Annotated in this window: 101 protein-coding genes, 3 tRNA genes and 2 pseudogenes (1 of these 106 cut by a window edge); 45 read left to right on the plus strand and 61 right to left on the minus strand. The window is 68.1% G+C overall.

Annotated features, from left to right (window positions below; translation table 11 throughout):
- Positions 1–3,133 (minus strand): patatin-like phospholipase family protein (locus B0E52_RS12250; protein ID WP_168174187.1); only part of this gene is annotated, 3,133 nt, incomplete at its 3' end.
- A 345-nt stretch (positions 3,134–3,478) separates the two neighbouring features.
- Between B0E52_RS12250 and B0E52_RS12255 the strand changes: the two genes are divergently transcribed.
- From B0E52_RS12255 to B0E52_RS12270, 4 genes are all read left to right on the plus strand, one after another.
- Positions 3,479–4,951, plus strand: coding sequence for a sulfatase-like hydrolase/transferase (locus tag B0E52_RS12255; RefSeq protein WP_077484141.1), 1,473 nt, complete (start codon positions 3,479–3,481; stop codon positions 4,949–4,951).
- A 204-nt stretch (positions 4,952–5,155) separates the two neighbouring features.
- Positions 5,156–6,724 carry a phospholipase D family protein gene (locus tag B0E52_RS12260; protein WP_077484143.1) on the plus strand — a complete coding sequence of 523 codons (1,569 nt, stop codon included), beginning with the start codon at positions 5,156–5,158 and terminating at the stop codon, positions 6,722–6,724.
- Positions 6,725–6,889: 165 nt separating this feature from the next.
- Positions 6,890–7,747 (plus strand): SDR family oxidoreductase, encoded by an 858-nt coding sequence (locus tag B0E52_RS12265; protein WP_077484145.1) that lies wholly within the window; start codon positions 6,890–6,892, stop codon positions 7,745–7,747.
- A gap of 617 nt (positions 7,748–8,364) precedes the next feature.
- Positions 8,365–9,168 carry a hypothetical protein gene (locus tag B0E52_RS12270; protein WP_077484147.1) on the plus strand — a complete coding sequence of 268 codons (804 nt, stop codon included), beginning with the start codon at positions 8,365–8,367 and terminating at the stop codon, positions 9,166–9,168.
- 289 nt (positions 9,169–9,457) lie between these two features.
- Here the strand turns inward: B0E52_RS12270 and B0E52_RS12275 are convergent, their stop codons facing one another.
- Positions 9,458–10,453, minus strand: a complete 996-nt coding sequence (locus tag B0E52_RS12275; RefSeq protein WP_254426785.1) for a hypothetical protein — start codon at positions 10,451–10,453, stop codon at positions 9,458–9,460.
- Positions 10,454–10,834: 381 nt separating this feature from the next.
- Between B0E52_RS12275 and B0E52_RS12280 the strand changes: the two genes are divergently transcribed.
- A complete protein-coding gene (locus tag B0E52_RS12280; RefSeq protein WP_217316684.1) occupies positions 10,835–11,557 on the plus strand; it encodes a hypothetical protein in 723 nt (240 codons plus the stop codon).
- A 42-nt stretch (positions 11,558–11,599) separates the two neighbouring features.
- Here the strand turns inward: B0E52_RS12280 and B0E52_RS12285 are convergent.
- The 3 genes and pseudogenes from B0E52_RS12285 to msrB form a co-directional block, all read right to left on the minus strand.
- Positions 11,600–12,355: pseudogene (locus B0E52_RS12285) on the minus strand (M90 family metallopeptidase).
- A 138-nt stretch (positions 12,356–12,493) separates the two neighbouring features.
- The gene (gene msrA, locus B0E52_RS12290; RefSeq protein WP_077484149.1) at positions 12,494–13,006 is read right to left on the minus strand and encodes a peptide-methionine (S)-S-oxide reductase MsrA; all 513 of its coding nucleotides are present in this window, start codon (positions 13,004–13,006) and stop codon (positions 12,494–12,496) included.
- Positions 13,003–13,452, minus strand: coding sequence for a peptide-methionine (R)-S-oxide reductase MsrB (gene msrB / locus B0E52_RS12295; RefSeq protein WP_077484151.1), 450 nt, complete (start codon positions 13,450–13,452; stop codon positions 13,003–13,005). The genes msrA and msrB overlap by 4 nt, the downstream gene beginning before the upstream one ends.
- Before the next feature lie 159 nt (positions 13,453–13,611).
- Here msrB and B0E52_RS12300 point away from each other — a divergent pair, with 159 nt between their 5' ends.
- The 3 genes from B0E52_RS12300 to B0E52_RS12310 all read left to right on the plus strand — a co-directional run bounded on the left by B0E52_RS12300 (position 13,612) and on the right by B0E52_RS12310 (position 15,760).
- Positions 13,612–14,571: an alpha/beta fold hydrolase gene (locus tag B0E52_RS12300; RefSeq protein WP_077484153.1), complete on the plus strand. Its 960-nt coding sequence runs from the start codon at positions 13,612–13,614 to the stop codon at positions 14,569–14,571.
- 47 nt (positions 14,572–14,618) lie between these two features.
- Positions 14,619–15,152 (plus strand): gluconokinase, encoded by a 534-nt coding sequence (locus B0E52_RS12305; protein WP_254426786.1) that lies wholly within the window; start codon positions 14,619–14,621, stop codon positions 15,150–15,152.
- Between the two features lie 74 nt (positions 15,153–15,226).
- The gene (locus tag B0E52_RS12310; RefSeq protein ID WP_077484155.1) at positions 15,227–15,760 is read left to right on the plus strand and encodes a dihydrofolate reductase family protein; all 534 of its coding nucleotides are present in this window, start codon (positions 15,227–15,229) and stop codon (positions 15,758–15,760) included.
- Between the two features lie 39 nt (positions 15,761–15,799).
- Here the strand turns inward: B0E52_RS12310 and B0E52_RS12315 are convergent, their stop codons facing one another.
- From B0E52_RS12315 to B0E52_RS12325, 3 genes are all read right to left on the minus strand, one after another.
- Positions 15,800–17,962, minus strand: a complete 2,163-nt coding sequence (locus B0E52_RS12315) for a glycoside hydrolase family 3 C-terminal domain-containing protein (protein WP_343124506.1) — start codon at positions 17,960–17,962, stop codon at positions 15,800–15,802.
- A 170-nt stretch (positions 17,963–18,132) separates the two neighbouring features.
- A complete protein-coding gene (locus B0E52_RS12320; protein ID WP_254426787.1) occupies positions 18,133–19,482 on the minus strand; it encodes a hypothetical protein in 1,350 nt (449 codons plus the stop codon).
- Positions 19,483–19,508: 26 nt separating this feature from the next.
- Positions 19,509–22,769 carry a TonB-dependent receptor gene (locus B0E52_RS12325; protein WP_254426788.1) on the minus strand — a complete coding sequence of 1,087 codons (3,261 nt, stop codon included), beginning with the start codon at positions 22,767–22,769 and terminating at the stop codon, positions 19,509–19,511.
- Between the two features lie 223 nt (positions 22,770–22,992).
- On the opposite strand from B0E52_RS12325, the gene B0E52_RS12330 reads away from it, so the two are divergent.
- The gene (locus tag B0E52_RS12330; RefSeq protein ID WP_077484161.1) at positions 22,993–24,006 is read left to right on the plus strand and encodes a LacI family DNA-binding transcriptional regulator; all 1,014 of its coding nucleotides are present in this window, start codon (positions 22,993–22,995) and stop codon (positions 24,004–24,006) included.
- A gap of 92 nt (positions 24,007–24,098) precedes the next feature.
- The gene (locus B0E52_RS12335; RefSeq protein ID WP_254426789.1) at positions 24,099–25,370 is read left to right on the plus strand and encodes an MFS transporter; all 1,272 of its coding nucleotides are present in this window, start codon (positions 24,099–24,101) and stop codon (positions 25,368–25,370) included.
- 146 nt (positions 25,371–25,516) lie between these two features.
- Here B0E52_RS12335 and B0E52_RS12340 read toward each other — a convergent pair whose 3' ends face one another.
- Positions 25,517–26,206: a DsbA family oxidoreductase gene (locus B0E52_RS12340; RefSeq protein WP_077484165.1), complete on the minus strand. Its 690-nt coding sequence runs from the start codon at positions 26,204–26,206 to the stop codon at positions 25,517–25,519.
- A 261-nt stretch (positions 26,207–26,467) separates the two neighbouring features.
- Here B0E52_RS12340 and B0E52_RS12345 point away from each other — a divergent pair, with 261 nt between their 5' ends.
- Together B0E52_RS12345 and B0E52_RS18375 are read left to right on the plus strand one after the other, a co-directional pair.
- A complete protein-coding gene (locus tag B0E52_RS12345) occupies positions 26,468–28,660 on the plus strand; it encodes a choice-of-anchor tandem repeat GloVer-containing protein (protein ID WP_168174188.1) in 2,193 nt (730 codons plus the stop codon).
- A gap of 100 nt (positions 28,661–28,760) precedes the next feature.
- Positions 28,761–28,955: a hypothetical protein gene (locus B0E52_RS18375; RefSeq protein WP_168174189.1), complete on the plus strand. Its 195-nt coding sequence runs from the start codon at positions 28,761–28,763 to the stop codon at positions 28,953–28,955.
- An 86-nt stretch (positions 28,956–29,041) separates the two neighbouring features.
- Here B0E52_RS18375 and B0E52_RS12355 read toward each other — a convergent pair whose 3' ends face one another.
- Positions 29,042–29,428 (minus strand): dihydrofolate reductase family protein, encoded by a 387-nt coding sequence (locus B0E52_RS12355; RefSeq protein ID WP_077484171.1) that lies wholly within the window; start codon positions 29,426–29,428, stop codon positions 29,042–29,044.
- Between the two features lie 140 nt (positions 29,429–29,568).
- Here B0E52_RS12355 and B0E52_RS12360 point away from each other — a divergent pair, with 140 nt between their 5' ends.
- The gene (locus tag B0E52_RS12360; RefSeq protein WP_254426790.1) at positions 29,569–30,387 is read left to right on the plus strand and encodes a hypothetical protein; all 819 of its coding nucleotides are present in this window, start codon (positions 29,569–29,571) and stop codon (positions 30,385–30,387) included.
- A gap of 327 nt (positions 30,388–30,714) precedes the next feature.
- On the opposite strand, the gene B0E52_RS12365 is transcribed toward B0E52_RS12360, so the two are convergent.
- Positions 30,715–32,220: an amidohydrolase family protein gene (locus B0E52_RS12365; protein WP_077484175.1), complete on the minus strand. Its 1,506-nt coding sequence runs from the start codon at positions 32,218–32,220 to the stop codon at positions 30,715–30,717.
- Positions 32,221–32,388: 168 nt separating this feature from the next.
- On the opposite strand from B0E52_RS12365, the gene B0E52_RS12370 reads away from it, so the two are divergent.
- The 4 genes from B0E52_RS12370 (at position 32,389) to B0E52_RS12385 (ending at position 37,961) form a co-directional block, all read left to right on the plus strand.
- Positions 32,389–33,324: a GlxA family transcriptional regulator gene (locus B0E52_RS12370; RefSeq protein ID WP_077484177.1), complete on the plus strand. Its 936-nt coding sequence runs from the start codon at positions 32,389–32,391 to the stop codon at positions 33,322–33,324.
- Between the two features lie 186 nt (positions 33,325–33,510).
- Complete coding sequence (locus B0E52_RS12375) at positions 33,511–34,500, plus strand: VOC family protein (RefSeq protein ID WP_077484179.1); 990 nt, start codon at positions 33,511–33,513, stop codon at positions 34,498–34,500.
- Between the two features lie 185 nt (positions 34,501–34,685).
- A complete protein-coding gene (locus B0E52_RS12380; protein ID WP_217316685.1) occupies positions 34,686–35,984 on the plus strand; it encodes a Xaa-Pro peptidase family protein in 1,299 nt (432 codons plus the stop codon).
- 132 nt (positions 35,985–36,116) lie between these two features.
- On the plus strand, positions 36,117–37,961 hold the full coding sequence (locus tag B0E52_RS12385; protein WP_077484181.1) for a peptide-N4-asparagine amidase: 1,845 nt from the start codon (positions 36,117–36,119) through the stop codon (positions 37,959–37,961).
- A gap of 37 nt (positions 37,962–37,998) precedes the next feature.
- Here the strand turns inward: B0E52_RS12385 and B0E52_RS12390 are convergent, their stop codons facing one another.
- A complete protein-coding gene (locus B0E52_RS12390) occupies positions 37,999–39,198 on the minus strand; it encodes an amino acid deaminase (RefSeq protein ID WP_077484183.1) in 1,200 nt (399 codons plus the stop codon).
- Between the two features lie 633 nt (positions 39,199–39,831).
- Between B0E52_RS12390 and B0E52_RS12395 the strand changes: the two genes are divergently transcribed.
- Positions 39,832–41,343 carry a carbohydrate-binding protein gene (locus B0E52_RS12395; protein WP_168174190.1) on the plus strand — a complete coding sequence of 504 codons (1,512 nt, stop codon included), beginning with the start codon at positions 39,832–39,834 and terminating at the stop codon, positions 41,341–41,343.
- A gap of 55 nt (positions 41,344–41,398) precedes the next feature.
- Positions 41,399–41,905, plus strand: a complete 507-nt coding sequence (locus B0E52_RS12400) for an autotransporter outer membrane beta-barrel domain-containing protein (RefSeq protein ID WP_077484187.1) — start codon at positions 41,399–41,401, stop codon at positions 41,903–41,905.
- A gap of 183 nt (positions 41,906–42,088) precedes the next feature.
- Here the strand turns inward: B0E52_RS12400 and trxC are convergent, their stop codons facing one another.
- Positions 42,089–42,526, minus strand: a complete 438-nt coding sequence (gene trxC / locus B0E52_RS18380) for a thioredoxin TrxC (RefSeq protein ID WP_139351669.1) — start codon at positions 42,524–42,526, stop codon at positions 42,089–42,091.
- 276 nt (positions 42,527–42,802) lie between these two features.
- On the opposite strand from trxC, the gene B0E52_RS12405 reads away from it, so the two are divergent.
- Positions 42,803–43,993: a M23 family metallopeptidase gene (locus B0E52_RS12405; protein ID WP_168174191.1), complete on the plus strand. Its 1,191-nt coding sequence runs from the start codon at positions 42,803–42,805 to the stop codon at positions 43,991–43,993.
- 19 nt (positions 43,994–44,012) lie between these two features.
- Here B0E52_RS12405 and pyrC read toward each other — a convergent pair whose 3' ends face one another.
- A complete protein-coding gene (gene pyrC / locus B0E52_RS12410; RefSeq protein ID WP_077484455.1) occupies positions 44,013–45,050 on the minus strand; it encodes a dihydroorotase in 1,038 nt (345 codons plus the stop codon).
- A 213-nt stretch (positions 45,051–45,263) separates the two neighbouring features.
- On the opposite strand from pyrC, the gene B0E52_RS12415 reads away from it, so the two are divergent.
- From B0E52_RS12415 to B0E52_RS12435, 5 genes are all read left to right on the plus strand, one after another.
- Positions 45,264–46,835 (plus strand): M20/M25/M40 family metallo-hydrolase, encoded by a 1,572-nt coding sequence (locus B0E52_RS12415; RefSeq protein ID WP_077484191.1) that lies wholly within the window; start codon positions 45,264–45,266, stop codon positions 46,833–46,835.
- Between the two features lie 223 nt (positions 46,836–47,058).
- A complete protein-coding gene (locus B0E52_RS12420) occupies positions 47,059–47,508 on the plus strand; it encodes a helix-turn-helix transcriptional regulator (protein ID WP_077484193.1) in 450 nt (149 codons plus the stop codon).
- A gap of 29 nt (positions 47,509–47,537) precedes the next feature.
- A complete protein-coding gene (locus tag B0E52_RS12425; RefSeq protein ID WP_077484195.1) occupies positions 47,538–47,948 on the plus strand; it encodes a VOC family protein in 411 nt (136 codons plus the stop codon).
- A 37-nt stretch (positions 47,949–47,985) separates the two neighbouring features.
- Entirely contained in the window at positions 47,986–48,471 is a 486-nt protein-coding gene (locus B0E52_RS12430; protein WP_077484197.1) for a DUF1801 domain-containing protein, read from the plus strand.
- Positions 48,472–48,633: 162 nt separating this feature from the next.
- A complete protein-coding gene (locus B0E52_RS12435) occupies positions 48,634–50,226 on the plus strand; it encodes a carboxylesterase family protein (protein ID WP_077484199.1) in 1,593 nt (530 codons plus the stop codon).
- A 30-nt stretch (positions 50,227–50,256) separates the two neighbouring features.
- Here B0E52_RS12435 and B0E52_RS12440 read toward each other — a convergent pair whose 3' ends face one another.
- From B0E52_RS12440 to B0E52_RS12455, 4 genes and pseudogenes are all read right to left on the minus strand, one after another.
- Positions 50,257–50,619: a hypothetical protein gene (locus tag B0E52_RS12440; RefSeq protein ID WP_077484201.1), complete on the minus strand. Its 363-nt coding sequence runs from the start codon at positions 50,617–50,619 to the stop codon at positions 50,257–50,259.
- Positions 50,616–50,972 (minus strand): annotated as a pseudogene (locus tag B0E52_RS12445) (polymer-forming cytoskeletal protein); the annotation flags it as partial. The pseudogene B0E52_RS12445 and the gene B0E52_RS12440, both read right to left, overlap by 4 nt.
- 336 nt (positions 50,973–51,308) lie before the next feature.
- The gene (locus tag B0E52_RS12450; protein ID WP_077484457.1) at positions 51,309–52,151 is read right to left on the minus strand and encodes an MnmC family methyltransferase; all 843 of its coding nucleotides are present in this window, start codon (positions 52,149–52,151) and stop codon (positions 51,309–51,311) included.
- A 48-nt stretch (positions 52,152–52,199) separates the two neighbouring features.
- Positions 52,200–53,126, minus strand: coding sequence for a LysR family transcriptional regulator (locus B0E52_RS12455; protein ID WP_077484205.1), 927 nt, complete (start codon positions 53,124–53,126; stop codon positions 52,200–52,202).
- A gap of 124 nt (positions 53,127–53,250) precedes the next feature.
- Between B0E52_RS12455 and B0E52_RS12460 the strand changes: the two genes are divergently transcribed.
- Entirely contained in the window at positions 53,251–53,955 is a 705-nt protein-coding gene (locus B0E52_RS12460) for an SDR family NAD(P)-dependent oxidoreductase (protein WP_077484207.1), read from the plus strand.
- Between the two features lie 15 nt (positions 53,956–53,970).
- On the opposite strand, the gene B0E52_RS12465 is transcribed toward B0E52_RS12460, so the two are convergent.
- A complete protein-coding gene (locus B0E52_RS12465) occupies positions 53,971–54,339 on the minus strand; it encodes a hypothetical protein (protein ID WP_077484209.1) in 369 nt (122 codons plus the stop codon).
- A 152-nt stretch (positions 54,340–54,491) separates the two neighbouring features.
- Here B0E52_RS12465 and B0E52_RS12470 point away from each other — a divergent pair, with 152 nt between their 5' ends.
- The 3 genes from B0E52_RS12470 to B0E52_RS12480 all read left to right on the plus strand — a co-directional run bounded on the left by B0E52_RS12470 (position 54,492) and on the right by B0E52_RS12480 (position 56,193).
- Positions 54,492–54,899, plus strand: coding sequence for a hypothetical protein (locus B0E52_RS12470; protein ID WP_077484211.1), 408 nt, complete (start codon positions 54,492–54,494; stop codon positions 54,897–54,899).
- Positions 54,900–54,975: 76 nt separating this feature from the next.
- Positions 54,976–55,542, plus strand: a complete 567-nt coding sequence (locus B0E52_RS12475) for an Ivy family c-type lysozyme inhibitor (protein ID WP_139351671.1) — start codon at positions 54,976–54,978, stop codon at positions 55,540–55,542.
- Between the two features lie 93 nt (positions 55,543–55,635).
- On the plus strand, positions 55,636–56,193 hold the full coding sequence (locus tag B0E52_RS12480; protein WP_077484215.1) for an NAD(P)H-dependent oxidoreductase: 558 nt from the start codon (positions 55,636–55,638) through the stop codon (positions 56,191–56,193).
- A 110-nt stretch (positions 56,194–56,303) separates the two neighbouring features.
- On the opposite strand, the gene ppk1 is transcribed toward B0E52_RS12480, so the two are convergent.
- Complete coding sequence (ppk1, locus tag B0E52_RS12485; RefSeq protein WP_077484217.1) at positions 56,304–58,454, minus strand: polyphosphate kinase 1; 2,151 nt, start codon at positions 58,452–58,454, stop codon at positions 56,304–56,306.
- Between the two features lie 135 nt (positions 58,455–58,589).
- The gene (locus B0E52_RS12490; protein WP_077484219.1) at positions 58,590–59,384 is read right to left on the minus strand and encodes a helix-turn-helix transcriptional regulator; all 795 of its coding nucleotides are present in this window, start codon (positions 59,382–59,384) and stop codon (positions 58,590–58,592) included.
- A gap of 133 nt (positions 59,385–59,517) precedes the next feature.
- On the opposite strand from B0E52_RS12490, the gene B0E52_RS12495 reads away from it, so the two are divergent.
- Entirely contained in the window at positions 59,518–60,753 is a 1,236-nt protein-coding gene (locus B0E52_RS12495) for an MFS transporter (RefSeq protein WP_077484221.1), read from the plus strand.
- Between the two features lie 290 nt (positions 60,754–61,043).
- Here the strand turns inward: B0E52_RS12495 and poxB are convergent, their stop codons facing one another.
- From poxB to B0E52_RS12530, 7 genes are all read right to left on the minus strand, one after another.
- Positions 61,044–62,774 (minus strand): ubiquinone-dependent pyruvate dehydrogenase, encoded by a 1,731-nt coding sequence (gene poxB / locus B0E52_RS12500; protein WP_077484223.1) that lies wholly within the window; start codon positions 62,772–62,774, stop codon positions 61,044–61,046.
- 77 nt (positions 62,775–62,851) lie between these two features.
- Positions 62,852–63,880, minus strand: a complete 1,029-nt coding sequence (murB, locus tag B0E52_RS12505) for a UDP-N-acetylmuramate dehydrogenase (protein ID WP_077484225.1) — start codon at positions 63,878–63,880, stop codon at positions 62,852–62,854.
- A gap of 31 nt (positions 63,881–63,911) precedes the next feature.
- Positions 63,912–64,949, minus strand: coding sequence for a quinone-dependent dihydroorotate dehydrogenase (locus B0E52_RS12510; RefSeq protein ID WP_077484227.1), 1,038 nt, complete (start codon positions 64,947–64,949; stop codon positions 63,912–63,914).
- 145 nt (positions 64,950–65,094) lie between these two features.
- Entirely contained in the window at positions 65,095–65,865 is a 771-nt protein-coding gene (locus B0E52_RS12515; protein ID WP_077484229.1) for a class I SAM-dependent methyltransferase, read from the minus strand.
- Between the two features lie 4 nt (positions 65,866–65,869).
- Entirely contained in the window at positions 65,870–66,640 is a 771-nt protein-coding gene (locus tag B0E52_RS12520; protein ID WP_077484231.1) for an SDR family oxidoreductase, read from the minus strand.
- Between the two features lie 2 nt (positions 66,641–66,642).
- On the minus strand, positions 66,643–66,936 hold the full coding sequence (locus tag B0E52_RS12525) for a DUF4190 domain-containing protein (protein ID WP_077484233.1): 294 nt from the start codon (positions 66,934–66,936) through the stop codon (positions 66,643–66,645).
- 150 nt (positions 66,937–67,086) lie between these two features.
- Positions 67,087–68,622, minus strand: a complete 1,536-nt coding sequence (locus B0E52_RS12530) for an aldehyde dehydrogenase family protein (RefSeq protein WP_077484235.1) — start codon at positions 68,620–68,622, stop codon at positions 67,087–67,089.
- Between the two features lie 114 nt (positions 68,623–68,736).
- Between B0E52_RS12530 and B0E52_RS12535 the strand changes: the two genes are divergently transcribed.
- Positions 68,737–68,813: transfer RNA gene (locus B0E52_RS12535), tRNA-Arg, on the plus strand.
- A 631-nt stretch (positions 68,814–69,444) separates the two neighbouring features.
- Here B0E52_RS12535 and B0E52_RS18385 read toward each other — a convergent pair.
- The 5 genes from B0E52_RS18385 to B0E52_RS12555 all read right to left on the minus strand — a co-directional run bounded on the left by B0E52_RS18385 (position 69,445) and on the right by B0E52_RS12555 (position 75,995).
- The gene (locus B0E52_RS18385; RefSeq protein WP_139351672.1) at positions 69,445–70,269 is read right to left on the minus strand and encodes a hypothetical protein; all 825 of its coding nucleotides are present in this window, start codon (positions 70,267–70,269) and stop codon (positions 69,445–69,447) included.
- On the minus strand, positions 70,266–70,715 hold the full coding sequence (locus B0E52_RS18390) for a hypothetical protein (RefSeq protein ID WP_139351673.1): 450 nt from the start codon (positions 70,713–70,715) through the stop codon (positions 70,266–70,268). The genes B0E52_RS18385 and B0E52_RS18390 overlap by 4 nt, the downstream gene beginning before the upstream one ends.
- Positions 70,716–70,972: 257 nt before the next feature.
- A complete protein-coding gene (locus tag B0E52_RS12545; RefSeq protein WP_077484239.1) occupies positions 70,973–73,282 on the minus strand; it encodes a transferrin receptor-like dimerization domain-containing protein in 2,310 nt (769 codons plus the stop codon).
- A gap of 43 nt (positions 73,283–73,325) precedes the next feature.
- Positions 73,326–74,780 carry a hypothetical protein gene (locus B0E52_RS12550; protein ID WP_139351674.1) on the minus strand — a complete coding sequence of 485 codons (1,455 nt, stop codon included), beginning with the start codon at positions 74,778–74,780 and terminating at the stop codon, positions 73,326–73,328.
- A 105-nt stretch (positions 74,781–74,885) separates the two neighbouring features.
- Entirely contained in the window at positions 74,886–75,995 is a 1,110-nt protein-coding gene (locus tag B0E52_RS12555; protein ID WP_254426791.1) for a glycoside hydrolase family 18 protein, read from the minus strand.
- Between the two features lie 109 nt (positions 75,996–76,104).
- On the opposite strand from B0E52_RS12555, the gene B0E52_RS12560 reads away from it, so the two are divergent.
- The 3 genes from B0E52_RS12560 to B0E52_RS12570 all read left to right on the plus strand — a co-directional run bounded on the left by B0E52_RS12560 (position 76,105) and on the right by B0E52_RS12570 (position 78,448).
- Positions 76,105–76,284 carry an oxidoreductase-like domain-containing protein gene (locus tag B0E52_RS12560; protein WP_139351684.1) on the plus strand — a complete coding sequence of 60 codons (180 nt, stop codon included), beginning with the start codon at positions 76,105–76,107 and terminating at the stop codon, positions 76,282–76,284.
- A 255-nt stretch (positions 76,285–76,539) separates the two neighbouring features.
- Positions 76,540–77,553: an LLM class flavin-dependent oxidoreductase gene (locus B0E52_RS12565; protein ID WP_077484243.1), complete on the plus strand. Its 1,014-nt coding sequence runs from the start codon at positions 76,540–76,542 to the stop codon at positions 77,551–77,553.
- A gap of 37 nt (positions 77,554–77,590) precedes the next feature.
- On the plus strand, positions 77,591–78,448 hold the full coding sequence (locus B0E52_RS12570; RefSeq protein ID WP_077484245.1) for a PA4780 family RIO1-like protein kinase: 858 nt from the start codon (positions 77,591–77,593) through the stop codon (positions 78,446–78,448).
- Between the two features lie 86 nt (positions 78,449–78,534).
- On the opposite strand, the gene B0E52_RS18395 is transcribed toward B0E52_RS12570, so the two are convergent.
- From B0E52_RS18395 to B0E52_RS12595, 6 genes are all read right to left on the minus strand, one after another.
- Positions 78,535–78,903, minus strand: coding sequence for a hypothetical protein (locus B0E52_RS18395; protein WP_139351675.1), 369 nt, complete (start codon positions 78,901–78,903; stop codon positions 78,535–78,537).
- A gap of 58 nt (positions 78,904–78,961) precedes the next feature.
- Positions 78,962–79,405, minus strand: coding sequence for an FKBP-type peptidyl-prolyl cis-trans isomerase (locus tag B0E52_RS12575; protein WP_077484247.1), 444 nt, complete (start codon positions 79,403–79,405; stop codon positions 78,962–78,964).
- Between the two features lie 114 nt (positions 79,406–79,519).
- Complete coding sequence (locus tag B0E52_RS12580) at positions 79,520–80,074, minus strand: YaeQ family protein (RefSeq protein ID WP_077484249.1); 555 nt, start codon at positions 80,072–80,074, stop codon at positions 79,520–79,522.
- A 43-nt stretch (positions 80,075–80,117) separates the two neighbouring features.
- A complete protein-coding gene (locus B0E52_RS12585; protein ID WP_077484251.1) occupies positions 80,118–80,861 on the minus strand; it encodes a glutathione S-transferase family protein in 744 nt (247 codons plus the stop codon).
- Positions 80,862–80,969: 108 nt separating this feature from the next.
- Complete coding sequence (locus tag B0E52_RS12590; protein WP_077484253.1) at positions 80,970–81,725, minus strand: slipin family protein; 756 nt, start codon at positions 81,723–81,725, stop codon at positions 80,970–80,972.
- On the minus strand, positions 81,722–83,131 hold the full coding sequence (locus B0E52_RS12595) for a nodulation protein NfeD (RefSeq protein ID WP_077484255.1): 1,410 nt from the start codon (positions 83,129–83,131) through the stop codon (positions 81,722–81,724). Before B0E52_RS12595 ends, B0E52_RS12590 begins: the two co-directional genes overlap by 4 nt.
- Before the next feature lie 275 nt (positions 83,132–83,406).
- Between B0E52_RS12595 and B0E52_RS12600 the strand changes: the two genes are divergently transcribed.
- From B0E52_RS12600 to B0E52_RS12635, 8 genes are all read left to right on the plus strand, one after another.
- Positions 83,407–85,407: an oligopeptide transporter, OPT family gene (locus B0E52_RS12600; RefSeq protein ID WP_077484257.1), complete on the plus strand. Its 2,001-nt coding sequence runs from the start codon at positions 83,407–83,409 to the stop codon at positions 85,405–85,407.
- Between the two features lie 74 nt (positions 85,408–85,481).
- Positions 85,482–88,088: a bifunctional lysylphosphatidylglycerol flippase/synthetase MprF gene (gene mprF / locus B0E52_RS12605; RefSeq protein ID WP_254426792.1), complete on the plus strand. Its 2,607-nt coding sequence runs from the start codon at positions 85,482–85,484 to the stop codon at positions 88,086–88,088.
- A 50-nt stretch (positions 88,089–88,138) separates the two neighbouring features.
- The gene (locus tag B0E52_RS12610; RefSeq protein WP_254426793.1) at positions 88,139–88,897 is read left to right on the plus strand and encodes a virulence factor; all 759 of its coding nucleotides are present in this window, start codon (positions 88,139–88,141) and stop codon (positions 88,895–88,897) included.
- 46 nt (positions 88,898–88,943) lie between these two features.
- The gene (locus B0E52_RS12615; protein WP_077484261.1) at positions 88,944–89,285 is read left to right on the plus strand and encodes a carboxymuconolactone decarboxylase family protein; all 342 of its coding nucleotides are present in this window, start codon (positions 88,944–88,946) and stop codon (positions 89,283–89,285) included.
- Positions 89,286–89,360: 75 nt separating this feature from the next.
- Entirely contained in the window at positions 89,361–89,747 is a 387-nt protein-coding gene (locus tag B0E52_RS12620; RefSeq protein WP_077484263.1) for a YajD family HNH nuclease, read from the plus strand.
- Between the two features lie 13 nt (positions 89,748–89,760).
- Entirely contained in the window at positions 89,761–90,252 is a 492-nt protein-coding gene (locus B0E52_RS12625; RefSeq protein WP_077484265.1) for an HXXEE domain-containing protein, read from the plus strand.
- 70 nt (positions 90,253–90,322) lie between these two features.
- On the plus strand, positions 90,323–91,393 hold the full coding sequence (locus tag B0E52_RS12630; protein ID WP_077484463.1) for a methyltransferase: 1,071 nt from the start codon (positions 90,323–90,325) through the stop codon (positions 91,391–91,393).
- Positions 91,390–92,097 (plus strand): 16S rRNA pseudouridine(516) synthase, encoded by a 708-nt coding sequence (locus B0E52_RS12635; RefSeq protein ID WP_077484267.1) that lies wholly within the window; start codon positions 91,390–91,392, stop codon positions 92,095–92,097. Before B0E52_RS12630 ends, B0E52_RS12635 begins: the two co-directional genes overlap by 4 nt.
- A gap of 7 nt (positions 92,098–92,104) precedes the next feature.
- On the opposite strand, the gene B0E52_RS12640 is transcribed toward B0E52_RS12635, so the two are convergent.
- The 4 genes from B0E52_RS12640 to B0E52_RS12655 all read right to left on the minus strand — a co-directional run bounded on the left by B0E52_RS12640 (position 92,105) and on the right by B0E52_RS12655 (position 94,436).
- Positions 92,105–92,440, minus strand: coding sequence for a YkgJ family cysteine cluster protein (locus tag B0E52_RS12640; protein ID WP_077484269.1), 336 nt, complete (start codon positions 92,438–92,440; stop codon positions 92,105–92,107).
- Positions 92,441–92,485: 45 nt separating this feature from the next.
- Complete coding sequence (locus B0E52_RS12645) at positions 92,486–93,070, minus strand: DUF1415 domain-containing protein (RefSeq protein WP_077484271.1); 585 nt, start codon at positions 93,068–93,070, stop codon at positions 92,486–92,488.
- Between the two features lie 105 nt (positions 93,071–93,175).
- Positions 93,176–93,251 (minus strand) — tRNA-Ala (locus tag B0E52_RS12650).
- A gap of 72 nt (positions 93,252–93,323) precedes the next feature.
- A complete protein-coding gene (locus B0E52_RS12655) occupies positions 93,324–94,436 on the minus strand; it encodes an HRDC domain-containing protein (RefSeq protein ID WP_077484273.1) in 1,113 nt (370 codons plus the stop codon).
- 103 nt (positions 94,437–94,539) lie between these two features.
- Between B0E52_RS12655 and B0E52_RS12660 the strand changes: the two genes are divergently transcribed.
- The 3 genes from B0E52_RS12660 (at position 94,540) to B0E52_RS12670 (ending at position 98,138) form a co-directional block, all read left to right on the plus strand.
- Positions 94,540–96,480: an SUMF1/EgtB/PvdO family nonheme iron enzyme gene (locus tag B0E52_RS12660; RefSeq protein ID WP_077484275.1), complete on the plus strand. Its 1,941-nt coding sequence runs from the start codon at positions 94,540–94,542 to the stop codon at positions 96,478–96,480.
- 109 nt (positions 96,481–96,589) lie between these two features.
- Positions 96,590–96,982, plus strand: coding sequence for an HU family DNA-binding protein (locus B0E52_RS12665; RefSeq protein WP_139351676.1), 393 nt, complete (start codon positions 96,590–96,592; stop codon positions 96,980–96,982).
- Between the two features lie 226 nt (positions 96,983–97,208).
- Complete coding sequence (locus tag B0E52_RS12670; protein WP_077484465.1) at positions 97,209–98,138, plus strand: Dyp-type peroxidase; 930 nt, start codon at positions 97,209–97,211, stop codon at positions 98,136–98,138.
- A gap of 144 nt (positions 98,139–98,282) precedes the next feature.
- Here the strand turns inward: B0E52_RS12670 and B0E52_RS12675 are convergent.
- From B0E52_RS12675 to B0E52_RS12760, 18 genes are all read right to left on the minus strand, one after another.
- Positions 98,283–98,368: transfer RNA gene (locus B0E52_RS12675), tRNA-Leu, on the minus strand.
- Positions 98,369–98,393: 25 nt separating this feature from the next.
- Complete coding sequence (locus B0E52_RS12680; protein ID WP_077484279.1) at positions 98,394–98,975, minus strand: cysteine dioxygenase family protein; 582 nt, start codon at positions 98,973–98,975, stop codon at positions 98,394–98,396.
- A 68-nt stretch (positions 98,976–99,043) separates the two neighbouring features.
- Positions 99,044–100,168: a homoserine O-acetyltransferase gene (locus tag B0E52_RS12685; RefSeq protein WP_077484281.1), complete on the minus strand. Its 1,125-nt coding sequence runs from the start codon at positions 100,166–100,168 to the stop codon at positions 99,044–99,046.
- Between the two features lie 3 nt (positions 100,169–100,171).
- Positions 100,172–101,212: a tetratricopeptide repeat protein gene (locus B0E52_RS12690; RefSeq protein WP_077484283.1), complete on the minus strand. Its 1,041-nt coding sequence runs from the start codon at positions 101,210–101,212 to the stop codon at positions 100,172–100,174.
- Positions 101,209–101,655, minus strand: a complete 447-nt coding sequence (locus tag B0E52_RS12695; RefSeq protein WP_139351677.1) for a cytochrome c-type biogenesis protein — start codon at positions 101,653–101,655, stop codon at positions 101,209–101,211. The genes B0E52_RS12690 and B0E52_RS12695 overlap by 4 nt, the downstream gene beginning before the upstream one ends.
- 128 nt (positions 101,656–101,783) lie before the next feature.
- Positions 101,784–102,326 carry a DsbE family thiol:disulfide interchange protein gene (locus tag B0E52_RS12700; RefSeq protein ID WP_077484287.1) on the minus strand — a complete coding sequence of 181 codons (543 nt, stop codon included), beginning with the start codon at positions 102,324–102,326 and terminating at the stop codon, positions 101,784–101,786.
- Entirely contained in the window at positions 102,323–104,302 is a 1,980-nt protein-coding gene (locus B0E52_RS12705; protein WP_077484288.1) for a heme lyase CcmF/NrfE family subunit, read from the minus strand. The genes B0E52_RS12700 and B0E52_RS12705 overlap by 4 nt, the downstream gene beginning before the upstream one ends.
- 105 nt (positions 104,303–104,407) lie before the next feature.
- Entirely contained in the window at positions 104,408–104,884 is a 477-nt protein-coding gene (gene ccmE / locus B0E52_RS12710; protein WP_174575567.1) for a cytochrome c maturation protein CcmE, read from the minus strand.
- A 21-nt stretch (positions 104,885–104,905) separates the two neighbouring features.
- A complete protein-coding gene (gene ccmD / locus B0E52_RS12715; RefSeq protein WP_077484291.1) occupies positions 104,906–105,139 on the minus strand; it encodes a heme exporter protein CcmD in 234 nt (77 codons plus the stop codon).
- Positions 105,136–105,894: a heme ABC transporter permease gene (locus B0E52_RS12720; protein ID WP_077484293.1), complete on the minus strand. Its 759-nt coding sequence runs from the start codon at positions 105,892–105,894 to the stop codon at positions 105,136–105,138. Before B0E52_RS12720 ends, ccmD begins: the two co-directional genes overlap by 4 nt.
- A 269-nt stretch (positions 105,895–106,163) precedes the next feature.
- Positions 106,164–106,850, minus strand: a complete 687-nt coding sequence (ccmB, locus tag B0E52_RS12725; protein ID WP_077484295.1) for a heme exporter protein CcmB — start codon at positions 106,848–106,850, stop codon at positions 106,164–106,166.
- 57 nt (positions 106,851–106,907) lie between these two features.
- On the minus strand, positions 106,908–107,540 hold the full coding sequence (gene ccmA, locus B0E52_RS12730; protein WP_077484296.1) for a cytochrome c biogenesis heme-transporting ATPase CcmA: 633 nt from the start codon (positions 107,538–107,540) through the stop codon (positions 106,908–106,910).
- A gap of 64 nt (positions 107,541–107,604) precedes the next feature.
- Positions 107,605–108,024 (minus strand): DUF3293 domain-containing protein, encoded by a 420-nt coding sequence (locus tag B0E52_RS12735; protein WP_077484298.1) that lies wholly within the window; start codon positions 108,022–108,024, stop codon positions 107,605–107,607.
- Complete coding sequence (locus tag B0E52_RS12740; RefSeq protein WP_077484300.1) at positions 108,017–109,423, minus strand: NAD(P)/FAD-dependent oxidoreductase; 1,407 nt, start codon at positions 109,421–109,423, stop codon at positions 108,017–108,019. Before B0E52_RS12740 ends, B0E52_RS12735 begins: the two co-directional genes overlap by 8 nt.
- A 76-nt stretch (positions 109,424–109,499) precedes the next feature.
- Complete coding sequence (gene phbB / locus B0E52_RS12745) at positions 109,500–110,270, minus strand: acetoacetyl-CoA reductase (protein WP_254426794.1); 771 nt, start codon at positions 110,268–110,270, stop codon at positions 109,500–109,502.
- 131 nt (positions 110,271–110,401) lie between these two features.
- Positions 110,402–110,896, minus strand: a complete 495-nt coding sequence (phaR, locus tag B0E52_RS12750) for a polyhydroxyalkanoate synthesis repressor PhaR (RefSeq protein ID WP_077484303.1) — start codon at positions 110,894–110,896, stop codon at positions 110,402–110,404.
- Positions 110,897–111,032: 136 nt separating this feature from the next.
- A complete protein-coding gene (locus tag B0E52_RS12755; protein WP_077484304.1) occupies positions 111,033–112,586 on the minus strand; it encodes a DHA2 family efflux MFS transporter permease subunit in 1,554 nt (517 codons plus the stop codon).
- 87 nt (positions 112,587–112,673) lie between these two features.
- On the minus strand, positions 112,674–113,320 hold the 3' portion of the coding sequence (locus B0E52_RS12760) for an HlyD family efflux transporter periplasmic adaptor subunit (RefSeq protein WP_077484306.1). It continues 541 nt past the right edge of the window; only the last 647 of its 1,188 coding nucleotides appear in the window; the start codon falls outside the window, past its right edge — the gene reads right to left on this strand; its stop codon occupies positions 112,674–112,676.

Genomic DNA, 113,320 nt, shown 5'->3' on the forward strand with positions numbered 1-113,320 from the left:
CCGCGGCGGTGACACCCAGGCCCGTTACCGAAGCCGCTCCGCCGCGCTGGCCGACATTGGCGGTCGCGTTGGGCGGCAGGGATGCCTCGGGCGGCGGCGGAGCGGCTTCGGTAACGGGCCTGGGTGTCACCGCCTCGGGCGGGGCGGCCGCCGCAACGCTGCTCGCCACCTGCGTCGACTCCCGGAATCGCAGGTGGCCGAACCATGCGCCCAGCGGCAGCAGCGGTGGCGGCGTGGCGTTGGCGTAGCCGAGCATGGATCGCTGCCAGTCCGACGGCTCGGTGGCGGCCGCGCGCAGCGCGGCATAGTCCAGCAGGCAGCGCTGGTCTAGCGGATTGTCCGCAGCGAGCAGGCCGCAGGAACGGTTCAACTGGTCGGCGAGCCGATTCATGACGTGCGGCATGCCGCCGGCCTTGCCGGATTGCTCGAACTTCTGCATCAGCGCGTACAGCCGGGCGTGCATCTTCGTGTCGTAGGCCACGTTCGCTTCCAGATCCGTCTGGATGGCGTCGGCCTCGCTCTGCTGGGTCTGCGCGCCCTGTTGTTCGCTGCGAGCTTCCTGCTGGTGCGTGTCCCAGGTCTGCCAGCCTGTCACCGCGACGGTGGCGATCGCGCCCAGGCTCAGCGAGGCGCCGATGGTTGCGCCGATGCGTTGGCGCCGGGTCTGCGCCGTTTTCTGGTCTGCGTCGGAGACGACGCTGACGCGGGCGACCGTACCGGTTTCGGCCAGCGTGGGCAGCAGGTCGAGCATGCCCGCGTCGAGCGGGGTGCCCAGGGTTTCGCCGAGCTGGCAGTAGCTTTCCCACTGCGACTCGTCGAAGAACTGTTCGGCCGTGCTCTGCTGCGGAAAGTCGCGATGGCTGTCGGCATAGCCGGCGACATCCAGCGGCAACTCGCACACAAGCCGGGGCTTGACCACCAGCAGGCAACCGCTGGCGCCGCTGGGATAGCCGATCCTGGCCAGCAGCAGGTGCTGGCTGCCCGGATCGGGCGTGATGCTGTCCGGGGTGCCGAAGCGCGCGCGCAGGGCGGCACTGGCGCTGGCGGACAGGCTGGCCGGATCGATGAAGTCGATCGCGATGTCCATGTCGATGCGTGCCTTCCGCGTCAGGTTCTCCAGGTCGGCAAACACGTAGCTGGGATCCGCGCCGCAGTCGGCCAGCACGATCAGGCTCAGCTCGCGCTTGAGCAGGCTGTAGACGCCGGTGTTGTCGAAGTGGCCGCCGTCGGAGAGGTACCACACCGGGTTCTGCAGGCCGGGGAAACGCGCCACCATTTCCTGCAGCGCCGCGCGCGTCTTGCCCAGGTGCAACCACGACCAGCTCTTGCGGCCCAGCTTGTTGGCCCACCAGTAGCCGAGCCGCAAACCGCTCAGGAAAAACAGCGCCGCGGTGCCGGTGCGGGTCAGCGAGCCCATGCCCGAGCCGGCGGCAGCGCCCGAGATCGCGATCCACTCGGCCAGGCTGGTGTGATGAATCGAGCTGGCGGTTTCCGAGTGCGGTTCGGCCGGCCGGGTACCGACCTCGAGGCCGAGTGCGCTGATGCTCAGGTAGACGCCCTTGCGGTCGGCGTTATAGGTGTCGGTGAGGTCGTCGATGGTCTGGTTGATGCAGCAATTGATCAGGTGGATCGGACCGCCATGGGCGTGCGGAACATAGGCCGGCAGGCCGACATCGTCGCCATCGAGCAGGGCGGTCAGCTTCTTCACCTTGGCCGAATTGCCCGGGGTCTTGTCGGACAGCGGCGATACCGGAAAACGGACGGCTTCGTGCGTGGCGCGATGGTCGTGGCTGTTGCCCACCGCGACATAGGTGCGGGCGATGCGCGAGCGGTAGAACGCTTGCAACGACGAGCGGTTGATCTGCTGCAGGTTGCGGCCGGTGAGGACGATGTAGGCCAGGCAGGGGAGGAAGACGGTCCACCAGCGCAGCCATGCCTCGCTGGCGGGCGTCGGCGGAGCGCCCGGCAACCAGCCGACCAGCCAGTGCATCCAGGTTTCGCTGGCCGAAACGCGCGCCATGAACACGAAATACTGCAAGGCGCTCAGCCAGAACAGCGCCAGCAGGGCGATCAGCAGCAGCCCGCACAGGTTGGCCAGCAGCGCCAGCGGCAGTTGCGCGATCCCCTTCTTGTTCGCCTGCGATTGCAGCATGGGCAGCGTGAAGCGGGCCACCGCCACCAGCATCGCCGCGAGTCCGGCGCTGGTCAGCACCGACCCGTGCGGCGAGCCGTTGCCGACCTTGTCGGCGAGATACCAGCTGAGCAGGTCGGCGACGCCGAGCCCGAGCAACAAGGTGAAGTATTTCAGCGCCGTGCTGAGGCCGACGGTGTAACGCACCCGATCCTGCGCAGGACGTGCGCGCCGGTGCAGCAGCCACAACCGGGCCAGCGGCACCGCCAGCAGGATCGCGCCGATCAGCAGCATCGCGGTGCGGCCATGGCGCACGTCGGCGGGCATCGTGAAGTGTCGCCACAGCAGGTACGCCGCGATGAGCCCGCTGCTGATGCAGGTGACGAGATCGTTGAAGACCGTGCCGTCCTGCGGATCGCGCGACCACCAGTAGGCGAAGGCCATGAACACGGCCAGCCAGGCCGGGAACAGGGCCGCGAACCACCAGAAGCTGCCGGTGCCGCCGCCATAGCCCAGCAGATGCGGCAGCACGATCAGGCACGAGAGCAGTGCGATGTGCGTGGTCACCTCGAACTGGGTGGCGACGAAACCGCGCAATTGGCTGGCCCAGGTCTGCAGCAGGTCGCGCGCGCCGGCAGGCACCAGGTAGCGGCCATTGCTGCGCAACCACCACAGCAGCAGCGACTGGTCGTCGGCCAGCCCGTGCTCGACCTGCTCCGGCTTCACCTTGTCGCTGAACAGGCGGCCGAACGTGGCGCCCGCGTAACCGCCGCCGGATACCGTCGACAGATAGTCGAAGCGGCGCAGCACGCCGTTTTTCGCCAGCGCCCGCAACAGCCCGATGCAGAACGTGGCGCTGCGCACGCCACCGCCGGACAGGGCCAAGCCGATCGTGGGCCGATCCCAGTCGATGTCGTTGAGGCGGCGCCGATCCGCCAGCGCCTCCTGTTCCTGCGGCGGAATCGGATGCTGAGGCCCCTGCGTCGGCGTTGCCTGAGCCATGAGCAGCCTCTCCATTGCGGGCGCCAGGTGGACCGGAATGCGGCGGGAACCTTATGCGCCGGTTGTCGTACCACGACAAGTGCCGCAGCGGCGGCAACAAGGGATGGAGGAGCCAGGAGGCCGGGTGAGGCGCGGCAGCGCTTCGCGGTCGGGGACTGTCAGAAGCCGGCGTACTTGTTGCCCATGAAAACATGGGCGTGCACGTCAATAGGCGATGCGGTCACCAGCTCGGCCGGTGGCGTATCGATCCGTTGGGACCCCCGGTGACCCGGCTTTCAGGATTTGTGCTACAAATAAGTTTTCGAAAGTCAAATGCGCAAGCATTTCCCGGTAAAGGCCGTAGCCATGTCTGAAAACGAAGGTAGACGCACGTTTCTGAAGAATTCCGTAGCGGCCGCGCTGGCCGCCGGGGCGTCGGGTATCGCCGGTGCGAAGGCGCTCGGTGCGCGCGAGAAAGACGCTGCAGCCGCCAAGCCCGTTGGCCCGCGCCCGAACATCGTGCTCTACATGGCCGACCAGTTCCGCATGGATTTCGTCGGCGCGAACGGCCACAACGGCAGCACGCGTACGCCCAACCTGGACGCGCTGGCCGCACGCGGCAAGAATTTCGTCCACACGGTGACCAACCAGCCGGTCTGCGGACCGTCGCGCGCGACCTTCTTCAGCAGTCGCTATGCCACCGAAGCCGGCGTGTGGGAAAACGGCTTGGCGCTGGACCGGTCGCTCCCCACCCTGGCCGGCGAACTGCGCAAGGCGGGCTACACGTCCAACCTGATCGGCAAGTGGCACCTGGCCGCCGTCGACGAACGCGACGAAAACACCATGGGGCCGGTGCGACCCGAGGATCGCGGCGGTTTCCTCGACCTGTGGGAAGGCGCCAACACGCCCGAGCTGGTCTCGCATCCCTACTACGGCAAGATCTGGGATCGCGACGGCCGGCCCATGAGCTATCACGACCAGTACCGCGTCGACTTCCTGACGGATCGGGCCGTGCGCTTCCTGCGCCAGCGCCAGGAGCAGCCCTTCTTCCTGTTCATCTCGCAGCTGGAGCCGCACCAGCAGAACGACATGCATCGCCCGGTGGCGCCGCACGGTTACCGCGATCGCTATCTCAACCCGTGGGTGCCTCGCGACCTGCGCCACCTGCCCGGCACCTGGCAGGACCAGCTTCCGGATTACTACGGCTGCATCCAGGCCATCGACGAATCGGTGGGGCGCGTACGGCAGACCCTGGAAGAGCAGGGGCTCGCCGAGAACACCATCTTCGCGTTCGTCAGCGACCATGGCTGCCACTTCATGACGCGCAACACCGAATACAAGCGCAGCGCGCACGCCAGCTCGCTGCGGGTTCCCTTCATCGTGGACGGCCCCGGCTTCAACGGCTCGCAGCAGATCCAGGAAGTGCTCGGCCTGATCGACGTGGCGCCGACGCTGCTGGACGCGGTGGGCGTGCCGATTCCCGCGTCATGGAAGGGGCGCAGCGCCTTTCCGCTGATCGGCGATGCGCAGGCCAGGTCCCGATGGTCCAACCAGCAGCTCATCCAGATCAGCGAATCGCTGACCGGGCGGGCGATCCACACCAAGGACTGGACTTACTGCGTGGCCGACCTGTCGGGAAAAACCGACACCCCGGCGGTGGACGTCTATCACGAGTACCAGCTCTACGACGAGCGCAACGACCCGCACGAGCTGGTCAACCTGGCCGGCCGCATGGAATATCGCGCCCAGGCCAAGGAATTGCGCGAACAGCTGCTGCAGCTGCTGGCCCAGGCCGGCGAGTCCGCGCCCGACATTCAAACGGCCAAGGTGTATCCCTGAGCCCTGCGCTCGTCCCCTGCGGCGCGAACCGGGGCCGGGGTGCAGTTGACTCTGGGGGGCGTATGCTTGAAAAGTCGACCCTGAACCCGGGTTCACGCCCTTGTTCCCCGGTCGCGCGGCATTCACGGTTCCCTTCGCACAGTACGCCGACGGGGTGAATGACAGCCGCGGCCCCACGATGCGCGGCGTGAAGGGCAGGCGAACATGCGGCATCTCGTCACGATGGTCGGTTCGGTGTTGCTCGCGATGTCGCTGGCGGCGTGCCGGCCGCCCGCGGCCGTGGTGAAGCCGGTTTCGAAGGCATTGCCGCCGGCGGTGAACACGCCGGGCGCACGCTACGTGCACGCCGAGGTGGACCGGCACCAGGACCAGTCCGGATTCCGTCTGCTCACGCACAGCAACAACGCGCTGATGAGCCGGGTGGCACTGGCCGACCATGCGCAACATTCGCTGGACCTGCAGTACTACGTCTTCGACAACGACGCGACCGGGCGGCTGGTGGCGCAGCGATTGCTGGCCGCGGCCGACCGCGGCGTGCGCGTGCGCTTGCTGGTGGACGACATCAATGCCGGCAATTCGATCGACCTGTTCGACGCGCTGGATACCCACCCGAACATCGAGGTGCGCCTGTTCAATCCGTTTGCCACGAAAAAGCCGTCGCTGCTGTCCAAGGCCACCCAGTTCCTGCTCGACATGCATCGGCTCAACCGGCGCATGCACAACAAATCGTTCATCGCCGATGGCAACGTGGCCATCGTCGGTGGCCGCAACATCGGCGACGCGTATTTCGATGCGGGCGACAACGTCAACTTCCGCGACCTCGACCTGATCGCGATCGGGCCGGTGGTGCAACAGGCCGAGCATGCCTTCGACGCATACTGGAATTGCGACGCGGCCTATCCGGTGAAGGCGTTCGGCGGCAAACATGCCGACCACTACGACCTGGCCAAGCTGCGCGTGCAACTGGCGCACGACGCACGCAAGTTCGCGCAGTCCGACTACGCGCAAGCCACGCTGGTGAATCTGCCCAACGGCCCGATGGCCGACCAGCCCGGCGCCTGGTTCTGGGGGCCGGCCACGCTGGTGACCGATCAACCCGCCAAAATCGAGGCCGGTCCCGACCAGGCGCAGTTGCGCATCGGCCCGGACATCAAGGCGATGACCGACGCCGCGCAGCACGAGCTGCTGCTGATCTCGCCGTATTTCATTCCCGGCGACACCGGCACGGCCTACCTCGACGGGCTGGCCAAGCGCGGCGTGACGGTCAAGGTGCTGACCAATTCGCTCGCCTCGAACGACGAACCCATGGTGTATTCGGGCTATTCGCGGTATCGCCGTCCGCTGCTGGAAAGCGGCGTGCAGATCTACGAGCTGCGGCCAGCCGCCGGTGCGCCGCAATCGGCCACCAGCGGCGGCACCTCGTCCGGCGTCAGCCTGCATGCCAAGGCGATCGTGGTGGATCGGCAGAAGGTGTTCATCGGCTCGATGAACATGGACGCCCGCTCGAAACTGCTCAACACCGAGATGGGCATCATCGTCGACAACCCGTCCCTGGCTGCCGCGGTGAGCAAGTTCTTCGACAGCGCCACGCAGCCCGAACATGCCTACCACGTGAGCCTGAAGGACGACGGCTCGCCGCACGGCGGCGCCATGCAATGGCAGGACACCGAGCATGGCAAGCCGGTGACCTACGACCACGAACCAGGCGCCACCACCGGCCGCCGGGTCGAAGTGCAGATCCTGAAGCTGTTGCCGCTGGAAAGCCTGCTCTAGCGCGCTGCGAAATTCGGGGCGGGACAAGACAGCGGGCAGCGTCGCCTATCCCGTGAATCATGGGGGTGGAGTCAGCGGTTTCGGGTTTCCTCGGGCGACCGATGTTTTTCGGCCGCGTGGTTCGTCTAGGCCACGCCTCGTTGGCAGGCCGGAAACACCCGAGCCGTGGATGTGCTGGCGCCGGAGTTGGCGACGAATGGCATCGGTTTCGGTTCGGACTACCATGGGCATCCCCATCGACCCGAGGGCGCGCGCCTGATGCTGGTCGACCTCGCACCCCGCTCCGAGGGGCCCGTAGCCATGCCCGTACTCACCCTGCGCGACCAAACCGTAGTCATCATCGGCGGCAGCTCCGGCATTGGCCATGCCGTCGCCGAGGGCGCGCTGGCCGAGGGCGCCCGGGTGGTGATCGGTTCGAGCAGCCAGGCCAGGGTCGACGCCGCGGTGCAGCGGCTGGGCGCCGGCGCGTCGGGCGCGGTGGTGGATGTCCAGGACGAGGCCAGCGTGGCCGGGTTCTTCGGTGCGCTGGAGCGCTTCGACCATCTGGTGTTCACGGCGGGCGAGCCGGGCGGTTTCGCGCCGGTGCCACTGGCGCAGCTGGATATCGCCGCAGCGGCCGAGGGTCTGCAGGTCCGCTTCTGGGGCGCGCTGAGGGTGGTCAAGCATGCCCAGCCGCGCCTGTCGGCGCATGGCTCGATCACGCTTACCGACGGCCTGCTGGCGCATCTGCCGAGGAAGGGCATACCGCTGGCGACGGCGTTCGCCGGCGCGGCGGAACATCTGGTCCGGGGCCTGGCGGTGGACCTGGCGCCGATCCGGGTCAACGCGGTCTGTCCGGGCCCGGTGCTCACCGAGCGACTCGCGCAACTGCCGGCGGAGATGATCCGCCAGATGACCGAGCGCCAGCCGCTGCCCCGGGCCGCCGAGCCGGCCGAGGCGGCGCAGGCCTTTCTGTATCTGATGCGCGGCAGCTACACCACCGGCCAGGTGCTCATCGTCGATGGCGGACGCATGCTGGTTTGAGGGCATGCCGGCGCGAGGAAGGTTTCGAACAGGGGCAAGGGCGGTGGCCCCCGGGGGTGTGGTGTCATCGGCTGCCTTCTGCGCCGGATCGCAGCCCACCAGCAGGACCGCCGGCAGCGGCAGGAGCAAGGATCGACGGATGGTCGCCGCTCTCCCGTAGTCGGTTGCGTGGACAAGGACTGGGGCAGAGGGTTGCCGGGTCTGCGGGGACAGGGCGCCCTGCTGCCGCTTTTCGCGAACGGGCTGATTCGCCGCGGTCACGCCGGTCGGCCGTCCATCCACACCTTCCACGTTCGCATTGTCCCTGACAGCTTTTGGCCGTCTAGCCGGCTGTTGCGGGGTGGATGCGGAAAGTCCACCATGCCACGTCGCGCGGACTTCGCTGCTGGAAAGAGGGGCTTTCCGGCCGGGTGGCGGCGTTGTGGCCGGAGTGGGCCAGTGGAGCGGTGAGGGTGAAGTACCAGCTGTGAGGGAGGCACGAACGCCACGTTCCCTGTTTGCGGAGGAACACGGGCGGAACGTGCCATCGGGCTCGTCCGCGCTTTCGGCATCATGTCCGGCATGCCGCCTGTCCGGGCCGAGCCATTCGTTGCGGAAAGAGCTGACGGGGGTGTGTCATGGCCACGAACTACGCGCAACCGCTTTATTCGCCTGCCAGGCCGCTTGCCCTGGCGATCGACCGCTGGATCTGGGTCTTCATGGCGGCCTTCTTCATCGCCATCACGCTGACCGGGTTCATCCCGGACGCGATCATGAAGGTCGAAATGGTGCGGTCCGGGGCCAGGCCGCCGTTCCCGCCGATCCTGCACGTGCATGCCGTGCTCATGGGAACCTTCCTGCTGGTGCTGCTCGCCCAGGCTTGGCTGATGGCGACGGGCCGGCGCGATCGGCACATGCTGCTGGGGCGCGCTGCCTTCCTGCTCGTTCCGGCCATCGTGGTGGCCGGTTTCGTCCTCGTCCCGGCGATCTACCAGCAGGTCTGGCACGGGGCCCAGGCGGCACCGCCGCCGGTGCAGGAAAAGCTGCGGCAGACGCTGCTGTTCCTGGACAACATCGCGCTGTTCCAGACCAGCGCCGGCATCCTCTTTCCCATCTGCATCTGGCTGGCCTTGCGCGCGCGGCGCACCGACCCGGGCTTTCACAAGCGGATGATGTTCCTCGCGGTGGCCGTCCCATTGATGGCGGCGGTCGACCGTATCGCCTGGCTGCCGACCACCGGCCCGGCCAGCCCGCTCTCGACCCTGCTTTACCCGATGTTGGTGATGTCGCCGATCTTCCTGTGGGACGTGATCGGGCATCGGACGGTGCACCGGGCATACCTGGTCTGGCTGGGCCTGTATCTGCCCGTCGCTGTCGCCGTCTATTTGCTGTGGGACACGCCGGGGTGGCACGCGCTGGTGCCGCGGGTGCTGGGGCCGTGAGCCGGATGCGGGGCTTGGGAACAGCGTCGGGAAAAATTGCCGACGGCGGCGGAGGGCTTGGAGCGAGGCGGTCGTCCGGTCGCTAGGCAGACCGCTGCGGCCTCCACGCAGTCGCTGACACTTTTTGTCGAAATCAGGAAGGTTTGCAACCGGCGCCGCAGGTACGTGGCTGCTTGCCGTACACCCGACCTGCGGCTACCCGGCTGCAAGCCTTCCTGATCTCACGCGACTATCTGTGACTGTCGGTACGCGCCGTGGTTCCCGGATGGAAAACACCGGGAAGCGCACATCAGTGCAAACCCCTGCTCGCGGAAGCCGCCGGCGTAGCCGATTCGGCAGCTGCGCGCCTGGATGTATCGGCCGGGCACCAGGTCTTGAGGCGCTTGCCTGCGCGGAACAGATCGATGCATTCACGCATCTCGGCCTTGAAGGCCAGGTCGGGCGTGTCGATCGGGCAGCCATACGACAGTGGCTTGGTGTCGTTGTACTCGGCGATGCAGGTCGACAGCGGCGGCGACTGGATCGGATGTGGGTCGCCGACCAGCGACGGTGGCGGCAGGTTGAGGCGCTCGTCGCCTTCCTTGGGCGAAGGGGGTATGGGAGGCACGCCGCACAGCAGGTCGGAAGCCGTACTGCGCTTGGCGGGATCGCACACGCTTTTGGCGATCGCCTTGATCGCATCGCCGATATGGCGACCCACCGCGCCACCGGCCGTCTCGTTCGGCGGCGGGAAATATTTTTCGAAACGGGTGGCCTTGTAGTGCATGCGGTTGCTGTCGTGCTGCATGATCCGGCGGTCGTCCGCGGGCTTGGCCGGTTTGGCCTTGGCGCTGGTGCTTGCCGAGTAGTCCGTCACCGCGGGCGCTAGCCGTATCGAACCATCCTTGGCGAACAGACTGCTGGCGGCCTGGGTGGAAGCTGCTGGCGCAGGTGCCGCTTTATGATCCTGCACGACCATCGCGTCACGACGCGGCTTCTCCTGCGACACGGGACGCACGCGTGGGGTTGCCGTCTGCCGCGGCGGCACCAACTGGGGCAGCGCGGGTGGTGCAGGCGGCGGCGTGCTGACATGATCCAGCAGGCGCACGACCAGCACCTGATCGCCATCGACAGGCACCACCGCCAGATGCTGCGGCCTGGGCTGCACCGCGTACCACAGCATCAGTACGAACAGTGCGTGCAGCGCCAACACCAAAGCCAGCACGAGCACCCGCGCCTGGCGCGTCAGCGCCGGCTGTCGCCAGCCCTGGTGACCCAAGGTCGCGCGCGTATCGCTGTCCAGCAAGGCCAGACCGCGCGCACGATCCCGCTCCCGTTGATGTCGGCCCTGCCCGGAACGTTCGATGACACCGCCTCATTCAAGCCAACGATCCACACAAAACCTGCGCCTGCCGTCGGCGCGTGTTCCGGCCAGTCGTCGGTAGACAGGCTCCTTCGTCCGGGGTTCCCTCATCGAGGGAGCCGTAGACGGGGTCGAGGTTGAATGCGCTCCGGCTTGGCGTCCGGGGCGCCGTGGGTGCTGGCGGATGGCGATTGATGCGTCATCGCCGGCGGCTTGTTTGAGCCACGCCCGGCAAGTATCGGCGCACACCCGCGGCGCTCCCATCGCGATGAAGCAGGGTAGGGTGTCCTCGATGAGTCTTCGCGACATGCCAGGTTGGCGTGCATGCTGGCGGCGAACTACCGCATCACTCAAGCAGGGGCATTGCTCATGAAGCAGAATTTCGCCGCAATCGTCCTCGGTGGTACCGGGCAAGTCGGTGGTGCCGCCGTCGCGGAGCTGTTGGCCATTCCGGAATGCCGGGAAGTGGTGATGGTCACCAGAAAGCCCATTGCGGCGCGATCGAGGGTGCGCAACGTCGTTCTCGATACCGGCGCTGACGATTTTGCCGGGCGCACTGCCGCCCTTGCCCGCGAAGTTTCCAGCCAAGGCCCCGTCAGCGCGGTGAGCTGCGTGGGTGTCGGTTCGGGATCGGCACGCTGGAGCGAAGAAGCATTGCAACGGCTTGAACTCGGCGTCGTCGGCGCCTTTGCGCGCGGCTGCCGTGACGCCGGCATCGCCCAGTTCTGCCTGCTTTCCGCAGCAGGAAGCTCAGCCCGCAGCCGGTTTCGCTATGCCCGCGTCATGGGCATGAAGGAAGACACCGTGCGCAACATCGGCTTTGCCCGTCTCGCCATCTTTCGCCCCGGCATCATCGTCGGCAACGCCGATACCCTGGCCTGGGTCGGTTGGTTGGGAAGCATCGTGCCCGGGTCGTTCGGCAATATCGATCAGCGGATACTCGGTCGCTCAATCGCCGCAGAGGTGGCTTTGCACCATCGGGAAGTCGGCCAAGTCATCTACGAAAATGCAGCAATGAAAAAACTCGTTGCGCGGGTTCAAGGCTAGCCAGCCCGGTCGGAACCCCTTGTGCGCGTGAACGCCGGGCGCTCAGAACGGGTGCTGCCGGTAAAACTGCTCAAGCTGTCGATAGACGTCCGGCAGATGCTCGCGCAAGGTGGCCGGTGCCTCGAAAAACTGCTCGCTGGCCACCGCGAAGAATTCGGCCGGGCTCTCCAGCGCATACGGGTCGATCGGCAACTCGACTCCGTTGCGCCGGTCTTACTGCAGGCGATCCCACGCGGCCGAGAACACCCGCGTCCACACGCGGCGATCCATGCGCCGGTGCAGGGGCGGGAAACCGTTGGCGTCGCCGTTGAGCATGTCGAGCTTGTGGGCCATCTCGTGGATGACCACGTTGTGCCCCGGCCGCCTGCCGCCGTGCAGCACGTCCTCCCACGACACGATCACCGGCCCGCGTCCCCACGCCTCGCCGGCCATCACGGTGTGGGTCTGGTGCTCCACGCCAGCGGCATCGGTGTGCGTGCGGCCGGGAATGAACGCGCCGGGATAGACGATGAGGCTGTGCCAGCCGTCGTACCAGTCGAGTCCCAGTTTCAGGATGGGCAGGCAGGCGTGGGTCGCGAGCAGCACGCGGTCGGCGTCGTCCAGTTCCAGCCCCTTGACGGGCTCCAGCGACTTGCGCTCCAGGAACAGCGTGGCCAGCACACGCAGCGTGGCCTGGTCGGAGGCGCCCAGTCGGCGTGCCGGTGCGCAGCGCCGCAGCGCGTCCTGCCAAAGCGCCTCTGCGATCGGGTGCCGGGCAACGATGCGCCGTGCCCGCCAGTTTCTGATCAGGTTGAACATGCTCGGCCGGGGCGACTCATCGGGAACGTGGCGGGTCAAGCCCAGCCCTGCGAGCCAGCGGGCGCGGGCGAGGCCTTGCGGGGTGGTTCGCCCTGCGCGTCGTCATGGGCGGCGACGCGTGCTTGGTCGCGGCACGGCTCAATCGGCCGTGCCTCCCTTCTGCGGCAGGCGCCAGCCTGGTCGCGGGTAGTGGCAGGTGTAGCCGCCGGGGTAGTGCTGCAGGTAGTCCTGGTGCTCTGGTTCGGCCTCCCAGAAATCGCCCGCCGGCGCGACTTCGGTCACCGCCTTGCCGGGCCACAGGCCGGAGGCGTCCACGTCGGCGATGGTTTCCTCGGCGATGCGTTTCTGCGCATCGCCGGTATAGAGGATCATCGAGCGGTACGAGCTGCCGCGGTCGTTGCCTTGCCGGTTCGGCGTGCTGGGGTCGTGGATCTGGAAGAAGAATTCCAGCAGCGCGCGGTAGCTCGTGCGCGCGGGGTCGAACACGATCTCCACCGCCTCGGCATGCGTGCCGTGGTGGCGGTAGGTGGCGTTCGGCACGTCGCCGCCGGCGTAGCCCACGCGGGTGGAGAGCACGCCCGGTTGCCGCCGGATCAGCTCCTGCATGCCCCAGAAGCAGCCGCCGGCGAGGATGGCGCGTTCGCTGCTCATCGCGCGTCCTCCACCTGGTCGAGGTAGTGGCCGTAGCCTTCGGCCGCCATCGCCTCGCGCGGTATGAAGCGCAGCGAGGCGGAGTTGATGCAGTAGCGCAGGCCGCCGCGCTCGCGCGGGCCGTCGGGGAAGACGTGGCCGAGGTGGCTGTCGCCGTGCGCGGAGCGCACCTCGGTGCGGATCATGCCGTGCGAGGTGTCGCGCAGTTCCTGCACGCTGGCCGGTTCGATCGGCTTGGTGAAGCTGGGCCAGCCGCAGTGCGAATCGAACTTGTCGGAGGACGCGAACAGCGGCTCGCCGGACACCACGTCGACGTAGATGCCGGCCGCCGAGTGGTGCAGGTACTCGCCGGTGCCGGGGTGTTCGGTGGCGCCCTGCTGGGTCACCCGATATTGCTCGGGGCTGAGCCCGGCCAGTGCTTCAGGCGTCTTGCGGTAGGTAGTCATGGTGGTCTCCGGCGGTGGGACTGGGTCATAGATGGTGGCGTTTGCGGCGAGCAAAAGAGGGTGCGGCCACGTGCGCCGGTACCCGCTCGGTCTTTGCTACAGTCCGCCGACCATGCCACGGGCGCGGCGGCGTTCGGTGGCGGCCAAGGGAGAATCGTCATGCATCGTGTTGCGGTCACCATCGCCTGCTCGTTTGTCCTCGCCGGCATGCTCGGCCTGGCGCCCACGCGGATCCGCGCGGCACCGGCTGCGGACAAACCCGTCGTCGCGGCCCCCAAGGCGGGCGACCGGGCGGAAATGCAGGTCATGCAGATCCCCAGCCACGGCGCGTTGATGAATGCGATGGTCTACGTCGCCGCCGGCGCCGGGCCACATCCGGCGGTGATCCTGCTGCACGGCTTCCCGGGCTACGAGCGCAACCTCGACCTGGCGCAGGACATGCGCCGCGCCGGCTGGGACGTGCTGTACTTCAACTATCGCGGCGCATGGGGTACGCCGGGCGACTTCTCGTTCTCGCACGGCATCGAGGACACCGCGGCCGCGCTGGCCTACCTGCGCCAGCCCGGCGTCGCCGAGAAGCTGCGGCTCGATCCGCGCCGCATCGTGCTGATCGGCCACAGCATGGGTGGCTTCATGGCGGTGCAGGCGGCGGCCAACGATCCGGCCATCAAGGCCTTCGCCACGATTTCCGCCGCCGACCTGGGTGGACGCATGCAATCGCTGCGAGCCACGACGGGCGACCATGACGCGATCGTCCGTGTCGGCAAGCTGCTCGCCGGTGAAGGCATGGCGCCGCTGGCCGGCTGCACCCCGGAAGGCCTGGCCAGCGAACTGCTGCAGCACGCCGCCGCCTGGTCGTTCCATGCCAAGGTCGGCGCGTTGAAAAACCGCAGCGTGCTCGTGGTCACCTCCGACGATGGCCTGGCCACGGACAACGATGCCTTCGCCGATGCCTTGCGCAAGGCGGGCGACATCCGCGTGAGCACCATGCACCTGCCGACCGACCATGCCTATTCCGACCAGCGCCTCGAACTGTCGAAGACGGTGCTGGCCTGGTTGGCGGGCTTGCCGAACCAGGTCGACGCGGCGGGGAGCGTGGCACCCCAACGCGGACGATGATCCGTGAGTAGGCGCAACGAGTCGATCCGTCCTTCCGGAGCCGCGTCTTGCAGGCGAACCTGATGCCGGCATGGTCGACGATCGTCGTGATGGGCGTTTCCGGCAGCGGCAAGAGCCATGTCGGCGCGGCGCTGGCGCGTACGTGCGGCATGGACTTCGTGGAAGGCGACGGACTGCATCCCGCGGCGAACATCGCGAAGATGAGCGCCGGCATACCGCTGGACGACGCGGATCGCCAGCCATGGCTCGAGGCGGTCGCCGCGGCGATCGCGAGGCACCGCGGGCAGGGCGTGGTGCTCGCCTGCTCCGCGTTGCGCCGCGCGTACCGCGATGTGCTGCGTGGGGCAGACCCGGCATTGCGGCTGCTCTATCTGCGCGTGCCGCACGACGAACTCGCGCGCCGCCTGCGCGAGCGGAAGCATTTCATGCCGGCGAGCCTGCTCGACAGCCAACTGGCGACGCTGGAGGAACCCGCCGCGGACGAGCGTGCGGTCGTGCTGGATGCCGGTGCCGACCTGGCCGCCACGGTCGCCGTGGCCAGGCAGGCGCTGTCGATGCCGGCGCGGCCGGGCCGAGGCTGAGAGCCTTTCCAACCCCTTGTCGAGTTCGGACCTGGCCGTCCGTCGTGACGGCAAGACCGGAATGGAGATACCCGATGGCGAAGCTCGTGTTCGAAAGGAACCAGTCCCTGGATGGCTACGTCGACCACCAGGCGTTCGGGCCTCCCGATCCGTCGCTCTTTCGTCACTTCACGGAGCGGGTACGCGACCTGGCGGGCATGGTGTACGGCCGCGCCATGTACGAGGTCATGCGTTACTGGGACGATGACCTTCCGGATTGGGACGCAGCGGAACGCGAGTACGCGGTGGCATGGCGCAACCAGCCGAAATGGGTCGTGTCGCGCACCCTGAAATCGGTCGGCCCGAACGCCACCCTGGTCGCCGATGACATCGAGGCGGCGTTGCGGAAACTGAAGGGCGAACTCGCCGGCGAAATCGAAGTCGCCGGACCGGGCCTGGCGCAAAGCGTGGCCGAGCTTGGCCTCATCGACGAATACCGGATCTACCTCCACCCCGTCGTGCTGGGTCGCGGCAAGCCGTTCTTCGCGGGCCCGCGACCGCGGCTGCGCCTCGTGGCCAGCGATTTGATCGTCGAGGACGTGATCAGGTTGACCTACGTTCCTGCCTGATGGCGCGATGCGAGCGGTGCCGGCGCGTCGCGATGCGCCTCACAGTGCGGGATCGGTCACGCAGGGTTGCGGCACGCCGGTCGGCGACGCATCCGCAGCCCAGGCAGCTGCTGCCAGTGTCAGCTTGCCTTCACCCTGGAACGACAACGCCGAATGCCCCAGCCGCAACTGGTAGTCGCCGGCCGGTTGCTGCCAGCGCTGGCTCTTGCCGTCGAAGTCCACCAGCAGGCGCGGGTCGGCGTTGACGGTGAGGTGCGCGGATTGGCCGGGCTTCAGGCTGACGCGGCACCAGCCGGCCAGTCGCCGCACCCGGTTGGAACCGGGCAGGGTGACGTAGAGCTGCGGCACGTCCACGCCCGCGCGAGAACCGCGGTTGGTCACGGTGAACGAAGCGGTGACCTTGCCGTTCGCCACCTGCGGCGCAAAACCGCTGTAGTCGAAGTGCGTGTAGGTCAGCCCGTAGCCGAACGGGAACAGCGGTTCGAGGTGCTGGCGCTGGTACCAGCGGTAGCCCACGTCGGCGCCTTCGATGTTGTAGTCCACTTCCTGCGCCGGTTGGCCTTGCGGCGTCAGGCCGATGGAAGCCAGGCCTGCGCCGGGGATGGTCGGGCGCGGCAGCTGCGATTCGCTGCGCGGCCAGGTCACCGGCAGGCGACCGGACGGATCGACTTCGCCGTACAGCAGCCGCGCGATCGCCTCGCCGCCGGCCGCGCCGGGGTACCACGCTTCCAGCACGGCGCCGACCCGATCCAGCCACGGCATAGCGACCGGGCCGTTGTTCTCCAGCACCACGATGGTGTGCGGATTGGCCTTGGCCACCGCCGCCACCAGCGCGTCCTGGTTACCGGGCAGGGCGACGTGCGGCACGTCGAAACTTTCCGCCGCCCACTGCTCGACGAACACCACGGCGACCTTCGATTGCGCGGCCAGCTTCGCGGCGGCGGCGATGTCCTCGCCGCTGGCATAGCTCACCGTGCCGTGCGCGCGTTGCCGGATGGCGGCCAGCGGTGCGGACGGCTGGTAGATGCGCGGGCCTGGCCAGTCCGTGGGCGCCAGGCCGGGCACTGCGTTGCCTAGCGGCGACTGCACCGCCGAGGAACCGCCGCCGGTCAGCACGCCCTTGTCGGCATGGCCGCCGATCACCGCCACGGACTGCGCGGCGGACAGCGGCAGCAGCGCATCCTGGTTGCGCAGCAGCACCGCGCCGGCTTCCTCGGCACGCTGCGCCACCTTGCGGTCGGCGGCGAAATCGATCGTCGACTGCGTGGCCGGATGGTCCATCACACCGGCCGCGAACAGGCTGCGCAGGATGCGCCGCGCCATGTCGTCGAGGCGCGACTGCGGCACCTCGCCGGACGCCACCGCGGCACGCAGCGGCTGGTCGAAGTACACCTGCTTGTCGAAGGTCTCGCCGGCGGATTCCTGGTCCAGCCCGGCCAGCGCGGATTTCGCGCCGCTGTGCACCGCGCCCCAGTCCGACATCACGAAGCCGGGGTAGTGCCAGTCGTGCTTCAGCACCTGGTTGAGCAGCCAGTCGTTCTCACACGCGTAGACGCTGTTGATGCGGTTGTAGGAGCACATCACCGAGCCGGGCTTGCCGGTGGCGATGGCGATCTCGAACGCGAGCAGGTCGGACTCGCGCGCGGCGGCGCGGTCGATGTTCGCGCTCAGCGTGGTGCGGTCGGTTTCCAGGTCGTTGAGCGCGTAGTGCTTGATGGTGGAGACGAGGTGCTGGCTCTGGATGCCGGCGATGGCGTTGCCGACGATCACGCCGGCCAGCAGCGGGTCCTCGCCCGCGTATTCGAAATTACGGCCGTTGCGCGGATCGCGCACCAGGTCCACGCCGCCGGCCAGCATCACGTTGAAGCCGCGTCGATGCGCTTCGCCGCCTATCATCGCGCCGCCGGCGTAAGCCACCGCCGGATCGAAACTGGCCGCGGTGGCGAGGCCCGAGGGCAGGGCGGTGGCGCCGAGCTTGTGCGGCTTGGCCACGCCCAGGCCCGCGTCGCTTTCCTGGATGGCCGGCAGTCCCAGCCGCGCGATCGCCGGGCCGTAGCCGGCGGAACCCAGCGCACCCGGCGCCATCACGTGGCCGTTCTCGGTGTCGCCGAAATCGACGCGGATCAGGCGGAATTTCTCGTCCTGCGTCATCGCCTTCAGCACCAGCTCGGCGCGTTGGTCGGGCGACAGCTTCGGGTTCATCCACGGGCGTGCATTGCCGCTCGCGTTCGCGGTTGCGCATGTGCCGCCGAATGCCAGCAGGGCCATACCGATGAAGGAAGCTATGCGGGTCTTGTGAAGTGCCATGACGTTCTCTTCGTTTTTGCAAGACATGTGGGAAGCATGCGCATCGCGGGTGCGCGATGGCAAGCTCATGATTTCGGCAGGTACGGATTGCGGTTCGACGCGGCGATCACGGCCCAGGCCGTCGCGGCGAGGCATGGCCGGTGGTAGTACCAGGCGTACAACGCCACGACGCGCGGCTGGGGCGTGGCGTACAGGAACCCGTCCGGCGAGGCCTGTTGCGCGATCGACGCGAACAGCACGTCGGCCCTGGCTTCGTTGCCGACCCATCGCCAAGCGAGCGCGGCCTGCGCGGTGCCTTCGGTCCACATGCCGTCACGGGCGTCGGTGAAGGCGAAGCCGCCCTTGACCGCATGCATGCGCTCGACCCAGTCCAGCGCACGCCGCCAGGCTTTCGGCGCGTCCGGCAGGAGCTGCGCCCAGAGCTGCACGTCGAGCGCGGACGGCGAGCGCAGCGGCGTCACGCCGTCGCCCTCGGTGCCCGTCCAGAAATGCCCACTCGCGGCATCCCACTGCACCGCGACGAAATCGCGGGCGCGCCGTGCCTGCGCGTCCCAGTCGCCGCCCGGTGCGGAGATCCGGGCCAGCCATTCGAACATCGCGGCCAGGTCGATGTTGTGTTCGGTCGATTTCCACGATGCCTTGCGCGGCACCAGCAGGTAGGACTCGACGCCGCCATGGAAGCCGGCCGCGCCGTGCGCGTCCGAGGCATGGGCGACGACCCAGTCGGCGAGATGCACGGCGGCATCGCGCCAGCGCGTCTCGCCGGTGGCGCCATGCAGCGCCAGCAGCGCCAGTGCGGTCCACGCGACGTTCCCGCACGAGGTGCCGTCCTGGTATGCGCCGGAATACTCGTGCGCGGCATCGACCCATTGCTTCCGCTGCGCATCCCGCCAGCCGTTCGGCAACAGCTTGTCGCCTTCGACGGCGCCGGCGCGATACGCATCGCGCAGACGCGTGTCGTGCATGGCCGCGCGCCGCAATGCCTCGCCGATGCGCTCCGCCTGCGGTCGCTTGTGGCATGCGAGAAGGGCGATGACGGCGAGCGCGTTGTCGTAGGTGAATGCCGCCGAGTGCAGCGGCGGCAGGTCGGGCGCGCCTTGTCCGCGCCGGCTGTCGTAGCTGCGCAGCAGCAGCGGAGCGTTGCCCGGCACTGCATCGACGCGCGCGGCGATGGCATCGCAGCCGGCGCGTGCGAGGGCCGCGACGCGGGGCGCCACGGAAGCCGCGGTCGTCGTCGCCGCCGCATGCACTGGCGACGCCGCGCACGCGGTGGACAGCAGGCAGGCGAACAAGGCCGCCATTCCCGCTCGACCAGCCTTCGGCCGTTGTGAAGCGTCTCGCGGGATGGCGGCAATCGGGGAGATCGTCGAGCTGCCGTTCCATTCCGCCATGGCACGTGGTCCGGCATGCGCCATGGCGGGAGCCTGTTGCACGCGCCCGGTCAGAAGTCCGCGCGCAGGCTGAGGTTGTAGCGGGTGTCGTCGCGGAAGAAACCCTTGGGCACGGACAAGCCGTCGGTATTGACGATCTCGCGGGTCTTGAACGTCGAGTTCAGCAGGTTGGCCACCTGCAGCGCCACCTTGACGTGATCGTTGAGCGCGTAGATCAGCGAGCCGTCCAGCCGGCCCTGGGAGTCGGCCATGACCGGCAGGAACGGATAGTCCGCCTCCTGGCCCGAGATCAGGAACTGCGAGCGCCAGTTCCAGGCCAGTCGCGCCGACAGCGGGCCCTTCTCGTAGTAGACGGTGAAGTTGAAGGTGTCGCGGGACAGCTCGGACGGCGGCAGCTTCAACTGGTTGATGCACTGCGTGGGCGCCACGTAGCCGGATGGGCAGTAGTTGACCGAGCCGAACCCCAGTCCGTGCGGCTTGATGTAGGTGTAGTTCATCGACGTGCCGAAACCGGACAGCCAGCCGGGCAGGAAGTCGTACTTCTGCTGGTAGGCCAGTTCCGCACCGCCCACGCTGCCCTTCTGGTTCAGGTTGGCCAGGCCCGCCGTGTACTGCTCCGGATAGGTCACGCCGTTGTTCGTCACCGTGGTGTCGACGACACTGGTGATGTACTGGATGGTGTGGTTCAACTGCTTCCAGAACAGCATTCCGGTCAGCGAGCCAGCGTTGCCGAAGTACCACTCCTGGCTCAGGTCGAAATTGTGCGCGGTGATCGGCTTCAGGTAGGGGTTGCTGCCACTGTAGCCGTTGCCCACCGTGGGCTCGGTGCTGCCGTTGGTGCCGTAGGGCAGCAGGCCGCCGACCGACTGTCCTGCCTGCAACTGCACGAGCGACGGCCGGTAGACCGACTCCGAGAACGCGAAGCGGGTGATCAGGTCGTCGGTCCAGCCAACGGCGAGGTTGAAGCTGGGCAGCCAGTTGCCGTAGGCATTCCTGGCCGTGATCGGGGTGAACGCGCCGTTGGCGAAGGCCATGTATTGCTGCTGCTGCGCGGGCGTCAGCGCGCAGAACGTGCCCGGCTGGGGCGCCGGGCCGCTGGCGCCGGAGTTGCAGTACTGCGCGATGGTCTGGCCGTTGAGGGTCTGCGCCATGTTCGGCAGGATCAGGTAGCCGGTGGCGGCGTCCTGGGTATGCACGTAGCGCAGGCCCACGTTGCCGCTGATCTGCAGGCCGCTGAGGAAATCCATGTTGCTGTTGCCGAAATTCAGCCGCACGTAAGTGGCGTTGGTCTTCTCGTCGTTGGCGGCGACTTCCTGCGGCAGGTAATACGTGCCCGGCACGAACACGTCGCCCGCGACGTGCTGCTCGCGGTCGTAGTTCGTGTAGTACGAGCCGACGGCGCCAGGCGTCGTGGCCAGCCACTGCTGGTTGATCTGCTTGATGGCGGCGACGGACTGCGAGAACTGGGTGAGCGGATTCAGGTTGAAGAACGGCGCGACGATGCCGAAATCGCCGCCGCCGAAGGCCGGCAGGTCGACGTGGTATGGCGCAACGTCATTGGGCGTGTCGGCGGCGGTGATCGGGGTCACGCCGGGACTGGGCGTGCTGATCGGCACGTAGTTGAATGCCGAGCTGCGCACCGTTTCGCCCTGGTCGCTGTGGCGGAAGCCGAACTGGATGTCATCCAGCGGGCCCTTGTCCACGTCGAAGCTGCCGTCCAGGCGGAAGGCGCGCTGGTTGCCCCAGGAGTAGCGCTGGCTGTCCTGCGCTGCCGCCCAGTAGGTATTGGCGGGATTGGCGAAGTACTGCGCCGTCGTTTCGTTCGGATCCGGCGACAGCAACTGCACCGTGGGCACGTTGTCGCCATGCGTGGCAAGGTACCAGTTGGCGTTGGTCAGCTGGCGGATGTAGTAGTAGGCGTACCGGTACTGCGAGTGCGTATCCTGCGCGTCGAGGCTCAGGTGCAGCCTGTCGCTGGCGTTCCACTTCAGGTTGAAGCTGTAGTCGTTGGTTACGTAGCGATTCTTGTAACCCGTGCTGTCGAGCTGGGTCGGCAGGCCGCCGTACCGCGACGGGTAGACGTAGTCGCTCGGTAGCGCGGTGACGATGCCCGACTGGAACACGCCACGGGAGTCGAACGCCGGCGTCGTGCCTGCCAGCGGGATGTCGCACTGGTTCGGATCGGACCAGGCGCAGCCGTCGGTCGAGGCCTGCAAGGTGTGCTCGTAGGTGGTCTCGGTGTCCGAGGCGCGGTCCCATTCCAGTGTGGCCTGCCAGGTCTTGTCCGGGCTTTCCCATTGCGCCGAGAGCACGTGGCCGAAGCGGGTGCTGGTTTCATGCTGGGTGCGCAAGTCGGCGCCGATCGGCAGGTAGGCGTAGGGACCATCCGTGCCCGCCGGCAGGCCGGGGTAGTTGTCGACACGGCTGCCCGGCAGCGTGCAGCCGTTGCAGCGCCGCTGGAAATCGACCAGCGAGATCGCATTGTCGGCCTGGTCGATGCGGTCATAGGCCACGTTGGCCAGCACGCCGAAGCGGCCGATGTCGGTATCCCAGGTGTGGCTGAGCAGGCCTGCGATCTGCGGCGTGCCGTGCTTGTCCAGGCTGCCCCAGTAGTCGCCAACGGTGAAGGAGGCCTGGGTGGCCTTGTTGCTGTCGAAGGGCTTGCGGGTGCGCAGGTCGATCGAACCGGCGATGCCGCCTTCGATCATGTCCGCCGTCTGGTTCTTGCTCACCACCACCGAGCCGATCAGCTCGGGGGATACCGTCGAGAAGTTGAGCCCCTGGCCGCCGCCGGCGGAGAACACCGTGCGGCCGTTGAACAGCGTGCTGGTGTACGGAAGGCCCTGCAGGCTGATGTCCGAACCCTGGATCGAGAAATGGTCAGGGTCGGCGGCGACGCCGAACGCGCTGACGGCCACGCCCGGCACGCGCTGCAAGGCCTCGGTCACCGACAGGTCGGGCAGCGAGCCGGCGTCCTGCGCCGAGATCGCATCGACCACGGTGTCGGCGTAGCGCTTGATGTCCTGCGCACGGTTCAGGCTGGACGAGAAGCCGTTGACGGTCATGCCGGTGAGCTGCTTCGCCTCCTTCTCGTTCGCGGTCGTGGAGGCATTCTTCTTTTTCGCCGCGGCCTTCGAATCCTTGTTGGTGGCCGGTGCGGTTTGCGTGGCCTGGTCGGTGTCCTGTGGCGCGGGCTGCGCGGCTTGTGCATGCGATGGCCCGGCCGCGAACAACGTCATCGCGATCGCAAAAGGCAGCAGGCGCAGCTGGTCGGCGTTGCGCGCATGCGGATGCATGGATGGCTTCTTCACTTCGGTATCTCCCCAGTGTCGAGTGAGTGCCCGGTCGACGCGACCCTTCTCCCCTGCGTCGCGGGCTCTTGCGCCATCGCACGCTAGTCAAATGTACAAGCGCTGTCAATAGAAAATACCAGCGCTGGTACTTTTGAGTGGAATGGCCGGGATGCGGATGGTTGCGCGCCTTCCGCTTGGGGTAGCATGGGCGCTGCAAGCCATACGGGGGCCGGATCTGCACATGCCTGCGAGAATCGAAGACGTCGCTGCGCATGCCGGCGTGTCCACCAAGACGGTGTCCCGCGTGCTCAACGGCTATGCGAGCGTGCGCGCCAAGCTGCGCACGCGGATCGAAGCCTCGATCCGCGCGCTCAACTACGTGCCGAACGCGTCCGCACGCAGCCTGGCGGGGAACCGCTCGTACCTGGTCGCGCTGCTGTACGACAACCCGATGGCCGGCTCCAGCTACACCATGGAGGTGATCGTGGGCGTGCTGCAGGCGTGCAAGGGGACGCCGTACAACGCGGTGCTGCACCCCTTCGACGCGGCGGACGACCTGGCCGCGCGGATCGACGGCTTCGTGGCGACGCACCGGCCGGACGCGCTGGTGCTGGTGCCGCCGCATGCAAACAATGCCGAGTTGCTGCAGCGACTCGACGAGCTGGACATTCCGTACTCGACGATTTCCTCCCGGTTGCGCCAGTCGCGCATCGACGTCGGCTTCGACGAGCGCAGGGCGGCGGCCGAGATCGTCGAGCACCTGGTCTCGCTCGGGCATCGGCGGATAGGCCACATCGCCGGGCTGAAGGGGCACGGTGCGCGCACCTGGCGGCTCAGTGGCTATCGCGACGCGTTGCGCAAGGCCGGCATCGCGTACGACGAGTCGCTGGTGGTGGACGGGGATTTCGCTTTCGCGTCGGGCGTGGCCGGCGCCAGGACGCTGCTCGACCGGCGGCGCCCCCCCACGGCGATCTTCGCCGCAAACGACGACATGGCTTGCGGCGCGATGCGCGAGGCCTACGAACGCGGGCTGGCGATTCCCGGCGACCTGTCGGTATGCGGCTTCGACGGCACGCCGGTATCGCAGCTGGTGTCGCCCGGCCTGACCACGGTGCACCAGCCGTGCCGCGAGCTCGGTTGCCTGGCCGTCCAGAACGTATTGCAGTCGATCCGCGAGTCCGCCGTGCCCCAGCAGTCGCGCGTGCCTTACCAGGTGCATCTGCGCGCATCCACGGCCGCGCCCGGGAAACCGTAGTATTCGCCCTGTGCCGGCGCCGGGTTCGCCGAGAGCCCGGCGCGCGGACCCACGGGGCGGAGACGGTGATCGACGACAAGGCTGAAGCTGCGATGCGCGGGCTTCCCGTGCCGGCCGGTGCGCACGCGGGTGCGGCGCCGCACCTGCGCCGCGCCGGCTGGCCGTTCATCGTGATTTACGGCATGGCCTACACGGGCCTGTGGATGGCGCTGCTTCCGCCCATCCTGCTGGGTCTGGCGATGCGCGTGCGCGTGATCGCGCCGGCGCACGCGACCGGCAGCCTGTCGCTGGTGGTGGGCGTGGGCGCGCTGATGGCGCTGTTCGGCAACCCGTTCTTCGGCCGCCTGTCGGATCGCACGACTTCGCGCTTCGGCATGCGCCGGCCCTGGCTGGTCGCCGGCGCCCTGGGGGGAGCGGCGGGGCTGGCGATGATCGCGACGGCCGCGTCGGTTCCGCAGCTCCTGCTGGGCTGGTGCGTCACGCAGCTTGCCTGCAACGCGCAACTGGCCGCGCTGGCGGCGATCCTCGCCGACCAGATCCCGGCGTCGCAGCGCGGCACGGTGTCCGGCATCGTGAACATCAGCCTGCCGCTGGGCATGACCGGGGGCACCTTCCTGGTGGAGGCCCTCGCGGATTCCACGCTCGCGATGTTCCTGGTGCCGGCGGCGATTGCACTGGCTGCGGCGCTACTGCTGGCCTGGGTGCTGCCCGATCATCGATTGGTCGTGGCCCGGCGGCCACGCTACGGGTGGCGCGAGTTCCTGGGCAGCTTCTGGATCAATCCGCTGCGTTTCCCCGATTTCTCCTGGGCCTGGAGCAGCCGTTTCCTGCTTTACGCCGGGGTCTCGCTGCTGATGACCTACCAGGAGTTCTACCTGATCGGCCAGCTGGGCTGCGCGCCCGCCGAGGTGCCGCGCCGGATCTTCCTGTCCACCCTGGTGCAGTCCTGCGCGGTGGCGGTCTCCAGTGTGCTGGGCGGCGGCTTGTCCGATGCCCTCGGGCGACGCAAGGTCTTCGTGTCCGGCGCCGCACTGCTCTATGCGCTGGCCCTGCTGGCGATCGCCTTCGCCGCCTCGTATCCCTGGTTCCTCGCGGCGATGGCGCTTGCCGGCGTCGCGCAGGGCGTGTACCTGGCGGCCGACCTCGCGCTGGTGACCGACGTGCTGCCGGAGCGCGAAACCCATGCAGCGAGGAACCTGGGCATCTTCAATATCGCCAGCGTGCTGCCGCAGTCGTTGATGCCGGCGATCGCCCCGGGCATCCTGTCCGCGAGCGGCGGAAGTTATGCGGTCCTGTTCGTCGTGGCGGCAATCCTGGTCGCGCTGGGCGCCTGGGCCATCCTGCCGGTGCGCGGGGTGCGCTGAGGATATTCCTCGCCATCTCCGGGCCGCCGGTCGCGCGGGGCCGTCGTCGATTCACTGCACCAGGCGCAGCGCGCGACCGGCTTCGACCGGCATCGCGTGGACGCGCTGCCGGTCGACAAGCTGCCGCGGATCATGCGGCGACGCGGCTACCGGGCTTCGCGCACGCCGCCTGAGCCGGCGGCCTGCTCCGCAATCTCCCGCAACGCGCGTTCGAACACTTCCGGCGGCTGTCCGCCCGAGATCAGATGCGTGCCGTTGACGATGGTGGCCGGCACGGAATGGATGCCGGCCTGCTGGAAGCGCCGTTCCTGCGCGCGCACTTCGTCGGCGTACTCGCCGCTGTCCAGCACGCGGCGCGCTTCGCCGGCATCGAGGCCGGTATCTCCGGCGATGCGAACGAGCACGTCGGGGTCGGAAACGTTCTCGCCGTCGCTGAAGTAAGCGCGCAGCAGCGCCTGCTTCAGCGCCAGTGCGCGAGCATCGTCCCGCAGTGCGGCCCAGTGCAGCAGCCGGTGCGCGTCGAAGGTGTTCCAGACGCGGCTGCCGCGGTGCACGTTGTAGGCGAAGCCGAGCGCCGCGGCACGCTCGCGGATCGCCGCGCGGTTGGCGTCCATCCGCGCCTCGTCGATGCCGTACTTGCGCATGATGTGCTCGCCGGCATCCTCGCCTGCGGCCGCCATCTGCGGGTTCAGTTCGAACGGCTGCAGGTGGATGTCCGCGCGCACCGCGCCGTCGAGCTGCGCCAGCGCCTGCTGCAGGCTGGCGAGCCCGACCGCGCACCACGGACAGGCGACGTCGGAGACGAAATCGATGCGGAGCGGGGTGGGGGAGGTCATGGGCGATCCAGTGCGGGTTCGGATGCCCCTGATGTGGAGGCGGCAGCGTCCATCTCAATCGCACGGTGCAAGCGCAGGTCTCCGGCCTCGAACGACCCGTCCCGCACTTCGCCTTTGGCTCCTTTAGTCCCTTCCTCTGGTCCCGACCGTATCGCTCCAGGGCAAAACTGTGGAAGACTTGGTAGAGCGAAGCCAGATGGCCCTGACTGTCGCCTTCCAGGGTTCCTGGTAGCCGTGATGTCACAAACAGGGGGAGGGCATATGTTCTACCGACGGCCGACCGGGTTTGCCCGGAGCAAGGCAACCGCTTTTTGTTCAGTACGACGACTGGCCATGGTGATGGCGGTCCTGCTTGCGGGGAGTGGTCAAGCGCAGGCCGCTGCGTCTCACTACAGCCTCTTTGCGCAATTCCCGCCGGCCAATGGCGCCGGCACGGCCATGAGAGGCCCGCAGGTCATCATTCTTGGATCGGACGGACTTATCTATGGCATGTCCACTGCCGGAGGCTACTACGGCGTCGGTGGTTTTTTTTCCGTCAGGCCCAACGGCATCGCCGACTCGCAAATTGACTATGGCAGTACTGCTGACAGCAGCATTGGCGGGATGCTGCCGCCCTCATTGCCGGCCAACAATTTCACTCCCTTCGCTCTAATGCCTAATGGCAGCATCTTGAGTGTCACCAACACGGGTGGTTACTACGGAAGCGCCTTTGGAACCCCTTCAGGTGTGCTTTACGCATATATGGGGAACGGTGCCTACGGTAAATTTCATACGTTTTATCGGAGCACAGGCGAGGTCACTCAGCCCCAAAGTATTGCCGTGGGGAGCGATGGCAGTGCGTACGGACTTGCACTCGGGGGCACCTGGTCCGGCGGTACGCTCACCAGCAACTCCAACCTGTTCCGGTTCGCCCCGGTTAGCTGGAATGGTGTGGTGACCAACCTTTTCAGCTTCCAGGACTACAGCCCCACCAACTTCGTACTGGGCACGAATGACAACATGTATGTCACTCTGCCAAAAGGCGTCCTCTTGCCCGGAGCCAGCACGCGATCCACCGGCGATGTGGTCTACAAGGTGACGAAGGACGGCGCGGGCAGCGTCGTCCACGTGCTCGATCCTGCCACCGAAGGTCAGGGGATCGACGAACTCGTGGGTGATGGTCAAGGCAATCTGTACGGTGCAGCCCTGACTGGGGGAGGGCTCGGCAATGGCGACGGAACAGTCTTCAAGATCGACGCCACGGGTGGGTTTTCGGTACTGCATCGTTTCAGCAGCTTTGTCGGCGCCAGCCAGCAAGGGTTCTGGCCCAATTCGCTGGTAGCCGGTTCCGATGGCAATGTCTACGGCATGACGCGCCTTGGTGGAGCACCATCTGCTCCCAATGGAACCTTTTTCCGAATCACGCCCTCCGGCGTCTATTCGGTGCTGCATGTGTTCGGGGATTCACAGGTCGAAGGCGGCAACGCGCGCTCGCTGATCCAGGCCGGGCCAAGGAGCTTTTACGGCGTAGTCGACGGAGGGCCCACCTCGTCAGGCGCGATCTTCAAACTGGTCGTGCCCATCCAGGACGATGTTTACGGCGTCGGTGAATCTTCCCTTCTCATGAGTGGTCCGGGAGCGTTAAGTGTCGGCACCACCGCCAACATCGGCGCACCGATCCCGATTGCCAATGGTTACTACCTTGCGGCCGTCGGCGACCTGGATGGCGACGGCATCGCCGATCTGGTCTGGACCAGTCAGAACCATGACCTCTATGTCTGGTTTGGGGGCGTCAACGGCTTCCAACCCAGATATGCAGGCACTTATCCGTCAGGGTGGACTCTCGTGGGGGCGGGGGACATCAACGGCGATGGCAAGGACGACTTGATCTGGATGAATGACCAGACGCATCAGATGGCGTACTGGCTGATGGACGGTGCCAACCGGATCGGGTCGCGCATCTTCGACATCACGCCGGGCTATCATCCAGTCGCGTTGGGTGATTTTGATGGAAACGGCAAGCTGGACATCATGTGGACGAGCGCCAAGAATGATTTGTACGTCTGGTTGGGTGATGGAGCAGGGTTTTCATCGAGGTACATAACGACCTACCCGGCGGGTTGGCGTATCAGTGGTCGAGGCGATCTCGATGGCGATGGCCGTGACGACCTCATCTGGTCCACCGCCGACAACAAGCACTGGGGCTATTGGTTGATGAATGGGGCATCCATCACCAAGAGCGTCAGCTTTGCCGTCCCGGCCGAACTGAACGGTTATGCCATTGCAGCGACCTCCGACTACAACGGTGATGGCTTGGCCGACCTTGTCTGGACGAACGGGTTGAATGCCGTTTCCTGGTCGAACCAGGGACAGTGCTCTGCGATCGCGAGCTGCACCTTCTCCGCGGGCACCACGCTGCAAGTTCCGTTCAATCAGACCATCTTCAATAGCGGCATTCCACGAGCGTCGCAGTGACGCCATAAGAGTTGGCCATTCAGGAGAACAGGATGGGCGACCCCATCCTGTTCTCCGTGAGGACTTCCGCGGTGCGTTCGATACGGTGGCCTGCTCCGCGTTGCACCATGCCTATCGCGATGGCCTGCGTCAGGCAGAGTCTGCGCTGCGTCTGCTCTATCTGCGCGTGCCGTGCGACGAACTCGCGCGCCGCCCGTGCGAGCGAAGGCATTTCATGCCGGCCAGCCTGCTCGGCAGCCAGTTGGCGACGCTGGAGGAACCTGCCACGGACGAGTGCGTCATCGAGTTTCGTTAACACCCGTTGCAGGCTGGCGAGCCTGACCGCGCATCATGGGCAGGCGACGTCGGAAACGAAATCGACGCGAGGCGGGACAGGGGAGATCATGAGCGATCCAATGTGAGCTCAGATACACCTGATGCGGCAACGATGTCCGGACCCAGTGCACGGCTGTGCTGCCATGCCAGCGTACCGGGATGGTGGGTGGCGGCGTACTTGGCGGTGCCGTTGAACAGGTCGGCGATGCCGCGGTGTGGCGCGCCCTCCGGCACGCGCGGCCAGTACGCGGCGAAGATACCCCAGGTGCGGCGTCCGAGCAGCAACTCGAACGGGTTCGAGAACGCGCCGCCCATCACCTCGTCAGAGTCGTCTGCATACGGCCAGATCCAGCCACCGTGGACGAAGCCGCCGCTGGTGTCCTCCTGCGGGCCGCCAGGTGCCTGCACGACGCCGTCCAGGCTGATAAACGCGGGAACGATGAGCTTGCGCATGTCCGTGCTCCGGTGTAGGGCGAAGTGTCCGCCTGTCCATTCGACGATCGAGGGGCCGGGGAATCGACCACGGCCAGGGGGCGCACTGCCTTGGTGCGCGCGACCGGTCCAGTGTCGATTTCCGCCTGCGCCGTTCGTCGTTGGGACGGTTCGCCCACGGGTGCCTTTGCCCGGGCGCGATCCGGGTCCGGTCCGATGAGCGTCGGATCTTCATGGTGCCTGCGCGATCCATTCGGGAGACAGAGATGAAGCGAAATGTCGTCCGCCCAAAGATTTGCATGATGCTGGGCTTGTTCTTGACGGTAGCCGTTGCCGGAAGTTCGACAGCCACGGGTGGGCAGCACGCCTATCCAGGCATGGCGCCGCTGTCGCAATACCTGATGTCGGACCGCAATGCGGAAATCGCGCTGGCGCGCAGCGCGGCGCCGAAGGCGATTTCCGGGGACGCAACGATCCTGGTGCTCGGGCCGCATGGCTACGTCACGGCGGTCGAGGGCAAGAATGGTTTCGTGTGCCTGGTCGACCGCTCCTGGACGGCGCAGTTCGATTTCCCGGAATTCTGGAACCCCAGGTTGCGCGGGCCGATGTGCCTCAACCCGCAGGCGGCGCGCTCGATCCTGCCGATCACCTTCAAGCGGACCGAACTGGCACTCGCCGGAAAATCCAGGGGACAGATCATGGCGGGCATGAAGGCCGCCGTCGCCGCGAAGCAGTTGCCGCCGCTGGAGCCCGGCGCGATGTGCTACATGATGTCGAAGCAGGGTTACCTGAACGACGACGCGGGGCACTGGATGCCGCATCTGATGTTCTACGTTTCGCGCGGAGCGGATTGGGGTGCCGACGTGCCGGGTTCGCCGGTCATGCGGAACCCGCAGTTCCACGACGGGGCGGTGGCCGTGCAGGTGCTGATGATTCCCGCCGCGAAGTGGTCCGACGGCACGCCTGCGCCGGCGATGTAGGAACCCTGCATACAACCTCGATGTTTCGAATTCGACGAAAGTCGCTGGATGATTCGCTGCGCTCAGCCCTTCGGGGCCGCCCTCCAGGCGTTCTGCGCGCTGCGCGCTTATCCGGCTTTCGCCGGGATGGCGAGCGCTATGGAAACTCCGATTTTGCTCGGCATCCCGGCGAACGCCGGGATCCGGTGTCTGTGGGCCATTGAACGCATAGGTGCTGGATGGCCAGCATCGCCGTTGTGAAGCGCTTCCGGCCTGCGCCGGAATTGACGAGAAGAATATCGGTTGTCCAAGACCCCCATCCGAGCCGCGCAGCGACTGCGACCAGCCTCAATATTCGCCGTAGCGCCCCTGCACCGATTGCAGCAGCGCCTGCGAGTCGTAGCCGACGCCGTCCTTGAACACGGTCTCGACGTGCTCGATGTCGTCGATGTGTTGCGAGGGGTCGCCCTTCACCACGACCAGGTCGGCGTCCTTGCCTGCGGCGATCGAGCCGATGCGGTCCTGCAGGCCGAGGTAGAGCGCGCCGTTGTAGCTGGCGATGCGGATCGCCTGCACGGGCGTGAAGCCTTCCTCGACCAGCAGTTCCACTTCGCGCAGGTCGCCGAAGCCGGGAACCACGCCGCCGTTGCCGGTGGGGTCGGGCCCGGCCAGAAGCAGGCCGCCCGCGGCGGCGAATGCGCGTTCCATCGCCATGCCGTGGCGGAACGTGACCATGCGCTTCTGCGCCTGGTCCGGTGGCAGCGCATCCGTATGTGCGCGCAGCAACATGTAGTCATGATTTGCCTGTGGGCTGAGTGCAGCCATCGCTTGCGGCCGCAGCGGCGCGTGGTGCGGCACCATTTGTTCGAACACCGGCAGGGTCGAGGTGATGGCGACGTGGTGCGCCACGAGATCCTGAATCAGGCTTTTGGCGTCGCTGCCTTGCGGGTCCATCGCATGCAGCGTGGCGAGGCCGTCGGATTCGGTGCACTTGTCCGGCGCCTTGCCGGGATCGTGCTCGGTGTTGACGAAGAAACCGTGCTCGAGGTCGTCGATGCCGATCGCGGCGGCTTCGCGGTAGGTGACCGCGCACAGGTGACCGGTGATCTTCAGCCCCAGGCGGTGCGCCTCGTCCACCGCGGCCTGCAGTTCGGCGCGGGTGATGTCCATGTAGGCCTTGAACGAGGTGACGCCCTGTTTCGCCCAGAACGCCACGGTCTCCTTCGCGTCCGCGGGGTCGCGGATGGGGTGCATCTGGATGAAGGGCGAGTTCGCGCCTTCCAGATACGGCCCGGTGACGTCCATGTGCGGGCCGGGCAGCTTGCCTTGGTCGATGTCGTGCTTGAGGTTGAGGTCGGTGTACGGCTCGACGCTGCCGGTGGTGCGCAAGGTGGTGACGCCCATGGCGAGATAGAGCCGCGGCGCGGTGAACGCCATCTCCGGCACGATCAGCGGCGGGTCGCTGTGCAGCTTGCCGTCCTGCTCGCCGAGGTTCGGCCGCGCGATGTAGAAGAGATGGTCGTGCATGCCGACCAGGCCCGGCAGCACGGTGCGGCCGGAAAGGTCGATGCGCTTGGCGTCGGCGGGTATCGGCAGGCCGTCGGCTCCCACCGCGGTGATCCTGCCGTGCTCGATCAGGAGGGTCTGGTCCGCGCGCGCGGGCGCGCCGCTGCCGTCGATCACGCGCACGTGCACCAGCGCGACCACGGGCGCATCCACCTTGACGAACGGTTGTACCGCCTTGCCGGGCACTGCGGCCTGCGGCAACACGACGGGTGCGAGATCGCGGGTCGCGGCGCAGGCCGCGCCCGCACCGATCGACAAGGCTGCCGCAAGCGCTATCGCATGTCGCATGGCTCCCCTCCAGTCAGCATGGCTGCTTGAACGTCCGGACCCGGGCCCCGCCGGTCACTGTAGCGCTGCACGCAAAGACAAGGAAAGCGGTTTTCCCGCGGCTCAACTTGACGCCCGCCTCGCGATTACGCCACTTTCCCGCCACTGCACATGCGAGCGGGCGGCACCATGCGACGCGAGATCGCCATCGTGGTTTTTCCGGGATTCCAGCTGCTGGATGCCGCCGGTCCGGTTGCGGTGTTCGAGATGGCGGAGCGTTTCCGGCCGGACAGCTACGCGATCAGGGTGCTCGCTCCGGGCGGCGGCACGGTGCGCAGTTCCTCGGGCGTATGCCTGGCCGCCGCGCCGCTGGAGCCTGGGTGTTTCGACACGGTGATCGTCTCGGGGGGCAACCTGGCGCAGGTCGAGGAGAGCCAGCGCGACATCATGGCCTGGCTGGGCGTGGACGCATGGCGGCGGACGGCGGGCGTCTGCTCCGGCGCGTTCTTCCTCGCGGAGGCCGGTTTGCTCGACGGCCGGCGCGCCACCACGCACTGGGACGCGGCCGAACGCTTCCGGCTGCGCTACCCGAAAGTGCGGCTGGATGCCGATCGGATGTTCGTGCGGGACGGCGAGCTGTGGACCTCGGCGGGCATCTCCGCGGGGATCGACCTGGCGCTGGCGCTGGTCGAGGACGACCTCGGCCCCGCCATCGCGCGGCGTGCGGCGCAGCAGCTGGTGGTGCACCAGCGGCGGCACGGCGGGCAGTCGCAGTATTCCGCCCTGGTGGAACGCGGTGGCCGCACCGGGCGCTTCGGCGAGCTGATCGGCTGGATGCGCGCGCGCCTCGCCGAGCCGATGACGGTGGAGCGGCTGGCCGAGCGCGCCGCGATGAGCCCGCGCAACTTCGCCCGCGCCTTCGCGGCGGAGATCGGCGCGACGCCGGCCAAGGTCGTGGAAGGCCTGCGCCTGGAGTCCGCGCGCATCGCGGTGGAGACCAGCCATCTCGGTCTGGACCACATCGCCGCGTCGACGGGTTTCGGCGACGCCAGTCGCATGCGCCGCGCCTTCGTCCGCGCCTTCGGCATGTCGCCGCAGTCGCTGCGCCGCGGTGCGGGTGCCTGATCGCGGCGGGTTCCGCGGCATGGGTAACGCGAGCAGCAGCGCATGCGCGACGGCCATCCCGTCTTGGCCGTTTTTGTCCGGATATTGTCCTTGCGGGCTAGCGGCGATCCGCCGATAAAAGGGCGCCCCGAAACAAGCCGGCCGGCTTGCCGGGAAAACTCCCCAACCTTGCACGTGAGGATACGCATGCGCCTGATCCGCTACGTTTCGGCATGGCTGCTGTTGTGCGCGGGTGTCGCGCAGGCTTCGACCCCGGCGACCGTTCCCACGGCGCCCACCACGCGGCTCGACCACATCCTGCTGTGGGGGCGCGGCATCGACCAGACCACGTCGGTCATGGCGGTCAAGCTGGGCTTCCAGGTGCGGCCCGGGCGCGACCCCGGCGGCGTGGCCAACCGCTACATCCGCTTCGCCGACAGCAGCTTCATCGAACTGCTGGGGATCACCCGGCCCGATCCCGCGTTCGATCCCGGCATGAAGGAAGACCAGCAGGCGCTGAAGGGCGGGCCTGGCTCCCGCACCTTCGGCTTCCGTACCTCGTCGCTGGATGCGATCCACCAGTCGCTGCAGGCACTGCACTACGCGGTCACGCCGTTCTTCTCGGGCCCCGACGGCACGAAGCCGGGCTGGCGGTTGTTCGCGTTCGACCGCGCGCCGCTGTCGAGCAATACCTTTTTCATCGACTACGCGGACGGCTACGCGCCCGACCAGTTCGACCCTGCCAACGCCGCCGACTACCGCGTGACGCGCGAGCATCCCAACGGCGCGCGCGAGCTGTCGTCGATCTGGCTGGTGTCGGCCGATGCCGATGCCGACCGCCGCCAGCTCGAAAAGATGGGCTATGGGCATGCGGTGCCGGTCAGGCTGCCCGCGCTCGGCGCGAAGGGCTATTGCGTGCCGGTCGGTCCGACCGCGCTGCTGGCACTGCAGCCCGACGGCGCGGGCATCGCCGCCCAGACCATGGCGAACGGCGGCGCGCGCATCCTGGGCGTGAGCTTCGGCGTGAGTGACCTGGGGCGTGCGCGGCGCTGGGTGGAGCGCGGTTACGAGCGCAAGCTGACGACCTACCGCGGCCTGTCCGGCGAGTCCTTCCTCGCGCCGACGCGGGACGACCTCGGCCTGTCCATCGAATTCCACGCGATGCAGCCGGGCGAGCCGGCTTGCGCAGGGGCGTGATGCCGAGGCTGCGCTGACCGGGCTCGTCGCGGCGAAGTCGCGCAAAGACCGTGAGGTTCGCCGCTGGCCGCCGCGACGGCATCGGGCGACACGACGAATCGTGCGGGTGGCCATGCCTTTTGCCAGTGGCGAATTGCCCGCGGCCGTGTCGCAATATCGGCTCGATCCCGGACGAGAGCGAACCCATGAGCAAGCGCCACGACGCGATGCACCCCGGCCGCCGCCGCTTCCTGCAATCGACGGCGCTGGGCGCGGCGGCGTTGCCGGTGGCGCTGCTGGGCGCCGGGGCGAAGGCCACGGAAGCGGGCGGTATCAAGCTGCCGGCGGCTATCCTCGCGCTGCAGCCGGTGAAGTCGCAGATCGTGCCGATCACCGACGACGAGCGCCGCGCGCGCCTGGCGAAGGCGCAGGAACTGATGGGGCGGCACGGCATGGACGCCATCTACCTCGACGGCGGCACCACGCTGGACTACTACACCGGCATGCGCTGGTGGACCAGCGAGCGCCTGATGGGCATGCTGCTGCCGCGCTCGGGCGAGCCGGTGTACATCACGCCCGCGTTCGAGCGCAGCCGCGCGCTGGAGCAGATCCGCTTCGGCCGCGACGTGCGCACCTGGCAGGAGAACGAAAGCCCCTACGCGCTGATCGCGCAGGTGATGCGCGAGCAGGGCGCCGGCACCGGCGTGCTGGGCATCGAGGAGAAGGTGCCGTTCTTCCGCTCCACCGGCATCGCCGCGGCGATGCCGCAGGCGAAGCTGGTGCCGGCGACGTCGGTCACCGCGGGTTGCCGCGCGATCAAGAGCTCGGCGGAACTCGCGCTGATGCAGGTGGCGAACAACGCCACGCTGGCCTTGTACAAGGCGATCTGGCAGGGGCTGGAGCCGGGCATGACCCAGCAGCACATTGCCGCGTGGGTGGATGCCGGCTACGCGCGCATGGGCCTGCGCGGCGAGGCCAGCATCAACGTCGGCAAGTTCACTGCGCTGCCGCACGGCTCGCGCGAGCCGCAGGCGATCCGCGAGGGCACGCCGGTGATGCTGGATGACGGCTGCTACGTGGAGGGCTACCAGAGCGACATCACGCGTACCTTCACCCTGGGCAACGCCAGCGACAAGATGAAGCGGGTGTTCGACATCGTGCGCAAGGCGCAGCAGGCCGCGCTCGCCGCCGCGCATCCGGGCGCGGCGATGGAGTCGGTGGACGCCGCCGCGCGCAAGGTGATCACGGATGCCGGCTACGGCCCCGGCTACAAGTATTTCTCGCACCGCCTCGGCCACGGCATCGGCATGGACATGCACGAGTGGTACTACCTGGTCGAGGGCAATCCGCGGAAGATCGAGGCCGGCATGTGCTTCAGCGACGAGCCCGGCATCTACATCCCCGGCGAGTTCGGCGTGCGGCTGGAGGACGACATGCACGTCGGCGCCGACGGCGCGCGCTGGTTCACGCCGCAAAGTCTTTCGATCGAACGGCCGTTCGGCTAGGTCTCCGGACCGGGCCGACGGTTCGATCGATCGCGCGCCGCGCCGGGTTTGACCCGTTCAGCCGGAGGCCGTGCCACGATGGGTCATCTGCGGCAGACAACCCATGAGCGGAGAGCGTCGACGGTGGCGAGCATGAAGAAGGGTGGGGTGCGGCGATGGCTGCCGGGATGCGGCGCATTGCTGGCGACGGGCGCGGTGTCGGCGGCGGCCTTGCATGTGGCCACCGTGGCGCGGTTCGAGCTCGGTTCGCGCGTGGTGGCCACGGCCGAGCCGCCGGTGTCGCGGCCGACAGCCAAGCCCTGCACGGTGACGCTGTTCTCCCATGAAGCCTTCGACGACCGGGGCGATGGCTCGTCGATGGCGGCGCGGCCGCATCGCTTCGCGTTTGTGCCGCCCAAGGGCTGCGCGGATGGCTGGGGCAAGGTGGTGCTGGAGGCGGATTTCTCGGTGCCGGCCGGGCGCCAGTTCGACCGCACCGTGGCGCTGTGGCTGGGCGGCGTGAACCTGTATTTCGGCACCACCATCGAACCCGAGCCGGGCGTGGCCCAGCACTGGCACGTGGAGCGCGACCTCACCGACTACGCCGCGCTGTTCCGGCAGGCGCAGGCGGGGCAGATGATCCTCAACAACTGGGTAAGCCCCACGACGAACCAGCCGATCTATGTCGACGTGCGGCTGGCGTTCTATCCGGCGGGCAAAGGGCAGACGACGGCGCCATCGGCCGATCGCGTCTATCCGCTCGGCAGCGATCCGCGCGGTGAGCAGACCGAACTCGACACACCGCAGCAGAGCCTGTCGCGCACGATCACATTCCCGCGCAACGTGGAGCGCGCGTATCTCGACGTCATCGCGCAGAGCCAGTCGCACGACGAGCGCTGGTACACCTGCGTGGACAAGGCCTACCTGGAAAAGACCCGCGACTATTCGCTGGAATCGTTCGAGGCCTGCGACGGCGGCAGCTTCCGCGGCGTGGAGGTGCTGGTGGACGGGCAGCCGGCTGGGTTGGCGCCGGTCTACCCGTGGATCTTCACCGGCGGCGTGGCGCCGCACCTGTGGCTGCCGACGCCGGCCATCCAGACCACGAACTTCATTCCGGCGCGGGTGGACCTGACGCCGTTCGCCGGCCTGCTCGACGACGGCAAGTCGCATGCGATAGCCGTGCGCGTGCCGGGTGCCGACCACTTCTTCAACGTGGCGGCGAACCTGCTGGTCTACGTCGATCCGCAGGCCAGCGAATTGAGCGGCGAGGTGACACGAAACACGCTGGCCGCACAGCAGCCAGCCGGGCTGATCGTGCGCGACACTCTGCATGCTGATGCCGCCGACCGCATCGTCGGCACGATAGATACCGACCAGGCGCAGACCGCCACGATTGCCGGCCGCCTGCACACACCGCGGGGCGACATCGCCACTACCGTGCAGTACATCAGCGGCTTCCACAACCACCAGGTCTTCGCGCGGCCGGGCGAGAAGCGCCACGACGAGACCATCGACCAGCTCGGCACGCTGTCGGTGGCCGTGGAGCGCGCGCTGGGCGGCAAGCGTCTGGACGGCTATACCGTGGAGCAGCGCGATCCGCTGTATCTAACCGTACGCAAGACCATGCGCGGCACCGGGCAGGACTTCACCGCCGAGGTGGCGATGAGGCAGGGACACCGCATCGAGACCCGGCGGACGGATTCGCAGGGAGCCGTCTACCACGCCGTGCTGGACGAGCACCTCGCCACCGGCGACCACGCCGATGGCAAGACCATTCCCGACCCGCTGGACCGCAGCAGCTTCGCCTACCACCAGGCGGGCAGCGAGCAGGCGAGTTTCACCGACTCGCTGGGCAGCTGCTACCGCACAGCCCTCCAGTCGCGCGAGCAACGCCTCACCGCGGCGAGCGAAGGGCGCGGATGCCCCGGCAACGCCAACCATCTGGACAGCCGCTCGCGTCCCGACCACCCGTGGCTGGCGCCGCTGGGCGAACGATAACGATCCCGGTGGCGACAGCGCCCTTGCGGCAGGGGTACTAGAAGAACGTCGGCATCACTTCCAGTACGCGCAGTTCGTCGTCGACGCGCAACACCTGCCGCCACTTGTCGAACGTCAGGCAAGGGTGGGACGCGCCGAACGAAACGATATCGCCGACGCGGAGATCGGCGTCGGCGGGAATCGCGAGCATCGTGTGCTGGTCCATCACCTTGCGCACCGTGCACTGCCGCAGCGGATGCGCCGGTTCGCCGGAGCGGTGCCGTTGCAGCGGAATCGGCAGGTCGGGATCGCAGGAAATGTCGCGCTTGCCCATCGCGACGACCGCCAGGCCGGGTTCCGGCAGGGATTGCACGTGGGCGAACACGGCCAGCGCGGGTTGCAGCTCGCCTTCGAGTTCCGGATCGCGTGCCTTCACTGCGGCCATCGCGTCGCGATACGAGCGATGGTCGTGCACGACGTAGCAGCCGGGTCGCAGGATGGGCGTGCAATTCGCGCGCAAATCCGCCTGGTCGAACGCTTCGGCGATCAGGTCGAACCATTGCGAACCCGCCGCCGTCACGATCGGCTTGCGATCGGCGAACGCGCCTGCATCCATCAGGCCGCGCAGGGTGACGACGAGCCGTTGGGCGTAGGCGCGGACCTCGTTGGCCGCGTGTTCGCCGCCGATCAATCCCTCGTAGCCTTCGATGCCGCAGAGCGCGAGTGCAGGTGCGGCGGCGATGGCATCGATCAGTGTTGCGAGCGCGGCTTCGTCGCGCACCCCGCAACGGCCGCCGGGCACGCCGAGTTCGATCAGCACCTGCAGGGTCAGGCCGCGTTCCCCGAAGAACCGGTCCAGCGCCGCGACGTTGGCCGCGCTGTCGGCCACGCAGCAGTAGTCCGCGCCGCGCTCGATCAGTCCGGCGACGATCGCCATGTTGGGCGCGCCGACGAGCTGGTTCGCCATCAGCAGGCGCGTGGCGCCGTGTGCGAAGGCCGCGGCGCACTGCACGGCGGTGGCCAGCGTGATGCCCCAGGCGCCGGCATCGAGCTGACGGCGGAACAGCGCGGGCGTCATCGTGGTCTTGCCGTGCGGCGCGAGTCGCGCACCGTGGTCGTCGGCGTAACGCTGCATCCAGGCGATGTTGTTGGCCAGCGCCGAATCGAGGATCGCCGCGGCTGGCAGGCTCACGCCGTCGAGCAGCGACGGGCCGGTGACGGGACTGCCTTTTTCGGGTGGCGACATGCGGGGAGTCATGGAGTCGTTCCGCTCATTGTTGGGGGCGTGCCAGTCTTGCCCCGTGCGGAACGGCGCGCAATGGCTGCCGCCCAGACGCTGTTCAAGGGCTCTCGGCAGGCGGGTTCGCCTCCGGCGGCCATCGAGGCGGGAGCGATACCCCTGCAGACAGACCGTGCCTCCGTGATTTCAGACAACGATGTCATGAAAGTCCAACATTTCCCTTACGGACGTCCAGACGTCTGAATCGATCTAGTCGCGTCGCACCATGCGTCTCGTGCGCAAATCACCGTAGCGGTGGCCATATCGTCGCTGCAATGCGGTAAATAGCTCGCAGTTATCGTGTGTTTGGATGGTCGTCTTTCGCATTGCATTTCCACGAACCCGGTCACAACATGCGTCATCCGATTTAGACAACGTTGTCATCACGAGACATCCGGGTGCCGCCATCTTGGTCTTGGCAGGCCGCGGCGGGCGGGGTGTTCGACCAGGGGAGTACCACCAGGAATCGCAAGCCGTTCGCCACGGAGAAGGCCATTCGCCTCAAGTAATGCAACTCAACCAGGAGACGCTTCCATGCAGATGAAGAAGTCGGTTGTTTGGCTACGCACGGCATTCAACGCAGTCGGCACTACCGCAGGTGGTGCGATGGCCATGAGCCTGATGACGGCGGCACCCGTGCAGGCGGTGCACGCGCAAACCGCGACGGCCTGCGCGGCGGCGTGGAGTTCGGCCACCGCCTACAACGGCGGCGCCGTCGTCAGCGAGAACGGCATCAACTACGTCGCCAACTGGTGGACGCAGGGCAACGATCCGGCCACCAGCAACGGTGCCGGCGGTTCGGGCCAACCCTGGACTTCGCAAGGCGCGTGCGGCGGTTCGAGCTCCGGTTCCGGCGGCTCCGGTTCGGGCTCGGGCGGCGGCGGTTCCAGCGGCTCGGGCGGCGGCTGCGCGGCGGCATGGAGTTCGTCCACGGCCTACAACGGCGGCGCCGTCGCCAGCGAGAACGGCATCAACTACGTCGCCAACTGGTGGACGCAGGGCAATGATCCGGCCACCAACAGCGGCGCCAGCGGCTCGGGCGAACCATGGACTTCGCAAGGCGCGTGCACCGGCGGTGGTTCCTCCGGTGGTGGCGGGACTGGCGGTGGCGGTAGCAGCGGTGGCGGCTCCGGTTCCGGCGGCGGTGGCGGCACGGCGAATCCGCCGGGCACGGGCGCCAACCTGCTGTTCAGTCCGTACAAGGACGTGACGATCAACATGAACTGGAACACCGACACCATGCAGACCGCCGCGGCGACGGGTTCGTCGATTCCGGTGGTCGGCGCGGGCAGCCTCAAGTCCAACTACGTGACCAACCTCAGCGCGATCACGCTGGCGTTCGCCACCGGCGAATGCGGCAGCGAGAACTGGGGCGGCGTGCCTGGCGCGAGCTTCGCCAGCGCCAACATCGCCGCGTTGTCCAGCGCCGGGCTGCCCTATGTGGTTTCCACGGGCGGGCAGGCCGGTACTTTCACCTGCGGCAGCACCGCGAACTTCGCCGTCTTCCTGGCGCGCTACATGTCGCCGCAGATGGTGGGCGCCGACTTCGACATCGAGGGTGGCCAGTCGCAGGCCGGCATCAACAACCTCGTGGCTGCCGCGGCGTACGGCCAGTCGCTCTATCCCAACCTGCGCTTCTCGTTCACCGTCGCCACGCTGGGTGCGTCGGATGGCAGTTACGGCGGCGTGAACAGCCTGGGCGACATGGTGGTGAAGGCGGTGAAGGCCTCCACGCTCAGCAACTACACGATCAACCTGATGACGATGGATTACGGTGCGCCAAGCTCCAGCGTCTGCGTGGTGTCGAATGGTTCGTGCGACATGGCGCAGACGGCGATCCAGGCAGCGGTGAACCTGGAGCACACCTACGGCATCTCGCCGAACAAGATCGAGCTGACTCCGATGATCGGCGTCAACGACGTGTCGAGCGAGAATTTCAGCATCGCCAACGCCGACACCCTGATCAGCTACGCGGTGGCGAACGGCCTCGCCGGCATCCACTTCTGGTCGCTGGATCGCGACACGCCGTGCAGCCAGGGCACTGCTTCGCCCACCTGCAACTCCGTGTCCACGACCACGCCGCTCCAGTACACCAAGCGCTTCCTGGGCGACCTGGGGCGGTAGGCTGTTCGCCTCCGGCTGGTGCCGGGACGGATGTCTCGCAACGGGTGCTGCAGCAATGCAGCACCCGTTTCCATTACTGATCTATGTGGGCACCGCGGGCGACGTGGTCGGGCTGTATCTGAACGATGGCGGCTACCGCATTACTCCGTTTGTCGATGTGGAATACGCGAGCATCGATCGCGGTGGTTTTGCCGAACAGGGTGCCGGTGGCTTTGGCTTGCGCAGCAACGCACAGGCATTGGACCGCTGGCAGGCAGGCCTCGGCGTACGCGCGGGTCGTCACTGGGACCTGGGTGAAGGGCGCGCGTTGGATTTCAGCGCGAACGCGCAATGGCAGCGCACCCTGGCATCGCATGGTGATGTGTTCGACGCCAGTTTCGTCGGCATGCAACAGTGGCAACCGCTGACGGGTATTGGCCTGTCCCGCTACAGCGGCCTGCTGGGTTTCGACCTGGATGCGATGCTGTCGGCGCGTGCAGTGCTGAAATTCGGCTACGACTACCAGATGGGCCAGCGCGTCAGCGGACAGACGATGTCGGCACGCCTGAACGTGGCGTTCTGATGCAGTCGATTTCGTTGCCGGCGAACCGGGATGCTGCGTCAGCAGGCCCGGTTCATCGGATGTCGGAAACCGGTCGGGGATGATAGACAGGCGGCAGGCGCGCCTGAAGCGTCGCGATGGTACGTGGCCGGCGAGCGATGTTCGTGCGCGCCGCGGCATCAGCCCATGGATGATCCCGGTTCGTCATCCGCCCTGCGCCTGCACCCACTGCACGATGCCCGCGGACTGCATCGCGCCGGCTTGCCGCGCCACTTCGCGGCCACCCTTGAACAGCGCGAGGGTGGGGATGCTGCGGATCGCGTAGCGGTTGCCCAGCGCCTGCTCGGCGTCGGTGTCGACCTTGAGCAGGCGCACGTGCGGTTCGAGTTGCGCGGCGGCTTGCGCGTAGTGCGGGGCCATCATCTGGCACGGGCCGCACCAGGTCGCCCAGAAGTCCACCAGCACCGGGATGTCGTTGCGTGCAAGGTGTTTCTGGAAGGCGGCCTCGTCGACGGCCAGCGGGTGGCCGGTGAACAGCGGCTGGTGGCATTGGCCGCAGACGGGCGTCGCGCCGAGGCGTTCGGCCGGCACGCGGTTCACGGCTTGGCAGTGCGGGCAGACGAGATGCAGCGGGTCGCTCATGGCTTGAGCCTCGCGGGTTCGATGGTGCCGGGAATATGGGGCTGGCGAAGTCCCGATCAACATGGCCGCGCAGCACCGGTCGGCCCGGGCGACGCCCTGCGTCACGCCGGCCGCGCTCTCGGGGGCGGCATCGGGTCCGCCGGCTGTTGTCCGGCGCCGTCATCCCGCGGCAGCCTCGCCGATGCGACACTTCCGGGAGGCTTGGGGCGCGCGCCCGTCCCACCGAGGCGGCCGCTCGTCCCCCGATACGCGACGCTGGCCACGCCGCGCTGTGCCATGGCCGCCGGCGAGGTCATCATGGGGGTTTCGCGGCGGGAGCGGCGCATGAAGATCGTGGCTGGTGCGTTTTTCGCCTGTCTGCTGGCCACCACCGGCATCGCGCGGCCGGCCATGGCGGAGTCGGCCCGGCAGTCGTTCGACCTGCGCGTCCTCGATGCGCCGCATGCGGTGCGTACCGATGCCGGCATGCAGGTATTCCAGGAGCTGCACCTGACCAATTTCACCGATGCGCCGCTTGCCGTGGCGCGCGTCGAGGTGGTGGACGCGGCGGACGGGCAGGTATTGGTGGCGTTCGCGGGCGAAGACCTGCAGCGACGCTTTGCGTTGATCGGTACGCCGCACGCCGCACGCGACACGATCGTGCCGCCCGGTCGCCGCGGCGTGGTCTACATCGAGTGGCCCGTGCATGACCGTCGTCCGACGGCGATCGAACACGTGGTGACGTATGCGGCACCGGGCGACGCCGGGCGGGGCTCCGTGCGCGGTGTCCGCGCGACGGTGGCGTATGCGACCGGCACCCCGCTCGGCCCGCCGTTGCGGGGCGGTCCATGGATCGCCGTGCATGCAGCCGCGTGGCGCAACGGCCATCGCCGCGTTTTCAACACGGTCAATGGCATGGCGTGCATTCCGGGACGTTTCGCGGTCGACTTCATCCGGGTCGACGCCGCCGGGCGCACGACACACGGGAATCCGGACGTGCCGGGCGACTGGCTCGGCTACGGTGCCGCGGTGCTGGCCGTTGCCGACGCCAGCGTGGCTGCCGTGCGCGATGCGATGGCCGAGTCCGCCAGTGTGTCCGGCAACCCGAAACATGCGCTGGCCGAGGACGCGGGCAACTACGTGGCGCTACGCCTCGACGAGGGCCGCTACGCGTTCTACGAGCACCTGCGGCCTGGCAGCGTCGCGGTGAGGGTCGGCCAGCGCGTGCATCGAGGCGAGGTGCTCGGGCAGTTGGGCTTCACCGGCGCGTCGGTTGGCCCGCACCTGCACTTCCACGTGTCCGATGGGCTTTCCACGCTGGCCTCGGAGGGGCGGCCGTTCGTGTTCGACGCGTTTGATCTGCTGGGCGCCTACGCGGATCCGGGGATGTTCGGCAAGGCAGTCTGGACGCCGCGGAACGAGGCGGAGGCGCGGCGACGGCAGGGGGAATGGCCTGCGGAGAACGCCGTCGTCCGTTTCGCCGATTGAGCTGCGTTTTGAGGGGCGCCTAAGCGAGCGACCACGCCACGTCCTGGCCCGCCCGGAACGGCACGCAGACGCTGTCGCCGAAGGGCAGCGTGTCGGGCACGGTCCAGGGCTTGCGCTCCAGCGTGATCTTGTCGGCGTTGCGCGGAAGGCCGTAGAAGTCCGGACCGTGGAAACTGGCGAAAGCTTCGAGCCGGTCGAGTTTGCCGAGCGAGTCGAAGGCCTCGGCGTACAGCTCGATCGCCGCGTGCGCGGTGTAGATGCCGGCGCAGCCGCAGGCGGCTTCCTTGGCGTGCTGCGCATGCGGCGCGCTGTCGGTGCCCAGGAAGAAGTGCGGATCGCCGTTGGTGGCCGCTTCCAGCAGGGCCTGGCGATGCGTCTCGCGCTTCAGCACCGGCAGGCAGTAGTGGTGCGGGCGGATGCCGCCCTCGAAAATCGCGTTGCGGTTGAGCAGCAGGTGGTGCGCGGTGATGGTGGCGCCCACGTGCGCCGGCGCTTCGCGGATGAACTCAGCCGCGGCACGCGTGGTGATGTGCTCCAGCACCATGCGCAGTTGCGGGAAACGCGCGCGCAGCGGGATCAGGTGGCGCTCGATGAAGGCCTGTTCGCGGTCGAAGATGTCCACCGCCGGATCGGTGACCTCGCCGTGCATCAGGAGCGGCAGGCGGTGCCGTTCCATCGCTTCCAGCACCGGATACACGTGCGCCAGGTCGCGCACGCCGGCCTGCGAGTTGGTGGTGGCGCCGGCGGGGTAGTACTTCACGGCGTGCACGAAGCCGCTGGCCTTCGCGCGCGCAATCTCGTCCGGCACGGTGGCCTCGGTGAGGTACAGCGTCATCAGCGGCTGGAAGCGCGTGTCCGCCGGCAAGCCGGCGAGGATGCGGCCGCGGTAGGCCTCGGCCTGGGCCACCGTGGTCACCGGCGGCTTGAGGTTCGGCATCACGATGGCACGCGCGAACTGCCGCGCGGTGTCGGCCACCACCGCGCCCAGCGCCGCACCGTCGCGCAAGTGCAGGTGCCAGTCATCGGGGCGGGTGATTTCGAGGCGTGCAGACGACATGCGGTGCGGCTCCGTGAGGCGGATCGAGGCGGTGGGCGCGGGGCGCGGATGCCACCGGAACGGGGCCGTCATGGTATCGGATCGATGGGACGCGCTGGCGCCGCCATCGGCGGACGGACCATGACCATTGACCCATGAATGCGATCGGGCGGGGCGCTAGATTCGAAAATTCTTGCGCCAAGCCATTCGGGGAAAATCGTGATCAAGCGTTGCATGTGGGTGCTGTGCCTGGGTTTCAGCAGCATGGCCCTGGCCCAGGAGCCGGTGGACCTGGAGATGGTCAGCCGCATCCGCCAGGAGGCCTTCCACCATTCGCAGGTGATGGACATCCTCGGCCATCTCACCGAGGACATCGGCCCGCGTCTCACCAATTCGCCGCAGATGGCCCTGGCCAATGCCTGGGCCCAGGAGAAGTTCAAGGGCTGGGGCCTGGCCAACGTGCACGATGAGGCCTTCGACGACTTCGGCCGCGGCTGGGAGTTCAGCGAATCCAGCGTGGAGATGCTGGCGCCCCGCACTGCGCCGCTGTACGCGCTGCCGAAGGCGTGGACGCCCGGCACGAATGGCCCGGTCGAGGGCGAGGTGATGCGCGTCAGCATCAAGACCCGCAAGGACCTGGACCAGTACAAGGGCAAGCTCAAGGGCAAGATCCTGCTGCTGGACGACGCCCGCGCGTACAAGCCCGGCACCGAGGCCGATTGGCAGCGCTACGACGCGGCCGGTCTCGCCGAGCTGCAGGGCTTCGCCCTGCCCAAGGATGCGAAGCGCGACCGCGCCGCCTTCCTCAAGCGCTACACCGAACGGCAGGAGCTGGCCCGCGCGATCAACGAGTTCTTCGTCGCCGAGGCTGCGCTGGCCGCGATCGGCATCAGCGGCTGGGACAACGGCATCATCCGCGTGGGCGGCGGCGGTTCGCGCCGCGCCGGCGAATCCGCGGGCGTGCCGGAGCTGTCCATGGTCGCCGAGCACTACAACCCGCTGGTGCGCGCGCTGGAGCGCAAGGAGACGGTGAAGCTGCGCGTGAACGTCAAGGCGCGCTTCACCGACGAGGCCAACCAGCCCGGCTACAACACCGTCGCCGAGATCCCCGGCAGCGGCAAGGCGAGCGAGGTGGTGATGCTGGGCGCGCACATGGATTCCTGGCACACCGGCACCGGCGCCTCCGACAACGGCGCCGGCGTGGCGGTGATGATGGAGGCGATGCGCATCCTCAAGGCCGTGGGCGCGAAGCCGAAGCGCACCATCCGCGTGGCGCTGTGGAGCGGCGAGGAGCAGGGCCTGATCGGCTCGCGCGCCTACGTGGCGAAGCACTTCGCGGCGTATCCGGAGCCCACCGATCCCGCGCAGAAGGCGCTGCCGGCGTCGCTGCGCGAGCCCACCGGCGCGCTGCAGAAGAAGCCGGATTACCAGCGCTTCGCGGCGTACTTCAACATGGACAACGGATCGGGCCGCTTCCGCGGCATCTACGCCCAGGAGAACACCGCGGCGATGCCGATCTTCAAGGCGTGGCTGGAGCCGTTCCACGACGTCGGCGCCACCACCGTGACCAGCCGCAACACCGGCAGCACCGACCACGTGTCCTTCGACGCCGTGGGCCTGCCGGGTTTCCAGTTCATCCAGGACCGACTGGACTACTCCACCCAAGTCCACCACAGCAACCTGGACACCTACGACCACTCCTCGCCGGAAGACCTGAAGCAGGCCGCTGCCATCGTCGCCTCCTTCGTCTGGCACGCCGCGACGCGCGAGGAAAAACTGCCGCGCAAGCCGCTGGCGCAGGACTGACCCTGCTTTCTCTCCCCTCCCCCTGCGGGGGAGGGGTTGGGGAGAGGGTTCGGGCGAAGCGCGCCGATTCCAGCCAGTCCCGAACCCTCATCCGGCGCTGCGCGCCACCTTCCTCGCTCCCCAATACGGCACCCTCCATGGCGCCTCTCCGCGTCTCCCGATAGGAGAAGGGATCAAGCCACGGCGCTTGAGGCCCGCCACACAGCGTGGGACGATCCCGCCGATGAGCGACCAGTCCGCCCCGTCGACACATTTGCGTGACCTCGCCCGCCTGCGACGCGTGCGCGACCGCATCGACCGCGAATACGCGCAGCCGCTGAATGTCGACGACTTGGCGCACACGATCGGCATGTCGGCGGGACACCTCAGCCGCCAGTTCAAGCTCGCCTTCGGCGAGTCGCCCTACAGTTATTTGATGACGCGGCGCATCGAGCGCGCGATGGCGCTGCTGCGCCGCGGTGACCTCGGCGTCACCGAAGTCTGCTACACGGTGGGCTGCGCCTCGCTGGGCACCTTCAGCACCCGCTTCAGCGAACTGGTCGGCATGTCGCCCGGCGCCTACCGGCGGGAGGCGGCGCAGGCGACGGCGGGCCTGCCGTCCTGCGTGGCGCGGCAGGTGACGCGACCGATCAGGAATCGAGAAGCGCCGGCCACCGAACCCGACCTAGCATGACGGCTCCTTCCCCACCGGATATCGCAGTCATGGACATCAGCATCCACGCCAGCTTCCTGCCGCACAGCGACCCGGACGCCTCGCTGGCGTTCTACCGCGACACGCTGGGCTTCGAGGTGCGCAACGACGTGGGCTACCACGGCATGCGCTGGATCACGGTCGGTTCCGCCGATCAGCCCGACACCGCCATCGTGCTGTTCCCGCCGAACGCCAGCCCCGGCGTCACCGACGAGGAGAAACGCACCATCGCCGAGATGATGGCCAAGGGCACCTACGCGACCATGCTGCTGGCCACCCGCGATCTCGATGCCGCGTTCGAGAAGATCCAGGCCAGCGGCGCCGAGATCGTCGAGGAACCGGTCATGCAGCCCTACGGCGTGCGCGACTGCGCCGTGCGCGACCCGGCCGGCAACCTGCTGCGCGTACAGGAGCGGCGCTGAGCCGCTTGCCGATACGAACCCCAGCGAGGAATCAGCCATGAGCCCGATTGCAAAGAAGGCTGCAAAGAAGACCCCGAACAAGACCGCTGCGGCGTCCGGCAAAACGGCCGGCTTCAGCGCCGAGGAAAAGGCCGCGATGAAGGCCTATGCCCAGGAGCTGAAGGCGCAGGCACGCGCGGACCGGACCCGGGAAGACGGCGAGCGCGAGGTGCTGGCGGCGATCGCCGCGATGCCGGAGGCCGATCGCGCCATGGCTGGGCGGGTGCATGCCCTCGTCAAGGCGCATGCCCCGACGCTGGTGCCGCGGACCTGGTACGGCATGCCGGCGTATGCGAAGGACGACAAGGTCGTCTGCTTCTTCAAGGACGCGCTGAAGTTCAAGGACCGGTACGCCACCTTCGGTTTCACCGACAAGGCCACGCTCGACGACGGTGCCATGTGGCCAACGTCATACGCGCTCAAGACCATGAACGCCGAGGTGGAGAAGCGCATCGCCGCGCTGCTGAAGAAGGCGCTGGGCTGAGACACACCTCTGCCCCAAGCGTCGCTTGGGGGGAAGGCCGGGTGAGGGGCGCCGTTGCTTTCCAACCGAAACGAAGCTGCTCCATCGCGTGCCCGTGCCGACGAGGCGCCACGCACGATCCGCTTCTATGATGGCGCCTTGTCCCTTGCCGAGGTGCCTGTCATGCAGATGGCTCTTCCCTGTTCGTGCCGCATCCTGCTGGGACTGCTGCTCGCGCTTCCCGCTTCATGGGCTGCAGCCGCCGATTCGGCACCGACGGTACGGATCGACACCGGCACGCTCTCCGGTATCCACGACGCGAAGGCCGGCCTGGACGAGTTCAAGGGCATTCCCTATGCCGAGCCGCCGGTCGGCGTGCTGCGCTGGAAGCCGCCGCAACCGGTGGCGTCGTGGAGCGGCGTGCGCAGGGCCGATCATTTCGCCGCTCGCTGCATGCAGCGCCCGCTGTACGGCGACATGGTGTTCCGCTCCGCCGGCATGAGCGAGGACTGCCTTTACCTCAACGTGTGGATGCCCGCAAAGCACAAGGCCGGCAAGCTGCCGGTGCTGGTGTATTTCTATGGTGGCAGCCTGTTGGCCGGCGACGGCTCGGAGCCGCGCTACGACGGTGCCAGCCTCGCGCAGCGCGGCATTGTCACCGTTACGGTGAACTACCGCCTCGACGTGTTCGGCCTGCTGGCCTTGCCCGCGCTGGCCGCCGAGTCGCCGCGGCATGCCGCAGGCAACTACAGCCTGCTCGACATGACCGCCGCGCTGCGCTGGGTGCGCGCCAACATCGCCGCGTTCGGCGGCGACCCGGCACGGGTCACCATCGGCGGCGAATCGGCGGGATCGATGGCAGTGTCGGCGCTGATGGCCTCACCGCTGTCGAAGGACTTGATGCAGCGCGCGATCGGCGAGAGTGGCGCGGTGCTGGGCAACCTGAAGCCCGAGCCGCTGGCGCTGGCCGAACAGAGGGGCGAGAACTTCATGCACAAGCTTGGCGCCCGTTCGCTGGCTGAATTGCGCGCGATGCCCGCGGCCGACTTGCTCAAGGCGCTGGGGACATCGGACAGCGACAGCTTCAACCCGACCGTTGATGGCTATTTCCTGGCGCGTTCGCCGGAAGACATCTACGCCGCCGGCGCGCAGGCACACATCCCCTTGCTGGTGGGCTCGAACTCGCAGGAGGGTTACTGGAAGGCCCTGCTCGGTGACAAGGCGCCCACGCCGGCCAACTATCGCGCCGCGCTGCGGAAGCAGTTCGGCACGCAGGCGGACGAGGCGCTGAAGCTCTATCCCGGTAGCGACGTGGCCGAGGTGGAGGCTTCCGGCACGGCGTTGTCGGGCGACCAGTTCATCGCGTTCTCGACCTGGCGCTGGATGGATAGTCAGCGCCGCACCGGCAACGCGCCCGTGTATTACTACTATTTCGAGCAGCCGCGCCCCGCGAAGCGCGACGGCAGCGCGGGCCCGGGCACCGGCGCCGTGCACAGCGGCGAGATCGAATATGCGCTGGGCAACCTCGATGGCAACCACGTCTACGCATGGACCACCATCGACCGGCGCGTTTCCAGCGTGATGGAAGGCTATTGGGCGAACTTCATCAAGGCCGGCAATCCGAACGGGCCGGGCCTGCCGACGTGGCCGACCGTGACGCCGCAGGATGGCGGCCTGCTGCGCCAGGCGATCGGCGCGCACACGCAGACCTTCATCGACCGCAACGCGCCGCGTTACGAATTCCTCCAGCGCTTCGAGCCCGACGCGCACTTGTGAGAAGTGCGCGGGCAGGCGATGGCCGCGACTTCAGTAAGGTCGCGTGCGCTTGTCGCCCGCGCCGGCGGCCTGCATCTCGACGCTCAGGCTGAAGCTGCGCTTCTCGCCCGGCTGCATGGCGCCGACGCCCACCAGCTTGCGCGCGATCTCCTCGCCGCGCTCGTTGCGGATCGTCAGCACCATCGAGTATTCCCACGCGCCGCCGTCCGGATTGCGGAGGCTGCCCTCCACCCGCAGCGGCACGGACGCCGCTGCCGCGCCTGCGTCGGCCGATTCGCTGAAACGCAGCTTGTGGCGGCAGGCCGGGCACACGCTCGCACTTTCGAGGATGGTCTCCCGGCAGTGCGGGCAGGTGCGCGTCGCCCCGGCCGTGCCCGGGCGCGCGGTGGTCACGAAGTCGTGCCGCCGTGTCCGCGGGAGGTGTCCTTGTCGTCCCAGCCGAACTCGGCCTGGCCACGCATGCGCGAGCCGGCCGCCACGCTGAGCGACCCGGCCTTCAGGTCGCCGGTCAGCGCGCCGCTCTGCAGCAGTTCCACGTGCACCGCGGATTCGATGTTGCCCACCAGTTCGCCTCCGATCGTGACCTTCTCGGCACGCACGCTGCCGGTCACCTTGGCGCCGGGTTCGATGGTGAGGTCCCCGCGCACGCTGACGTCGCCCTTGAAGTTGCCGGCGATGCGCACGTGGCCCGCGCCCTCGATCTTGCCCTCGATCGTGATGTCGGGCGCGATCAGCGATTCGGCCTTGGGCTTGGCCGCCACGGCCGCGAGGGCGGGACGCGGTGCCGGTTGTGCCGGCTGTACCGGTGCTGCCGTTTCGGGCTTGTTCTCCGGGATATCGTGACGTGTCTGCTCGGTGGTTTCGGGCGCCGCGGTGGCGGGGGACTTCACGGGTTCTTTCCACAAGGCCATGGCGGGGCTCCGGTTTCGCTCGGGGGAAGGTCGAGCGTACCCCTCGAATGAATGGGATGGAAACCGGTGCAGACAGCTGCGGTTCATCGCGCGAACGCAGATGAATGGTCCGTTGGTGCGATGGAGTGTCGAGGTACGCAGCCATTCGTGGCAGCGCTGGCATAAACGCGTTCAGCGCCGCGTCGCCAGTACCCCGTCCAGCGCCAACTGTGCCTTGAAGCCCGCCAGTTCCAGCCGCTTCGCCACCTCGCGTGGCACGTCGCGGCCGCTGGTGAGCTTGTTCGGGCTGCCGGTGTAGTGGAACAGGCGGCCTCCGCGGCGCAGCACGCGCGCCAGTTGCCGGTAGAACGCCAGCGAATACAGCTCGCCGGCGATGCCGAAACGCGGCGGGTCGTGCAGCAGCGCATCCACCGAGGCGTCGGCGAGCTGCGCGATGGCCTGCGCGACGTCGGCGTGGACGAGTTGCAGGCGCCCGCCATGTTCCGCCGCCTCCGGATCGGGCGACCACGGGTTGAGCGTGCGCAGCCACAGCACGTCGGGGTTCTTCTCGAAGGAGTGGATGCGTGCGGCGCCCGCGTCCAGGCAGCAGGCGGCGAAGTAGCCCAGGCCGCCGCAGGTATCCAGCACCACGTTGCCGTGCGGCTCGACCAGGGCCACCTTGCGGCGCGCGTCGTCCAGCGGCGATTCCTTCGAGGTGGGCAGCATCTTGATGCCGTCGATCTCGAAGGTGGGCGCGCCCCATTCGGTGGGCACCAGCTTGATCAGCGCACCGGAGTAGCGCGCGGCCGGCGCGAACTCCGCGCCATCCCAGTAGTGGATGCTGCGGTCCTTCAGTGCAGGCGGGTAAGCGTAGCGCTCGCCGCGCCATCGCCAGGCGTCCAGGTGCAGCTGCGCTGCATCGGTCGAGCGGCCAAGGTCCAGCGAGCCGCTCCACTCGGTGGCGCCGGCGGTACGCGCGGCGAGCAGCGCCTCGGCGGTGGTGCGAGTGAGCAGGGGGCCGGTGTAGTGCGACACGCAGGGGATCTCCACGGGGTTGGCGAGGCGCGGTTGGCCGCGGTGTTCTTATTGTGCCTGCCTGCGGCAGCAGGCCAGCACCAGGGCGCGCAGCCAGCGATGCGCCGGCTCGGCGTCGAGCTGCGGATGCCACATCTGCGAGACCATGATGGGCGCGGTTCGGACCGGCAGCGGAAAGCATGCGAGGTTCGATGTGCCCGCCGGCGAACAGGCTGCCAGCGTGGCGTCGAAAAACGAGGCGGTCGCCAGCGCCACCAGGTCGGAGTCGCTGGCGACGGCAAGCGCGGCCCGAAACCCCGGCAGCACCGCAACCACTCTTCGCGCCAGGCCTAATTCGGCGAGCGCCGCATCCACCGGGCCGTCGGAACGCCCCCGACGCGAGACGACGACATGCGCACACGCCGCATAACGCTCGGCGGTGAGCTGGCCCGGTTCGAGCAGGGGATGACCGCACCGGACCACGCCCACGTAGTGGTCGCGGAAGAGGCCTTGCACCCGAACCTCCGGCCCCGATTCGCCGAGCACGCCGATGTCGAGGTCGACAATCCCTTCCCGCAACGGGCGCACGTCCTTGTCCGGCTTGGGCGCAAAGCGCAATCGCGCCCTGGGCGCCGCGGCGGCGACCGCCGCGATCAACCGGGCCGCGAAAATCTCCACGAAGCCTTCGTTGGCGCGTATCGTGAAATTTCGTTGCAACGTGGCCGGGTCGAAACCGGCCGCGGCCGGACGCAACACGGCGTGCGTCTCGCGGGCCAGCCGATGCACGCGTTCGCGCAGTTCCACGGCATGCGGCGTGGCCACCATGGTGCGTCCGGCGCGAACCAGCAGCGGGTCGCCGGTTGCCTCGCGCAACCGCGCGAGCGTCCGGCTCATCGCCGATGCGCTCAACCCCAGCCGGCGTGCGGCGCCGGCCACGCTGCCCTCGGCAAGCAGTGCATCCAGTGCGGTCAGCAGGTTCAGGTCGGTGTCGGGCATGGGGTGGAGCGTGGACCTGGCATGGCGTGGAGTGCAGGTATGCAATGCAGCGGACGCGGCTTCCGCATCGGTGGAGCGTCGCTATGCTGGCCGCTGGCGCACGTACCGATGCAGGAGATTGTAGATGCCAGCTTTTGCCGCGAACAAAAACCTCCTGCTCATCGGTGCCTCGCGCGGCCTGGGCCTGGCGCTGGCGGAGGAATACCTCAAGCGCGGCTGGAACGTCGTCGCCACCGAGCGCGATGCAGCTTCGTCCGGCCTGCGTGGCGTCGCGCAGGCCGGTAGCGGTCAGCTCGACGTGGAGAACGTCGACATCAATCGCCCTGAACAGGTAGCTGCGCTGCATGCGCGACTGGCATCGCGGCGCTTCGACATGCTGTTCGTCAATGCGGGCGTCACGAACGCCGAGCACGAAACGATCGCCGACGTATCGACCGACGAGTTCGTGCGCGTGATGGTTACCAATGCGCTGAGCCCGCTGCGCGTGGTTGAAACCCTGCAGGATCTCGTGTCACCGGCCGGCACGATAGCCATCATGTCGTCCGGGCAAGGTAGCGTCGCCAACAACGAGCGTGGCGGCCACGAGGTGTATCGCGGCAGCAAGGCCGCGCTCAACATGTTCATGCGCAGCTACGCCGTACGCCATGCCGGCGCGGCGCGGACGCTGCTGCTGCTGGCGCCCGGCTGGGTGCGCACCGAACTGGGCGGCCCCGATGCGCGTCTCGCCATCGACGAGAGCATCCCGCACCTGGTGGACACCATCGAGGCGCAGTCGGGCGAGCCAGGGCTGCAATACCTCGACTATCTCGGTCGACGCGTGCCGTGGTGACGGCGTCGCTGCCGCTCAGCCGGCGGCGGGCGGCAGCCGCGCCGTGATCTGCGTCGCCAGCGCGGCGGCGTCCTGGTCGTGGGCGACCTCGACCACCACGCGGCGGTAGTGTTCGTGATCCAGTTCCAGCGTGAGACAGCGGGCGGGGTCGTGGAAGTCGTAGAACATCGCGCCCTCGCCATTGTAGAAACTGCCTGCCACCTTGACGCCGGGGATGTTGGTGCCGACGCGGAAGCCGCGGAACCAGGCTTCCGGCACCGGATCGGCATGCGCCGCCAGGATGTGGCGATACGGGATGTGCAGCGAGCCGTGCAGCGACAGGACCTCGTCCAGCGGGCTCAGCTGCATGCTGACGCGATCGGCTTCCAGTTCCACGCGGGCCATGGCGTGATCTCCGCTCGGGGCAAGTGCCTGCAGTGTAAGGCCGCGCCGCGACGTCGCCGGCATGACCTGCGGCACGGCTTTTCCCTTTCCTCACGGCAGCGGTGGCATAGTCGGCGGACTGCGGCCAGTGCCGCGCTGATCGGGAGTGGGTCATGACGAAACATTTCGTGCGTGGATTGCCGGCCCTGATGCTGGTGCTGGCCCTGCCGTTCGCCGCGTCGGCAGCGGATGCGAACGGCGCGGCATCGAAACAGATCGCCACGGCGGGCGCGCATGCCGGCATGGCACTGGGCGCGGCGGACCTGGCGACGACGCATGCGCATCTGCATCACGTGGTGAACTGCCTGGTCGGGCCGTCGGGCAAGGGCTTCGATGCCAAGGCGGCGGACCCCTGCAAGGGCATGGGCCAGGGCGCCATCGTCGATGCCAAGGGCGATACCGCCGTCGAGGCCCGCCTGCACGCCGCGCTGGGCGACGCCCAGCAGGGGCTGAAGGCGACCACGCTGGACGCCGCGCATGCCGATGCAAAGAAGGCGATGGAGAGCCTGCAGGCGAAGTGAGAGTCCGTGCGTCAGCGGGCGTTGCATGGCGGCTTGCTAGGTTGAAACCTCGTGCCACATGACGAGGAGGCTTGCGATGAAGTTTTCCATGCTCGCATGCGCATTGACGGCGACGCTGGCCTGCGTCGCCTGCTCGCAGGGGCCGCAGACGCCGGCGGCTCCGGCATCCTCCACGTCTTCCCCGGGCAAGCCCGCCACGCAGGCCGCGCCGGCCGGCGTTGCGACGACGGCGGGCAACGATGCCACCACGGTGGTCGCGACGCCGACCGCCGTGCGGATCTACCTGTACGACCTGCTGCAGCGTCCGGATTTCACGAAGACGCTGGATGCGCTGCCAGACGCACAGACGCTGCCGGCCTGGGTACGCGAGGGCGGCACGGCCACGCCGGCGCGGACCGTGCAGGTGGATGGCAAGGCCATGCTGCTTGCCACCGCGTGCAAGCCGCACGATTGCCCCACCGAGCGCGTGGCCTTGCTGTATGACGCGCAAGACCACGCGATGTGGGGACTGTTCGCGCAACGTCCCGAGAACCTGACGCCGGCGGTCGATCCCGACGACAGCTCGCAGGACAAGCTCACCTGGCTGGGCGATCCCGACAAGCTGCGCCAGCAGCTGCTGCACGACGCGCTGTACGTGCGTTGACGACGCGCATCACAGTGGCTTGATCGCCGTCCGTGTCCAATGACCCGGATGCGCCGCGCATGGGCGGCGCCCTTGTCCGGTGGAGCATCCTGCATGAGTACGATCAAGGTGGCGGTACTGGTGGGCAGCCTGCGCAAGGCGTCGATCAACCAGCGGTTGGCGCGGGCGGTCGAGCGGCTGGCGCCGAAGGACTTTGCCTTCGAGCACATCCGCATCGACGACCTGCCGCCGTACAACCAGGATTTCGACGCCGACTACCCAGCGGCGGGGCGCCAGCTGAAGCAGCGGGTGGAAGCGGCCGATGCGCTGCTGTTCGTCACGCCGGAATACAACCGCGGGATTCCCGGCGTGCTGAAGAACGCGATCGATCTCGCCTCGCGCCCGTGGGGCACGAATTCCTTCGCCGGCAAGCCGGGTGCGGTGATCGGCGCCTCGATTGGTGCCACCGGCAGCGCGCTGGCGCAGCAGCACCTGCGCAACGTGCTGGCCTACCTCGACGTAGCGACGCTGGCGCAGCCCGAGGTGTTCGTGCAGTTCAAGGACGACGGCCTGATCGACGCCGAGGGCCATGTCGCCAGCGAGGGTACGCAGAAATTCCTGCAGGGCTTCGTGGACCGCTATGTGGCGTGGGTGAAGCAACACCTGGCTTGACCGGAATGTCGTGAAAGCGCTGTCCTGCGCTTTCACGACCCGCCGGGTCCGGACCCGGCTCCGTCGCACTATCGCTTGCGCGATGGTGCGACGCGTGATCCATCCGTGGATCACGCCTCCGCGCCGCTGAGCTTCTCCAGCAACTGCTGCTGTGCGTCGAGCACCGCCTCGTCAGGAGCGCGCGCCACCGGCCGGTAACTGCCGTCGGCCTGCAGTTCGGCGGAACCGACGTTGTCGGCGAGGTAGAGCTCCAGCGCGCCGAGGATGCGCTGCTGCAGCTTCTTGCCCTCGATCGGGAACGCGCATTCCACGCGGCGGTCCAGGTTGCGTTCCATCAGGTCGGCGCTGGAGAGGTACAGCTTCGGTTCGCCGTCGTTGGCGAACCAGTAGGCGCGGCTGTGTTCCAGGAAGCGTCCGATCACCGAGCGCACGCGGATGTGCTCCGACACGCCGGGCACCCCCGGGCGCAGGCAGCACATGCCGCGCACGAGCAGGTCGATGTGCACGCCGGCGATGCTGGCCTTGTACAGCGCGCGGATCATCTTGGGGTCGGTGAGCGCGTTGACCTTGATCAGGATGCGCGCCGGCTTGCCCGCCGCGGCGTGCGCGGCTTCCTGCGCGATCAGGTCGAGCAAGCCTAGTTTCAGCGTGAACGGCGCCTGCAGCAGCTTCTTCATGCGCAGCGCCTTGCCCATGCCGGTGAGCTGGCTGAACAGCTTGTGCACGTCCTCGCAGAGCACCTCGTCGGAAGTGAGCAGGCTGTAGTCGGTGTACAACCGCGCGTTGGCGGTGTGGTAGTTGCCGGTGCCCAGGTGGGCGTAGCGCACCAGTTCGCTGCCTTCGCGGCGCTGGACCAGCATCAGCTTGGCGTGGGTCTTGATGCCCACCACGCCGTAGATCACCATCGCGCCGGCCTGCTGCAGGCGCGAGGCGAGCGTGAGGTTGGATTCCTCGTCGAAGCGTGCGCGCAGCTCCACCACCGCGGTCACTTCCTTGCCGGCGCGGGCGGCGTCGACCAGCGCGTCGACGATCTCCGAGTCTGCGCCGGTGCGGTACAGCGTCTGCTTGATCGCCAGCACCTGCGGATCCTTCGCGGCCTGGCGCAGCAGGTCCACCACCGGCGCGAAGGATTCATAGGGATGCAGCAGCAACACGTCCTGCTTCGCGATCACCGCGAACAAGTCCTCGGCGTGCTTCAGCACCTTCGGCAGCGCGGGCACGAAGGGCTTGTACTGCAGCGCGGGGTAGTTCACCTTGCTGGCGATGCGGAACAGCCGCGCCAGGTTCACCGGGCCGTTCACCTCGTAGAGCTCCGACTCGGCGAGACCGAACTGTTTCAGCAGGTGGGCGGTAAGCGTCTTCGGGCAGTTGTCGGCCACCTCCAGCCGCACCGCGCTGCCGAAGCGGCGCGAATACAGCTCGCCGCGCAGCGCGAGCGCCAGGTCCTCCACGTCCTCGGGGTCGAGCGCGAGGTCGGCGTTGCGGGTCAGCCGGAACTGGTAGCAACCGAGCACGTTCATGCCGGGGAACAGCTCGTCGGCGTGCGCGTGGATCATCGAGGACAGCAGCACGTAGCCATCGCCGCCCTCGGCGATGTCGTCGGGTATGCGGATCAGCCGCGGCAGCACGCGCGGCGCGGGCACCACGGCGAGGCCGGAGTCGCGGCCGAACGCGTCCGTACCGTCCAGTTGCACGATGAAGTTGAGGCTCTTGTTGACCAGCAGCGGGAACGGATGGGTGGGGTCCAGCCCGATCGGCGTGACCAGCGGCGCCACCTCCTCGCGGAAATAGCGGCGCACCCACTGCTTCTGCTTGTGCGTCCACTCGTCGCGCCGCGCGATGCGGATGCCGTGCGCAGCCAGTTTCGGAAGGATGCGCTCGTTGAGGATCGCGTACTGCCGCTCGATCTGCCGATGCGCGATCGCGCTGATCTCGGCCAGCACCTGGCGCGGCGCCATGCCGTCGGCGCCGAGCAACTCGTGGTCCAGCGCGATCTGGCCCTTCAGCCCCGCCACGCGGATCTCGAAGAACTCGTCCATGTTGCGCGAGAAGATCAGCAGGAACTTCAGCCGCTCCTGCAGCGGCGTGCGCGCGTCCAGTGCCTGGTCGAGCACGCGGATGTTGAACGCCAGCTGCGACAGCTCGCGGTTGATGTACAGGCGGCGCTCGCCGAGGTCGGGCGCGGGCGTGGAGGCCGCATCATTCGCCGCCGGTGCGCCTGTGGCAGCAGGCGAGGGCTTGCGGGGTGCGCGTGAACTCATCGATGCATATCCGTGGTGCGCCTGTCGCGGTAATCCATGCCGGCATGGTAACCCCGACGGTTCACGCGCTCCGTCTATAGGCGTGGATGACACCGTGCCGCCGTTTCATGACGGAGCGATGACACCGGCCGCGAATCAGGCCACGCCGTCGCGCGCCAGCATCGCCAGATAGCGGCTGGGCGCGGCGCCGAGGGTGCGGCGGAACGCGGCGCTGAACGCGCTGGCGCTGGCGTAGCCCAGCTCGATCGCGACGGTGGTGACCGGTTCGCCGGCACCGAGCCGGGTCAACGCGGCGAGCAGGCAGGCCTGCTGGCGCCACGCGGCGAAGCTCATGCCGGTCTGCTGGCGGAAGAGCCGGGTGAAGTGGCGCCGGCTCATGCCGGCCTTGTGCGCCATGGCGTCGATGTCGACCTCCAGCGCGGGTGCGGCGAGCAGGGCGCGGCACAGCTTGCGCAGGCGTGGCTCGTCGGGCAACGGCGTGTTCAGCGGCAGCGCGGGCATCGCGCGGATCTCGTCCAGCAGCAGCGCCATCACGCGGCCGTCGCGGCCGTCCAGTGCGTATTCCAGCGGCAGGTCCACCGCCTCCAGCAGCAGCGCGTGCAGCAGCGGCGACACCGCGATCACCTGGCAGTACGCAGGCAGGCCCGCGGCATCGGCAGCCTCGCGCCGCACGTAGACGCTGCGCGTGGAAACCGCGCCGCTCATGTGCACCTCGTGCGGCACGCCCGGCGGGATCCACAGCGCGCGCCGCGGCGGCACCACCCAGCTGCCGCGGTCGGTCACCGCGCTGACCACGCCGGTGGCCGCGTACAGCAGCTGGCCGCGCCGGTGCGCATGCGCGGGCAGCACGTAGCCGGCGGCGTAGTCGTTGCCGGTGGCCACGACGTCGCGCGGCGCGTTCTCGTAGGCATCGACGCGGGTGTGTCTCATGAATGGCCCGGATTCGACAGATATTGACCCGACGGCGCATGCGGGCCGCCTCCCGGCGGATTATCGTGTGCGCAGCGACGGATGCAAGGCATGCCGCCGCGATCTTTTCCCCGAGATCCCTGACGGTTCCCCCATGCAGACCCGCGTCGACGCCGTACCCCTGAATCCCGTCGCCACCGCGCCCACGGCCGCCGAGGAGCGCACCCAGTTCAGCGTGCTGGGTGCGATCAGCTTCTCGCACCTGCTCAACGACATGATCCAGTCGCTGATCCTGGCGATCTATCCGCTGCTGAAGAGCGGCTTCGACCTCAACTTCGCGCAGGTCGGCCTGATCACGCTGACCTACCAGGTCACCGCCTCGCTGCTGCAGCCGCTGGTGGGCATGGCGACCGACCGCCGGCCGATGCCGTATTCGCTGGCCGCGGGCATGGGCTTCACCCTGGCCGGCCTGCTGCTGCTCGCCACCGCGCCGAACTTCCCGGTGCTGCTGCTGGCGGCGGCGCTGGTGGGCACCGGCTCGTCGATCTTCCATCCCGAATCCTCGCGCGTGGCGCGCATGGCTTCGGGCGGCCGGCCGGGGCTGGCGCAGTCGGTGTTCGTGGTGGGCGGCAATTTCGGCGCCTCGCTGGGGCCGCTGCTGGCGGCGTGGATCATCGTGCCGCACGGGCGCGGGAGCGTGGCGTGGTTCGCGTTGGCGCCGCTGCTGGCGATCGCGGTGCTGGTGCAGGTGGGTCATTGGTACGCGCGCCACCACGCCACCCGCGGCAAGTCGCGCGCCCGCCGTGCGCCGCTGCGCGAGCTGTCGCCGGGCATGGTGAAGTTTTCGCTGATGGTGCTGGGCGTGCTGATCTTCTCCAAGTACTTCTACATCGCCAGCATCAGCAGCTACTACACGTTCTACCTGATGCACGCCTTCAACGTGTCGGTGCAGAACGCGCAGGTGCACCTGTTCGTGTTCCTCGCCGCGGTGGCGTGCGGCGTGCTGATCGGCGGCCCGCTGGGCGACAAGGTGGGGCGCAAGTGGGTGATCCTGGGCTCGATCCTCGGCGTGGCGCCGTTCACCCTGCTGCTGCCGCACGCGAACCTGTTCTGGACCGGCGTGCTCAGCGTGGTGATCGGCCTGATCCTGGCCTCGGCCTTCACCACCATCATCGTCTACGCGCAGGAACTGGTGCCGGGCCGCATCGGCATGATCTCCGGCGTGTTCTACGGCCTGGCCTTCGGCATGGGCGGCATCGGGGCGGCGGTGCTCGGCAAGCTGGCCGACCTCGACGGCATCGCGCATGTCTACCAGTTGTGCGCCTTCCTGCCGCTGATCGGCGTGTGTGCGTTGCTGTTGCCGGATATCGAGAAGCCGGCCAAGGGGTGAGGTTGTCCTCGTAACCGCGGGTTTGAGCTTTGAACAACGGAGTTGGGTAACTTGAATTCGCGCCACGCGCTACCCGGTGAGTCCCTCTCCCTTCGGGAGAGGGTGGCGGCAGCCGGATGAGGGTTCGGACGGAGCGAATTGTTGTGGCAAGTCCGGACCCTCTCCCCCGGCCCCTCTCCCGGAGGGAGAGGGGAGAAGAGCGTTGCGAATATTCCGGGTGGTAGCGAACTTCGCCGAGACGCTAAGCAAAATCAGAACTTTCAGCCAAGTTCAAGGAAAGGACTTTGCATTCAGCGGCGCAGGTTGCTGCGCGCCAGTTCGATCAGCTCGTCGCCGCGGCCGTTCATCACGGTGCGCAGCGCCCACAGGCTGAAGCCCTTGATCTGCTCCAGCTGGATCTTCGGCGGCATCGACAGTTCCTGCCGGTTGGTGACCACGTCGACCAGGGCGGGGCCGTCGTGCGCAAACGCATCGCGTACCGCGCCCTCCAGCTCGCCGGGATCCTCCACGCGCACGCTGTGGATGCCGATGGCGCGCGCCATCGCGGCGAAGTCGGGGTTGTCCAGCGCCACGCCGACGGGCAGGAAGCCGGCGGCCTTCATCTCCAGCTCCACGAAGCCCAGCGTGCCGTTGTTGAACACCACGATCTTCACCGGCAGCTTGTGCTGCAGCAGCGTGAGCAGGTCGCCCATCAGCATCGCGAAGCCGCCGTCGCCGGAGAGGCTGACCACCTGGCGCTTGGCGTACGCGGTCTGCGCGCCGATCGCCTGCGGCATCGCGTTGGCCATCGAGCCGTGCACGAAGGAGCCGAGCAGGCGACGCTTGCCGTTCATGCGCAGGTAGCGCGCGGCCCAGATCGTGGGCGTGCCCACGTCGCAGGCGAACACGGCGTCTTCGCTGGCGGCCTGGTCCACCACCTTCGCCACGTATTGCGGGTGGATCGGCTTCTGGCCCGGCTTGCCGCTGGCGAGTTCGTCCAGCCCTTCGCGCGCCTTGCGGTAGTTGGCGAGGCTGGCCTTGAGGTGGCCGTCGTCGCGCGCGGCCTGCAGCCGCGGCAGCAGCGCCTCGACGGTGGCGCCCACGTCGCCGACCAGGCCGAGGTCGAGTTTGCAGCGGCGCCCCAGGTTCTCCCCGCGCAGGTCGATCTGGCAGATCTTCGCGTCGTCGGGGAAGAACTGCCGATACGGGAAATCGGTGCCGAGCAGCAGCAAGGTGTCGCAGTCCATCATCGCCTGGTAGCCGGAGCTGTAGCCGATCAGGCCGGTCATGCCGACATCGTTGGGGTTGTCCCACTCGATGTGCTCCTTGCCGCCCAACGCGTGCACCACCGGTGCCTTCAGCGTGGCGGCGAGGCGCATCACCGTGTCGTGCGCGCCGGCGCAACCGCGCCCGCAGAACAAGGTGACCTTGCGGCCGCCGGCCAGCAGTCCGGCCAGCTTGTCGAGTTGCTCGGACGACGGCACCACCACCGGCGCGGCGGGTAGCAGGCTGGCGGCATCGGCGACCGGGCCGCTCGCCTCGGCCAGCGCGACGTCGCCGGGGATCACCAGCACCGACACGCCGCGCTGCGCGATCGCGGTGCGTACCGCGATCTCGGCGGCGCGATGGATCTGGCTGGGGCTGCTCACCAGTTCGCAGTAGTGGCTGCATTCCTGGAACAGGTTCTGCGGATGGGTTTCCTGGAAGTAGCCGCTGCCGATCTCCACCGAGGGGATGTGCGCGGCGATCGCCAGCACCGGCGTGCGCGAGCGCTGCGCGTCGTACAGGCCGTTGATGAGGTGCAGGTTGCCCGGTCCGCAGGAGCCGGCGCACACCGCCAGTTGCCCGGTGAGCTGCGATTCGGCGCCGGCGGCGAACGCGGCGGCTTCCTCGTGCCGGTAATGGATCCAGCGCATCTCCTTGCGCTGGCGCAGCGACTCGGTGATGCCGTTGAGGCTGTCGCCGACCACGCCGTGGATGCGACGCACGCCGGCGTTGGCCAAGGTTTCGACCAGCACGTCGGCGACATTGCGGATGGCCATGGCGCGCTCCTCGGTGACGGGAAGCGCTCATGCTGGCATGGGGTTTCTTCCGGCGGCGTGAAGGCTGGCGGCAACGCTCAGCGCGCGCCGACCACCACGGGCTCCGGCTCCAGCCGCACGCCGAACCTGGCCTGCACGGTGGCGATCACGTTCTGTGCGAAGGCCCACAGCTCGCCGCCGCTGGCGTGGCCGTGGTTGACCAGCACCAGGGCGTGTCGGTTGGAGATGCCGGCGTCGCCGTCGCGGCTGCCCTTGAGGCCTGCGGCCTCGATCAGCCAGGCGGCGGAGAGCTTGCTGCGGCCGTCGGCTTGCGGCCACGCGGGCAGTTCCGGGTGTTCACGCTTGAGCGCTTCGGCCTGCGCGGCATCGACCACGGGGTTCTTGAAGAAGCTGCCGGCGTTGCCGATCACCGCGGGGTCGGGCAGCTTGCGCGTGCGCAGGCGCACCACCGCCTCGGCGACGTGGAACGGGGCAGGCTTGTCCACGCCCATGCGCGCCAGTTCCTCGCGGATGCCTGCGTAGTCGAGCCGCAACTCGCGCGAGCGGGGCAGGGCGAAACGCACGGCGGTGACGATGTAGCGGCCGGGTTCGTGCTTGAACAGCGAATCGCGGTAGCCGAACGCGCAAGCCACGCGGGCTAGCTGGGCCACGCGGTGTTCCTTCCTGTCCCAGGCCTCCACGCTCTCGATGAATTCGGCCACCTCGGTGCCGTAGGCGCCGATGTTCTGGATCGGCGCGGCGCCCACCGTGCCGGGAATCAGGATCAGGTTTTCCAGCCCCGCAAAGCCCTGGCCCAGCGACCAGCGCACGAAATCGTCCCAGCGCTCGCCGGCGGCCACCGCGATGCGCGCGACCTCACCGTCCTGCTCCACTTGCACGCCGCGCGTTGCCATCGCCAGCACGGTGCCGTCGAAGTCGCCGGCGAGCAGCAGGTTGCTGCCTTCGCCCAGCACCAGCAGCGGCGCGCTGCGCACGGCGGGGAAGTCCAGCAGTTCGGGCAGCTTCGCGGCGTCGCGCAGTTCGGCCAGCAGCTTGGCGCGCGCATTCACCCGCAGCGTGTTGCGGCTGGCGAGCGAGGCGTGTTCGGTGAGCGCGTAACCGCCCATGTTGATTCGCTCCGCTGGCATGTCGGTTCGCTCAGCGGGCATGGCTGCCTTCCTGTTGGCGGCGGATCTCGGCCACGCATTCGGCGATCAGCCGCGGGCCGCGGTAGATCAGGCCGGAATAGAGCTGCACCAGGGTGGCGCCGTTGGCCAGCTTGTCGGCCGCGTCGCTGCCGTCGAGGACGCCGCCCACGCCCACGATGGGCACGCGTTCGCCCAGGCGCCGGCGCATGCCGCGCAGCACGTCGGTGGCGAGCGCGAACAGCGGCTTGCCGGACAGTCCACCCGCCTCGTTGCCGCGCGGGTCGTCCGCCACCAGCACGCGGTCGACGGTGGTATTGGTGCAGATCACGCCGTCGATGCCGCTGGCCAGCAGTGCCTCGGCGATGCCGTCCTGCTCGTGCTCGCTGAGGTCGGGCGCGATCTTCAGCAGCATCGGCTTGCGCGCGCCGCTCTGCGAGCCGAGCTGTTCCTGTCGCTCGCGCAGCGTGGCTATGAAGCGGCGCAGCGTGGCCTCTTCCTGCAGGTCGCGCAGGCCCTGGGTGTTCGGCGAGGAGATGTTCACCGTGATGTAGCCGGCATGCCCGTACACGCGCTCCAGGCACAGCAGGTAATCGTCCACCGCGCGCTCGTTCGGCGTGTCCTTGTTCTTGCCGATGTTGATGCCGAGCACGCCGCGGTAGCTGGACTTGTCCACGTTGCGCACCAGCGCGTCGACGCCCGCGTTGTTGAAGCCCATGCGGTTGATGATGGCCTCGTGCTGCGGCAGCCGGAACAGCCGCGGCTTCGGATTGCCCGCCTGCGGCCGCGGCGTCACCGTGCCCACCTCGACGAAACCGAAGCCCAGCGCGCCCAGCGCGTCGAGATGGTCGGCGTTCTTGTCCAAGCCAGCAGCGAGACCGACGGGGTTCGGGAAGCGGAGGCCGAAGGCCTGCACCGGCAGTTCGGTGGCGGGCTTGGCGACGAAGCGCATCAGCTCGCTGCGATGGGCCACGTCGAGGCCGTACAAGGTGAGGCCGTGCGCGGTTTCGGCGTCCAGCGCGAACAGCAGGGGGCGGAGCAGGTCGTACATGAGGTGTCTCGAAGTGTTCCGGCGAAAATTGTTTGAGCGATCGGTTTTTGTTCGTCATTCCTGCGAAGGCAGGAATCCAGTGCCTTTGGCCTTCAGGGAATTGCAGTCACTGGATCCCAGCCTTCGCTGGGATGACGAGCCAATGCTAGAGCTGAAGCGTACCGACGATGATACGGGTGTCGTAGTCGAAGCTGATGCGGCCGTCTTGCTGGCAGCGCCTGAACAGTTCGCGCAACTCGGCGAGCATCGGCTCGTGTTGCGGATGACCTTCCTTCGGCGCATAGGACGACGACATCAACCGGCCGCGCAGGCCGTCGAAGTCCAGCAGCTGCTTGTGCTCGAAGCGCGCCGTGCCGCGCCAGCCGGCGCCGAACCAGCTGCGCATGCTGTCGTCGTCGGCGTAGCGCTCGGCCACGCTGGTGTAGTCGGTGCCATGGCGTTGCAGCAAGGCTTCGTAGCCTTCGAGGAAGGGCGTGCCGACGAGGCGGCGCGAGTTCCAGAAGATCGCCGCCAGCAGACCCGGGCGCAGGATGCGCGCGAACTCGCGCCGCGTGGTCACCGGGTCGAACCAGTGGAAGGCCTGCGCCACCGTCACCAGGTCGACGCTGGCGTCGGGCAGGCCAGTGGCGTTGGCGCGGCCGTCGACCGCCCGGAACCGCGGGTTGCCGCCCAGCCACGCGACGGCGGCTTCGCGCATCGCCGCGTTCGGTTCCACCGCGGTCACGGCGTGGCCGGCGTCGAGCAGCAGCTTGCTGGAGATGCCGGTGCCGGCGCCCACGTCGGCGACCCGCCAGTCCGGCGTCACGCCGTGCTCGCGATGCAGCCAGTCCAGCATCGCGGTCGGGTAATCCGGACGATGGCGCACATAGTCGGCGACGCGGTCGCTGAAGCGTTCGGTGCTGTGCAACGTGCTCATGGCTTCAACCTGAAAGACCCTGGCCACCGTCCACGCACAGGGTCTGGCCGGTGATCCAGCCGGCGTATGGCGAGGCGAGGAACAGCGCGGCGTGGGCGATTTCCTCCGGCGTGCCGTAGCGGCCGAACGGGATCTTCGCCAGCGTGGCGGCGTACAGCTCCGGCTCTGCGTGCCGGCGTCGATCCCACAAGCCGTCGGCAAACTCGATGGAACCCGGCGCGATCGCGTTGACGCGGATGCGCTGCTCCGCCAGCTGCAGCGCCTGCGAGGTGGTGTAGTGGCTGAGCGCCGCCTTCATCGCGGCGTAGGCGGAGCCATGGCGGCGCGGATGGAAGGCAGCGATGGAACTGGTGTGCAGGATGCAGGCCCGCGGCGAAGCCGCGAGGTGCGGCAGCGCGGCGCGCGAGGCGCGCACGGCGGCCATCAGGTCGACGTTGAAATTCGCGGACCAGGCCTCGTCGTCCTCGCTGAAGCCGTAGCCCGAGGCGTTGTTCACCAGCACGTCGATGCCGCCCAGCGCGGCGGCGGCCGCGGCTATCCAGGCCTCGATGGCGCCCGGCTTGCCCAGGTCGCAGGCTTGCGCATGCACCTGGCCGCCGTGCGCGGCAAGCGCGCGCGCCGCCTCGTCCAGCGCGACCTGTCCGCGGGCGCAGATCGACACCGCGGCGCCGGCCTCGGCGAAGGCCAACGCGATGGCGCGGCCGATGCCCTTGCTGCCACCGGCGACGAGGACGCGCCAGCCGCGGAAATCGAAGGCCGCACGCGTCTCCGGCATCGTCAATGCCAGAAGTGCAGGCTGAAGCCGAGGAAGATGAAGCCGATCGCCACGATGATGAACAGCCCGCTGAGCACCAGTTGCGCGTAGCCCAACACCAGGCCGGCCACTGCCATGCCGTCGCCCTCGATGCTGCCCGGGGGCGCATGGCGGATTTCGCCGCGGGCCAGATGGCCGCAGACCACGGCGACGATAGCCCCGATGAACGGGAACACGCACCAAGCGGCGATGCCGAAGACCAGGCTGACCACGGCCAGCGCGTTGGTGCTGCGGCTTGCGGGAGGCTGATAGCTCATGGCGTCGATCCTTGTGCGTGACCAGCAGAGGAGATTTCTCCCTCCCCTGCTTGCAGGGGAGGGTTGGGGTGGGGTGCTCGTCCCTATGCAGACATCGCGAACACCCCCTCCCAACCTCACCCCTGCAAACAGGGGGAGGGGAACATCCGCTTACAGGTCGAACTTGATGCCCTGGGCCAGCGGCAGCGAGGTCGAGTAGTTGATGGTGTTGGTCTGGCGGCGCATGTAGACCTTCCATGCATCCGAGCCGGACTCGCGACCGCCGCCGGTTTCCTTCTCGCCGCCGAACGCGCCGCCGATCTCCGCACCGCTGGTGCCGATGTTGACGTTGGCGATGCCGCAGTCCGAACCGGCCGCCGACAGGAACTGCTCGCCCGCGCGCAGGTTGTTGGTGAAGATCGACGAGGACAGGCCTTGCGGCACGTCGTTCTGCATGTCGATCGCCTCGTCCAGCGTCTTGAACGGCATCACGTAGAGGATCGGCGCAAACGTCTCGGTCTGCACCACGTCGTCGGAATTCTTCACGCCGGTGACGATGGTCGGCAGCACGAAGTTGCCCTTGCGATCGCTCAGCGCCGCACCGCCGGTGAGCACCTTGCCGCCGGCCGCCTTGGCCTTTTCCACCGCGGCGAGATAGCCCTGCACCGCCTCGCTGCTGTTGAGCGGGCCCATCAAGGTGGTGGCCAGCGTCGGATCGCCGATCTTGCCCTCGACCTGCTTGTAGGCCTTGACCAGGGTCTCGACCACGCCGTCGAAGATCGCCTCGTGCACGAACAGGCGGCGCGTGGTGGTGCAGCGCTGGCCGGCGGTGCCGACCGCGCCGAACACGATGCCGGGGATCGCCAGCTTCAGGTCGGCGCTTTCGTCCAGGATGATCGCGTTGTTGCCGCCCAGCTCCAGCAGCGAGCGGCCCATGCGCTGCGCCACGCGCTCGCCGACCATGCGGCCGACCTTGGTCGAGCCGGTGAAGCTGATCAGCGGGATGCGCTTGTCGTCGACGAAGCCCTGCGACAGCTCGGTGCCGGCATCGTTGAACAGGAAGAACAGGTCGGGGAAGCCGCCGGCCTTCAGCGCCTCGTTGCAGATCTTCATCGTGGCGATCGCGGACAGCGGCGTCTTCGGCGACGGCTTCCAGATGCAGATGTCGCCGGCGATGGTCGCCAGCATCGCGTTCCACGCCCACACCGCCACCGGGAAGTTGAACGCGCTGATGATGCCGACCAGGCCCAGCGGGTGGTACTGGTCGTACATGCGATGGCCGGGGCGCTCCGAGTGCATGGTGGCGCCGTACATCATGCGGCTCTGGCCCACCGCGAAGTCGGCGATGTCGATCATCTCCTGCACTTCGCCGTCGCCCTCGGGCTTGATCTTGCCCATCTCCAGCGCCACCAGCGAACCCAGCGCGTCCTTGTGCTTGCGCAGCGCCTCGCCGCACAGGCGCACCGCCTCGCCGCGCTGCGGCGCCGGCGTGGTGCGCCACACCTTGAAGGCGGCCTGCGCGCGCTCGACGATGATCTCGTAGTCCGCGGCGCTGGACGCATGCACGGTGCCCAGCACCTCGCCGGTGGCCGGGTTCACCGGCTGCAGCGCGCCGGCGTCGGTGGTCTTCGACCACTCGCCGTGGCCGAGGTAGCTGCCGGAATTGACGTCGGCCAGGCCGAGCGCGGAGAGGATGCTGTGGGACATGGGGACTCCAGTGCCGGGCGCGTGCGGCGCCCCGTTTCGAAACGGCAATTCTAGCAGGCGCGCCCCGCGCGCCGGTTCGCGCACTGCGGCAATCCATGCCAGAATCCGCGCCCTGGCCCCGTAGCTCAGCTGGATAGAGCGTCCCCCTCCTAAGGGGAAGGTCGCGCGTTCGAATCGCGCCGGGGTCACCAGATGCACGAAGGCCGGCGAGAGCCGGCCTTTGGCGTTTTGGGATTGTGTGGCGCCTGAATTAGGGGTGCTCCCAAATAGGTGGGCGCCGAACTCCGGTGACAAGTGAGTGCAGTGACGCAATTGCTTCATGAATTTTGGCGCATGCCTCTTTCACATCACTTATGTGGACTTGTTCAACTTGAAGTTTGAGAGAGCCTCTCGCAGTGGCGGATGTAATCTGTACAGAGCCAGTTTCTTCATCGTAAGTGAGGCCATTGTGGGAGAATTTGTTGCGGGCTTTCTGTGCGGACCGTAGTAATTCATATGTTGCTCCATATGTACCAAGGTGAGGGTAGGATGGGGTGAGGTGTTCGCATAGAGTTGATATTACGTCAATCCTTTGTTGGAACGTCATATGTGCAGTAGTTATTACTGCTCTTATATCCAGTAGATCGTCGTATCCAGCTAGTTTTCCAAATGCGACAACGGCGCCCGCTTCCAGGCTTCCCCATAGGATAGTCATGCGCCCAAGTTCTGTCATGAACTCGGTCGGAACCGGCCAGTTACCTGGGAAGCTATGTCGTTTAGGATGCATCTAAATACCTGGCGCTTGAATTAAATGTGGCAGAAAATCGATGATGTTTTGAGCTTTCAGATGCCAAAGTCATCAGAAAGGCTTTCTATGATTTCCTTCATGCGTTGGGGAGGCATGGCTCTATCCATCTTTTTAAAGCCAATTTGCCGAATCCACTTTTCTAGTCTCACGCTGTCGATCCCTTCGACTTCCTCGGATGCCGACTCAAGTATTTCTTCAAGCAGTCCAGCCTCATCACCTTGGCGGCGTGCGTAAAAGCCAAGGTCAGAAATGTAGCGAAGTTTGGAGATCATCAAGCTCCAGTGAACAAGATTTTCTTGTCGTTCGTAGGTATTTCCTGCTGGAAAGCGAATGTCTGTGAGCGACAATGGCGGTTTAAATACTAGTGACTTTTTGACCCAGCGAAGAATATTTATTCCGCTTGTCCATGCGCCACCTCTGCTATTGCAGGTATAGATATAACTGCGCCCAAAAATTACAAATGCAAATTCAGATCTGACAGATTTGATTCTCTTCAGGGCGGCAATAGCGCCGATCTTATTCGATTCAGGTGCAACTAGTTGACGCCCGACTTGATCCGCAAGAACTGAGTCAATGTTACTGGATATGTAGATGCTTTTCGGCATGCTCCAGTTCTCTGCATTTACATCCCGAATGGCGCTAATTTTGTCTTTGGGGAATTTGCTGAGATGAAAATCTCTCAGAGTAATGTTACGCTCCGCATCTATATCCTTGCGCATCAATTGACCGCAGGTGGTCTCGTAAGGGCGTCGTAGTAATTTTTTGAATTGCGAGCAGTACCCAAAAGAAGTGCCGACGGAGTCGTGTTGGAGTGCGTTGAACCAGCAGTTCTCGCAGGATATCAGCGCGGTTGAAGTCATTTGAATATTGCCGCCGTTGCAGTGTTGATGTCAGTTTGCGAGGTAAATTTTGCAAAATCTGATAGATGTTCGCTGTGCAACTCAACTAATTCTCTGGCACGACGTACATCCGATGCCCTGCTCCAGCTGGCATTTCCTTTGCCTTTGCCAGTGAGAAGTTGGTTGAGCATTGTTCTGGGGATGTGTGCAACGTTGTAACTGGGCCACATGCTAGGGTTGGTTACGTAGATGCGGCCGCCATTTCTGGAGAAATATTGTGCAGTGGATTGAAGTTCAGATGTGGAAAGATATGGTGTTTCTCGGCCCAAGCCTTCGAGATAGAGAATATGTCGAATGATGGACTTGTCGGCCCCAAATGTTGGGGGTGTCGGGCCAGGATCCATATCTCCGCGATAGAGCGAGTCTTGTCCTAGCTTCCAGCTCTTCGGGGATTTCGAATTACTCATTTGACACCCAAGTTAAATTTGATTGTTGAATGAAGCCTAATCCTGTGACCTAACGTGACAGTTTGGACTGCGATACCCGGAAACTTCCTGCGAGGCAACGATTTTCCCGATGATGGCGCCTATTCCTGCCATCTAATCCTGCAGCCTTTCCCGGAGGGCGACCATACAGCGATCCTCTCACCGGAAGTCGGGATCAGCAAGCCAAACACATAGGTAGGGCAGGTCGGCGCCATCCTTGGCACTTCCCGCAACCACGCTCAGCGTGGCTGCTTCAGCATCGCCGTGAGCTTGTCGAGCTGCGCGCGATACCCATAAAGCACCTTCGCGGTGACCACGGCATACCGATCCGCCTCGTCCCAACGCCGTGCCTCCAGCGCCTCGCGCACGCCGGGTACGGTCTTGACGTCGTAGCCGGTGAGCATGCCGGGGGCGTAGATCATGTGCTTGAACCAGGTGCGACCGGGCAGGCCGTCGGGGTTGGTGAGCGATTGCTCCATGCGGCCCATCAGCGCGTTCAGTGCGGTGCGCTGGGTGTCGCCTAAATCGAGACCGGCGGCGGCGCGGGCGTGGTAGGCGGCCTCGTAGGCTTGCGCGCTCTGCTTGAGCTGTTTGGCGGCCCGGTCCAGCGGCGCAAGGTCGATCGCTGGCACGTCGGAGTCGCGTTCGGGCGGCGCCACCGGGCGGGTGGGATCGCTGGTCAGGGCGAACGCGTGCTGGTCCAGCAGGCGATGCTGTTCGGCGGTGGCCTTGCGGGTGTCGGCGACCAGCTTGTGCAGCTGGTCCACGTAGCGGTCCAGCGTGGCGCTGAAGTCGCCGAAGCGCAGCGGCAGCACGCGGGCATCGGCGGCGCGCAGCACGATGTGGCCGGCGACCTTGGACAGCGCCACGCCGTATGCGAACGTGGGGTCGCCGAAGCGCACGTAGTGGTCGAAGGAGTCGTAGCGCGAGTGGTAGATGCCGCCGTCGTCGTCTTCGCCGCTGAAGCCGAGGTCCAGCGAGGCGATGCCCAGGTGTTCGAGGACGGCGCTGTAGTCGGAGCCGGAGCCCAGCGCGGCGATCGGCAGGTCGCCGCCGGCCGCGGCGAGCTTGGCGTCTTCCTTCGTCTCCGCGTTCGCGCCCTTGGCGGCGCCTGCCACCAGCATGCGGGCACGCAGGCGTTGCTGCACGCTGACATGGGTTTCCGGATCGGTGACGCCGGCGGCGACCTGGTTCACCAGGTGCTGCAGCGAATGGCTGCCGCCGGCGTCGAGGAAGCCGCGGCCGTTGGTGTCGGAGTTGACGTAGAGCACGGCCTTGGCCTGCAGCTCCTTCGCGTGCGTCTCGGCCCATTCGGTGGAGCCGAGCAGGCCCGGCTCCTCGCCGTCCCAGCTCGCGTAGACGAGGGTGCGCTGCGGACGCCAGCCCTGCTTGACCAGCGTGCCGATCGCCTTGGCTTCGGCCAGCAGCGCCACGTTGCCGGCGAGCGGGTCCCAGGCGCCGAACATCCAGCCGTCGTGGTGGTTGCCGCGGATGATCCACTGGTCCGGCTCGGTGGCACCCTTGAGCATGGCGATCACGTCGTAGACCGGCTTGCGGTCCCAGTTGGATTCAACGACCAGGTGCGCCTTCGCCGTGCCCGGGCCGATGTGGTAGGTGAACGGCAGCGCGCCGCGCCAGTCGGCCGGCGCCACCGGGCCGCCCAGCGATTGCAGCAGCGGCGTGGCGTCGGCGTACGAGATCGGCAGCACCGGGATCTTCATCAGCGTCTTCGCGTCCTTCAGCGCGAGATGCTTCGCGCCGGGGACGGAGCCATAGCCGGGCGTGGTGGGATCGCCGGGGTAGACCTGCATGTCGGCCACCGAGCCGCGCTGCACGCCGTCGGCCGGGCGCCAGCCGCCTTCCGGCCAGGCATCGCCCTGGTAATAGCCGTCGTCGCGCGGGTCGGAGTAGATCAGGCAGCCCACCGCGCCGTGTTCCTGCGCGAGCTTGGGCTTGAGGCCGCGCCAGCCGCCGCCGTAGCGCACGATCACGATCTTGCCCTTCACGGCTATGCCGCGGCGGGCCAGCGCCTTGTAGTCGTCCGGCATGCCGTGGTTGACGTAGACCAGCGGCGCGGTGACGTCGCCGTCGGCGCCGTAGACGTTGTACGGCGGCAACGTGCCGTCGCGGATCGCCGAGGTGGCATCGCCGGGCACGGCCGGCTCGCTGAGCTTCGCGGTGTAGGGCTTCGGCCCCAGCAGTTCCAGCGCCACCTTCTTCGGCGTGGGGTAGAGCACGTCGAAGGTCTCGATGTGCGCGTCCCAGCCCCATGCGCGGAACTTCGCCAGCATGAACTCGGCGTTCGCCTTGTCGTGCGGCGTGCCCACCTGGTTCGGCGCCGAGGACATCTGCTTCAGCCAGGCGCGCTGGTCGGCGGGGTCGAGCAGGGCGTCGAAGCGCTGCTCCAGAGTCCGCTGCTGCGCCGCGCCGTCGGCGGTGAAGCCGAGCATGCCGCCAGCGGGCGACGGATCGGCTGGCAAGGCGGCCGCGGCGGTGAAGGTGAGCAGGCAGCCCAGGGCCAATGCCGGGCGAATGGTCGGACGGATCATGCGGAGACTCTCCTTCACGAGCTGGGGTGTGGTGTGTCGACGGTCAGCCGCTGCAGCCGCGCGGCGGTGCGCCGGTTTGGCAGCCCAGCGTAGTCTGTTCCGGGAGCGCGGCGTGGCGATCGTCGCCGCCACGCTTCGCCGGCACGGTGATGTTCTGGTGGTAGAGCTGCCTGCCGTCCTCGGTGCTGAAGCGCAGGCGGTACTTGCCGGGGCGCAGGTAGAGGTCGGAGCCCGGCACGCCCTGCGCGCTGATCGTCACCCGCACATTCAGCGTGCCGACCAGCGGAAGCTGGTCCAGCACCAGGCGATCGGCGGGGATCGCGTCGTCGCTTTCATCGGCGTAGCGCGCCTCGACCAGGCAGGGGAAGTGTTGCTGACAGCGCGTGCCGTCGACGAACCAGGGGCTGCGCAGGCCACCCAGGCCCAGCCAGTCGGGCCGGCCGCGCACGAGGTGGACCGGCGGGAAGAACACGCTGACGTCGTAGCCCGGGCGCAAGGACCAGGGCTTGCCCGCGCCGCTGGTGAACACGATGGGCACGTGCGGATGCAGCTGCGCCATCACCGCGGCGTAGGTCGGGTGGTCGTCGTCGGCGAGCGCGTGCGGATACAGCACGGTCTGCTCGACCGACAGCATCGGCAGGTGCGTGAGCTTGTACAGATGCTCGGCCATCGAGGAGCCGCCGAGGTAGCGCCCCGATTTCACGATGTGCCCGTAGCCGGCATCGACCACCAGCCGTGCCGCGGGATCGCGCTTGAACACGGCGGCGTCGAGGTTGCGCGCCTGCTCGGCTTCGCGCGCGTCGCCGGTGGCGCTGGAGGTGGCCTCGTAGGCCACCACTTTGAAACCCAGCTTGAGGGCGGTGCGCACCATCTCGGCGCACACCGGTTCCTCGGTGTAGAAGCCGCTCTTGTCGACGGGATAGCCGCGCGCCTGCAGGCCGGTGTCGGTCTGGTACAGCGTCTCGGCGGCGAACCAGTCGAAACCCTCCGCGCGCAGGCGGCCCAGCAACTGCACGGTGAGGCTGCGGGTGAGCGCCACGTTGTGCGCCTCGTTCAGCAGCACGACGCGGTAGTTCTTCGCCAGCCCGGGGATCGCCGCCAGCGCGGGATGGGCAGCGTAGCCGGGCAGGCCCAGCGGCGAGGGGCGGTCGTCCGGCTCGGGCTGCTGCCTGATCGAGAAGCTGGCCGCCGCGTCGGGGTAGTCGCCGATGAAGCTCTGGTACCAGCTGATGTACTGGCCGAAGATCAGCCGGAATGCCGGCGACTTGTCCTCGTCCCAGGCATGGCGCATCACCTGGTACTGCGCGAGCAACCCCTGGTGCCGGTTCGCCGCGGCCATGATCCGGTCGGACTTGTCCGCCGCGGCGAGCTGCAGCGCCTGCCACTGGTCCGGCGTCAGGTCGGGTGTCTGGGCCGGCGTCTGGGCGGAGGAGGCACGCGGGCCGCATGCCAGCAATACGCAGGCGAGCAGGACAGCCGGGCGGCGGTGGGGGAACATCGGTTGCCTCTGGGAGGGAAGGCCTCGCCGCCTGCCGTTTTACCAGCCTCGCCGGACGCTGTCCCGTGGCGATGTCCGGAATGGGTCACAGGTCATGGACGAAGGTCACTGCAAACCCTGCCACACCGCCTTGAGCAGTTCGCCGTCGGGGTCGTTGGCCTGCTCCCAGTACATCAGGCCGCCCAGGTGCTGCGCCTTCACGTAGGCGGCCTTGGCGGCGATGGACTGCGGATCGTCGTAGCTGATGAAGCTGCGCGTCTTGGCGTTCCACAGGTACGGCGCCTCGGCCTTGGCATCCCAGTAGCGCACGTAGCCTTGGCGGCCGATGTAGTCGGCCTTGAGCTGCGGCCACGCGATCATGGCCTGGAAGTGGCCAAAGCGCTGGAACAGGCCGTGGTGCGCCGGCTGCACGTCGGCGAACTCGCGGCCATAGAACGCCACGCCAGGCACCAGTTTCTCCGGCGGCACGCCGGCGGCGCGGAACTGGCGCACCGCGCGCGCCAGCGTGCGCGCATCGGCCGGCGCCAGCGCGGAGGCGTGCAGGCCGGTGTGGTTGCAGGTGGTCGGCGTCATCGCGTTGCAGAAGTCGTAGGTCATCAGGTTGAACCAGTCCAGCGACGGCGCCACCGCGGCGATGGCTATGCCGTCCACGAACGGGCCGTCGGCGGCGGCGATGCTGAGCAGGTAGTGCTTGCCGTGGCCGTCGCGGTCGAACGTGGCGCGCAGCGTCTTCAGCAGGGCGGTGAAGTGTGCGCGATCCTGCGGACTGGAGGCGATGCCGGATTCGTGGTGGCCGGGGTATTCCCAGTCCACGTCGAGGCCGTCGGCATGCGTTGCCGCGAGCAGCGCCGCGGCGCTGTCGGCGAACTTCTGCCGGCTGGCCGCAGTAGCCGCCGCCTCGGAGAAGCCGCCGGCCTCCCAGCCGCCCACCGACACCGTTACTTTCAATTGCGGGTGCGCGGCCTTCAGCGCGATGCGCTGCGCCAGCCGCGCGCGGGCCGCGTCATTGAGCGTCACCTGGCCGTCGACCACCCGCGCGAACGCGAAGATCAAGGTGTCGATGCGATCCGCGTCGACCGTGGAAATGGGGTGCTGCGCGGTGTCGTAGGCCACCACGCGATAGTGTTCGCCGGCGACGGGTGCGGCCAGCGCACCGAAGGGCAGCGCCAGCGCGGCCAGCAGCGCAAGCAGGGGGCGGATACGGCGTGACGGCATCGGGGAGAGTTCCGGAACGGGGAGTCCTCGATCATCGCAGTGCGCCGGCCGCACGGCCAGTGCGGCGATACACTGCAGCGATGCCTGACCGGAATCCTTGCGCGTGAGCATTGTCGACACGCCTGCCAACCCGCCTGACGATCCGCGGCCTGAGCCGCCGCCCGAGCCCGATCCGTCCGACTGTTGCGGCGAAGGCTGCGTGCCCTGCGTCTTCGACGCGTACGAGGCGGCACTGGAGCGCTACAAGGCCGCGTTGGCGGCGTGGCAGGCGCGGCATCCCGGTTGCTGACGATTGCCAGGGAATGCGCTGACTTCTGCTCGTCATCCCAGCGCAGGCCGCACAAGCGCACAGCGCGCAGAACGCCCGCAGGGCGCCCCCGAAGGGTCGAGCGCAGCGAGTCATCCAGTGCCTTCAAGTCATTGAACACGAAAGCACTGGATTCCTGCCTTCGCAGGAATGACGGGCAAGAAGCCGATTCGTCAGGCCTTTCCAAGCGTGCCATCCGCCCCCAGATCAGGGCGCATCGTATTCCCGGATGCCGCCATGATCCCGTTCTCCGTCCTCGACCTCGCACCGATCACCGCAGGCAGCGACGCCGCCCAGGCGTTCCGCAACACGCTGGACCTCGCGCAGCTCGCCGAGCGGCTGGGCTACCGGCGCTACTGGCTGGCCGAGCACCACAACATGCCGGGCATCGCCAGCGCGGCGACCGCGGTGCTGATCGGCCACGTGGCCGCCGGCACTTCGACGATCCGCGTCGGCGCCGGCGGCATCATGCTGCCGAACCACGCGCCGCTGCAGGTGGCCGAGGCGTTCGGCACGCTGGCCGCGCTTCACGGCGAGCGCATCGACCTCGGTCTGGGCCGCGCGCCCGGCACCGACCACGCCACCGCACGGGCGCTGCGCCGCTATTACGACAGCGCCGACGCGTTCCCGCAGGACGTGACGGAGCTGCTTGCCTACTTCGAACCGGCCGCGCCCGGCCAGGCGGTGCGCGCGGTGCCCGGCGCGGGCAGCGAGGTGCCGGTGTGGCTGCTCGGTTCCAGCCTGTTCGGCGCGCGGCTGGCCGCGCAGCTGGGCTTGCCGTATGCCTTCGCCTCGCATTTCGCGCCCGACGCGATGGACGAGGCGCTGGCGCTGTACCGCCGCGACTTCCGTCCGTCGGCACGGCTGGCGCGGCCCCACGCGATGCTCGGGATCAACGTGGTGGCGGCCGCCAGCGATGCCGAGGCGCGGCGCCTGTTCACCACCCAGCAACAGAGCTTCATCAACCTGCGTCGCGGCCAACCTGGCCTGATCCCGCCGCCGATCGCCGACATCGAGGCGTACTGGACGCCGCCGGAAAAGCTGATGGTGGAGCGCGCGCTGGCCTGCGCGGTGGTCGGCGATGCCGTCACGGTGAAGCAGGGCATCGAGGCCTTCATCGATCGCCACCGGCCGGACGAGCTGATGATCGTCAGCAACGTGTTCGAGCATGCGCTGCGGCGGCGCTCGTACGAGCTGGTCGCCGCCGCGTGCGACCGGCTTGCGACGGGGGTTCATGCGGATCGGTCATAATGGCGGGCTTCCCTTGCTCTGACGAACCCCTTCCCGCATGAAAACCCCAGCCGGCCTGCAGGCGCTGATCGATGACGGCGTGATCGACGAAGTGCTGCGCCCGCTGAAGAGCGGCAAGGAGGCGTCCGTCTACGTGGTGCGCTCCGGCGATGCGATCCGCTGCGCCAAGGTCTACAAGGACATGGCCCAGCGCAGCTTCCAGCAGCGCGTGCAGTACCAGGAAGGGCGCAAGGTGCGCGGCAGCCGGCAGGCGCGCGCGATGGGCAAGGCGACGAAGTTCGGCCGCAAGGAAGCCGAGGCCGCGTGGAAGAACGCCGAGGTGGACGCGCTTTACCAGCTCGTCGCCGCCGGCGTGCGGGTGCCGCAGCCGCACGGCTACTTCAACGGCGTGCTGGTGATGGAACTGGTCGCCGATGCCGACGGTTACTCCGCGCCGCGGCTGGGCGAGGTGGAACTGTCGGCGGAGACCGCGCGCGAGTTCCATCGCGTGCTGATCCGCCAGGTCGCGCGGATGCTGTGCGAGGGGCTGATCCACGGCGACCTGTCGGAATACAACGTGCTGGTGGCGCCGGACGGCCCGGTGATCATCGACCTGCCGCAGGTGGTCAGCGCGTCCGGCAACAACGCGGCGCGCACCATGCTGCGGCGGGACGTTGGCAATCTCACGATCAGCCTGGCGCGCTTCGCGCCGGAACTGCTCGACACGCATTACGCCGAGGAGATGTGGGCGCTGTTCGAGCAGGGCGAGTTGCAGCCGGACAGCGAACTGAGCGGCCATTTCGTGTTCGACGAGAGCGACGTCGACGTGGACAGCGTGATGCAATCGATTCTCGATGCGCGCGAGGAAGCGCGCATCCGCCAGCTGGGGCGCGAGGCGGCGCAGGCCGAGCCGTGAACGCGCGCCGCAGGAGCGGCTTCAGCCGCGACGCATTTGTCCTCGCGGGACGCAATCGCGGCTGAAGCCGCTCCTGCGGGGGCGACTCACCGCTTGGCGGCTTTCTTCGCCGCCTTCTCGGCCTTCTTCTCCTTGGGCGTCTTCAGCGGCTTCTTCTTGTCGCTCTTTTTCTGTTCCATGCCTTTCATGGCGTTCTCCTGCGGGTGGGTGTGCGGTGGCTGCATGGTGCCACTTTGCAGGGGCGATGGCATCAGAGCCTGTTCAATATCTCCGCGTGGCCCGCGCCGGGAGCTGTTTGCGCGCAGGCCAAGGAAGAACGAGGGAGTGGACGTCCGTCCACGACTGAGTGATGACGCAGGGATGCGGGCAAACAGACCCGGCCCTTCGGGTTGCCTTGCCGTGGCCGCGATGCGGCAGCGCGGCTTGACCTGCCAGTCAGGCAGGCGCTGCGCCACGCGCCACCACCTGGCAGCCACGGCAAGGCAACGCGGGCTACGTGGAGATATTGAACACTTAGTTCGGATTGACCTTCAGCAGCTTGAGCTCGAACACCAGCGAGGCATTGGGCGGGATCACGCCGCCGGCGCCGTGTGCGCCGTAGCCGAGTTCGGCGGGAATCAGCAGGGTGCGTTCGCCGCCCACGTGCATGCCGGCCACGCCCTGGTCCCAACCCTTGATGACCATGCCTTGGCCCAGGGTGAAGGAGAACGGTTCGTTGCCGTGGTCGGCGGTGCTGTCGAACTTCGTGCCGTGCTTGTCCTTGGCGGTGTCGTCGTACAGCCAGCCGGTGTAGAGCACCTGCACGGTCATGCCGGGCTTGGCCTCGGCACCGCTGCCGACCTTGGTGTCGATGGTGGTGAGCTTGTCCACCTGGCCGTGAGTGGCGGCGGTGGATTGCGGCGCGTGGTTGCAGGCGGCGAGGGCGAACAGGGCGAGCAGGGGCAGCAGCCAGCGCATGAGCAACTCCAGGCATGGGGAATGGGGGCAGGAGCGCACCCTGTGCGCGAATGCTCTTGCCGGTGTGCCGAAAAGAGCTTCGCGCACAAGCTGCACTCCTGCATGATGGCGGATTCAGGCGACGGCGTAATCGCCCATGCGCGCCTGCGGGCGAATCGCCAGCGTGCGGTCGCCGCTGATCAGCTGCAGCTCGCCGTCCTGGATCAGGCACTGCAGGCGCATGCCGCGATCGCACAGCGCGGCCAGTGCGCGCACGTCGGTTTCCGGGATGTCCAGCACGGCGAGATTGTCGTTGCGGGCGAGCGCGCCGGCCAGCTTGTCCCACCAGATGTCCGCGCCGCGTCCGCCGTAGGTGAACACCACGACCTGGCGCGCGCGGCCGCAGGCCTTGCGGATGCGCGACTCGTCCGGCTGGCCGACTTCGATCCACAGCTCGATCTCGTCGGTATACGCCTTGCGCCACAGCGCCGGCTCGTCCTCGTCGCTGAGGCCCTTGCCGAACTCCAGCCGCTCGTCCGCGAACAGCACGAACGCGAGCAGGCGCACCATCAGGCGCTCCTCGGTCTCGGACGGATGCCGTGCCAGTGTCAGCGCATGGCTGGCGTAGTAATGCCGGTCCATGTCGCTGATCGACAGCTCGGCCTTGTGGATGGTGGCGTTGAGGGCCATGTGCGTGCCTCGAGGACTGCAGCCGCACATTGTACGCGCTGGCTCAGGCCGCCGCGGCCTGCGGCTGCGGCCAGACGTGCGCGGGGTAGTAGACCCGCATCATGCGCGCCACGTAGTCGACCAGGTTCGGATGGCGCTCGGCAGCCGCGCGCAGCGGCGTGTCGAAGAACGGGGTGAGGATCGCCGCGAGCACGCCGAAGGCGATCGCGTCGACGGCGTGCGGCCGGTCGCCGAACAGATATTCGCTCTCGCCCAGCAGCATGGCGATCGCATCGATGGAACGCGTGCCCAGTTCGGCGATCTGCTCGCGGCTGTGGCGGCCCAGGCCGTGCGCGTGCAGCTCGTTCTGCTTGGCGGCCTGCATGTCCTCGCGCAAGCGTTCGCGGATCGCCTCGGGCGCCCGGTCGGCGAAATGCGCAGGTCCCCTGGCGAAGTTCGCCGCGTCGATCCAGCGGAACCACACCATCGCCCAGTAGAGATGGTCCTCGACCATGCGTTCGATCGCCCAGGCTTCGGCGCGCTGGCGTGCGTCCAGGCCCGCGTCCAGGTCCACCCCGTGTTTGCGTTCAAGGTAGGCGCGGATGAAGCTGGAATCGCACACCAACTCGCCGGCGTCGTCGACGTACGGCAGCTTGCCCTTGGGGGCTTCCGGCGGGATCGCGAACAGCTTGCGGTACGGCAGGTGGGCCATCTGCAGCTGCACCTCGGTCTTGGTGACGAAGGGGCTGGGATCGGGCAGGCCGAAGGCCGGGGCGCAACCGTACAAGGTGATGGGGGCGGTGGTCATGGCGAGGCTCCGTGGAAGTTGCGGGGAGTCTGGCGATGTCCTGCTGACAGCCTTGTGTCAGCAGGACGAACGGCGAGGCATGACTCCGGCCCGTCGAACGCGGGGGGCTCACGCCTTGGGCAACGCATCCAGCAGCGGCTTGATCAGGTCCAGCGGCAGCGGGAACACGATGGTGGAGGCCTTGCCGCTGCTGGACATGTCGGCCAGCGTCTGCAGGTAGCGCAGCTGCAGCGCCTGCGGCTGCTGCGACAGCATCGCGGCGGCGTCGCGCAGTTTCTCGGCGGCCTGCAGCTCGCCCTCGGCATGGATCACCTTGGCGCGCCGCTCGCGCTCGGCCTCGGCCTGGCGGGCGATCGCGCGCACCATGGTCTCGTTGAGGTCGACGTCCTTGATTTCGACGTTGGTGACCTTGATGCCCCAGGGGTCGGTGGCCTCGTCGAGGATCTGCTGCAGGCTGTGGTTGATCGAGTCGCGCTGCGACAGGATCTCGTCCAGCTCGTGCTGGCCCAGCACCGAGCGCAGCCGGGTTTGCGACAGCTGGCTGGTGGCCTGCAGGAAGTTCTCCACCTGCAGCACCGACTTGTCCGGCTCCACCACGCGGAAATACACCACCGCGTTCACCCGCACCGAGACGTTGTCGCGCGAGATCACGTCCTGCGGCGGCACGTCCATCACGGTCACGCGCAGGTCCACCCGCGTCATGCGCTGCACGATGGGCACCAGGATCACCAGGCCCGGACCCTTGATGCCGGTGTAGCGGCCCAGCGTCAGCACCACGCCGCGCTGGTACTCCGGCAGCACCTTGATCGACAGGAACAGCAGCAGGACCACCACGATGACGACGACACCACCGAACCCGATCATGAAAGCTCTCCTTTATTCGCCTGCGAGGGCGTGACGTGAAGCAGCAAGCCGTGCCGTGCAGTGACGCGCACGCGCGTCCCGGCCGGCAGCGCGACTTCGCAATGTACTCGCCAGCGTTCGCCGCCGATCAGCGCCCAGCTCTCGCCGCCGGCCGACACCGCCTGCAGCAGCTCGCCGCCGGCCTGCAGCATCGGTTCGTCGCCGAGGAACGGCCTGGCCCGGCGCGCGCGCGACACCAGCCGCAGCAGCATGGCCAGCAACGCGACCGCACAGAAGGCGAGGCCGGCGATCACGCCCACGTTCACCTCGTAGCCCGGCACGCCGCGGTGGAACAACATGATCGAGCCGATCACGAACGCGATCACGCCACCGATGCCGACCACGCCCGCGGTGGGCACGAAGGCTTCCGCCAGCAGCAGGCCGATGCCCAACGCCATCAAGGCCAGCCCCGCGTAGTTCACCGGCAGCAGTTGCAACGCGTACAGGCCCACCAGCAGGCAGATGCCGCCGGTGACGCCGGGCAGGTAGGTACCGGGGTGGAACGCTTCCAGGATCAGCCCGTAGATGCCGGCCAGCAGCAACAGGTAAGCGACGGTCGGATTGGTGATGATGCCCAGGAAGCGCGCCCGCCAGTCCGGCGGGTAGTCGTGCACGGCCAAGCCGCGCAGCTTCAGTACCACGCTTCGGTCGCCAAGCTTCACCGTGCGGCCGTCGGCCTGCGCCAGCAGCGCATCGACATCGGCGGCGACGAAGTCGACCACGCGCTGGCTGGCCGCCTCGCTGGCGGTGAGCGTGGCCGCGCCGCGCACCGCCTGCTCGGCCCAGGCCGCGTTGCGTCCGTGCAGTTGCGCCAGCGAGCGGATGTAGGCGATCGCATCGTTGAGCACCTTGCGGCTTTCGGCGTCGGGTGCGGGGCCACCGGACTCGGGCGAGCCGCTGCTTTTGGATGACGCGGGCGGGGTGCCGCCGATCGGCAGCGGCGTGCCGCCGCCGAGGCTGACCGGGGTCGCCGCGCCCAGGTGGGTGGCCGGCGCCATCGCCGCGATCGGGCAGGCATACAGGATGTAGGTGCCGGCCGAGGCCGCGCGCGCGCCGGCCGGCGCCACGTAGCCGAGCACCGGCAGCCGCGATGCCAGGACCGCGCTGACGATGCGCCGCATCGATTCGGCGAGGCCGCCAGGCGTGTCCATCTGCAGCACGATCGCCGTGGCGCCGTCGGCGTCGGCTTGCCGCATCGCAGCATCCACGTATTCCGCCGCGGCCGGTCCGATCGGGCCGTTCAGGTCGATCCGCGCCACGAAGCCGGCGTCGCCGCGTGCAGCCAGCGGCGATCCGGTAGCGAGCGCGAGCAGCGCCAGCGCCAGGCAGATGACGGCACCGAGGTTGAGCCATGGCCTGCGCCACATGCAGATCTCCTTCCGAATTGCGGCGCCGTCACAGTGCGCCGGCAGGTGTTGCGGCAATGTCTAGGCAGTTTCCGGGCAGCGCGGTGGATGGTCCCGACTTGAGGAAACCCTGGTTTTGCTCATCATCCCGGCTTTCGCCGGGGTGGCGAACCTTGCGCGCCGGAGTATTTGGCGAAGCGCGCCGGCCGGGTCAGACGGTACTTTCGGGGCAAAATTTCGCGGTGCGCCCGATCCACGCTATCGTGCGCGGCAGCGTCCATCCGGGGAGTACCAGCGTGAACCCATCCGCATCCAGCGCGTCCTCGCGCGCCGAACTGACCCTGCGCGGCCTGATCATCGGCATCGTGATCACCGTGTTGTTCACCGCGGCCAACGTGTTCTTCGGACTCAAGGCTGGCCTCACGTTCTCCACATCGATCCCGGCGGCGGTGATCTCGATGGCGATCCTCAAGGCCATGCGCGACGCCACCATCCAGGAGAACAACATCGTGCAGACGGTGGCCTCGGCCGCCGGCACGTTGTCCTCGATCATCTTCGTGTTGCCGGGCCTGATCATGGTGGGTTGGTGGACGGGCTTCCCGTTCTGGATGTCCTTCGGCATCTGCGCCACCGGCGGCGTGCTGGGCGTGATGTACACCATCCCACTGCGCCGCGCGCTGGTGACCGACTCGGACCTGCCGTACCCGGAAGGCGTGGCCTGCGCCGAGGTGCTCAAGGTGGGCTCGGGTTCGTCGGAGGCCGCGGCCGAGTCGGTGGAATCAGGCGGGGCGGGGCTGAAGGCAGTGCTGGCTGGCTCGATCGTCTCGGCGGTGTTCTACGTGGTGGTGCAGACCAAGCTGTTCGCCACCTCGGTGTCGAGCTATTTCCGTATCGGCGACAAGGGGGCGGCCACCGGTTTCGATTTCAGCCTCTCCTTTGCGCTGTTCGCGGTGGGCCACCTGGTCGGCCTGTGGGTGGGTGTGGCGATGCTGTTCGGCGCGGTGATCAGCTGGTCGTGGGCGGTGCCGCACTTCTTGCTGCTGCACCCGGAGACCGGGGCGGCGATAGACGCGGCGCAGGCCACCTGGAGCCACTATGTGCGCTTCGTGGGCGCCGGCACCATCGGCGTGGCGGCGATCTGGACCCTGGCCAAGCTGGTCAAGCCGGTGGTTGGCGGCCTGGCCGGCGCGATGGCCGCCGCGCGCGTGCGCAAGGCCGGCCAAGCGCACACGCTGGCGCGCACCGAGCAGGACATGCCGATTGGCATCGTCGGCCTGATCACCTTGCTGTGCTTGATCCCGGTGGCCTTGCTGCTGTGGCATTTCAGCACGATCAGCGGGCTGGGCGGGCATACCTGGTTGCTGGTGGGCGGCGGTGTGCTGTTCGTGGTGATCCTGAGCTTCCTGGTCTCCACGGTGTGCGGCTACATGGCGGGCCTGATCGGTTCGTCGAACAGCCCGCTGTCGGGTATCGGCATCCTGGTGGTGATCATCGCTGCGCTGCTGCTGGTGCTGTTCGTGAAGGCGCTGGTGCCGGCGGAGGCGGGCAAGGCGTTGGTGGCGTTCGCGCTGTTCATCACCTCGATCGTGTTCGCGGTGGCCTCGATCGCCAACAACAACTTGCAGGACCTCAAGACCGGTCAGCTGGTCGACGCCACGCCGTGGAAGCAGCAGGCGGCGCTGGTGGTCGGCGTGATCGCCGGCGCGCTGGTGATCCCGCCGGTGCTGGATCTGCTGCAGCACGCCTACGGCTTCCTTGGCGCGCCGGGTGCGAACCCGGCGACCGCGCTACCGGCGCCGCAGGCCGGGTTGATCTCGGCATTGGCGCAAGGCGTGATCCAGAACAACATCGACTGGAGCCTGATCGGCCTGGGTGCCGGCATCGGCGTGGCGCTGATCGTGCTGGACGCGGTGCTGGCGAGCACCACCAAGTCGGTGCGCCTGCCGCCGCTCGCGGTGGGACTGGGCATGTACCTGCCGACCTCGACCACTCTGATGGTGGTGGTCGGTGCGCTGGTCGGGGCGTGGTTCGACAAGCGCGCCGAGCGCGGTCCGAAGGCGGAGCCGACCAAGCAGCTCGGCGTGCTGCTGGCCTCGGGCCTGATCGTGGGCGAGAGCTTGCTCGGGGTGCTGGTAGCCGCGTTGGTGGCCTTCACCGGCAAGCCCATGCCGCTGGCCCTGGTCGGTTCGGGGTTCGACACTGCGGCGATCTGGATCGGCGGCATCGTGTTCGCGGGCAGCGTGGTGGTGATGTATCGCTGGATCGCGCGCATGGGGCAGGGCACATCCGCGCGGTAATCGCGGACGCTTGTTCATCGCCTGCAACAGAGCCTGCCCTAAACTAGAAGCCTCCCAGGGAAAACGAGCGTCGCGTGGAGCAGGAAAAAGTCGAGCAGGTGCCACGCACGGATGAAGCCCTGAATCCGCCCAGCCAGCGGGTGGTACTGCTGCGGCGCATCGCCGGGCCGCTGCTGTCGGTGGGCATGCTGGTGCTGGCGCTGTGGGCGCTGCACCTGCTGGCGCGCCATGTCACCTATCACGAGATCCGCGAGTACGTGGCCAGCGTGTCGCGCGAGCGCTTGTTGCTGGCGATCGTGCTGACCACGCTGGGCTTCGGCGTGATGTCGCTGTACGACCGCTTCGGCCTGCAAGCCATCGGCAGGAAGCTGCCGTGGCGGCGGGTCACCCTGATCTCCTTCATCAGCTACGCCTTCAGCAATGCGGTGGGCATGTCGTTCCTGGTGTCGGGTTCGATCCGCTACCGCTTCTACCTGCAGAACGGCCTCTCCACCGCCGAGATCGCGAAGCTGGTGCTGTATTGCACGCTGAGCTTCTGGCTGGGGCTGCTGGCGCTGACCGGCGTGACCTTGCTGATCGTGCCGTTGCCCGCGGGCCTGCCGTTGAGCGATTGGCGCATCACGGTGGCGATCGCGTTGACCGCGGTGCCACTGGCCTGGGTGCTCGGCGGCTTCATCCGCAAGCCGCTGAAACTCTGGCGCTGGCGCGTGCTGCTGCCGCGGCCGCTGTCGGCACTGCGCCAGGTGCTGGTGGGCGCGCTGGACTGGTGGTTGGCGGCGGCGGTGATGTACGTGCTGATGCCGGACAGCCTGCATGCGGGCTTCGGGCATTTCCTGGCGATCTTCGTGATCGCCCAGATCGTGGGCCTGGTCAGCCACGTGCCGGGCGGCCTGGGCGTGTTCGAGACGGTGATGCTGGCCGGCTTCCACGCCACCGACGACAAGCACCTCGCCGCCCCCATCCTCGGTGCGCTGGCGATGTTCCGCATCGTCTACTACCTGATGCCGTTGTGCACGGCGACCATGCTGGTGCTGCAGCGCGAGGCGCGTGGCTTGCGCCAGAAGTCGCTGTGGTCGCCATGGTTCAACAGCCTGTTGCCCTCGTTCTTTGCGGGACTGACCCTGGTGTCCGGCGCGGTGCTGCTGTTCTCGGGCGCCACCCGGGCGCTGCCGGACCGCATGGCGATCCTGCGCGACGTACTGCCGCTGTCGGTGCTGGAGGTCTCGCACCTCTTGGCCAGCGTGATCGGCATGCTGCTGCTGATCCTCGCCCGCGGCCTGCAGCGGCGGCTGGACGCGGCCTACTGGCTGACCCTGGTGCTGCTGGTGGCCGGTGCGGTGCTCTCCCTGCTCAAGGGCATCGACTACGAGGAGGCGAGCCTGCTGGCCTTGCTGGCGCTGGCGCTGGCGCCGGCGCACCGGCTGTTCTACCGGCGTGCCTCGCTGTTCAGCACCAACTTCTCGGTGGGCTGGATCGTGGCGATCGTCGCGGTGTTCGGCTGCGCCACCTGGCTGGTGATGTTCAGCTACAAGCACGTGGAGTACAGCAGCAGCCTGTGGTGGGAGTTCAGCTTCCACCAGGGCGGCGCGCCGCGCGCACTACGCGCACTGGTGGGCGCGGCGGCGGCGGGCCTGCTGTTCGCGCTGGCGGCACTGATCAAGCCGCAGCGCCTGCGCCGCGTGCCGCCCAGCGAAGCAGAGCTGCAGCGCGCGCTGCCGCTGATCCGCCATTTCCATTCCGCGCAGGCGCACCTGGCCCTGATGGGCGACAAGCACCTGCTGTTCGACGAGCAGGGCAAGGCCTTCCTGATGTACGACACCGAAGGCCGCAGCTGGGTCACCATGGGCGATCCGGTGGGCGCGGACGAGGACGCGCGGCGCGAGCTGGTGTGGAGCTTCATGGAGCAGTGCGAGCGCGCGGGCGGCTGGCCGGTGTTCTACCAGGTCTGCCCCGGGGACCTGGACATGTACCTCGAAGTGGGCATGAACCTGTTGAAGATCGGCGAGGAGGCGCGCGTGCGGCTCGCGGACTTCAACCTCGACGGCAAGACGAAGAAGACCTTGCGCGGCACGATCAACAGGCTGGGCCGCGACGGCCTGCGGCTGGAGATCGTGCCGGCGGACGCGGTGGCGCCGCTGCTGCCGCGGCTCAAGGAGATCTCCGACGCGTGGCTGGCCGACAAGCACGCACGCGAGAAGCGCTTCTCGCTGGGCGCGTTCGATCCGCGCTACCTGGTGCGCACGCCGATGGCGCTGGTGTGGCAGGGCGAACGGATCGTGGCCTTCGCGAACCTGTTCCTTACCGAGACGAAGGAAGAAGCCTCGCTGGACCTGATGCGCTTCGCGCCGGAAGGGCCGTCCGGCATCATGGATTTCCTGTTCGTCGAACTGATGCAGTGGGCGAAGCAGCAGGAGTATCGCTGGTTCAACCTGGGCATGGCGCCGCTGGCCGGCCTCACCAGCCGGCGCCAGGCACCGCTGTGGAACCGCTTCGGCGCGCTGGTGTTCGGCCGCGGCGAACGCTTCTACAATTTCCAGGGCCTGCAGCGCTACAAGGACAAGTTCGATCCCGAATGGGAACCGCGCTACATGGCCGTGCCCGGCGGCATCGCGCTGCCGATGATACTTGCCAACGTGGCCAGCCTGATCTCCGGTGGCCTCACCGGAGTCGTGCGTCGATGAGCCTGTCGAAACGAGGAAAGCGGATCATGTGGGCAGGTATCGGTGCATGCGTGTTGGGAGTGGCCCTGGTCTGGACGCCGTTCTCCAAGCCCAGCCTGGAGAACTCCACCATCGTGCTCACGCCAGCTGCCGGCGTGCAGGCGCCCGCGGGCAAGGACGACGTGCTCACCATCCTGTATTCCGGCGACGGCGGCTGGGCCGACCTCGACAAGCAGCTCGGCAACGCCTTCGTGGCGCGCGGCATCCCGGTGCTGGGCATCAACGCGTTCAAGTATTTCTGGCGCAACCGCGACCCGGATGTCGCTGCCGCCGAGCTCGACGCGCTGATGACGAAATACCTCGACCAGTGGCACAAGCGGCGCGTGTGGCTGGTGGGCTTCTCGTTCGGCGCCGACGTGCTGCCCACGCTGATCGACAAGCTCAGCCCGGCCAACCGCGCGCGGATCACCCAGCTGGTGCTGCTCTCGCCCAGCCGCGATACCAGCTTCGAGATCCAGTTCGAGGGTTACATGATCACGCAGGGCCGCTTCAAGGCCTTCGTGAAGACCGTGCTGGAGAAGTTCAACAAGGTGCCGCACTACGACGCGCTGCCGCCGGTGGTGGCGCTGAAGCACCAGTTCCCGCTGGTCTGCTACTACGGCAAGGACGATGCCGACGACAGCCTGTGCACCGACCCCGGCCTGCCGGCGTGGGTGACCGTGCACCCCAAGAACGGCGACCACCACTTCGAGGGCGGCTACCAGCCGCTGGCGGCGCAGATGATCGACGAGATCCCGGCCGGCACGACGGGTGGCGACACGGCGCATTGACGCGGTTCGCGCGACACTTCCCGTCCTTCGCACGGGAGATACGCTCATGCTCGACTGGCTGGAATACCGCAAGGAACTGCTCGGTCGCATCGGCGAGGTCGGCAAGCTCAGCCCCGACACGCTGCGTGGCTACCAGACCCTGAGTGCCGCCGGCGGCAAGACCGGCCACCTGGACGCCAAGACCCGCGAGCTGATCTCGCTGGCGGTGGCGGTCACCACGCGCTGCGACGGCTGCATCACCGTGCATACCGGGGAGGCGTTGAAGCACGGCGCCACCCGCGAGGAGATCGCCGAGGCGCTGGGCGTGGCAGTGGCGATGAACGCCGGCGCCGCACTGGTGTATTCGGCGCGCGTGATGGATGCGGTGGCCGCGCACGGCGGGGCATGACCCGTCGCCGCGGGATGTCCGGGCGGTCGCGACCGTCGCATAATGCTCGCCGCGATTGACCGGACAACCCGCGCCATGCCCAACCCGAAGATCCCCGACGACGCCAGGCTCGACCGCATCGTGGCCGAGGCGCGCCGCGCGGCCGAGCAGCGCGAGCTGGGCTATCGCGAGCGCGCGCTGAAGATGTACCCGTGGGTGTGCGGGCGCTGCGGGCGCGAATTCACCCGCGCGAACGTGCGCGAACTCACCGTGCACCACCGCAACCACAACCACGACGACAACCCGGCCGACGGCAGCAACTGGGAGCTGCTGTGCGTGTACTGCCACGACAACGAGCATTCGCGCCACATCGACCACGTGCGCGGCGCCGGCTACGATCTCGCCGCGCCGGAACAGGCGCCCGCCACCGGCAACCCGTTCGCCGACCTCAAGGCGATGCTGGAAGCGAAGGGCAGGCACTGAGCGGCGCGCACGCATGTCGCTGACGATGCTCGGCTGTCTGTTCACGTTCGGCGTGCTGGCGCACAACGCGGAAGAGGCCTGGCGGCTTCCAGCTTGGTCGGCACGGGCCGGCAAGTGGCGTGTTGCCGTGGCGGCGCCGGTGTTCCGCTTCGCCGCCCTCGTGCTGTCGGGCCTGTTCGTCGCGATCACGCTTTCCGCGTCGGTTTCCGCGGCCGGCGGGGTGGCCGCTTATCTGATGGCCGGCTATGTGCTGGCGATGGTGCTGAATGTCTTCATGCCGCACATCCTCGTCACCGTCGCGACACGCCAGTACATGCCGGGCACGGTCACGGCGCTGTTGCTGAATCTGCCGCTGGGATCGCTGTACTTGCGGCGGGCGTGGTCGGAACGCAGCGTCGATCCGCACGTGTTCGGCTGGGCTGGTCCGCTGGTGGTGCTGGCGATCCTGGTCGCGATGCCGCTGCTGTTCGCCTTGGGCCGCAAACTGCGCGCGGTTTCTGCCTGACGCGGCGGCCTCGTGGGCCGCGCATCGCGGGCACCGTACAATGGCCGCCCGTTTCCATCCCGAAATCACCGTGACTGCAGCCGGTTTCTCCACGGCCGCGCCCGAGGCGGCGCTGGCCGCCCTGTTCGTGCCGTTCGCCGGCGGCGAGTTGTCGCTGCCGGCCGATGGCCGCGCGCTGTTCCTGCGCGCCCGCGCCGGCGTGCGCCTGCGCGAACTGGCCCGGCCCAGCTGGTTGTGCGAGCAGAGCTTCCTGCCGTTCGCCGACGAGCTGGCGCGCTGCGGCCTGCGCGTGGGCGAGCCGGCCGAGGGTGAAACCTTCCCGCTGGTGCTGTTGCTGCCGCCGCGCCAGCGCGACGAGGCGCGTGCCTTGTTCGCCCGTGCGCTGGACCACCTCGCGCCGGGCGGCACGCTGGTGGCGAGCATGGCCAAGGCCGAAGGCGCGAAGTCCGGCGAAGCGGATCTGGCGCGGCTCGCGGGCACGACGGGCAGCCTGTCCAAGCACCACGGCCGGGTGTTCTGGGCCACGCCGGATCCGGACGCCATCGACCGTGCCCTGCAGGACGAGTGGCGCGCGCTGGATGCGCCGCGCGAAACCCTGGATGGCTGGTGGAGCCGTCCCGGCCTGTTCGCCTGGGATCGCGTGGACCGTGCCTCCGCCTTGCTCGCCGCGCACTTCCCGGCCGACCTCGGTGGTCGCGTGGCCGATCTCGGCGCGGGCTACGGCTATCTCTCGACGCAATTGATCGAGCACTGCCCCGGCATCGCCGCGCTGGACTTGTACGAGGCGGAAGCGCGCGCACTGGAACCGGCGCGCCGCAATGTTGCCAACGCGCTGCATGCCGCGGGCCGCGATCTGCCGGTGAACGTGCACTGGCACGACGTCACCCGCGGCCTGCCGCAGCGCTACGACGTCATCGTCAGCAACCCGCCGTTCCACCTCGGTCGCGCCGACCTGCCGGAACTCGGGCGCGCCTTCATCGCCAGCGCCGCCGACGCGCTGACGGCGCGGGGCCGCCTGCTGATCGTGGCGAATCGCCACCTGCCGTATGAGGCGTTGCTTGCCGCGCGCTTCGCCGACGTGCGCGCGCTCGCCATGCAGGACGGCTTCAAGGTGATCGAGGCTCGCGGAGTGCGCGCATGAAACTGGTGAAGCTGCTCGCCAACCTCGGCTACGGCAGCCGCAAGGACGTGGCCTGGATGTTCCGCGAGGGCCGCATCACCGACGCCGACGGCGAGGTGCTGTACGCCGACGACAAGATCGAGCACGCGCGCATCCGTCTCGATGGCGAGCCGCTGGACCCGCCCACGGGCCTGGTGCTGATGCTGCACAAACCGCTGGGCGTCACCTGTTCGCGCAAGGACCCCGGCCGCGTGGTCTACGATCTGCTGCCGCCGCGCTACCGCATGCGTGAACCCGCGCTCTCCACCGTGGGCCGGCTCGACCGCGACACCTCGGGCCTGCTGCTGCTTACCGACGACGGCGCGCTGCTGCACCGGATCATCTCGCCCAAGGCCGAGGTGGCCAAGATCTACGAGGCCACGCTGGCGGAGGACCTGCGCGGCGACGAAGCCGCGCTGTTCGCCAGCGGCACGCTGCTGCTGGAATCGGAAACCACGCCGCTCGCCCCGGCCACGCTTGACGCGCTCGGTCCGCGCCATGCGCGGCTGATCCTGCACGAAGGCCGCTACCACCAGGTGCGCCGCATGTTCGCCGCCACCGGCAACCGGGTGGAAACGTTGCAGCGCGTCGCCGTCGGCGCGCTCGCACTGGACGCGCTGGCGCCCGGCGAGTGGCGCGCGCTGGAAGCGGACGACGTGGCGCGGATCTTCGCCGACGCGAGATGAATCGGCGTCAGCTCAGCACCACCGGCGTGGGGATGGGGTGCGCGCTGCGCCACTTGTCACGCTCGTAGCGGCAACTGGGGCCACCCATCGCATACTTGCGGCAGATCCCGGGGCGCTCCTCATAGATGCTGCAGCACATGCGCACCGGGTCGAGCGCGGCGCACCAGCCTTCCTCGCCCTTGGCCAGCGTCTCCATGCCATGCGCATCGCGGTGGATCAACCAGGCGGGCACGTGGTCGTCGGGCATCAGCACCACGGTGAGGCGGCAGCACACGGCTTCGCAGGCGTCGCAATGCACGCGCGGGTCGATGCTCTCGGCGTAGGGGTCGGTATCGGTATTCACTCGTCAGCATGACAGCTGTCGCCGTGCGACATGTGAAGCGCAGGTTCAATCGATGTCGCGCCACAGCGCCTGCCAGCCGGCGAGGCCGAGCCGGCGCAGCGTATCGAGGTTGCGCCGGTAGATCTCGTCGGTGTCGCTCATCGCCTCCATCGCGCGCTCCACGCTGGCCTCGCGCAGCAGGTGCAGGGTGGGATACGGCGAGCGATTGCTGAAGTTCTCGCTGTCGTCCGGTGCGCTGTCGGCGAACTGGTAATGCGGATGGAAGCTGGCCACCTGCAGCACGCCGTCCAGCCGCAACGCCTCCACCGCGGCATCGGCCACGTCGAGGAAATCGTTGTAGTCGAGGAAGTCGCCGAACACCTGTGGATGGATCAGCAAGGTGGTCTCGCAGTCGGCCCGGTCGGCCGCGGCCAGGCTCTGCAGTTCGCCGCACAGGTCGTCGAGCAGGGTATCGCCGTCGCGCGCGTGGCTCACCGCATAGCGTATCGTGCCCTGCACGAACGGCGCCCGCGCGAACGGACACAGGTTGAGCCCGACCACCGCGCGCTCCACCCAGCGTCGGGTCGCCTCGATGTACGGCATGTCCGCGGGCGTGAGGCCGGCAGTGATCGCGTCGCTGGACTGGGGCATGGCCGCCTCGGAGGATGGGCTGTCGCCCGCGCCAGCATGCTACGCCGCGCGGCCAAAGAAAAACCGCGCCGAGGCGCGGTTTTCCGGGTGTTGCTGGAATGGAATTGGTGGAGCGGAGGAGGATCGAACTCCCGACCTTCGCATTGCGAACGCGACGCTCTCCCAGCTGAGCTACCGCCCCACGCGAGCTGCGCATCTTAGCAGCGGCCCGCGGCCGCGCCAAGACCCCGCGGTGGTTTCGGCGGTGCCTGCTTCAGTCGGGGAGCAGGGTGGGCAACTGTTCGCGCAGCACCGTGGCGCGCCAGCCGTCGAGGAAATCCGGCCACTCGCGGGTGACCACGTATTCCTCCAGCACCTTGCGCGGGCAGAGCAGGCCGGGCGGCAAGTCCAGCTCGGTGGCGCGCGCGTCGACCAGGGTCTTCATCGCGTTCAGCGCCTGCTTGGCGGCGCCCTGCGGGTGGGCGGGAATGGGTGCGGTGGCGGCGATCTCCTCCGCTTCGACGGGTTCGCGCAGCAAGGCGAACAGCTCGCCGCGCTGGGCGCTGCGCAGGGCGCGCTGGCCGCGGCCGCGTTGTTCCAGTTCGGCGAGGCTGGCAGGCGGCTGCTGGGTCAGGCTCAGCGCCAGCGCGTCGTCCACCAGCCAGGGGCGCGGGCGATCCAGCGTGCGTGCGCTGCGGTCGCGCCACAGCAGGATGCGGCGCAGCAGGGCCTGCTGTTCCGGCCGCCACTCGGCGGCGCCGCGCAGCGCGCGCTGCGGTTGCGGATCGCCGTCGCGATGGCTGGCGCGTTGCTTCAGCCGTGCGCAGTCCTCGGCGAACCAATCGCTGCGCCCGCGCTGCTGCAGGCGTTCGGCGAGCTGGGCGTGGATGGATTGCAGGTACACCACGTCGAGCGTCGCGTAGCTGCGCTGCGAGGCGGTGAGCGGGCGCTGCATCCAGTCCGAGCGCGTCTCGCCCTTGTCCAGTTCGTCGCCGCACAGCTCCGCGACCAGCGCGCGGTAGCTGATGCCCAGCCCCATGCCGACGAAGGCGGCGGCGATCTGGGTGTCGAACAGCACGCGCGGGCCGTCGGGCAGCAGCGGCGCCAGCGTTTCCAGATCCTCGCTGGCGCTGTGCATCACGGTGACGGCGTCGCCCGCGCCCAGCCCGGGCTGCAGTGCATCGCCGATCGCGAAGGCCAGCGGATCGACCAGCGCGTGGCGGCCGCGGCAACCCAGCTGCAGCAGGGCAAGCTGCGGGTGGAAGGTGTCGCGGCGCATGAACTCGGTGTCCAGCCCGACCACGGCATCCGCCGGCACGTCGCCCAGCCAGGCTTGCAGCGTGGCGCGGTCGGCGATCCAGTCGGCGGTAACGTCGGGCAGGGGCATGCGTGGGTATCCTCGAAAAGCGCGGAGCGTGCATTGCCCCGTCATCGGTCGTGACATATGGTGAGCAGCGCACGATAACAGGCCGGTCCGGGAACGCCCAAGCATGCCGAGCAACATCACGCTGCATCGCCAACGCACCTTCGGTGGCGTGATCGGCATCGTCGTGCTGGCCTTCGGGCTCGGCTACCACTTCTTTCCGCGCCTGTTCCACGCGGAGCCGGGCGAGGTCGTGCGGCGCAGTGTGCCGGCGTTGCCGGCCGCGGCGCCCGGCGGCACGGCGACGGCCAGCGAGCCCGCCGAAGAGGAATTGAACGCCGGGCCGCCGCTGACCCTGGCACCCACCGCGGTGATCGCCGCGCGGCTGAGCCGCGGGCATGCGCAGCTGCCGAAGCAGCTGACGCCTGATCCGCCGAAGCTGCGCGTGCTGCTGGATCGTGCCGACAAGGCGCTTGCCGCCGGCGACCTTGGCGGCGGCAAGGACAGCGCCGCGGCGCTCTACCTGCAGGCCGCGAAGGACAAGCCGGACAGCCGCCGCGCCGCGCAGGGCGTGATCGACGTGCACGCGCGGCTGGTGGCGCAGGCCGAGCGCGCCATCGCGCTCGGCAATGCCGAGGAGGCCGGCGAGCAGCTGGCAGCACTGCAGCAGCTGCCCGGCAGCGCGGACGACGCGGCGCGCCTCGCCGCCGCGCTGAAGACGCTCACCGACGTGCGTCCGCTGCTGACGCAGGCGGCCGGCCTGCTGCAGCAAGGCAAGGCGGACCAGCCCGCCGGCCGCAGCGCGCTGGACATCTACCGCCAGGTGCAGCAGCTCGATCCGCAGAATGCGGTGGCCGAGCAGGGCGTGCTCGACGTGCAACACGTGGTGCTGGACCGCGCGCTGGCCGCGGTGGCGCAGAACGATTTCGCCGGCGCGGACAAGGTGCTGGCCGAGGCGCAGGCGATCCGCCCGGGTTCGCAGCAATTGCACGACGTGCGCCAGCGGGTGGACGACATGCGCACGGCGCGCGCCAGCGGCGTGCTGGGCCAGGCGCACTCCGCGCTGGATGCGGGCAATCTCGCGCTGGCGAAGCAGCTTGCCGGGCAGGCCGCGGCGATCAGCCCGCAACTGGCCGGACTCGCCGCGTTCGAGCAGCAGCTGGTCAATGCCCAGCTCTACGCCAGCCGCAAGCCCGGCCAGGTATTCACGGATCGCTACGTCGACCTGCCGGGACAGTCCCCGGCGATGGTGGTGATTCCCACCGGCAGCTTCCTGATGGGCGCGGCCGACGACGACAGCGGACGCAACGCCGCCGAGCAGCCGCAGCACAAGATCGGCATCGAACAGGGCTTCGCGATGGCGCGCAGCGCGATCACCGTGGGCCAGTTCCGCGAATTCGTGCGCGAGAGCGGCTACGTGCCGGACTCGGTGAAGCAGGGCGGCGCCAGCGTCTACGACGAGCGCAGCGGCGCGATGCGCGACGACAGCAGCGCCACCTGGCAGGACGATTACGCCGGCCGCAAGGCCGCCGACAACCTGCCGGTGGTCAACATCTCCTGGGGCGACGCCAAGGCCTACGCCGACTGGCTCAGCCAGCGCACCGGCAGGAAATACCGCCTGCCCAGCGAGGCCGAATTCGCCTACGCATTGCGCGCCGGCACCACCACGCGCTACTGGTGGGGCAACGGTACGCCGGACCGCAAGGTGGAGAACCTCACCGGCTCGCGGGACCGTTCGCCCAGCGGCCGGCGCTGGAACCACGCGTTCAACGGCTACGGCGACGGCTACTGGGGACCGGCGCCGGTGATGAGCTTCGCGCCCAATCCGTTCGGCCTGTACGACATGGGCGGCAACGTCTCCGAATGGGTGGCCGACTGCTGGCACGACAACTATATCCGCGCGCCGGTCGACGGCAGCGCCTGGCTCAACCCCGGCTGCAGCGTGCGCGTGCTGCGCGGCGGCTCCTGGGGCAGTTCGCCCGACCAGGCGCGTTCGGCCTGGCGGCAGGGCGCCGACGGCGGCGTGCGCAGCGGCCGGGTCGGCTTCCGCGTGGTGCGCGAGCTGTAATTTCGCCGCACCGCACTACACCAAAGCCCCTAAATTCGCGTAGATTGTGCAGGCCGCACGGCCATCGCCTCGCTGGAGGCGGTGCCTTACTCAACCACGATGGATGCCCATGGCTACCAAGACCACTGCCAAGAAAGCCCCCGCCAAGGCCGCCAAGCCGGCGCCGAAGGCCGCTCCCGCCGCGATCAAGCCGATCAAGGACTCGCTCAGCAAGTCCGGCCTGATCTCCCACATCGCCCAGCAGACCAGCGTCGAGACCAAGCACGTCAAGGCCGTGCTCGCCGCGCTGGAGCACGCCGTGCTCGGTGCCGTACACAAGAAGGGCGCCGGCCAGTTCACCCTGCCGGGCCTGTTCAAGATCAACGCGATCCAGGTGCCGGCCAAGCCGAAGCGCACCGGCATCAACCCGTTCACCAAGCAGGAACAGGTGTTCGCGGCCAAGCCGGCCACGGTGAAGGTGAAGGTGCGTCCGCTGAAGAAGCTCAAGGACGCCGCGCTCTGAGGCGCGCCGATGCCTGCCGGCGGTTCGCCGGCAGGCATCGCCTCTCGGCCCGGATGACGGGCAGGGCACGGGCCGCGCAAGCGGCCTGTGTCGTATCCGGCGTCATGCCGATGGCTCCCGTCGATCGAGTCGCGGCATGCCCCGCATGTGCCACGCGCCATCGATCGCGCGGGATTACCGCGGGCTAGACTGTCCGCCGGAATCATGGGCCAGCGAGGAGCAGTGCGTGCCAGCTTCCATCCCGCAAGCGGTCGACACCCCACTCACCCATGCCGCCATCTTCCTGGTCGTGACGGTGAACCCCGGGCCGCAGCATCGCGACGCCGTGCGTGCGTTCTGCGGCGACTTGCCGGGGTTGCTGCGCGCGGTGGGTTTCCGCGATCCCGAGGGGCGGCTGTCCTGCGTCGCGGCGTTCGGTTCCGAGGCCTGGGACCGGCTGTTCGGACCGCCGCGGCCGAAGGAACTGCATCCGTTCCGCGAGATCCGCGGCAAGCACCATGCCGTCGCCACGCCGGGCGACATCCTGTTCCACATCCGCGCCACGCGCATGGACCTGTGTTTCGAGCTGGCGATGCAGATCATGTCCCGGCTCGGCGATGCCGTCGCGGTGGCGGACGAGGTGCACGGCTTCAAGTACTTCGACAACCGCGATCTGCTCGGTTTCGTCGACGGCACGGAGAATCCCGTGGGGCAGGACGCGATCGGCGCCACCGTGATCGGCGACGAGGACGCGGGGTTCGCCGGCGGCAGCTACGTGATCGTGCAGAAGTACCTGCACGACCTGAAAGGTTGGGATACGTTGCCCGTGGAAGCGCAGGAAAAGATCATCGGCCGCACCAAGCTCTCCAATGTCGAGCTGGATGACGCGGTGAAGCCGAGCTGCGCGCACAACGCGCTGACCACCATCGTCGAGGACGGCGAGGAACTGGACATCGTGCGCGACAACATGCCGTTCGGCGACGTGGGCAAGGGCGAGTTCGGCACCTATTTCATCGGCTACGCCAGGTCCCCGCGCCGGATCGAGCAGATGCTGCAGAACATGTTCGTCGGCAACCCGCCGGGCAACTACGACCGCCTGCTCGACTACAGCCGCGCCGTCACCGGCTCGCTGTTCTTCGTGCCGCCTGCGGCGTTTCCGGAAAGCCTCGCGGACTGACGGCCGGCGTCGGCAAGCGCGGCCCCCTGGAGGCTGTCGCCACCGACCCTCGGCTTGCGGATGTCGCGGGTAAGCAAGTGCGAAGCGGCGCCATCCGCCCGGATTGCGGACAAAACAAAGGCCCCGAACGGGGGCCTGAGTCTTTGGTACCGGTGATAGGACTCGAACCTACACTCTGTCGCCAGAAGCGGATTTTGAGTCCGCCGCGTCTACCATTCCGCCACACCGGCACGTGGGCTGTGCATTATGCCGGCTTCAGTGCACCGGGTCGAGGCCCAGCTGGCGCTCGCAGCGCTCGTAGCCGGTTTCGCCGGCCAGCGGCTGAAACACCGCGCAGTGGGTCATGTTGCCGGAGTAGATGTGCAGGCTGACCGCGATGTCGCGGTCGCTGGGGTTGCGGATGGTGTGGTACTCGTGCGGCGGGATCAGGCTGCCGGCGGAGCCGGGGCCGGCCTGCACCGAGCCCACCGGCTGGAAGCGGCAGTGGCCGTCCTGGTCGTCGAGCCGTTCGTACTGCACTACGTCGAGCGCGCCGTACCACACGCCTTCCACGCACCACATGCCGGCATGGTCGTGGATCGGCGTGCCTTGGCCCGGGCCCCAGGTCATCGCCACCACGCAGTAGCCGTGGTCCTCGCTGCGGTACAGCTCGCGCCGCGCGTAGCGGCCTTCGGCGGTTTCGAGCACGCACTCGGGCAGTTGCACCTCGTGGCTGCGGATCAGCCGGCACAGGCTGTTGCGCAGGCTGTCGGTGATCGCCGGCGTGCTGCCCTGGGCGACCGCGGTGTCGATCGCGGCGATCAGCTGGCGACAGCCGGGGAATTCGGTGGTGAGCATGGCGTTCTCGGTAAAACTGGCAAGGTGTCACCATTCTACCAGTGCACCGCGAGCAGGTTCCTCGACAGTCAGAGCCGCGCGAGAAAGCTGCCGATGGCGTGGCTGTAGTTCTCGATGTCGACGAGGAAGGCGTCGTGGCCCTGCGGCGAGTCCAGCGCCACGAATTCCACCGCGGCACCGGCGGCCTGTAGGCCTTCAGCGATCTGCTCCTGCTGCTCCAGCGGGAACAGGATGTCGGTGCTGACGCCGATCACCAGCGCGCGCTCGATGCGGATGCGCTTGAGGCCTTCGGCCACGCTGCCCCCGCCGTATTCGGCGATGTCGAACCAGTCGCTGGCGCGCGAGAGGTAGAGGTAGCTGTTCGGATCGAAGCTGCGCACGAAGCGGCGGGCGTGGCCTTCGAGGTAGGACTCCACCTGGAATTCGAAACCAAACGGCTGTTCCTCGCGCTGCTCGGCGTCGAGGCGGATGCGCGCGAAGCGGCCATTCCATTCCATCGCCGAGCGGTAGGTGATGACGCCCAGCTTGCGCGCGATGCTCATGCCCATGTCGGGGTAGCGCGTGCCGTCGGCATGGATGTCGTAGTCGCCGCCGGCCCAATTGGGGTCGAGCCGGATCGCCTCGCGCTGCAGCGAGCGGATCGCGATGGCGAACGGCTGCGCCTGCGGCGCGGTGTCCACGCTGACGTGGGCGCGCACGGTGCCGGGATGCAGCAGCATGTAGGCCAGCGCGGCCATGCCGCCCATCGAGCAGCCGACCAGACAGGCGAGGCGCTCGATGCCGAGGCCTTGCACCACGTCGTGCGCGGCGTTCGCCACGTCTTCCAGCGCGAGTTCCGGAAAATCCAGCCGGTACGCCTCGCCGGTGGCGGGGTTGATCGAGGCGGGGCAGGTGGAGCCCTTGTCGCTGCCCAGCGAGTTCACGCAGATCACGAACCAGCGCGAGCTGTCGATGGCCTTGCCAGGGCCGGCCATGCCTTCCCACCAGCCGGGTGTGGGATCTTCCGCGCTCGACATCATGTGCGCGCTGGGCGAGAGGCCGGTGAGCACCAGGATCGCGTTGTCGCGCGCGGCGTTCAGCGTGCCCCAGGTCTCATAGGCCACGCGCGCGCCGTGCAGCGTGCCGCCGCGCTTCATGGGGAACGGCGAGGGCAGGACACAGTAGCGGCGGGCGTCGGCCGATCCTTCGGGCATGGCTCAAAGCACCTTGTCGATGGTGATGGCGATGGGCGTCCTGCGGTCGGTGTCCACGACGCCGGCGCTGCCTTCGAGGTCGCCGGGCTGGGCGATCGGCTGGCCGCTGTGGCTGATGCGCGCGGAAACCACCACGCGCGCCACCGAGGAGAGCTTCAGCTCCGGCGTCATCGCCATCGCGTCGCTGAGCGTGGCGGCGACGGGCAGCGCGCCGGCGTCGAACTTCGCCACGGCCAGCGGCATCGGCGGACCGCTCACCGCGCGGGCGTAGACGTAGAGCTGGTCGCCGGGTTTGAGCTTGCCCTTGAGCGCGGGAGCGAGGCTCACTTCCACCTTCAGCGCGGCGCCCTGGCGGGCGACGGGCGCGGGCTCGTCGGCGGGCTTGATGCCGGCGCGGGCCTCGGCGTTCGCGATCTGCTCGGCCACGGCCTTGGCCACGCTGGAGCCGGGTTCCAGCAGCGGCTGCAGCTTGCGCCAGGTGGCGGCGGCGTTCGCGTACTGCGTGTGCTGGAACTGGCTGATGCCGAGCAGCCACAGCGCGCGCTGGCTGTCCGGCTGCAGCTCCAGCGCGTGCTGCAGCAGCGCTAGCGCGCGGCCCTCGATCAGGTGGTCGCTGCGCGCCATCGAGTCGGTCTCGGCCCAGCCCACCATCGCCGCCACGTTGTTCGGATCGATCTTGAGCGCCTGGTCCCAGGCGTCGCGTGCTTCCTCCGGCTGCTTCAGCGCGGTGGTGGCCTGGGCGAGCAGGGCCCAGCCCTGTGCATCGTTCGGCTGTTGCTGGAGATGCGCGCGCAGTTCGGTCAGCGCCTGCTGGAAATCCATCGGCTTGGGCGCGGCGGGCACGCCATCCAGCGCGACGGGCGTGCCGATGTGCAGGTACAGCGCGCCGGCGCCGATCGGCAGCAGCAGGGCGATAGCCAGCGCCAGCGCGAACACACTGCGTGGGCGGCCATGGCGGCGACCTTCGCGCAGCAACGGCACCAGCAGCAGGGCCAGCGCCACCGCAACCATCGCGGCGGCGAGCAGATAGAACGCGAGCTTCACCAGTCGTCCCCCATGTCGGCCGGCGCGTTGCCGGCCTGCCTGCCGTCGGCAGGCTTGTCATCGTCGATGGCACCGTTGCCGCGGTTGCGCCGGCGGATCGCCACCGTGACCACCGCGCCGCCGGCCAGCAGGATCGCCAGCGGCCCGAACCACAGCAGCCAGGTGCCCGGCTTCAGCGGCGGGTCGTACAGCACGAAGTCGGAATAGCGATCCACCAGGTACTGCTTGATCTCGGCGTCGCTCTTGCCCTGCTGCATCAGCTGGAACACTTCCAGGCGCAGGTCGCGGGCGAGGTCGGCGTTGGAGTCGGCCAGGTTCTCGTTCTGGCAGACCATGCAGCGCAGCTGCTTCGTGAGGTTCTGGAAGCGCACTTCCTGCGCGTGGTCCTGGAACGGCAGCGGCTCGATCGCGCCGCTGGCGGCGAAGGCGTGGCCGGCAAACATCAGCAGCGCTACCACCGAAACCCGTAGGAGCGCACCCTGTGCGCGACGGCTCTTGCGCGGGCTTTCGGCGAAGGGCATTCGCGCACAGGGTGCGCTCCTACCGGAGGGGCGTTGCCACGGGAACAGGCTCATGGCGCCTCCCGCTTCACGGCATCGATCGCCGGCTGCAGTTCCCGCGCGATCACCTCGGGGGTGAGCGGGCCGATGTGCTTGTAGCGGATCACGCCCTTCGCATCGATCAGGAAGCTCTCCGGCGCGCCGTACACGCCGAAGTCGATCGCGGTGCGGCCGGGCTGGTCGGCGATCACCAGGTCGTAGGGGCTGCCGTGCTCGCGCAGCCAGCGCCTGGCGTCGTCGGGCACGTCCTTGTAGTCGTAGCCCACCAGCGCGATGCCGAGCTGGCGGCCGTCGGCCATCAGCACCGGGTGTTCCTCGGCGCAGGCCACGCACCAGCTGGCGAACACGTTGATGAGGTAGGGCTTGCCGAGCAGGCTGGCCTTGGTCACGGTCTGGTCGGGCGCGTCCAGTTTCGGCAGCGCGAAATCCGGCGCGGGCTTGTCGATCAGCGGCGACGGCACGTAGCGCGCGTCGTGCCAGCTGTTCCACCAGATGCCGAAACCGAACAGGCCGACCAGGCTGATGAAGACGAGGAGCGGCACGAAGCGCTTCATGCAGGCGACTCCTGCGGTTGCGGCTCGATCGGCGGAAATGCGGCTTCGGCCGCGATGCGCTTGATACGGAAGCGGCGGTCACCGGCGCAGACGAAGCCACCCAGCATCATCAGCAGGCCGCCGCCCCAGATCCAGCGGATGAAGGGCTTGTAGTACAGCCGCAGCGCCCAGGCACCCTCGATGTTGTTCGCGTCCATCGGCTCGCCCAGCGCCACGTACAGGTCGCGGAACACGCCGGCGTCCACGGCCGACTCGGTCTGCACCTGCTCGCGCGCATAGGTGCGCTTCTGCGGATGCATCACCGCCACGGTGCGGCCGTCGCGCGACACGGTGACCACGCCCTGGTCGGCGCGCCAGTTCGGGCCGGTGGTGCGGTGCACGCCGTCGAAGCGGAAGTCGTAGCCGGCTATGACTTCGTGCTGGCCAGGCGCCAGGCGCACGTCATGGGTGACGCTCAGCGACTCGGACAGCAACACGCCGATCACGAACACGGCGACGCCCAGGTGCGCCAGCAGCATGCCTGCCATCTCGGCCGGATAGCGGCGGCCACGCGGCAGCTCGCGCCAGCGCTTGAGCGCGTACAGCAGCACACCCACCGCGATCCACACCGCCGCGGCCACGCCGGCGATCGCCTTCAGCTGGCCCTGCACGAAGAACGCCGCCACGATCGCGCAGGCCGCCGCGGCGATGCCGGCGCGCAGCGCCACCTGTTTCAGCGCGCCGCCGTCGGCCTTGCCCCAGTGCAGGAACGGCCCGAACGGCAGCAACAGCACGACCGGCGCCATCAGCAGCGGGAACAGCAGGCCGAAATAGGGCGGGCCCACCGAGATGCGGCCCAGGTGCAGCGCGTCGCCGATCAGCGGGAACAGCGTGCCCAGCATCACCATCGCCGCGGCCACCGCGAACATCAGGTTGCCGATCAGCAGCGCGGTCTCGCGCGAGATAATCTGGAAAGGCCGGCCGCCGGTCACCTTCGGCGCGCGCAAGGCGTACAGCAGCAGCGAGCCGCCCACCACGATCGCCATGAAGATCAGGATGAACACGCCGCGGCGCGGATCGGAGGCGAACGCATGCACCGAAGTGAGCACGCCCGAGCGCACCAGGAAGGTACCCAGCAGCGAGAACGAGAACGCGAAGATCGACAGCAGCAGGGTCCACGCGCGCAGGCCGCCGCGCTTCTCGGTGATCGCCTGAGCGTGGATCAGCGCCGCGCCGATCAGCCACGGCATGAAGCTGGCGTTCTCCACCGGGTCCCAGAACCACCAGCCGCCCCAGCCCAGTTCGGCATAGGCCCACCAGCTGCCGGCCACGATGCCCAGGGTGAGGAAGCCCCACGCCGCGTTGGTCCACGGTCGCGCCCAGCGCACCCAAGCCTGTTCGACTTCACCGCCGAGCAGTGCCGCGATGGAGAACGCGAACGCCACCGAGAAGCCCACGTAGCCCATGTACAGCACGGGCGGGTGGAAGGTCATGCCGGGGTCCTGCAGCACCGGGTTGAGGTCGGCGCCGTTCGCCGGCATCGGCAGCAGGCGACCGAACGGATCGGAGGTGAAGATGATGAAGGCGAGGAAGCCGATCGCGACCAGTCCCATCACGCCCAGCACGCGCGCGGCGAACACCTCCGGCAGCTTGTGGCTCAGTGCGGCCAGCGCCACCGTCCACACGTTGAGGATCAGGATCCACAGCAGCAGCGAGCCCTCGTGCGCGCCCCATACCGCGGCGATGCGGTAGTACCAGGGCAGGGTGAGGTTGGAGTTGTCGGCCACGTATTGCACCGAGAAATCGAAGTGCAGGAAGGCCCACGCGAGGATGCCGAACGCCATCGCCACGAACACCGCCTGGCCGGCGGCGGCGGGGCGGGCCACCGCCATCAGCGCGCGGTTGCCGCGCCACGCGCCGATCAGCGGCAGCACGCCTTGCGCGATGGCGAGCAGGAAGGCGAGTACCAGCGCGAGCTGGCCGAGTTCGGGGGTCATGGCTGGAGGCCGGGAACGGGGAACGGGAAACGGGGAACGGTGTGTTGCGATGCGATGGACATGGTCTTGCTCCGGTCAGGCGATGGAGGACGGGACGCGATGGGCTTACCCGCCACCCGCTCCCCGTTCCCCGTTTCCCTCTTCTTCGATCTTCTTGTCCGCATGCGCCTTCGCCATCGCGTCCTTGAGCTCCTTCGGCATGTAGGTCTCGTCGTGCTTGGCGAGCACCTCGGTGGCCACGAAGCGGGCGCCGTCCATGTGGCCGGTGGCGATCACCGACTGGTTGTCGCGGAACAGGTCGGGCAGGATGCCGGTGTATTCCACCGGCATCGCGCCTCCGGCGTCGACCACGGTGAAGGTGACCTGCAGCGAATCCTTGCTGCGCTGGATCGAACCGGCCTTGACCATGCCGCCGAGACGGAAAGTCTTGTACTGCGTCGCCTGACCCGACTGCACCTGGCTCGGGGTGAACAGGTAGTTCATGTTCTGCTGCAGCGCGTACACGCCGAGGCTGATCGCCAAGGCGGCGGCGATCGCCACCACGACCACGATGGTGAGCCGGCGCTTGCGGGTGGGGTTCATGGCCATGGATGTTCCTGCCCCTCAGGGCGATCGCGAAACGGAAGTGGCGCGACGCTCGCGCGCGGCCTGGCGCGTCAGCCGGCCGCGCAGTTCGCGCAGGATGCGGCGGCGGCGCAGCCGCGGCGCCAGCGTGTCGGCGACCAGCACTGCGAAGAACACCGCATAGGCCGGCCATACATAAGCCGCATAGCCGCCCATCCTGAAGAAGGCGGCCGCGTCGCCACCCACGGCCAGTAAGTGCTGCATGGCGCTCATGGAGTTGCCTCCGCCTCGGCGATCTGGCGCACCCAGTCCTTGCCGCCCTCCAGCGCCAGCAGGTCGGTGCGCGCGCGGCGGCACAGGCTGGCCGCATAGTAGGCCTTGGTGGCCAGCGTCATCACCAGCAGCGGCCACAGCATGTCCCAGGCCATCTTCGAATGGCCGAACACGTTCACCGTGCTGCCCTGGTGCAAGGTGTTCCACCACACCACCGAGTAGTGCACGATCGGCACGTTGATCACGCCGATGATCGCGAGGAAGCTCGCGGCGCGCGCGCCCTGGCGGCGATCCTCGAACGCGTGGTAAAGCCCGATCACGCCGAGGTACAGGAACAGCAGCACCAGCTCGGAAGTGAGCCGCGCATCCCAGGTCCACCAGGTGCCCCACATCGGCTTGCCCCACAGCGAGCCGGTGACCAGGGTGATGAAGGTGAACGCCGCGCCGATCGGCGCCGATTCCATCGCCACCACCTCGGCCAGTTTCATGCGCCACACCAGCGCCATGAAGCCGGACACGCCCATCACCGCGTAGACGAACATGCTCATCCACGCGCTGGGCACGTGGATGAAGATGATGCGGTAGGCGTCGCCCTGCTGGTAATCCGCCGGCGCCAGCACCAGGCCGCCGTACAGGCCGATCGCGCCGGCGAGCAGCGCCAGCCCCATCGCCCATGGCCGCACCGCACCCGCGAAGCGATAGAACGTCGGCGGCGAGCCGAGCTTGTGCAACCAGAGCGGGATCCACTTCGACATGCTAGAGCCTGCTAATGCCCGCCAAGTGCCCCGCGCCGGGATCTGTTTGCGCGCAGCCCAAGGAGGAACGAAGGAGTGGACGTCCGTCCACGACCGAGAGATGACGCCGGAATGCGGGCAAACAGACCCGGCCCTGCGGGTTGCCATCGAGTGGCCGCCATGCGGCAGCCCGCGGCTTGGCCTGACGGCCAGTCAGGCCGGCGCCACGCCCTACCACCTGGCGACCACTCGATGACAACGCGAGGTACTTGGTGGGCATTAGCAGGCTCTCAGGCGTCCAGGGCAATGCGCAGGGCTGCTGCGCAGGCCAGCGGCGCCAACACCACGCAGAGGATGAGTGCGGCGCCCAGCCAAGCGACCGGGGCGAACCACGGAAGGCCCTCTTGGGCGGCTGCCACGGCACCGGCCGCGAAGATCACCACCGGCACGCACAGCGGCAGCAACATCAAGGCCAGCAGCATACCAGAGCGCCGCGTGCCGGCCGTCAGCGCCACCAGCACCGCGCCGAGCAGGCTGAGCAGCGGCGTGGCCAGCAGCAGGGCGAGCAGCAGCGCGGGTATCGCGGTGGTCGGCAGGTGCAGCATCCCGGCCAGCAACGGCGCGATCACGACCAGCGGCAGCGCGGTGGCGAGCCAGTGCGCCAGGATCTTCATGCCCAGCATCAGCGCCAGCGGCTGCGGCGCCAGCACCAGCTGTTCCAGCGAGCCATCCTCGATGTCGCTGGCGAACATCGCGTCCAGCGCCAGCAGCATCGCCAGCAGCACGGTCACCAGCACCACGCCGCCCGCGATCCGCTGCAGCAACGCCAGGTCCGGCCCCAGCGCGAACGGGAACAGCACCACCACGATCACCGCGTACAGCACCGGCATCGCCAGGTCGCCGCGCCGCCGCCATGCCAGCAGGAGATCCCGCCGCAACATCGCGGCGCAGGCTCGCGGCAGCGAGGCGCGGCTCATGGCTGTGCTCCCTCCCCTGTGAGCAAGGGGATGGGAATGGAAACATGGCGATGCGGCTTATGCATGCATGCGTATCCGCTGCGGCTCGCCGCCGTGGAACCCCACCGCGCCATGGCTGCTCACCAGCACGGCGCCGCCAGCTGCCACGTGCCTCTCCAGCAGGCGATTGACCAGCGCAATGCCGTGCCGGTCGAGGTTCGCGTACGGCTCATCGAGCAGCCACAGCGCCGCCGGCTGCAGCAGCAGGCGCGCCAGCGCGGCGCGCTTCTTCTGCCCGGCGGAGAGCCGCCGCAGCGGCTCGTCCCCGTAGCCGGCGAGGCCGACCTCGTCGAGCACGGCATCCACCGTGATGTCGTCGCGCCGGCCGTGCAGGCCCGTCGCAAAGACGAGATTCTCGCGCGGGCCCAGCTCCAGCTTCTGGCCCAGCTGGTGGCCGAGGAACAGGATCTCGCCCGCACAGGCGTCGCGCTGCCACGGTGCGCCGCGCCACAACAGCCGGCCCTCGCTCGCGTGCAACAGGCCGGCCAGCAGGCGCAGCAAGGTGGTCTTGCCGCTGCCGTTGTCGCCCTCGACCAGTGCCAGCTCGCCCGCGTTCAGGCGGAAATCCAGCGGCGCGAACACCGGCTCGTCCTGGCGGTGGAAGCTCAGGCGATGCGCTTCAAGCAAGGGGACGGAAGTAGCTGCGGTCATTGCTTCCATTGTCCGCAATGCCCCGCGGGCTTGTCCATGCGGCGTGCTGCCGCTGGGTGGCGACTCAAGTCTGCATGCTGTTCAGCAGGCGCAGCTCGGCCGGACCATCGGCCACGCCATGCACGTAGGCGAGTTGTCCGTGCTGGCGCGCCAGCGCATCCAGCGTCGCGCCGTCGGCGCCCACGGCGAACAGGCTGGGCTCGCTCCAGCCGCTGGTGCCCACGCCGATGGCCGGGTACACCGCGACGCCGGGCAAGCTGCGCAAGGCGTCGAGCAGCTCGCGCTGGGCGGCAGCGTTCTCGGCCGGCGCGCGGCGCCGCGCCTGCGGGTTCCAGGCGGTGATGAAGCCCCACGGCCGCGCACCGATCACGCCGGCCAGCTCGGGCTGCGGCCGCAGATTGATGCGGATCGTCGACCAGATGACCGTGTCGATGCTGACCCAGTAGGCCGTGCTGAGAAAGGCTTCTTGCAGTGAATCATCCATGGCGCAATACCGGCAAAGGGGACAGGCGAGCTTGCAGCATGGCCGCGGCCGCATCGAGGTCGACGGCTTCGACATCGGGCGCACCGCGCAGCAGCTCCTCCAGCAACGCATCCTGGGCGCGCCCGCGCTCCAGCGCGTAGGCGTAGGGCAGGTGGGTGAAGGTGACCAGCCGGTAGCGCGCCATGTAGTGGCCGGGGATGCGCTCGGCCAGCTGCGCGCCCAGCGCGCGCTTGGCCAGATAGTGCGGGTCGGCCACCGAGTCGCGCATTTCCACGTAGTTCTCCAATGCCATCGCGGCGATCGCGTTCGCGTTCGGCTGGCGGATGCGCTGGAACTCGGCGAACACGCCGGCGCTGTCGTTCGGCGATGCGGCGAGCAACTCGACCAGTGTCACCGTGTCCTCGAAGCCGCAGTTCATGCCCTGGCCGTGGAACGGCACGATGGCGTGCGCCGCATCGCCCACCAGCAGGGCGCGGCCGTCGAGGTGCCAGCGGTCGAGGTAAAGCGTGGAGAGCGTGCCCACCGGATGCTCCGCGTAGTCCGCGTCGAAGCGCGGGAGCAGCGGCAGCAGGTCGGGGAAGTCCGCGGCGAAGAACGCGCGCGCCGCGGCAGCGTCGCGCAGGGTGGCGAAGCTGGGGTGCGCGCCCTGCGCGGGCAGGAACAGCGTGACGGTGAAGCTGCCCTCGGCATTCGGCAGCGCGATGCACATGTAGCCACCGCGCGGCCAGATATGCAGCGCGTGCGGCTCCAGCGCGAAGCGGCCTTCGCCACCGGACTGTTGCACCAGCGCGGGTGGCAAGTTGTCGGCGGCGGGAATCTCCAGCTCCTTGTAGCCGTGCCCCAGCGGCTCGGTGCGCTCGCCCAGCGGCGCGTAGGCGTTCATTGCCGCACGCAGCGCCGAGCCCGCGCCATCGGCGCCGATCAGCAGGCCGGTATCGTGCTCGCGCTGCATGCCGTCCTCGTCGGCCAGCCGGATGCGGCGCCGGTCGAAATCCGCATCCAGCAGCGACTGGCCGAAGTGGAAGCGCACGCCGGAGGCCTCGGCCGCATCCAGCAGCAGCATGTTCAACGCGCCGCGCGAGACCGACCAGATCACCTCGCTGTCGTCCACGCCGTAGCGCTGCAGCCCACTGGTGCCGTTTGTCGCGTGCACCATGCGCCCGCGCATCATCACCGCCCGCTTGAGCACCTCGTCGGCCAGCCCTGTCGTGCGCAGCGCCTGCAGGCCGCGCTCGGCCAGCGCGAGGTTGATCGAACGCCCACCGAGAAAGCCCCCGCGGCGCGGATCGGGCCGCTTCTCGAACACCTCCACCGCGAAGCCGTGCTGCGCCAGCTGCCGCGCCAGCAGGGCGCCCACCAGGCCGCCGCCGATCAGGGTGAGGGATGGACGCTGCGTCATGTCGCGTTCCGTCGAAGGGATCGCGCCACTGTTCCGCAAGCGGCGCGCGACTGCAATACGCGCCGGGCCATGCGCCTCAGAAGCTCATGAAATACCCGCCGTTCACCGGCAGGTTGACGCCGGTGAGGTAGCCGGCGTCGTCGGCGGTGAGGAAGGTCACGGCGCGGGCGATGTCGCCGGGCTGGCCGAGCCTGCCCACCGGGATGCCGGCAACGATCTGGGCGCGGATCTCGGCGGGCACCGCGGCCACCATCGGCGTGTCGCAGTAGCCGGGCGAAACGCTGTTGACGGTGACGCCCTTGCGCGCGGTTTCGCGCGCCAGCGCCATGCTGAAGCCGTGCACGCCGGCCTTGGCGGCCGAGTAGTTGGTCTGGCCGAACTGGCCGGTCTGGCCGTTCACCGAGCTGATGTTGACGATGCGGCCGAAGCCGCGCGTGCTCATGCCCTCCACCACGGCGTGACAGGTGTTGAACAGGCCGTCGAGGTTCACCCGCATCAGCTCATGCCATTGCGTAGGCGTCATCTTGCGCAGGCTGGCGTCGCGGGTGATGCCGGCGGCGTTGACCAGGATGTCCACGCCGCCATGCTCGCGTTCGAGGCGGCCGATCAGCGCGGCGCAGGCGTCGTGGTCACTGACGTCCATCGCTTCGTGGCTGATCGCGTCGCCGAACTCGGCAACGGCCGCGCGGAACCCCGTGAGGCGCGACTCGCTGGCGGGCAGGTCGGCCGCGACCACGCGGCGGCCGGCCTTGGCCAGCTGGCGGCAGATTTCGGTGCCGAGGCCGCCGAGGCCGCCGGTGACCAGGGCCAGGCGCGTGGGGGCACCGTTCATGGGGGATGAGGTCATGGTTTGTTCCGTTGTCTTTGCGATCATCCTTGATCGCGAAAATCACATGGGCGGCGATCCTTGGCCGCACTCTTCATATCAAACAAAACGCGCCGCTTTGGGCGGCGCGTGGTGGCAAGCGGGAGGTGCCTTCAGCCGGTCTTCTTGTGGCCGCCGCGGCTGCCGCCTTGCGGGGTGATCTGCGCGGCGGCATCGAGCAGGCCGCGCTGCATGGTCTTCCAGGCGTCCATGTTGCGCTCGGTCAGCTCGTTCACCATCGCCCACGGGGTCTGCCCCATCAAGCTGTTGAGCTGGGTGCGGAACTGCTGCTGCTGGTCGAGGAATACCTGCAGGCTGCGCTCCAGGTACGGGCCCATGAAGCCCTGCAGTGAATCACCGTAGAAGCGGATGATCTGGCTGAGCAGTTGGGGCGACAGCATCGGCTGCCCCTTCTCCTCGTGCTCGGAGATGATCTGCAGCAGCACGGAGCGGGTGAGATCCTCGCCGGTCTTGGCATCGCGGACTTCGAAGTCCTCGTTGTCCAGCACCAGCTGACGCACCTCCTCCAACGTGATGTAGCTGGAGATCTCGGTGTCGTAGAGCCGACGGTTCGGGTACTTTTTGATGGTGCGCTTGGTTTGTGCCATGCAACGAAGCTAGCAGAGAATATTGCGCCGCACCAGTAGACCACTGGCATGCGTTCGGCAGAATTGGTCTGCTCCGCGACGGGCCGTGGCGTGGCGATGTGCGCCGCAGTGGTCTGCAGCAAAGCCCGGTGCGGGCTCAGTGCCCCATGGCACCGCCCGCGCTGCCGAACGGCGGTTTGGCGAACCACAGGATCGGGATCAGCAGCAGGAACAGCACTGCGCAGCCCCAGAACACGTCGTTCACCGCCAGGGTGAGCGCCTCGCGGTTCACCAGCTGGTCGATCAGCCCCAGGCTCTGCTGATGCGGCATGCCGTGGTTGGCGAGGTCCTGCAGGAACTGCGTGGCCGCGGGATGGCCGGGGCTGACGTTCTCGGTGAGGTTGGCATGGTGCAGTTCACTGCGGTGCTGCCACAGAGTCACCGTGATCGCGGTGGACATGGAGGAACCCATGGTGCGGCAGAAGTTGGACAGGCCCGAGGCGCTGGCGATCTCCGAGGCGGGCAGGCCGGAGAGGTAGATCTGGTTCAGCGGGATGAAGAAGCAGGGGATCGCCAGGCCCATCACGAAGCGGGGCACCACCAGCGTGCCGAACGAGGCGTTGCTGTCGAAGCTGGCGAACCACCACGAGGTGAACGCGAAGATGACGAAGGCGAACGTCACCACCGCGCGCAGTTCCAGCCGGTGCATGTTCTTGCCCAGGATCGGCGATATCAGGAACGCCAGCACGCCCACCGGCGCGGTGGCGAGGCCGGCCCAGGTGGCGGTGTAACCCAAGTCGATCTGCAGCCACAGCGGGAACACCACGTTGATGCCGAAGAACGCGAACATGCCCAGCGTCAGCGCCACCACGCCCACGGTGAAGTTGCGCTGCTTGAACAGCGACAGGTCGATCACCGGGTGCTTGGCGTGGATTTCCCACACCACCAGGAAGGTGAGGCAGACCAGCGCGGTGATGCCCAGCGTGAGGATCAGCGGCGAGGCGAACCAGTCGTGATCGTTGCCGTTGTCCAGCATGAATTGCAGGCAGCCCACACCCACCACCAGCAGCACCAGGCCCACCATGTCGATCGGCGCCTTGAAGGTCTTCGTCTCGCGCTTGTGCAGGATCGACCAGGTGATCACCGCTGCGGCGATGCCCACCGGCAGGTTGATGTAGAAAATCCACGGCCAGGAGAAGTTGTCGGTGAGCCAGCCGCCCAGGATCGGGCCGAAGATCGGCGCCACCACCACGGTCATCGCCCACAATGCAAGCGCAATGCCCTGTTTCTCCTTCGGGTAACTGGTCAGCAGCAGGGTCAGCGACAGCGCCACCATCGGGCCGGAACCCGCGCCCTGCAGCAGCCGGCAGACCACCAGCATCGGCATGCTGGTGGCCAGGCCGCACAGCATCGAGAAGACCACGAACAGCAGCACCGACACCACGAAGGTGCGTACTTCGCCGAAGCGGCGCGCGATCCAGCCGGTGAGCGGCTGCATGATCGCGCTGGCCAGCGCGTAGGAACTGATCGTCCAGGTGCCCTCGCTGGGGCTCACGCCGAGGCTGCCGGAGATGTGCGGCACGGCCACGTTGACGATGGTCATGTCCAGCACTTCCATGAAGGTGCTGAACGCGACGGCGATGGTGAGCAGCGCCAGCGGACCGCCATGCAGCGGCTTCAGCGGGGCGGCGTTCTCGGGCGTGGTGGCCATGGGGATTCGCTGGGTATGGTGGGCGTATCGCGGCTGAAGCCGCTCCTGCAGGCATCTGTGTCGTAGGAGTGGCCTCAGCCGCGATGCTTACTTGCCGAGATTGGCTTCGATCACCTTCGCGGCCTCGGCGTCGGCCTCGCTGGCGATGCGGTCGTACACGGTGGTCTCGGCAGCCGGCAGGGCGGGGCCGGCCGCCAGCACCTTGCCCTGGTCGTGGCTGATGTCCACGGTGACGTCGGCGGACAGGCCCACGCGCAGCGGATGCTGGTCCAGTTCCTTGTCGTCCAGCGCGATGCGCACCGGCACGCGCTGCACCACCTTGATCCAGTTGCCGGTGGCGTTCTGCGCGGGCAGCAGCGAGAACACGCTGCCGGTGCCGGCGCCCAGGCCAACGACCTTGCCGCGGTATTCCACCTTGCCGCCGTAGAGGTCGGTGGTGATCTTCGCGGGCTGGCCGATGCGGATGTGACGCAGCTGGTTTTCCTTGAAGTTCGCGTCCACCCACAGGTCGTGCAGCGGCACCACACTCATCAGCGGCTGGCCGGGCGCCACGCTGTTGCCCAGCTGCACGCTGCGCTCGGCCACGTAGCCGGACACCGGCGCCACGATGGTGTTGCGCTGGGCGGCCACCCAGGCGGCGCGGAAGTTCGCGCGTGCCTGCTGCACGGCGGGGTTGCCGGCGATGTCGGTCCCGGCGATGGCGGCATGCGCGGCCTTGGCCTGCGCCTGGGCCG

Origin of the sequence: Rhodanobacter sp. C06 (genome assembly GCF_002001105.1) — a bacterium.
GTDB lineage: Bacteria > Pseudomonadota > Gammaproteobacteria > Xanthomonadales > Rhodanobacteraceae > Rhodanobacter_A.

What these genes read in the sequence shown, in the direction of transcription:
- B0E52_RS12315 (WP_343124506.1), bottom strand. Translation starts at nt 17,962, where the DNA reads ATGAACCCGAAGCTGTCGCCCGACCAACGCGCCGAGCTGGTGCTGAAG.
- B0E52_RS12590 (WP_077484253.1), bottom strand. Translation starts at nt 81,725, where the DNA reads ATGATCGGGTTCGGTGGTGTCGTCGTCATCGTGGTGGTCCTGCTGCTG.
- B0E52_RS12260 (WP_077484143.1), top strand. Translation starts at nt 5,156, where the DNA reads ATGCGGCATCTCGTCACGATGGTCGGTTCGGTGTTGCTCGCGATGTCG.
- ppk1 (WP_077484217.1), bottom strand. Translation starts at nt 58,454, where the DNA reads ATGAGTTCACGCGCACCCCGCAAGCCCTCGCCTGCTGCCACAGGCGCA.
- B0E52_RS12380 (WP_217316685.1), top strand. Translation starts at nt 34,686, where the DNA reads ATGAGCAAGCGCCACGACGCGATGCACCCCGGCCGCCGCCGCTTCCTG.
- B0E52_RS18390 (WP_139351673.1), bottom strand. Translation starts at nt 70,715, where the DNA reads ATGAGTAATTCGAAATCCCCGAAGAGCTGGAAGCTAGGACAAGACTCG.
- B0E52_RS12720 (WP_077484293.1), bottom strand. Translation starts at nt 105,894, where the DNA reads ATGTCGAAGTGGATCCCGCTCTGGTTGCACAAGCTCGGCTCGCCGCCG.
- ccmA (WP_077484296.1), bottom strand. Translation starts at nt 107,540, where the DNA reads ATGACCGCAGCTACTTCCGTCCCCTTGCTTGAAGCGCATCGCCTGAGC.
- B0E52_RS12680 (WP_077484279.1), bottom strand. Translation starts at nt 98,975, where the DNA reads ATGCTCACCACCGAATTCCCCGGCTGTCGCCAGCTGATCGCCGCGATC.
- B0E52_RS12430 (WP_077484197.1), top strand. Translation starts at nt 47,986, where the DNA reads ATGAGCCCGATTGCAAAGAAGGCTGCAAAGAAGACCCCGAACAAGACC.
- B0E52_RS12270 (WP_077484147.1), top strand. Translation starts at nt 8,365, where the DNA reads ATGGCCACGAACTACGCGCAACCGCTTTATTCGCCTGCCAGGCCGCTT.
- msrB (WP_077484151.1), bottom strand. Translation starts at nt 13,452, where the DNA reads ATGACTACCTACCGCAAGACGCCTGAAGCACTGGCCGGGCTCAGCCCC.
- B0E52_RS12570 (WP_077484245.1), top strand. Translation starts at nt 77,591, where the DNA reads ATGAAAACCCCAGCCGGCCTGCAGGCGCTGATCGATGACGGCGTGATC.
- trxC (WP_139351669.1), bottom strand. Translation starts at nt 42,526, where the DNA reads ATGAGCGACCCGCTGCATCTCGTCTGCCCGCACTGCCAAGCCGTGAAC.
- B0E52_RS12385 (WP_077484181.1), top strand. Translation starts at nt 36,117, where the DNA reads ATGAAGAAGGGTGGGGTGCGGCGATGGCTGCCGGGATGCGGCGCATTG.
- B0E52_RS12595 (WP_077484255.1), bottom strand. Translation starts at nt 83,131, where the DNA reads ATGTGGCGCAGGCCATGGCTCAACCTCGGTGCCGTCATCTGCCTGGCG.
- B0E52_RS12475 (WP_139351671.1), top strand. Translation starts at nt 54,976, where the DNA reads ATGAAGTTTTCCATGCTCGCATGCGCATTGACGGCGACGCTGGCCTGC.
- B0E52_RS12395 (WP_168174190.1), top strand. Translation starts at nt 39,832, where the DNA reads ATGAGCCTGATGACGGCGGCACCCGTGCAGGCGGTGCACGCGCAAACC.
- phbB (WP_254426794.1), bottom strand. Translation starts at nt 110,270, where the DNA reads ATGACCTCATCCCCCATGAACGGTGCCCCCACGCGCCTGGCCCTGGTC.
- B0E52_RS12320 (WP_254426787.1), bottom strand. Translation starts at nt 19,482, where the DNA reads ATGGCGCATGCCGGACCACGTGCCATGGCGGAATGGAACGGCAGCTCG.
- B0E52_RS12460 (WP_077484207.1), top strand. Translation starts at nt 53,251, where the DNA reads ATGCCAGCTTTTGCCGCGAACAAAAACCTCCTGCTCATCGGTGCCTCG.
- B0E52_RS12665 (WP_139351676.1), top strand. Translation starts at nt 96,590, where the DNA reads ATGGCTACCAAGACCACTGCCAAGAAAGCCCCCGCCAAGGCCGCCAAG.
- msrA (WP_077484149.1), bottom strand. Translation starts at nt 13,006, where the DNA reads ATGAGCAGCGAACGCGCCATCCTCGCCGGCGGCTGCTTCTGGGGCATG.
- B0E52_RS12575 (WP_077484247.1), bottom strand. Translation starts at nt 79,405, where the DNA reads ATGCGCTGGCTGCTGCCCCTGCTCGCCCTGTTCGCCCTCGCCGCCTGC.
- B0E52_RS12755 (WP_077484304.1), bottom strand. Translation starts at nt 112,586, where the DNA reads ATGGCCACCACGCCCGAGAACGCCGCCCCGCTGAAGCCGCTGCATGGC.
- B0E52_RS12655 (WP_077484273.1), bottom strand. Translation starts at nt 94,436, where the DNA reads ATGCCCCTGCCCGACGTTACCGCCGACTGGATCGCCGACCGCGCCACG.
- B0E52_RS12705 (WP_077484288.1), bottom strand. Translation starts at nt 104,302, where the DNA reads ATGACCCCCGAACTCGGCCAGCTCGCGCTGGTACTCGCCTTCCTGCTC.
- B0E52_RS12400 (WP_077484187.1), top strand. Translation starts at nt 41,399, where the DNA reads ATGCAGCACCCGTTTCCATTACTGATCTATGTGGGCACCGCGGGCGAC.
- B0E52_RS12355 (WP_077484171.1), bottom strand. Translation starts at nt 29,428, where the DNA reads ATGCGCAAGCTCATCGTTCCCGCGTTTATCAGCCTGGACGGCGTCGTG.
- B0E52_RS12525 (WP_077484233.1), bottom strand. Translation starts at nt 66,936, where the DNA reads ATGAGCTATCAGCCTCCCGCAAGCCGCAGCACCAACGCGCTGGCCGTG.
- B0E52_RS12515 (WP_077484229.1), bottom strand. Translation starts at nt 65,865, where the DNA reads ATGAGCACGTTGCACAGCACCGAACGCTTCAGCGACCGCGTCGCCGAC.
- B0E52_RS12520 (WP_077484231.1), bottom strand. Translation starts at nt 66,640, where the DNA reads ATGCCGGAGACGCGTGCGGCCTTCGATTTCCGCGGCTGGCGCGTCCTC.
- B0E52_RS12530 (WP_077484235.1), bottom strand. Translation starts at nt 68,622, where the DNA reads ATGTCCCACAGCATCCTCTCCGCGCTCGGCCTGGCCGACGTCAATTCC.
- ccmE (WP_174575567.1), bottom strand. Translation starts at nt 104,884, where the DNA reads ATGAACCCCACCCGCAAGCGCCGGCTCACCATCGTGGTCGTGGTGGCG.
- B0E52_RS12490 (WP_077484219.1), bottom strand. Translation starts at nt 59,384, where the DNA reads ATGAGACACACCCGCGTCGATGCCTACGAGAACGCGCCGCGCGACGTC.
- B0E52_RS12375 (WP_077484179.1), top strand. Translation starts at nt 33,511, where the DNA reads ATGCGCCTGATCCGCTACGTTTCGGCATGGCTGCTGTTGTGCGCGGGT.
- B0E52_RS12255 (WP_077484141.1), top strand. Translation starts at nt 3,479, where the DNA reads ATGTCTGAAAACGAAGGTAGACGCACGTTTCTGAAGAATTCCGTAGCG.
- B0E52_RS12340 (WP_077484165.1), bottom strand. Translation starts at nt 26,206, where the DNA reads ATGACCTCCCCCACCCCGCTCCGCATCGATTTCGTCTCCGACGTCGCC.
- B0E52_RS12645 (WP_077484271.1), bottom strand. Translation starts at nt 93,070, where the DNA reads ATGCCCCAGTCCAGCGACGCGATCACTGCCGGCCTCACGCCCGCGGAC.
- B0E52_RS12660 (WP_077484275.1), top strand. Translation starts at nt 94,540, where the DNA reads ATGCCGAGCAACATCACGCTGCATCGCCAACGCACCTTCGGTGGCGTG.
- B0E52_RS12635 (WP_077484267.1), top strand. Translation starts at nt 91,390, where the DNA reads ATGAAACTGGTGAAGCTGCTCGCCAACCTCGGCTACGGCAGCCGCAAG.
- B0E52_RS12695 (WP_139351677.1), bottom strand. Translation starts at nt 101,655, where the DNA reads ATGTTTGCCGGCCACGCCTTCGCCGCCAGCGGCGCGATCGAGCCGCTG.
- B0E52_RS12480 (WP_077484215.1), top strand. Translation starts at nt 55,636, where the DNA reads ATGAGTACGATCAAGGTGGCGGTACTGGTGGGCAGCCTGCGCAAGGCG.
- B0E52_RS12335 (WP_254426789.1), top strand. Translation starts at nt 24,099, where the DNA reads ATGCGCGGGCTTCCCGTGCCGGCCGGTGCGCACGCGGGTGCGGCGCCG.
- B0E52_RS12735 (WP_077484298.1), bottom strand. Translation starts at nt 108,024, where the DNA reads ATGGATGATTCACTGCAAGAAGCCTTTCTCAGCACGGCCTACTGGGTC.
- B0E52_RS12310 (WP_077484155.1), top strand. Translation starts at nt 15,227, where the DNA reads ATGGCGAAGCTCGTGTTCGAAAGGAACCAGTCCCTGGATGGCTACGTC.
- B0E52_RS12615 (WP_077484261.1), top strand. Translation starts at nt 88,944, where the DNA reads ATGCTCGACTGGCTGGAATACCGCAAGGAACTGCTCGGTCGCATCGGC.
- B0E52_RS12465 (WP_077484209.1), bottom strand. Translation starts at nt 54,339, where the DNA reads ATGGCCCGCGTGGAACTGGAAGCCGATCGCGTCAGCATGCAGCTGAGC.
- ccmD (WP_077484291.1), bottom strand. Translation starts at nt 105,139, where the DNA reads ATGAGCGCCATGCAGCACTTACTGGCCGTGGGTGGCGACGCGGCCGCC.
- B0E52_RS12585 (WP_077484251.1), bottom strand. Translation starts at nt 80,861, where the DNA reads ATGACCACCGCCCCCATCACCTTGTACGGTTGCGCCCCGGCCTTCGGC.
- B0E52_RS12370 (WP_077484177.1), top strand. Translation starts at nt 32,389, where the DNA reads ATGCGACGCGAGATCGCCATCGTGGTTTTTCCGGGATTCCAGCTGCTG.
- B0E52_RS12435 (WP_077484199.1), top strand. Translation starts at nt 48,634, where the DNA reads ATGCAGATGGCTCTTCCCTGTTCGTGCCGCATCCTGCTGGGACTGCTG.
- B0E52_RS12390 (WP_077484183.1), bottom strand. Translation starts at nt 39,198, where the DNA reads ATGACTCCCCGCATGTCGCCACCCGAAAAAGGCAGTCCCGTCACCGGC.
- B0E52_RS12565 (WP_077484243.1), top strand. Translation starts at nt 76,540, where the DNA reads ATGATCCCGTTCTCCGTCCTCGACCTCGCACCGATCACCGCAGGCAGC.
- B0E52_RS12620 (WP_077484263.1), top strand. Translation starts at nt 89,361, where the DNA reads ATGCCCAACCCGAAGATCCCCGACGACGCCAGGCTCGACCGCATCGTG.
- B0E52_RS12625 (WP_077484265.1), top strand. Translation starts at nt 89,761, where the DNA reads ATGTCGCTGACGATGCTCGGCTGTCTGTTCACGTTCGGCGTGCTGGCG.
- B0E52_RS12420 (WP_077484193.1), top strand. Translation starts at nt 47,059, where the DNA reads ATGAGCGACCAGTCCGCCCCGTCGACACATTTGCGTGACCTCGCCCGC.
- B0E52_RS12280 (WP_217316684.1), top strand. Translation starts at nt 10,835, where the DNA reads ATGCTGGCGGCGAACTACCGCATCACTCAAGCAGGGGCATTGCTCATG.
- B0E52_RS12550 (WP_139351674.1), bottom strand. Translation starts at nt 74,780, where the DNA reads ATGTTCCCCCACCGCCGCCCGGCTGTCCTGCTCGCCTGCGTATTGCTG.
- B0E52_RS12455 (WP_077484205.1), bottom strand. Translation starts at nt 53,126, where the DNA reads ATGCCCGACACCGACCTGAACCTGCTGACCGCACTGGATGCACTGCTT.
- murB (WP_077484225.1), bottom strand. Translation starts at nt 63,880, where the DNA reads ATGGGCGGTTACGCGCTCACCGAACACGCCTCGCTCGCCAGCCGCAAC.
- B0E52_RS12345 (WP_168174188.1), top strand. Translation starts at nt 26,468, where the DNA reads ATGTTCTACCGACGGCCGACCGGGTTTGCCCGGAGCAAGGCAACCGCT.
- B0E52_RS12405 (WP_168174191.1), top strand. Translation starts at nt 42,803, where the DNA reads ATGGCCGCCGGCGAGGTCATCATGGGGGTTTCGCGGCGGGAGCGGCGC.
- B0E52_RS12580 (WP_077484249.1), bottom strand. Translation starts at nt 80,074, where the DNA reads ATGGCCCTCAACGCCACCATCCACAAGGCCGAGCTGTCGATCAGCGAC.
- B0E52_RS12510 (WP_077484227.1), bottom strand. Translation starts at nt 64,949, where the DNA reads ATGTACGACCTGCTCCGCCCCCTGCTGTTCGCGCTGGACGCCGAAACC.
- B0E52_RS12425 (WP_077484195.1), top strand. Translation starts at nt 47,538, where the DNA reads ATGGACATCAGCATCCACGCCAGCTTCCTGCCGCACAGCGACCCGGAC.
- B0E52_RS12415 (WP_077484191.1), top strand. Translation starts at nt 45,264, where the DNA reads ATGTGGGTGCTGTGCCTGGGTTTCAGCAGCATGGCCCTGGCCCAGGAG.
- B0E52_RS12365 (WP_077484175.1), bottom strand. Translation starts at nt 32,220, where the DNA reads ATGCGACATGCGATAGCGCTTGCGGCAGCCTTGTCGATCGGTGCGGGC.
- pyrC (WP_077484455.1), bottom strand. Translation starts at nt 45,050, where the DNA reads ATGTCGTCTGCACGCCTCGAAATCACCCGCCCCGATGACTGGCACCTG.
- B0E52_RS12545 (WP_077484239.1), bottom strand. Translation starts at nt 73,282, where the DNA reads ATGATCCGTCCGACCATTCGCCCGGCATTGGCCCTGGGCTGCCTGCTC.
- B0E52_RS12555 (WP_254426791.1), bottom strand. Translation starts at nt 75,995, where the DNA reads ATGCCGTCACGCCGTATCCGCCCCCTGCTTGCGCTGCTGGCCGCGCTG.
- B0E52_RS12470 (WP_077484211.1), top strand. Translation starts at nt 54,492, where the DNA reads ATGACGAAACATTTCGTGCGTGGATTGCCGGCCCTGATGCTGGTGCTG.
- B0E52_RS12700 (WP_077484287.1), bottom strand. Translation starts at nt 102,326, where the DNA reads ATGAAGCGCTTCGTGCCGCTCCTCGTCTTCATCAGCCTGGTCGGCCTG.
- B0E52_RS12330 (WP_077484161.1), top strand. Translation starts at nt 22,993, where the DNA reads ATGCCTGCGAGAATCGAAGACGTCGCTGCGCATGCCGGCGTGTCCACC.
- B0E52_RS12300 (WP_077484153.1), top strand. Translation starts at nt 13,612, where the DNA reads ATGCATCGTGTTGCGGTCACCATCGCCTGCTCGTTTGTCCTCGCCGGC.
- B0E52_RS12685 (WP_077484281.1), bottom strand. Translation starts at nt 100,168, where the DNA reads ATGCCCGAAGGATCGGCCGACGCCCGCCGCTACTGTGTCCTGCCCTCG.
- ccmB (WP_077484295.1), bottom strand. Translation starts at nt 106,850, where the DNA reads ATGAGCCGCGCCTCGCTGCCGCGAGCCTGCGCCGCGATGTTGCGGCGG.
- B0E52_RS18385 (WP_139351672.1), bottom strand. Translation starts at nt 70,269, where the DNA reads ATGACTTCAACCGCGCTGATATCCTGCGAGAACTGCTGGTTCAACGCA.
- poxB (WP_077484223.1), bottom strand. Translation starts at nt 62,774, where the DNA reads ATGGCCATCCGCAATGTCGCCGACGTGCTGGTCGAAACCTTGGCCAAC.
- phaR (WP_077484303.1), bottom strand. Translation starts at nt 110,896, where the DNA reads ATGGCACAAACCAAGCGCACCATCAAAAAGTACCCGAACCGTCGGCTC.
- B0E52_RS12740 (WP_077484300.1), bottom strand. Translation starts at nt 109,423, where the DNA reads ATGACGCAGCGTCCATCCCTCACCCTGATCGGCGGCGGCCTGGTGGGC.
- B0E52_RS12495 (WP_077484221.1), top strand. Translation starts at nt 59,518, where the DNA reads ATGCAGACCCGCGTCGACGCCGTACCCCTGAATCCCGTCGCCACCGCG.